Raw genomic sequence first — 115,343 nt, forward strand, 5'->3', positions numbered from 1 at the left:
ATATACAACGACTATAATACGTTATGGTTATTATTATAACATGAACGAATAGTATTTTGAATGAAAAATATTTGAATGAGTTTTTGAGCTTTTTGTTAGCAATGTTCAAAAATAAACTTTTTGTAAAGGTTTTCTTTGAATATAATTATTTATTTTAAAAATATAATCATGGTTATTGTATTTCAATGGTTTCCTTATAAACCTTAGCTATATATTTTACAAAATCAATAACGGGATAGTGTATGAGTGAACGGTGCTGCGCAAAACGAATCCCTTCTTTTTCTATTTCCGAAATAATTTGTTCGATTTCCAACTCTTTTTGTTGTATTCTATTATAATTTTGATATACAATGTTTTTCCATTGATAGGAAGAACCATGAAAATAACTCTCTCCTTTTACCGTGTGGCTGAATATTATTTCTATTTTTTCTCTACGTTGTTTTTCCTTCATATGCGCTTCCGTTGACTGCATGTTTATCGCCTCTTCCCTGTGTGTTGTATACTGTTTCACAAAATACGGTCTAAATTATCATAGTCAATGTACATTGTTCTTGTTGGGAATTGTCGTTTAAGGCTATCTCATCAACTGTATTTGTTTTTCAAGCGCTTAATCTAATAAATTGGATCTTATGTCTAAATAAGTTGATAGTGTGTATAAAATATTATCAATCTTTATTATAAAACGATTCTTTATAGGCATGCACCTTTTTACACTCACCAAGATTTACAACATGACGAGTATCTTCATCTATGAATGTTATTCTCTATTTACTGAAGATAGTTTTTTTATTTAGGCTAAGTAACATATCGCATGCCTCAGAACCCCTTTTTATATTATAAAATCATATAAAAATATAGCGCTCTTAAAAAGTTTTGTTACAAATTTGTTATGTTTGACTTAAAAAAAGGAAAGTAATATTTATTTGTAGAAAATTTTTAAGGGTAAAAATAGAATGACTATTTATGATAAGAAAAGGGGGCACTTATATATGCTAACAAATGATTTAGATTTCCGATTAGAACCACGTTTAAAAGAACTGTATGAACAACATAAAATAAGAGCGCAGAAGATAGACTGGGGTTATCATGAGTTTTTACCATGGGATAAGGGAATGGACTTTAAAAGAGTTCCTTGGGATGAAAGTCAAGTTACTCTTCCTTCTGGTGTAATTACGGCCATTGAAACAGCTTTATTAACAGAAGTGAATTTACCATGGTTTACAACGTATTTATCTGCGACTTTTAAAGGGGCCCTTTCTGTTATTACAGACTTTATTCATACTTGGACTTCAGAAGAGGATCAACATTCGAATTTATTGGAGACATATTTACTACTCACTCGAAGTGTGAACCCTAAACGATTACATGAATTAAGAAAGTCAGTCGTTGAGGGTGGATTTGAGCCCGATTTTCACACACCAATCGAAGCAATGACATATACGACGCTACAAGAACTTGCAACGATGGTGTTTTACAGTAATGTAGCTAAGGTTGCAAGTAAGCATGATCCAGATCTTGCTACATTATTACGCCGTCTTGCAAAAGATGAAACTCTTCATTATGCGTTTTATCGAGACGTCATTCGAACACATTTGGAATTGGAACCTAATTATTGCTATCATATTGCCAATGTGATTAGGAATTTTAAAATGCCAGGTGCTGTCATGCCTGATTTTGAAAATAGAATGACTGTAATTGCAAAAGAAGCTAACTATGGGCCGCTGCAATATTTTGATCAAGTACTTGATGTAGTAGTTGATTATTGGGGGTTAAAAGACTTACGACCCATTGCACCTCTAGCTGAAAAAGCAAGAATTGAGATTTTGGAGTACCACATAAGATTGAAAAAAATACGGGATCGATTTGGTCGTTTTCAAGGGAAAACTGATCTATGTTAATTAATCGATATTTTAGGATGTATATGGGCAAATTGACCGTCCCTTTATTGAGAATCTGACACACTCCCTATTGTTTTGGGGGTGTTCTTTACTTAATTTAATTTTTAACAAAAAAGTAGTTGACTCCAAAAATAAATTTGTGATATTATAAAATATTTGATAAAAAATCACATATATGTTAAGGTTAAGAAGGTTACCATATATGGAGGTGGATTATATGTTTCAAATTGGCGATAACATTGTTTATCCAATGCACGGAGCAGGTATAATTGAAGCCATAGAAGAAAAAGAATTCTCAGGGAAAAAACAACAGTATTTTGTTATAAAAATGTCAATCAGTAATATGCAAGTCATGATTCCTATGGGTAAAATATTAAGTTCGAGTATACGCCCAGTTACTGATATACTTGCATTAAAACACATTATACACATTTTTCAGCATGGAGAATCAGATAAATTATTGCCGTGGAAACAAAGGTATAAAGTGAACACGGACAAAATAAAAACGGGTGAAATACAAGAAGGTGCTGAAGTTGTACGTGATTTAATGCGTATGAAGAAAGAAAAGGCACTTAATACAAGCGAAAAAAAAATGTTGGATAACGCACATGAATTTTTGATTAGTGAACTGGGTTTAATTAAAGGGATCACTGAAAATCAATTAAAAAGTTTCTGTTAAGGTTCATTATAGATAATGTATTACATCCCCCGAAAATATCCTGAATTTTTCGGGAATATGATTATTATTAAAAGTAAATCATTTCAAAGACATTCAACTTCTTCAACTCACTTTTAGAGTAGGAACCTCTTTTGTTATTACTTCAATCTAATCCATTTTTATTTTTACATTTCTTTTACGAACGTTCGAAGTTTCATCAAATAACTCGATTAAATAGTCACTTGATTTTTGCAATCCTGATTCACACTGGCACGGACAAGGAGCCGTAAGGATGAAAGAGAGGTAGGGCTTTCATTGTTTTAGGTAATATACTATCTAAGTCATTATTTCTAGAAGAAAATACAATCAATCTCACCGCTATCTTTCAGAGTTCCTTACATCTACTGAGACAGTGAATAGTAATTGTTTATCTTCTTTACGTAAAATTGATAAACGAACTGGTAACACCATATGGTCAACTACAAAAAATGGTTTCCAGACCAGGAAACCATTTTTAATTTTATTTACATAACAATAGTAAATTAAGCAGTAAGAAGGAGTGCACACATGAAAAAAATGTTAACAAAATAATTAAGTAATGAATTAAAGAAGCGGGAAGGGATCATTTCTATTACAGTTGAGCCTTATGAAAAAATCGAAGTTGGTGGAATTCGTGTAGATGGACCAGCTGTTATTCTAATTAATCAAGAATAGTTGAATGCACGAAGAAAAGGATCAGCCTTTACGAGAAGGGAAGATCCTTTTTGTTTGCTGCAGCTAATATGGGATATACATAACTTTTATCTAATGTATTGGGGTTAAAAGGAAGGAGAGGGTCGGGATTATCATAGTGGTAAGCTTAATATTGGTAGGATTTCTTTTTATGTTATATAAATTAGTTGCTTAAAAAAACTAATTATTTGAACCGATAGATTGTTTTCTTTTTAAGGGCGAGATTTATTTTATAGGAAAATTGATAATTTTAAGGAGGAATTTAGATGGATGCAAGGAAACAACGCATAAAATACGAGAAGATGTCAAAGAACTATGAACGTATTTCTTTAGTTTCGTTACTCCTATTAATTGTACTTGTTTGTAGTAGTGTGATTATCATAGGAGCTACAGGGGGGAATATGGAGTGTTTTTGTTGTTAGCAATTTTACTTAACGCACGTATTACTAAAGAATCTCAAAAAAAGTATGAGCAGTATTCTAATAAAGGGCGTATTTAAAATGATACATATCTTGAAAGGAACAACCTGGATGTACATGCAAAGTATCCCGATATCATCACCTATTAACTAGAAAAAGTGACCTTATATAAATAATTTTTTAGCAATTTAGAAATAGAAAACGTACCTTATTAAAATGTTATTTTCGTTCACATAATGATTTATCCTTTTAGCATATTTATAAGATTTATATCATATATTAAGAGAAAGAATGTAAGTTAGAAAGGAGTCTTATAGAATGAGTTATTTGGAGGGAAATGACTTTAGTGAACAAAATATGGTAAGTGTACCTAATCCCTACGTATATCAGACATTACAATAGGTAATTGGTAAACATGTGGTTATTGAAACTGTAAGAGGTAATGTAAGAGGAAAGTTAAAGGATGTGAAACCCGATCATTTGCTCATTGAAGATACGGTACCGTATATTGTACGCATTCAACAAATTGTATGGATTATGCCAAAACAATAATCAAATTACATCTAATTAGATTTATAACAGATTAGCGTCATAGACGATCAAGTAAAAACACAGGGTTTTATCTCTGTGTTTCTTCAAATTTTCGTTTTTGAATATATGCTTGAGCATGAATAATTTCTTCCTGAAGCTCTTTTAATTCTTTCATAGATTCTGATTCAATAGCCATGTAAGTAGTAACTAAACTGATCATCATATCCATTTTCTCTACTATATTTTGAATGACCTGTTCAGATTGCTCTTTTTTAGGGTGTTGTATTGCCTTTAATACATTTTCCATATAATTGTTCTTTCTTTGCTGGATATCATAAATAAACTGTTTTGTGTTTGAGTTCATTTGTTGTTCCTCCGTTTTGGATATATTTCCATTCTATCATATTTGAATAGAAAATATTGGATTCCCCTAAATTCACACATGTCTTGTACATCTCCTCAAATATACAAACTAATTCCTTAACGTACAGCAAACACCTTAAAATGTGTCCAAGTTGTGTCTAAACGTACAATTTTCTTTTTTTGTATGGTGACCCCATACCTATCAAGCTAAGAAAAGTAAATACCCCAAAATGAGAAAATTGGCATCCTCAGGTGAAAATGTACATTTTTTGTTTTGGGGGTACTTCAAAATTTTAGGTTGATGGGCATTCAAAAACATCCTGCATGTTTGAAGCATGCAGGATGTTTTCTAGTCTTTGTTTTTCATAATGTAAGAAACCAGACGAAGGATCTCCAAGTATAACCATACTAATGTCATCATAAGCCCTACTGCGCTGTACCATTCCATATACTTTGGCGCTCCACTATGAGTACCATTTTCAATTGAATCAAAATCTAGTAATAAATCTAATGCAGCAACAACAATTACAATTGCATTTATGATGATACTAATTGTCCCACCCTGGTGAATATATGGAACAGTCACCCCTAAGATGCCCAATAAGAAAACGATTAAATACATAATAAAAATTCCAAGTGTTGCAACCATTACAACCGCGCGAAACTTTTTAGTTACTTTTACTATTCGAGTTGCGTATAACACTAACATGGCAAATAAAATTGAAATCGTTAGTAATACGGCAGTTAAAGCGATAGAATTACCAAAACGCATTGTATAATATGCTGAAATACTTCCTAATAAAATCCCTTGTAATACTGCATAAATCGGTGCGCAAATTGGGGATATGCGCGGAATGAATATAACTACAAATGCGACAACTAGAGTAACTATTATAATTCCAACTAACACAGGTATTTTCATTGTTCCTTGTGTCATCTGTACGTATGAATAGACAGACGCTGCAAGAAGTAAGATAAGCAAAATGAATGTTTTTGCTATCGTTCCGCCAATAGTCATCGTAGAAGCATTTGTATTCTCTTTATGAAATTTTTCTTTTTTTAATATTGGATTAGTTGTTCTCATTTTTTCCTCCTAAATACACTCTACCTTTGAAGCAGATCTTTATATTTCTAATTTTTTATCAATGATACGACCTGTAATAGCTGTTAGGACAATTATGAATAAGCAAGTGAAACAAATATCTAAAATAGTGACCCCTTCACTCGGATACAGTGATGTGTCAATAAAACCATTGTTATCTATGAACCCCGTACTCTTTATGGTGATTACATATTTCTCTAATTTACTTAAAACGTTCAGTATGAATGTTTGGATTATTAAGAATAAAGAAAGGGAAATAACTGATAAAACCATCTTACTCATTGATGACTTTATAGGAATCAGCTTTGTAATTACCATGGTGAAATAGCAGAAGATTAATATACTCATGAAATCGATTCCCCATAATAAAACAGAAAGTATGTGATGAAGAAATCCATATGCAAATAACTTATGAAATTCTTGTTGGTATCCCCCGACCACTTTTCCTCCGTAGGTACTTTGGGAGAAATAGTATAGAAAAATTAAGCCTATTACTAGTAAAAGAATAAACATTAACGTGAAAAAGAATAAATTTGCATATATATATTTTTTTCCTGAGATGGCTGTATAACGTATCATAGTATTTTTTAGCATTTTATTAAAAGAAGGCAAAGCTATTAAAAGCAATAAAAATGCAGTGATACCTATAATTAATACATATATACCTAATGTTATATCCTTTGTAAGCTGATTTGTTAGCTTTGATAGTCCCTTCATATTAAATAAAAAAAGTAATGAAATAGTCATAAATCCAAAATAAAGGATGGCTATCTTTTTTCTATTACAATTAAATAAATAGCGAAAAAGTGGATTCATTTCTCAAAAACCTCCTTAAATAACTCATGTACTGCTTTTCCATGGTGAAAACGAATTTCTTCTACATTTTCATGCAATACAATACTCCCGTCTTTTAAAAAGATTACCTCATCAAATATATTTTCAATTTCCTCTATTAAATGAGTCGAAATAAGAATGGTACTATCTTCACGATAAAAGCTAAGAATTAAATCTACTATATGCTTTCTAGAAACAAGATCAATTCCAACTAATGGCTCGTCTAATACATATACCGTTGCTTTTCTTGAAAAAGTTAATATTAGCTGTAATATCCCTGTTTTCCCTTTTGATAAGATGCTTATATTCTCCTCTAGCGGGATCTTAAAGTTAGCTATTAAATCTATTGCTTGTTGTAGATTAAAATCAGCATACATATCTCGATAGAACAACAAAGCATCTTTTACGGTCATCCATTTTTCAAAAACAGGACTAACAGGCATAAATGAAACGATTTTTTTCGTTTCTAATCCCACCTTTTTATCTTTAATTGTAATACTTCCTTTAGAAGGAAAACGTAAACCCGAAATCATTTTTAATAATGTCGTTTTCCCACTACCATTTTCACCAACAAGACCGATAATTTTTCCTTCTGAGATTGTTAGGCTTACATCTTGAATCACTGTTTTTAAATCATATCTTTTCGACAGATTTTCAACTTTCAATAATTCTTTCATTCATTTCCCTCCTTTTTCTTTTCCAAAGAAGAACGGAGTATTGAGAGAACCTCTTCTTCCATAAATCCTAAGTTATTCATTCCATTTATAAAATTATCAAGTAACTCTTTTGCCATTTCTTTGCGTAGCTCTGTAATTTTTTCTTCATTCATTGTTACAAATCTTCCTGTTCCTCTACGTGTCTCAGCAATACCTTCCCGTTCTAGCTCTTGAAACGTACGTTGAATTGTATTTGGATTAACTTGTAATTCACCCGCTAATTCACGTACAGCAGGAATTTTTTCACCTGGCGCCAAACGTCCTGTTACAATTTTTTTTTTGATATATTCCATTACCTGAACATAAATAGGGGTATTAGGAGAAAACTCAGTTTTCATTTCTTTCCTCCTCTGTATTAGTGTACTAGACAAATAGTACACTAATGTAAATTATATGTAAATAGTTATTTTGAAAACCATAACAAATGGAAGGTGATATATTTAGTGAATTCATGTAAACACCCAGGTGCCAAAAATGACCGTTTATGGGACTTTATTTATTTCTATCCAAATAGAGAAATCTACTAGTCAAATTCAGTTTCAAAAACCCTTACCAAATATTTTTTCATTTTAATATTTAAAACTTATGTATACATGTTACAATATAGTCCTCCAATTTATTTTATTCTTCTATTTAGAATTTATGGTTCAGTAATCCAATAAAAAAGCGGCTGTAGTAACTAAATTTGTTAATGAAGTGAAGAATTTAGAGTAGTTTAAAAAGCCATTGAGTAGAATTATCCAGGGGATATATTCACTTAGTTAAGTTTTAGAGAATTTCTTATGGTAAGGATTTCATACATTTTAATTAGGACTAAATTAAACCTTTTATCCAATCAAAACTAAAAACCATTTTAATAGAGTGAAGTATATATTTAATACGGTTTATTTGGAATAATTCTTATTTTTATATTTGCTTAAAATAGAAAAATAACATACTTGAAAGGGGGATAAATAAAACCCCGCTTGTGAAAGCTAAATTGCTATCTCTGAAGATGTATGTAAAAGGATATAGTAGTAATTTCATTTCAAATGATACCATAAATAATTGTAGAAAAAGATAAAGGAGTAAACATTTAAATAAATAATATGAGTTGTAAGAATGAAAAGGAGAAGAAAATCGTGTTTAATATAAAAAAAGATTGGAACAAATAAAGCTCAAAACGAAGTTGTCTATGGCATTTATTGCAATATTAATTATACCTAGTCTTATCGTAGGAATAATATCTTATGATGAGGCGAAAACAGATCTTAATGCAACAATTCTACAAACAGCAAAAGATAATGTAAGTATTTTAGATAAGATTGTTGATGATGAATTAGAAAACAAATATATAGATGTAACTTATTTTGCAAAATTACTCACACAAGGCAATTATAATCCTGATCAATTACAAAATGTACAGAGTAAATTTGAACAATATATACAGTTACATCCAGAGATAGAAACAATTTATTCTGCATCCAGTAACAATCAATTTATTCATGCGCCTGTTGGAGAAATACCAGAAGGATTTAATCCGTTAGAAAGTAGTTGGTATAAGGATGCTGTAAAAGCAAATGGTGAAATTATTGTTTCATCTCCGTATAAATCAAAGGCTACTGGAAATATGGTAATAGCAGTTGCTAAACAAAATGAAGATAAAAGTGGTGTCATTGGTATGGACTTGAATATTGATGATATCGTAAAAACATCTAAAATGATAAAAATAGGAAAGCAAGGTTTTGTATCTATAGTGGGGCAAGATAAAACTATAGTCGTTCATCCAACATTAAAACCTGGTGAAAAATTAGAGAAATCTTTAGCAGATGAACTTTATAAGAAAGAAGATGGAGAGATTACGTATAGCCTCAATGGTGAGGATCGAAGCATAAGCTTTAAGACAAATAAAAAAACAGGTTGGAAAATAGCTGGTGTAATGCCTACGAAAGAAATTGAAGAAGCTACCAATCCTATTTTTTATAAAACATTTGCTATAATAGGAGCTTCTTTATTATTAGGTGGAATTATAATTTTCTTCATTCTTAGATCTATTATTAATCCACTAAGACAATTAGTTATTTCAGCTCAAAGAATTAGTCGAGGAGATTTAACGGAGAAAATTGATATTCGTTCAAAGGATGAACTTGGTCAATTGGGTGATAGTTTCAATGCAATGGCAGAGTCTTTACGCAATATTATTTCACAAATTAACACATCTGCAGGACATGTAGCAGCTTCTTCTGAGGAACTAACTGCTAGTGTAGAGCAAGCAAGTGTTGCAACAGAACAAATTACAAAAGAAATGGAAGAAATCTCACATAGTGCAGAAGTTCAAAATAATGAAGTTGAGTCTGGAGCTAAATTAATAGGTGAGGTAACACGAAATATTCAATGTGTAGCTGATAATGCTTCTGAAGTATCGACCTCATCTTTATACACAAAACAAAAAGCAAATGAGGGGGAACAATTAGTAGAACAAACTGTAACACAAATGCAGTCTATACATCATTCTGTCTCCCAGTCAGATAATGTAATAAAATTATTAGATAAAAAATCACAGCAAATTGGCACTATATTAGAAGCGATTCAAAATATTGCTGAACAAACAAATCTATTAGCACTAAATGCGGCGATTGAGGCGGCTAGGGCAGGAGAACAGGGACGTGGATTTGCAATTGTTGCGGATGAAGTTGGGAAATTAGCGGAACAATCAGGACAATCTTCAATGGAAATTGGAAAATTAATTAAGGAAATACAATTAGATGTACATGAGACTGTTAAAGCTATGAATGAAGTAGGAATAGAAGTACAGTCGGGAATTAAGGTAGCGAATGATACAAAACAAAGTTTTTATGAGATTTCAAATTCAGCGAATGATATCGTTTCTAAAATACATGGTATGGTGGACCTATCAAATAAGATGACATCTGATGCAATGCAAGTCGATACATCTATTAATCAAATAGCAGTAGCTGTAAAAGAGAACACCACAAGTATGCAAACTATAGCTGGTTCATCCGAAGAACAACATGCTTCCATGGAAGAGATAAATTCTTCAGCAACTCAATTGGCACAAATGGCAGAAGAACTTCAAGAGTTGATTGGAGGGTTTAAGGTATAAGTGAGCATTTTAAAATATAATTGTGTGAAGTGTTATAAGTCATAGCAAGTAAATGCTAATTATGACACTTGTAAATGAGGACCAACTACTTTAAAGGGTAGTTGGCCTCTTTTCTTGGAGGGGAATTTATTAAATCTATTTAAATGAAAAGTTTAAATAGATTTAATAAAAATTGAGAAAATGAGAATATATCCTTTTTTAAAAAGATACAAAGAAAGAGGACGGAAAATCCGTCTTCTTCATCTAATTCCAAATAATATCTGATGATTTGTAAGCCCAGTCAAGGTATGCAGGTTTACCGCCACTACTAAATGATAGTTCAAAATCACCATTATCAATTGCTTCGATAAACCATTCACGTACATCACTTGGAATTGTTCGTTTTTTATGGCCACGAACTTTTAATTTTTCACGCATTTCAATCTTCTTCAACGTACCATCTGTTACATCTAAGCATATCTAAACATCACTAATATCATTTACATATACTATACCTCTTGTATAATATCAATCTGATAGAAATAATAATATATAAATATACATATTATTAACTATTTTTGTAATTTATTGCTATAATGAAAAAGTAATTTTTAGAATTTTTTTACATATTTGTATTGTTTTTATAAAAAGAATATAACAACAAAACGGTTCAGACCGTGAAATTTTATTGGAGGTAAAGTTATGTATACAGAAATTATTAGCAATAAGCTACAATCTTTAAAAGAAAGTGGACAATATCGCGAGTTTGTTACAATTAATCGAATTCGAGGTCAATATCCATTAGCACACTTAAATGGTCAGAACGATACAGAACCTGTTGTCGTTTGGTGCAGTAATGACTATTTAGGAATGTCACAACACCCAGTGGTTACTGAAGCAATGCACGATGCTATTCGAGCATTTGGTGCGGGTTCAGGTGGATCCCGTAACATAGGTGGTACACATTATCATTATGCTGCACTTGAATCATCACTTGCTGAATGGCATGGTAAGGAAGCTGCTTTAGTTTTCCCTACAGGATATGGTTCTAATGATGCGACATTACAATGTTTACTTCGTTTATTTCCAAATTGTATGGTATTCTCTGACGAACGCAATCACGCTTCAATTATTAATGGGATACGTAGTACAAAAGTCGAACGAGCGGTATTCAGACATAATGATGTTGAACACTTGGAGGAATTGCTTGCAGCTCAACCACATGATCGAGCTAAAATTATTGTTTTTGAATCCGTTTACTCAATGGATGGCGATATTTCACCAATTGAAAAAATTATAGATCTTGCTGAACAATATAATGCTTTAACTTTTATTGATGAAGTGCATGCAATCGGAATGTATGGCCCACGCGGTGCAGGAATAGCTGCTGAACTAGGTCTTGTGGATCGTTTAGACTTTATTCAAGGAACGATGGCAAAGGGGATTGGAGTAATAGGAGGATATATTGCAGCCTCATCATTATTAATTGATGCTGTACGTTCTTTTGCATCTGGTTTCATTTTTACGACTTCATTACCACCAGCAATTGTCGCAGCTTGCCATGCTAGTATTGAACACTTAAAATCTTCAGACAGTGAACGAAATGCTCTACATCAAAAGACTAGTATGTTAAGAGAATCGCTGGCTCAAGCAAATATTCCTATCATGGATTCAAGTGAGACACATATTCTTCCAGTACTGATTGGTGATGCTAAAAAATGTAAAGCTGCTGCTCAACGTTTACTTGAACAACATCATGTCTATTTACAACCTATTAACTCACCAACTGTTGCTGTGGGTACGGAACGTTTCCGAGTTAACGTCACACCAAATCATACGGAGGAACAAATCATGCAACTAGCTGGTGCACTAACAGAAGTATTTAATTATTTTGATATTCCTTTTGCACAGGTTACTGAGGTAGCATTTGCATGACAGTTTTAATGTACATATTTTGCTTAATAGTATGGGGTTTGAACTTTATTGTAGTAAAAATCCAAGGTACACCAGTAAGTCTTGAACTATCATTAACTTATCGCTTGGTGGGGGCTGCACTCATGTTTATTGTTCTTGCATGCGTGTTACGTCCAAATGGTAAGCCTTCTCGTGAAGACGCTTTACCTCTCATTACTTTTGGGGTATGCAACTTAGCTATTAGTTATTTGTGTTTATACTATGCTACGATTTGGATTTCTGCTGCATTAGTAACGCTACTGTTTTCGCTGAAAACAGTTTTGACACCGATTGCACTTCGTGTATTTTTAGGTGAGCGTCTTCATTCCCGAATTCTAGTTGGTGGAATAGTTGGTATTGCAGGGGTTTCTATATTAGTTTATCCATTACTAACGACTGGATTTTCTAATACAAGTGATTTAAAAGGGATAGGACTTGCATTGTTAGGAACAGTCCTTACAGCTATTGGGGATGCTGCTTCTGCCCGAAATGCACGACGTGGTATTAATGCTGTTTATTCAAATAGTGTTGGTTTTATTGTAGCTTCTATACTTTTACTTGCTGTTTGTGTTTTCCAGCAACAAACCTTTACAATACCAACATCCGTTTCTTACCTAGGAGCTTTAGCATTTTTAACTGTATTTGCTTCCTTTGGTGCATGGATGTTTTACCTTAAGTTAGTAGAGCGTATTGGTGCATCAGTAAGTAGTTATATGGTTGCACTTTTCCCTGCAATTGGAGGCGTTGCTTCTGTTGCAATTGGAGAATCATCACCCACGCTCTACTTATTATTTGGCTGTTTATTTAGTTGTGCCGGAGCCGCAATCGCACTAGGATTCCGTTTACCATATAGAAACCGAATTACCATGAAAAATGAAAGCCCAGGGAATTAAAAATTCCTGTGGGCTTTACTCATAGTAAAGTCTATCTATACTTTACACATATTTGAAGGAAGCATTTTATAACTGTAGTTCACATAATGTATGTTTTCTTAACTTTTTAAACAGAATTTCCCGAATTATCAAGTGGGATGTACATTAACTGATTCTTCTATTATGAACATATGTTAAACATCTCAATAATTCTTGTTTTATTTAATAATATTTCGAAAAAGAAATCTGATCGTCTATAACTTTCATTAACAATGTTAAGGGGAACCAACTTTTATGAACTATAGATCTGTATTTGATATCATCGGTCCTATTACAATTGGAACATCCAATACTTTTGGGACAGACGCTGTAAAAATAGGATACATTATCCGAAAGCTATTTTCACATGAACCAGACAGAATTGATATTTCTTTATATGGAGGATTTAAAAAGACGAATCATCATTTTGGTGCAGATGTAGCAATTATTGGTGGGATTTTAGGTTTCAAAATAGATGATTCACTAATTATTAATGCACTTACAATCGCAAAAGAACGAGGAATTACAATTAATTGTATAGAAGAGGTTGCAAAACCAGTACATTCTCATACAGCAAAAATTTGCTTATATAAAGGTAAAGATAAAATTGAAATGATTGCTTGCTCTCTCAGAGGGGGAAGAGTAAAAATCATTGAAGTTAATGGTTTTGAACTAAAATTATGCAAGACAAACCCTGCTCTTCTTATTATGAATAATAATCACTTTAGCACGATTTCCTCTGTAATCGCTATCTTATCAAGATGTAAAATCACTATTAATAAAGTAAGAATTTCACGAAAAGAAACCGGGAAATTATCTATATTAATAATTGAAACTGAGAAATCAGTAGTTCCAGAATTAATTGGGGAAATTAAAAAATTATCAGGAATTCATCAAGCATTGATTTTAGATTAAAATCTCCCATTTACCTGGGACGATCATAAAATTATCTCTATCTATATTTCAATCATGTGAACGGGTAAATACTATAAATCAGAATACCTTAAACATATTAGATGGAATTCCAATATGTTTAAGATATTTATTAAATCGAGAAAGGGCACTCAATTGAGTGTCTTTTTTTAACAGGATTCAGGTTCATATAAGCCATATAACTGTCCATTTCTTATAACAGTCCCTTTTAAATAATGTTTTATACCATTCTTTATTACTACCATAGGCATGTCATCTTTGTGTTTATACGGTCAAGAATATTTCTGGAATACATGTAATATTCAATACGTCATCAAAGGGACATTTTCAATTTGTATGTCGCGTGAAGGAATTCGAAAAATGTTACATCGGATGAATTTCTCCTATACAAAGGCTACTTATGTATTAAAAAAAGTAAATAAAGAAAAGCAAATTCAGTTTCAAAAGCAATTAGATATGATAAAAAAACTAATCGATGAAAATACCGTACTTTTATATCAAAATGAATGCCACTTTAGAGGGAGTCAAACTGTACATGCTACATGGTTTGCAAAAGGAAAACAAAAGAAAATTGCAGTGTTAGGAAAACGTATTACAGCGTCTTTATTCGGTACAATTGATGTAATCACTGGTAAATTTATTTGTACAAAAGCAGATACATGTAATGCCGAAACGTTTCAGCAATTCTTAAACTATGTATTAAAAGAATATGAAAATAAGCACGTTGTGCTTGTGTTAGATAACGCAAGATATCATCATGCCAAAATATTGAAATCTTTTTACGAAAAAATAACCGCCATTTAACTTTACTATTTTACCTCCATATCCCCCAAACTTAAATATGATTGAACGTGTATGGAAGATAATGAAAGAAAATGTGTTAGCAAATTGTTATCATGAAACGATGGAGCATTTGCTGGATTCAATCTATCAATTTACAGAATCTATTAATAAAATTCCTGAGACGATCCTTAGTCGTATTCAACGGGCAGATATGTCGATTTTTTAAAGAGGACATATATATATAATAGAGAAAATAGAATCCACATTAGAAAAATCTCATTTTTAGCTTCCTTCATTTGTTTGAACATAATCGTAAACATCTCCTTTAATTTTCTACTAGTAAAGAACTAGGGAATTAATAAAAATCCCTTACAGCGGACATTATATTGATAGTTATGATATATTCTAAGGGTTTTTGATAAATTGGAATATATGATTTTAGGGATAAAAAAACATCTTGCTACCATAATCTTAATTGTGTAATATATAAGTATATTGTTATTTTATTTGATTCCGTTTATTCCCACACCTTTTTTGTGTTGTGGTTGAGTTGTAGAAGCAAGTTGCGTCTTGTTTCATTTGTGAAAGGGCTTCTTTGAGCCGATTAGTGTATATATAGCTTGTTTTGCTATGCACATTTTTAATCGACTTGAAGAAGCCCTTTTTGTGTTGTTTTCAAGTAGGCGGGGTTATTTATGATTCATAAAATAACAAATTAAACAGTAGAGGAGATAAAAAAATGAAAAAAGATTGTAGACACTTAAGACTAGTACCAACTTAAGACTAGTACCAACAGTAGAGGAACATAAAACACGAATGGAAAATAACCAGAAGTCATATGCTACACCAGCAATGTCATCTGAATCCAGAGCACGATTAAATCAAATGAGAGGATGTTTTGAAGCTGAAATTATATTGCCAGATGGTAAATTTCATGTTTTAAACCAGACACTCTTAATGAAAAAGTGGCCATTCAAGAACTAGCTTTATACATTGAAGGCATACAGGAAGCGAAAGAAGGCTATGTTATCTTATGGCGCTTTGTCGGGCAACAAAGTTTTTACCATGGTACAAAGATTGTAGCTGAACCGAAGTTTCGTAAATTCATGCGTAAGATGAAAGATTATTTTTTCGATTATGTAGAAGTGGTTTATGAAACTGAAAAATAAGAAGGATAGAGGGATATAGATATGAAAAAAGATAACATTTGGACAGTATTAGATGATCCAAAAGAGCAGGAAACAAAAGAGCAATCCCAAGAGCCGGATGATATTTTTGCTGGTATGGATGAGCTAACGGAGATTACAGATGAAGAACTACCATTTTAAACAAGGCGAGGTAGTTTATAGAGGGTAAAAGGAAGAACTAAGTGATGTATATACTTAGATCTTCCTTTTTTTATTGTAAATGATGGACAATTCGAGTTCGATTTATTTGGTTAAATGAGAGGAGAAAATCATGTTTACAATACTTCTTATCGCACTAATTTGCTATATGTGTTTTGTTGTTTACAAAACAAGAAAAAATATGTTGATAGAAGAAAAGAAAAAAGAAAAAGGATCAGAACCGGTGGAACGACCTGTTTATTGGTGTCCGAGAAAAAATAGACCCATTGGCAGGGAACAAGAACGCATTACTGTTCCAACGAAAGAAATCACCTTAGAAAAAGATGTAGCAAATATATATGATTTAGTTGCTTCGTCGATTCAAATGAATTTAGGTGAAGAAGAAAAAACGTTAGAACAGGACAAGGAAGTTGCAAAAGAAGTGGAGTATGCTGAAGATTTTCACCATGCTCCTGCTTCTGAAGCAGTATACGATATCCTTTTTCCTAGCGATGAGGATATACCAGAGGAATTATTAGAATATGAGGAGACATTTCTCGAACTAGAACAGTTGCCGATCCCACTAGAAACAGAGCATATCGTTCCTATTCAACAAGGAGTATCAGGGGTAGATGATATGAATTTGGTAAAGTGGACTGTAAAAGTAATAGGACGAGAACAAGGACTGACACGCGTACTTAATATGTCTGATAATAAGCGTTATTGGATACATACAGAGGGAGAGATATTACCAGAAAATAAACTAATGTATATAGAATTAGAGGTCGATTCACCTTATTCCTATACATTAGTTGGGTGGAGTGATAGACAACTAGGGAGTATATAAATCTATTTCCTAGTTGGTATTTTCTTAGTTATATAGCATTAAACACACTAGGTTCTCACTCATTTGTACAAGGACAAAATTTTTTTGTTTTTGTACAAATGAGTGGGACAGAACGATTCACCATATAAGGATATTCGACTATAATGAGAAATTGTACATCATTGTAATATTAAAATATTCTAAGGTTAAAGTGATTATTAATCTTAAAATATGCGATTTGAGAACTCGTTGTAATATTACAATGCTTCATATACATGAGATTGTATTTAAGATTATTATATTAAAATTACTGGAGGCTGATGAAATATGATAATAGATCATATGAGCAACAATGTAGTGGAAAAATTAGAACAGACGGTGCGCTACGAAAAGAAACAAGTAAAGGTATTGCGTGTAAGTAAAAGTAGTTCAAATATACACGCTTACATGATTTTCCCGGAATTCTCAGAGGTTAAAATTTCAAATACCGAACTAGATGAGTATATAGAAAACCTATCAATAAGCGTGAAATATGTCATTGATCGCAAGTTGAGTCAACAAGAAATTGAAAAACAAAATCATTCTTTCATTATGACGTGTGCAGTTGAGGAAGATGGTGTGATAGATGATGAAACTCTTCATTTTAATACGACTTATGTCAAACCACCAACGATTGCAAATAAAGTATTTAAGTTAGTGTGTGGATTAGGAAATCGTTTAGATAGCTTAAAAGAGTTATATATTACAGTATTAAATAATAATATTAATCGAATTGAAATTGAATTTTATAATGAAAATGAAACATACATGGCAGTAGAGAAGGAAGAAATCGCGAATGCAATTATGGGAGCATATACAAAAGCAAATATCTATTACTCAGCAGATCTCTATTATGTTGCAGAAGGAAATCAAATCAAATTAAAGAGCGTTAAACCAAAATTAGCGGGTGATGTGTGATGAAACAAGAAAAAGGGATGATAGGAGTCTTATGTACGCTTGTTTTGATGGTTTTACTTCTTATCCCCTTACAAGCAGCTCATGCATCTGTAAAAGTGGACTTTAATGAATTAAAAGGGAATGATGTTTCGTCATCCTTTAAAGAGGGATTAAACAATCGAACCAAAACACCAGAGAAGGATGATTCATTCGGTTCATCATTAATACAAAAAATTGAGGGTATGTATGCACCTGCCTTTAAAGTAGGGGTAAATATCTTTTCTATCTCTTTTGTATTAGGCGTTATTGTCATGGTTATGGCATTAATTACGAAGAATGGTCAATGGATGAAGTGGGCGACAGGGAGTATGATTTTTTCATTCGTTAGTATGATGGCGATGAGACTAAGTGTGTACTTCTTATTCAGTTCCGATGTAGTTTCGTTTATGAACATCTTTACGGATTTTTTAGACCTGTTTAAATCAACAGCACTTATTTTTACACCATTTATGTTAATTGCAGGTATTCGTTTACGAAAAATTCATGAGAGTACGAAACAACCTGAGTATTATCGTTGGTCCAATCGTGTCATAACGGGATCTTGTTTACTTTGTATGTTAGCCGTACTCGCTCCATGGCTATTTGCGAATATGTAAAGAAATACATATAAGAGGAATGAAAAAGGTACTGAATCTATATTCAGTACCTTTTATCTACCCATATGATTTCTTCGTTCGTATTCTTCAAATACTTCCGGTGATATAGGGGATAATATGCCACTTAGATATACAGCTGTAAATAAAAAGTATTGTTCATCTTTTGTTTGAACTGTAAGAGTGCCGTGTTCCTCGTTATTGGGGATAATTCGTTCAATTTTCAGTTTTTTTTGTCGCAAATAATTGCCTTGATTTTATAGACGTTATGTATTGGTAATCTTTCGATATACAGACAACTACGCTCTAACAGATAGAAAATGAGTGCCATTTGTAGAATGAACACAATTTGTAGTAGAGCTGGTATGCCTGCAAAACAGACAAGGAAAATAGAAACTAAAATAATATTTAACTTCGAAAACCATTTCTCGTATTGCTTCATAGAAAGAATACTTTTTTTCGTTTGAAAGACTTGGAATCTTGTTATGAGGAACAGGATCGTAAAGATTCCTTCATAAATAAGCCAAGTATGCCATTCCGACTTAGAAAGATCTAGTACTAAGTATATGATGCCGGTAAAGATAAGGATTGGTACCAGATGTACCAGGCTAAATAATATCGTATGTTCTAACATTCTTTTCTTGTAGATGTGATTAGTAATTGAATCCAAGTTTCTTAACTCCTTCTGCAATTTTCATGATGACACCACCAATAAGTAGATGGTATTCGCCTATTCCTTTTTCGTTTACATACCAGCACATATAGTGCCTAATACCTTCTTTTGCTCCATGATCATGTAAAGGGAAAGGAGATGCGTATTTTTCAGATGACATATTATTATCACCGAAAGGAACCTGTCCTGCAAGAGCAAAACGTTTCTTTGCATCGTTTACAATCCAACAACCATAATCTGCTGTTCCATACCATAATGCTTCTTTATGAATCGGATCAATAGAAGGCTGTGCTGGATAATTTTCAGCTAGTATTTGTGCTTTTTCTTCACGAAGTTGTTGATGAATATGTGAATTCAATGGATCTTCCGTTCCGATTTCATAGGTTTCCTCAAAATCCCCACACTCATAAGGGATAAGGGGATTATTTGAATCAGCTGCTAATTGTAGACTGCAAGAATCCGATTTTGAAAGATAGTATACACAGTCTTTGCAGGTGAAAAGGTTTGAAAAAGCTGAATCTGTTTCTTGTTCTGTTACCGTATTATCTACTACAAGTTTTAACATGTCTATCACAATCCTTTTTAGGCTAGTTCGTAAATTAATATAGACGTATCATATCATGCTTATAATTAAATGTAAATATTTTCCATTTAAAAATACCCTAATTTATTTTGAAAGGAATGTTTGTTTTGAAAAGAAATCGAGAATATATTGTTTTGCGAAATTCTATTTTAATAGGTTGGCTGCTTACAATTATCGTTATAGGTCTATCTATCTATTTTTCTTCTATTGTGTATTTACTAATTGGATGTTTCATTCTGTCGCTTAAATATGGATTAATGGGTACCGTAAAGAATGTGGAAAAGCGTTTACCTACCTGGGCTAATTTTGGCGTCATTGAAAAGCCAGTGAATCGAAGGGTGACAAGACCCTTTCAATTTCGGGGTGGGCTTATTGCTTCATTAGCATTGGGATTTGTAGAGATGGTGATAAAAGGCCTATGTATCTCATATTTTATTTTAGGATTAGAAACTCATGTGTATCGTTTAATGCGCAGAAACGCAAGAGTGTGAAAGGGAGGCTTATATTATGAAAGTATTAATATTTGAATTAGTTCTCATTGCGATTCTGATTCCGTTGAATATCATTGTAAAAAGACATGTACCAAAATGGAAAGGAAAAGCCGGAGAAAAAATGGTGAAACGCATCTTAAGCAAATTAGAACCCGAAAGTTATTATGTGTTACATGATGTGACAGTTAATACTGAGTATGGTGATACAACGCAAATTGACCATATTGTAATAGCGGAAACAGGTGTATTCATTATTGAAACAAAAAATTATGAAGGTTGGATCTATGGGAGCGAGAAAGCGGCAAGATGGACACAAGGTATTTTTAGAAAAAAACACTCCTTCCAAAATCCGTTTAGACAAAACTATAAACATATTAAAGCGGTTGAATGGATTATGGAGCAGCAGCTGCCGTACATATCCATTGCAACATTCCATCCAAAATGTAGCCTGAAAAGGGTAGACGTTCATTCTAAAGCTAAACACGTCTTATATTATAACAATCTGAAGAAATGCATTGAATCTTATACTGACGTTCAATTAACAAAAGAAGAGGTCCAGTGTATCTATCAAACTATATTGCGGGCAAATATTACTGATAAGGATATTGAAAAGAAACATTTGAAATATTTACATAATAAGTTCGCTAAACAATAAGAAAATGAGGAAAGAGACATGTTATATATAATAGGGTTTGTCGTAATATCTGTAATAGCTATTCGCCTTAACATGAAGTATTACAAACTAAAAGGAAACTCAGAAGATTTAATAATGAAGAAAAATGATTAGAGGTTTTCTTAAATAATGTTTTAAAGTCCATTTCAATTGAAATGGACTTTAGTATTCGCGCATGGTTATTATAAATCATTTTTATTTTTGTTTTGATAATGTCTTAGAATGGTACCTTTATATATGGTGACCTCCATAAGGTGCCCTCCTCCGACTTGAACCAATTTACTGGATATTAAGTAAACACGTCCTATAAAACAGAATCATTTATTTTTAACAGATTGTTAGTGTACAAATACAAGAGAATCGAGATCGTTTGTTTGGCTAGATTAAAGCAACGCCACATCTATATGGTTGAGATGTGTTACGCCTTCTAATCGGAGAATCTGCTTTATAGAACGTGTCCACAATTTATATTTTATTACATGTAATATTTATTTAGTGTAATTATTACGAATATGTATAATTACATAAAGTTTATGAGAAAAAGAGAGTATACTTTGGTATTGTGTAATAAAGATAAGGCCCACCTACGGAAATAGGTGGGCTTTTTAACGCATAAAGAAAAGACACTCATATAAGAGTGTCTTTTCCGATAGTTTTTTTAGCAGAAGCAAGAAGCTCCAACGATGATTAATAAAATAAATAATACAACTAATAAAGCAAAGCCTCCAGCAAAGCCGCCGCCGCCACAACTACCGCAACTACCACCAAATCCCATTTTAATCTCTCCTTTGAGTAGGAGGGGAAAATTAAGGTCATTCATGTATTTTAACGGGTTCACTTTACCTTATGTTTTTACGGATTAATTGAGCAGGTCCTTTTGAAAATAAAGAAAAGACACCCTAAGGCGCCTTCCTCCGACTTGAACCACTTTAATTTTAATAATATGTATTGGACTCCCATCCAAATAATATTTTACCACGTTAAGTTATTCTGTTCATTGAGAAATATGATTCAAATCTATATTTGGGGTTAATAGTTTTTATATCGAAAATAGTGGATGGATTATCCTGTATGTCAATCGATATGCTAAATTTCATATCGAAAAAAGTAGAATTTGTTAACGTTTTCAAAATAAGGAATATTCTTATAAATTGCTGCTAATATCAAACTTGTACTTATTATAAAACAAGGGGATGTTTATATGTTTAAAAAAGTTACATTAGGGATATCATCATTAGCGGTGGCAGCGGTAGTTGGGTTAGGAATGGCATCGGAGGCATCAGCAGGACCAGCAGCACCTCTAACTTCTTTAAGTGTAGTAAAAGTGGAATCACAATTGGGTGGAGTTGAATACATTACTCCTAATAGTTTTAGTACAACTAAAGATCATGGGGGAAGTTACTTATATGTTTACACAAAAGAAATAGGATATGGCCAGTTTCCTTTTGCCAAAATGAATGGATTTGATGTAAAAAGTATTGGTTCACAAATAATTGGTGGTAATCCTATTGTAGGTTGGGAATATAAATGGGACGCATCAAATCATCAAGAAGGGACTTTTGAATATCAAAAGACTTCAATAAATTATCCAGGAGATACGTGGCGCACTTCGTTATATATTAAATAATCAGTTTTATATATTCGTAGCATGAAAAAAAGAAAGGAATGAAGTATCCTCCTCGTAGTAAACGACTCAGCGGTATTAATGTATATATGACAAGCACCCCTACAGATATTGTCCCGATGGGACAGGTACATGACTGGTATTCTTTGCGTTGGCAAATCGAAATTTTATTTAAAACGTGGAAGTCATTCTTTCAAATTCATCATTGTAAAAAGATAAAACCAGAACGATTAGAGTGCCATTTATATGGTCAATTGATTGCCATTCTACTCTGTTCTTCTATCATGTGTTTCAAATGCGCCAATTGCTCCTCATGAAGAAAAAACGAGAGCTTAGTGAGTATAAAGCCATATATATGATTAAAGACTATTTTCTTCTTCTATTCCAAACTATACAGAAAAACACCCAAGAGCTATCAAAGGTGTTACTTCGTCTGTTTAATCTTCTACAGCAAAACGGACGGAAATCTCATCGATATGAGAAAAAAACGGTCTGATATATTAGGTGTTGTTTACAATTGTACCATGTCTGATAATCAAGCCGCTTAATTCAAAAAAGTGAAACCCGTTAGGGTTTATTTCGTATGCAAATCTTTCAATCACCTACACTTGCCCTTTAGAAAAAAGAAACAATCTCGCCTAAAATTGACTTTGCATAAGCTTAGCTTGATAGAAGTAACGGGGGAACTTTAATATAATAAGAATTAAAGATAGTTTAAAGGGCCAAAAATTAAATATATTAAAGGTGGAAAATGAAATGGAAAGAAAGTACCGATTATATCAAATTGATTCATTTACGAAGAAAAAATTATCAGGTAATCCGGCTGGTGTAATAACAAATGCAGATGGTTTATCCTCGGGTGAGATGCAGAGGATTGCTAGAGAGCTTAACAATTCGGAAACGGCATTTATCTTTAAATCAGACAATAGCGAATCTGATGTACATATTCGTTTTTTTACGCCTACTCATGAGGTCCCTATCTGTGGACATGCGACGATTGCTGCCCACTATGCTCGTGCAGTTGAAAATAGTTTAAATACAGTTAAAGTTTATCATAAAACTGGTGCCGGCATTTTACCAGTCGATGTGATTAATGAAGATAATGATTACAAAATTATTATGACGCAGGGTAGTATAAGTTTTGAAACTGTGATTGAAGGTGTAGCTTTAGAGAATATATTTACAGCTTTCAATATTAGTGAAAATGATTTATTAGAAGATTGTCCAGTACAAATCGTTTCAACCGGGCATTCTAAGGTGATGATTGGAATTAAAAATTCGGAACTTCTTAACCAATTAAACCCTAATATGGATTTACTCACAAAAGTCAGTGGATTAATTAATTGCAATGGTTTCTATGTGTTTACGATGAATGCTCCCGACTCTGATATTTTAATTCATGGAAGAATGTTTGCTCCTGCAATTGGTATTAACGAAGACCCTGTTACAGGTAATGCGAACGGTCCTTTAGGCGCATACTTGATACATCATAGACTTGTCAAACATGATAATACTTTATTTAGTTTTAAAGCAGTGCAGGGCGAAGCTATAAAACGGGAGGGTATCATTGATGTTCAAGTGAAAATTTGTAATCAGGAGCCAGAGGAAGTAAGAATTGCAGGAAATGCTGTAATCGTATTTAAGTCCGATTTATTACTTGATTAGCAATTCATATGCAAAGTTCGAATCGTAAATGGAGGTCTTTATTAATATGAATTTCAATCATTGTAAACTGTAAATCATAATAAAGTTATTTCTATGACGGGGAATTTGTGAAATAATACATTCAAACAAAAAGGTGCTTTTGTTAAATAGAATAAATAAGAAAAGTAAACACCCCCAAAACAAAAAAATGAGCTGACCTCTCAAAATAACTAACTGTAGAGAAAGAAAATTTTCATTTAGGGGGTACTTCAAAATCTTAGCTTGATAGCGATGGGGTACCGTCAGGAAAATGCGGATTTACAACGTTAAGGAAATTTCAATATTAAAAAGCCTAATTTCTCAGCATAAAAATGAAAAATTAGGCTTTTCATTGCTCCATTAAAGCGCCCTATTGTGGTATTAGTGCTCTTACAATGTAGTAATAATCGGTCCTTCCTTGGTAAGGATAATCGTATGTTCGTATTGAGCCACAAAGCTTTCATCGGTTAGGCAGGTCCATCCATCTTCGGATTGGAAAACTTCCTCTTCAAATGTAGAGATCATAGGCTCAAAGGCAATTACCATACCATCCTTTAAAATTTCGTCATCATAGTGAGAGAAGTAATTGAAAATGTGTTTTGGTTCTTCATGAATCGAACGCCCAACACCGTGTCCAGTAAGATTTTTTATGACTGTTAAGCCATGCTGTTTTGCTACATTGTGTGCAGCTTTTCCGAGCGCGCTTTTTTTTGAACCTGGCTTTGCCTTCTTAAGTCCAGCATCGAATGCTTCTTTAGCAACGTCACATATTTTCTGTAAAATTGTCTCTCCTTCCCCTACTACAAAGGAAATTCCGGTATCTGCGAAATATCCGTTTTTTGAACCTGAAACATCAATATTTACAATGTCCCCTTCTTGAATGGTCCGTCTCCCTGGAATCCCGTGCGCTACTTCTTCATTTATGCTAATGCACGTATATCCAGGAAAATCGTATTCACTTTTTGGGGCAGATTGAGCTCCTGCTTTTTCAAACATCTCTCTCGCAATTTCATCGAGTTCTTTTGTGGTAATTCCAGGTTTCGTACTATGGACTAATTCATCTCGAATCGCGCCACAAATTTCACCAATTACTTTTAATCCATTAAAATCCTCTTCAGTCTTTGCAACCATTGTATATCCTCCCTTTTTAAAGTATTTTATGATTAGTATACCATTTAGTTTCTAGCAGGAACGGGGTTTTCTTCAACAATCTGGCTCTTTAATGAGGGAAGAAAACACTATTTGTTCTTTTCCGATAGCTTTCTATATAATGAGGCTCTGGATACATTTGTAATTTAACAAATTTAACGTTGTTAAAAACAGGGGAATCGTCTTGAAAATGGGCTTAGCGTTGTAAATCCGCATTTTCCTGACGCTACCCCATCACTATCAAGCTAACAAAACAAAATACCCCCTAAAATGAAAAATACGCTATGCTTTCTGTAGAATCATAGGAAAGGATGGCGTTTTTGTATGTCTATTTCTGTATCTGATGAATTACAACTATTTGCTCAAGAAATTCAAAGCTTCTTATCCCCAAATATCTTACGAGATTTTGCTAGAGATGTTGGTTTTGTTCAACGAACCAGTAAGTACCAAGCAAAAGATTTAGTCGCTTTATGTGTATGGATGAATCAAAATGTCGCTACGACGTCTTTAACTCAGTTATCTAGCTGTTTAGAAGCATCGACAGAAGTGCTCATCAGTCCCGAGGGACTGAATCAACGATTTAATAAAGCAGCCGTCCAATTTTTACAACACACACTATCCGAACTACTAAACCAAAAATTGTCCTCATCTATACCGATTTCTTCTCCATATACTTCTGTTTTCAAGCGTATTCATATTTTAGATTCAACTGCATTTCAACTTCCAGATCTTTTTTCGTTTGTTTATCCAGGTGCAGGAGGATGCAGCCATACAGCGGGAGTAAAGATTCAGCTTGAGTATGATTTATTAAGTGGACAGTTCCTTCATATTCATACAGGTCCAGGTAAACAACATGATCGAACCTACGGTTCCCTGTGTGCCCCAACTGTAACAGCGAATGATTTATGTATCCGAGATTTAGGTTATTTCCATTTGAAAGATCTTCAACATATACAAGATAAAAAGGCTTATTATATCTCACGTATCAAATCGAATACACGTATGTATCAAAAAAATCCTAATCTTGATTATTTTCAAGATGGCAGAATCAAGAAAGCTACAGAGTATATCCAGATAGATATGGAGGTTTTAATGAACTCTCTTCAGCCAGGACAAACATATGAAATATCCAACGCTTATGTAGGAATGACGGATAAAGTCCCAACTCGTGTGATTATTCATCGACTAACAAAAGAACAAAAACGATTACAAGATCAAACTGTAAGAGAAAAAAAGAAAGGAATGAAGTATTCTGCTCGTAGTAAACGACTTAGCGGTATCAATGTATATATGACAAATACCCCTACAGATATTGTCCCGATGGGGCAGGTGCATGATTGGTATTCTTTACGTTGGCAAATCGAGATTTTATTTAAAACGTGGAAATCATTCTTTCATATTCATCATTGTAAAAAGATAAAATGAGAACGATTGGAATGCCATTTGTATGGAAAACTGAATGCCATTCTACTCTGTTCTTCTACCATGTTTCAAATGCGGCAATTACTTCTTATGAAAAAGAAACGAGAACTGAGTGAATATAAGGCCATATATATGATTAAAGATTACTTTCTTCTTCTTTTCCAAGCTATACAGAAAGACACCCAAGAGCTATCAAAGATTCTAATTCGCCTGTTCAACCTCCTACAGCAAAACGGGAGAAAATCTCATCGATATGAGAAGAAAACAGTCTTTGATATATTAGGTGTCGTTTACAATTGTACCATGTCTGATAATCAAGCGGCTTAATTCAAAAAAATGAAACCCGTTAGGGTTTATTTCGTATGCAAATCTTTAAATTCCTTACACATAACCTTTAGAAAAAAGAAACACTCTCTACTATAATTGACGTTGTATGAGCTTAGCTTGATAGCGATGTGGCGGTACCCCATAAAGAAAAAAGGAAAGCAAATAGCCTTCTTTAGAAATAATATGATGAACCAAACGGAATTGTTGAAAAACCAGTTGGATGTATAACATGGTGTATAACATGATGATGTATGACATGTGAAAAAAAGGGATCATGTATCATCACATGGTGAATTGCCTGCTGTGTCTCTTGTCCAGAGTGTAATGTAAGTGCGAATTGCCGTGCATCGTTAGAATATGAAATTCCCATAATAACTTATTTCTCTCCTTTCGTAGCTATCAGTTATGAACTTTTTACATGATATGAACTCTTTACATGTTATGTCTTTGTACATAACAAAGATCTTATGTTATTGAAAGTGTATTCATAAAAATATTTAGAAGTGGTTTCTAATATTAATTTTAAACTAAGGGAGCATTTCTTTATTAAGGGATGCCCTGTATTTTTTATCAATAGGCACAGTAACCATTTGAAGCCCAAGTCATATACTATGAAAAAGAATTTTCCCTTAATAATCTCATTAACGAGGGGTGTTATGATGGATAAACGAACTGTTAATCAAGTGGGTGGGAACGTGCCTCAACCTATCCGAAGTGATGGAGCTGGAGGGATTGACTCAGGCCCGCGTAATATTATGCGAGATATTCAAAATCCGAATATGCTCGTCCCACCTATTACAGATGCAGGATTAGTTCCTAACTTGAAATTCTCATTCTCAGACACTTCTATGACATTAAATCACGGGGGATGGTCACGGGAGATTACTGTTAGAGAACTTCCGGTTTCGACTACGATTGCTGGGGTAAATATGAGTTTAACGGCCGGAGGAGTACGTGAACTCCATTGGCATAAACAAGCAGAATGGGCATATATGCTTTTAGGAAAGGCACGCATAACAGCCGTTGACCAAGAAGGGAGAAATTTCATTGCTGACGTTGGGCCAGGTGATCTTTGGTACTTTCCACCTGGTATCCCGCATTCGATTCAAGGATTGGAGCATTGCGAATTTCTGCTTGTCTTCGATGATGGACATTTTTCTGATCTATCTACTTTATCTATTTCCGACTGGTTTGCACATACGCCAAAAGAAGTTCTATCGGCTAATTTCGGAGTGCCAGAAAGTGCTTTTAGCTCTATTCCTTCAGAGCAAATCTATATTTATCAAGGAGAGGTACCGGGTTCGCTTGAGAGTCAGGAAGTCCAGTCACCTGAAGGAGAAATTCCTTTAACCTTCAAGCACGAATTGTTAAAACAAACACCTATCAAGACCCCTGGTGGTAGCGTTCGAATTGTAGACTCTACAAACTTTCCCATCTCAAAAACAATCGCAGCCGCACTCGTTGAGATTGAACCAGGTGCAATGAGAGAACTTCATTGGCATCCCAATAACGACGAGTGGCAGTATTACCTTACCGGACAAGGGCGAATGACTGTATTTACTGGAAACGGTGCAGCACGTACATTTGATTATAGAGCCGGTGATGTCGGATATGTACCCTTTGCAACTGGACACTATATTCAAAACACCGGTACAGAAACATTATGGTTTTTAGAAATGTTCAAAAGCGACCGCTTTGAAGATGTGTCGCTGAACCAATGGATGGCACTGACTCCTAAAGAATTAGTTCAAAGCAACTTAAATGTTGGATCAGAATTGCTCGATTCTCTACGCAAGGAGAAATGGCCAGTTGTGAAATATCCCGGGTTTTCCTACTACCCAAAAAACAGGTAAATAAGAGTAGATTTGTTTATCCATATAGTTATGGAGCTGATTACTATGTACAAGACAATCTACGACCACTCAGCTGAGATTACACAAGCAGTTATAAAAGCAAGAGGGGAAGCAATTAATGGCGAAAAAGAATTGATAGAAACTTACCTAAGTGATGAAGCTGTTACCAACTTATATAAAAAAACATTTAGAGTTCTATCTAACCAATTAATTTTCTATGAGGTTGTCGTGGGGGAGAATTATTTCCTCCAACCATCGAAATATTGTCAATCAGGGGTCGTTTATTGAAATTCCTTAGATGCTTTTTAAAATTAGTTGAAAATTGCGTAAAATCATTTTAAAAAGTTTGTTCTTAAGGAGTCCTATAAGAATTATCTTGAAGGACCTTTCTTTATTAAACTTTTTGTGAAAATTTGAACTTAAACTAACGGGTGCTTTAATTGAGCAAGAAACCAAAATCTTTTAACTTCCGAGAACGGAAATTATGTAAATACGAAACCCCTTTAGCCAAGTAAACTGAAGGGTTTTTTTCTAGATACATTGAATACCGATAAGTGCAGTTATGTAATCTAGATGTGTATATGGGATATATTTTTGAGAACAAAATAAGAGTTAATCAGTCTTATAATTTAATCATAATTCAGTTGATTGTAATTATCATGTTGCGTTGGTTTGGAAAACCTTTTTAGTTTAAATTATAAGGAGTAAGGTGAAGATGGTTATAAGGAAAGGAAGGTAGAGTCAAGATGCTATTTAATATTCTAATTGCATTTGTGTTACCTTGGACTGTTGGAATTCTTCACCTTTACAAAAAAGAGAGAAGAATTATACCTCTGATCGGCTCATTTTTTTGTGTCGTTGCTTTTGTCGTAAATGAATTCGGCCTTTATTTTGGTTTTTGGAGGATTGCTCCTTTCCTTGATCAAAAAACCTTGTCTGCTTTACCCTTTAATATAGGACTTTATCCGATTTTGGCAAGTTACTTGATATTCTTTATAAAGAAAACCCAAAGACCTTACTTGATGGTCTTTTTCATATCCCTATTTACTACTCTTCTTGAAATGACATTAGTTTCAAGTGGGAAAGTCGTATATGGTAACGGCTGGAATATTATTTGGACATTTTTCTCCTATATCATCCCTTATATGTGGGTGTACTGGTATTACCTCTATTTAAGAAAGTTACAAGTCATGAGCTAAATCCTGAAGGCAACATAATAGAATTCGAATGTTTTTGATTGTCGATAACGAGATTTATGTGAACTAGTAGTATGCATCCTTACCTTGTTTATTTGCAGTTTTTTGAATGTATACTCTTGTTAGCGATTTTGGAGAAAATGAGTAATTTGCTATAAAATCAAGAAAACGAATGTAAACTAATGGTTAAACGTTTACATTTGGGTTTTTAAACTTTTACAACTAATTTTGTAATAAAATTCTCAAAATAGATGCAACTTCTATTTGTAGTTTTAATATTAAAAATTAACAAAAAATACAATGCAATATAAATAAGATAGTTTTTTCCGTTTTCGTTCTTGTTGCCTACATGCTTGATACTTTTTGGGTATTTTTTTGTATAGCTTCATAAACTAGGTATAGATGATCTTGAATCATATAAATCGCTTTATATTCACTTAATTCTTTTTGTTTTTTCTGTTGTAACAGTTATCTCATTTTGAACATAGTGGAAGAATGAAGAAAAATAGTAGCATCTAAAATACGTATACGTTGAAAATAGGACGTGTATTAGTCTGTCCAACATCAGAGAGAGTTCATCCACCGAGTGTTTGGACTTATAGCATAAAATACGATTCCGTTAGGAATCTACTATCATCCATGTTCTTCATATATTTGCACCAGAACCCTTTTTTCTGTGCTCATAATACTTTTCTAGGTTTCTAGATACATAGAATACGGATAAGTGGGGTTATGTTAACTTGATGGGCATGTATGGTAACTCCCAATAGCAATTCTCGTAGGCGCTGCCGTGATCGGTTTAGCGTCTTATTTGTTGTTAATGAAAATAGGTAAAGAAGATAGACTAGTAAACAAGCTGTTTTCTACTTTTAAACATAGAATATGATGAATCCTATTAAAATAAGGGGGGGACTTATATTCATGAGAGATGATTGTCGTTTCGAGAACTTCAGAGATTGTGATAGATTTTGGGATGATTTAATGTTCGGTAGACGCAGACATAGAGATTTTGATGACCGTCGTTGTAGACGTGACCGTGACTGCGATTGTGATGAATGTCGTCGCAGACGTAACAATGATCGTGACCGCGATTTTGATGACCGTCGGGATTGGTAAATCCCTTTGGAAGAGTGCTTTGAAGAAAAGCGCTCTTTTTTTTGTTCAAGAATTTTCTGGTCTTATTTGTTAAGGGAAGATAAGGATAAATAAAAAAAGAGAGCCGAAGCCCTCTTTTGGAATCGGTTAATTAAGAACAAATTGGAATTCCTAATGCTATTAAAGTCAATGCTACTTCAAGAGAAATCTCAAGTCTAGCAACTTCGATTCCAGCTACTGAGACAACTAAAAAAGGTTGGTCATTTACGAATAGAATACAGCTTGTCAGGTTCTGGTGCAAACATTTTTTGAAGATATAAAGAAGTGAAGAGATTCCTAACGGAATCCGCTTTTATGCTGAAATACCGAATAGTTGATGAATGAGGTTCACTTGATTTTGGACAGACTTCCCCCCTGAGAGGTTTGTCCTTTTTTCATCATATGCATGGCTTCAACACCTCTCAATATAGAAGTTGCTGTTTTAAATGACTTGAATCCCAACATAGAACGCACGCGTTTCTTAATAAAACGATGATCTTGTTCCACTATATTATTGAGAAATCTAACTTGCATATGTTTCTCTTCTTTTAACTCTTGAATCGCTACAGGGTAGGCAGGGTTCTTATCTACTGTTATCACACGAGTTTAGACACGTACGAAAAAGCCAAGGCTTTCTTGAAAAAGCGCTTGGCTGCTTGTTTATCTCTTGATTTACTTAGATAAAAATCAATGGTGTTCTCTTCGGAATCTACAGCACGATATAAATACATCCATTGACCCTTTACTTTGATATAGGTTTCATCGACCCTCCATGAGTCATTTGTTGATGTAAGATGATAGCGTACTTTCTCTTCTAATTGAGGTCCATATTGATGAACCCAGCGCATAATTATTGTGTGAGCGATTGATAACCCTCGTTCTTCCATCATTTCCACCAGGTTACGAAAGCTCAAATTGTACCGCAGGTACCATCTTACTGTTAATAAGATCAGTTCAGGCTGATAATGTTTCCACTTGAATAGGTTTTGCTTTTCCATACTGATCACATCCTTTTTAGAGTACTAGTATCAGTATGTCCAAGTTTAAGAGATTTTTTGCACCAGAACCCAAATTGTAAGCACATTAAAAGATTAATAGACAATCCTGTCTTTAGAGAGTATGAAAAGAACATCTGAAATTTTAAAATTTATTGAGGATGGTATAAAAGGCAGCGATAGGTACGGATTATAAACTTTGGCTAAAGATTCGAGAATACAATCAAATTAATCGCTACATTTCTTGGCCAAACCTCTTGTCAAGATTCTCCTATAAAAATAGTGGGAAATATAAAATCAGACGAATGTTGAACATGTTTTTTGGAATCTATTATTTTTTATCTATGTATTTCTTTTATCTGGGAATCATAAAAGGATATTACTATTACATTATAGTTTTTCATATACATAAAACTATTTCTCAATTAATTCCTAGAAAATATGTATAGTTACCCTCACTTCATATTAATATTTAATTAATCTGTATAAATATCAAGATAATTAACGAATAATGACTTTAATTCTCTTATGTATTCCTTCTCATTTATGTTGAGTTTCGTGAGTATCAGTTACTGTAATCTTCGAAAATTATTTTTATAAAATATCCTATGTTATAAAAATATAAAAAACATATCAGGTCAGACTTCTTTTGAAAAATATTTAAAAGTATTACGAAACTAAAAAAAAGAGTACGTTTGTTATGTAAATAAATTTTAAGGAGTGGTAATGTTGAAACGTTCACTAGGTTTATTATCAACTGCTGTTGTAACAGCATCAATGTTATTCGGTGTAAGTGGTCACAGTGCATATGCTGATTCACTTTCAGAAGAAAAAGATATGTATCAAGTAGCGGCAAAAGAATCAGCTGAATGTAAGAAACAAGGACAGTATAAAGTGTGTGAAACGCCAGAACAAGCAAAAAAATGGGGAGAAAAACAATACAATAAATGGAAACCAAACAAAAATGAACAGACTGTTTTAAATAGCTATACAAAATATGCTGGGAAATTTAATACACCACTTAGAGATAACAAAGGAGACATAACAAAGATTAAAAATCCAAACGACAAAAATAATATTCTAGCTTTAGACAGCGTATTAAATAGGGGGGAGATACCTGAGGACGTAATTTTATTCAGAGGAGATGACCCTATTGCATTTATGGATGACCCTAATAAATTAATAAAAAATGGCAAAATCGATAAAGAAGAATTTAATAAATTGAAAGAAAAATATAAAGGGAAATCTAAAACGGAATATGGATATATAAGTACTTCTTTGCTATCTAATACTCCAATAGTTAGCACAAAAGTTTTCCAAATAGAATTTAAAACATTAGCTGGAACACACGGAGGATATATAGAAAAACATAGTTCTTATCCAGGACAATATGAGTTTTTACTACCTAGAAATACAACTTATATTATAAGTAAAATGGAATTAAGTAATGATGAAAAGCATATAAAGATTGAGGCATTAGTAAAAAGGTAATAACAAAATCACCTTCGTATTATTCAAAGCTTTCTTCTAATATAAGTTTTGAAACTTATATAAATAGACAGTAACGTGACTTAAATTGATAGAATAGTATGAATATATAAGTTGACGGATGTACAGCAGCACTACATATCTTACGTTAACATGTTATGAAATTTGATAGAGTTGTTATATTGAAAGTACATTTGGTCTATTAGTGGCTGTTGTGATAGCGGGAACACATGAGAGTATATAAACTTACGTGGGTTATTATCCATGATAACTTGAATTTCTATTACAGGAACCATAACTTACATCATAAGTAAAATGGAATGGAAACATTAGTAGAGTAGTGTTCATAGGATCGTGTCTGTATTTAAAAATATTTTTTTAAGGAGCAGAAAAAATGAGCCGAAAAAAACAGATATTCACCGTTATATGTGCATTTGGGATAGGATTAGCAAGTTATACTAATTGTACTTCTGCAGAGGTTTTAGACAGTACTTCATTAAGAAATACTTCAACTATATCAAATTTTTCCCAAGTATCAGCTGTTGCTAAAGAGATGAAACCCTTTCCACAGCAAGTAAACTACTCTGGTGTTATTAAACCAAATCATGTTTCGCAAGAAAGTTTGAATACCTCAGTTATAAATTATTATAACAATTGGAAAAAGAAGTATCTAAAGAATGATCTTTCTTCACTACCAGGTGGCTACTATGTCAAAGGAGAGATTACTGGGAATGCGGATGGTTTTAAACCGTTAGGAACTTCAGAAGGCCAAGGTTATGGTATGATAATCACGGTCTTAATGGCAGGTTATGATTCAAACGCCCAAACTATTTATAATGGCTTATTTAAGACAGCGAGAGCTTTTAAAAGTTCCGAAAACCCAAATTTAATGGGTTGGGTTGTAGCCGATAGCAAAAAAGCGCAAGGGCATTTTGATTCTGCGACAGATGGGGATTTAGACATTGCTTACTCACTTCTTCTTGCTCATAAGCAATGGGGATCAAATGGCACAATCAACTATTTGAAAGAAGCTCAAAATATGATTACAAAAGGTATTAAGGCTAGTAATGTGACCAAAAATAATAGTTTGAATTTAGGTGATTGGGGTTCGAAAAGTACATTTGATACTAGACCTTCTGATTGGATGATGTCTCATTTAAGAGCGTTCTACGAATTTACAGGGGATAAAACTTGGCTTCATGTCGTTGACAATCTCTACAATACTTATACGCAGTTTACAAATAAATACTCGCCAACTACAGGATTGATTTCTGATTTTGTTGTAAAAAATCCACCACAACCTGCACCTAAAAACTTTTTAGATGAATCAAAACATACCGATGCATATTACTATAATGCGAGTCGTGTACCACTCCGAATTGTTATGGACTATGCAATGTATGGAGAAAAGAGAAGTAAGGTGATTTCTGAGAAGGTTACTACATGGATAAAAAATAAAACAAAGGGTAATCCATCTAAAATTGTAGACGGTTATAGCCTAGATGGAACAAATATTGGTGATTATCCAACAGCTGTATTCGTTTCACCATTTATTGCCGCTGGTACAACCAATAGTAACAATCAAGCTTGGGTGAATAGCGGTTGGGATTGGATGAAGAATAAGAAAGAAAGCTATTTCAGTGATAGTTATAATCTATTGACCATGTTATTTTTAACTGGGAATTGGTGGAAGCCAATTCCTGATGAAAAGAATATACAAAGCCCAATAAATTCAGAAGTTCAGTCTGAATTTAAGGAATAGCTTATAAAAAAACGTAGGACTACATACTCCTACGTTTTTTGTTCACACATTTTCTTGTTTATATGAGAGGGAGTACTCATCACTAACAACTTAGCATTTCTGATTCTGGTGCAAAAAATCTATCAAACTTGGACATTCTGATACTGGCATGCTAAAAAGGGCGTTATCAGTATGAATATGCACTATTTATTCAAATGGACACAAACAAATTTTTTTAATTGAAGATATTAATCCTAGAAATTCAGGGGAAACATTTTTGATTGTTGAACAAGAGATTCTTAGAAATAACAGAAAAGTATTGAAACGTTTTTATGGGTTCTGGTGCAAAAACTTTGAAGTATACGAAAATGGTCTATCAAACTTGGACATACTGATAGTACTACTCTATAAAAGGTACGTGATCAGTATGGAAAAGGAGAATATATTTAAGTGGAAACATTATCAACCGGACATCATCTTGTTAACTGTACGTTGGTACCTACGGTACAACTTAAGCTTTCGTGATTTGGTGGAAATGCTGGAGGAAAGAGGATTATCCATTGTTCACACAACGATTATGCGCTAGGTTCAATTAGAAGAGAAAGTATGATATCACCTTACATCAACAAATGACTCATGGGGAGTCGATGAAACCTATATTAAAGTAAAAGGGCAATGGACGTATTTATATCGTGCCGTTGGTTCAGAAGGGAATACCATTGATTTTTATCTAAGTAAATCAATGAATAAACAGGCAGCCAAGCGCTTTTTCGTACATTTCTAAACCTCACGTGATAACAGTAGATAAAAAACCCTGCCTATCCTGTAGCGATTCAAGAGTTGAAAAAAGAGAAATATATGCCTGAAGGCATATAACTAAGGCAAGTTAGATATCTCGATAATATAGTGGAACAAGATTATCATTTTATTAAGAAACGTGTGCGCTCTATGTTAGGGTTCAAGTCATTTAAAACAGCAGCCTCTATATTGAGTGGTGTTGAAGCCATGCATATGATAAAAAAGGACAGATTGATTTACGGAATCAGTATGTTCACAATCAAAAAGAATTCATCAATTATTTGGATTAACAGCGTAAAGAGCAATTCCGGTAGGAATCCTAATTGTTCCTTGAAATGTGTCCTATATTTGAAACAGAACCGGTTAAAATTAAGATGGTTCAAGTTGGAGGAAGGAACCTTATGGTGTCTTTTTAGTAGACAAAATTATATAATTTGTATTATATAAATAAACGGATAACAGAAAGGTAAGTGAATATTATAATTAATTTTGAACCATTTAATCCAACAATAAATGACATAGCGATCAAACTTGCTATGGTACTGTTTATACCATTATTCTTAGCATTGCTTGTCAAAGTCATACTTATGAAATTTATGAGAGAATCGCTTGCTGGCAGACTAGCATATCTATCTTGTCTATTTTTTATGTACTATGTATTTAAATTTGTTACAGAGTAGAAAGGCATCTTAGGGTGTCTTTTCTTTATAAATAAAAGTAACGTAGTATTTAAATCTATACGTTCACACAAGATTACATAGATTTAGTTCTGTAAATCTATAAAATTTTAGTTTGGATTTTCTTGTCCCAATCAAGTTCCAAAAATGAAAGTTTAGAGTTTCATGTCTTTGTACAACAACAGCTGTAGAAAGACATAAAAGTCTAAACTAAAATCTCATGAACAATCGTTGATAAATAGCCATTATCATAAATTTTGTAGGTACTTTCATGTCTCAATAACGGGACATGAAAGTCTAAACCTTTTGAACATAGGACAAGAAACTCCAAACTACTTAGCCAGTAATAATAAAATAAACTGAAAGTAAACTTTTACATAGAAGTTTTCTTATTAACCGACCAAAGTTATATTGTAAATGTTCATAGCATTGTATGTTGAATTTCAATTGTAAGTTCTAATGTAAACTTTTATTCAAAAGTTTACATTCATTTCCCCTAAAACATTGACTTTTATCTAATTCCATTGATATTATAAAAAAAGACAAAAAAGTATACATTCAAATCATTGAAAATAAAGGGATTGAAAAACAGATGGATAAAGAGCAACATTTAATTGATGTACAACCAATTCGGAGCATAGAACAGCTTAATGATATGAAATGGTCGCTCAAACGTCATTGTTCTGATCGTGATTACATTTTATTTCTAATTGGTATTAATACAGGGTTACGTGTAAGTGATTTACTTAAAATGGAAACAGGTGAAATTTTAAAACTGAAGCGAAAAAAACGGAAAGAATTTAAAGTAAAAGAAGGAAAGACAAAAAAGGAACGTATCATAAATATTACATCCATTTTTGATGAAGTATTGCCATATGCTGAAGAGCTAAAAAGTACCTGGCTATTTCCTTCTAGAAAAGGAGATAAACCCATTAGTAAAATTCAAGCCTATCGACAATTACAAAAAGCCGGAGATTTTGCCGGTGTAGAATCCATTGGTACTCACACCATGCGCAAAACCTTCGGCTATTGGTTCTATAAACAAACAAAGGATATCGCTATGCTTCAAGAAATATTGAATCATAGTACACCACAAATTACCCTAAGATACATCGGTATTAATAAAGAAGAGAAAGATAATGTGCTTGATACATTCCGAATCTAATTTTAATTTTTTCTTATAAAATAACGTGTTTAATATAAGGGGGCACTTAACTTTTTTAACCCCTTATATTAGATTATTAATTAGACATTATCTTTTATTTAATTACTCTAGTGTCAGTCGAAAGTGTTTTAAACTCAACTGGGACATTTTTCGTCTCTAGTTTTACTGGATTTCTAGAATCAGTAATGTCTGTAAGAGTTCTAGTTAGACGTGTTCCAAACTCAGTGCTAAACTGGCCAATACCTGTAGTCTTAATTCCAAATCTATCGTTCCCTACAGCTGAATCTCTTATGACTTGTTCAAATCCTTGCTTATCGGCTGCAAGTCCTTGTACTGAATATAAAAGCTGTGGTGACATCGGCTGATTATTATAAAAATAAGTAACATCACCGTAGAGATTTGCATCAATTTTATTTTTTCCTGAAACCTTAACTTTTTCAAACACATATTCAACTTTATATTTTTTTCCAGCAGGAACTGGAACTTCTATTGAAGGAACAGTAAATTTTCTTTTCTCCTTTGTTTCATGAGTGTCTGAAGTAGACATGTTATATTCAACACTAAAACTTTGTGAAGCTGAAACCATCAATACCGAAAAACTTGCGTTATAATTATATCCAAATTTCCATCCGCTTGTATTAGTTGTACTAGTCGTTTCTTCAAACTCATGTTCATACCCAGTGCTAGGCATATTTACTGTATGTCCTAAATTATTTTCTAAAATATCTGACGAAACAGTTAATACTTGTGAATTTTCAACCATAGAACCATCGATAAGATTTCCCTTTAATTCAATATCTTTTATAGTATGACTTCTGTACTCTTGCCCCCCCCAAGCAGCACTCTGCGCCATTTTCTTAACTCTCTCGTCAATATCCTGATATGCACTGTTCCTGCTACTTACATCTGCTTTTGCGGGTGCGGATCCAAAAATTAATCCCATACTCATAGTTGTTGCTACCAATGAAAACATTAATTTTCTCATGAATTTCCCCCTTATTTCTATTTTATATAACTTCAATTACAATACTAGCCATTGTAACATTTTTACGCAATTTACTATGAAAAGCCCCATTTCTCAGACTCACTGACTACATTTTTTACATTTTATAATAGAATTAACTATAGAAAACAATCAATCGTTTCAATAATTAGAAATAAACAAATTTTTAGAATCTAATTTCTGTATTATTTTTCATTATTTAGACACAAATAAGGATTCTAAAATTAAGCAATATGTTCTAATTGGGGTCATTATACATGCCATCAACTTAAGAAATTGGTAGTTCCCCAAAACGAAGAAAAATTCCGTTTTGGGGACACTCAAAATATTAGCTTGATAGGCATGTGGCGAGACCCCATATAAATCTAAAAATAAAGAATGACTGTTAAAACAGTCATTCTTTATTTTTAAGATTTAAGTATGAAAAAGTGTTCCTTGTAAAGCTTTTACATAGCGATCAGCAGATCTTTGAACAGCTTCATTTGCATCCTCGATTATTACTCTATGAAATGCATTATACAAACGATTAAAAGGTAAGTCTTTAATCTTATCTACCATTTCTTTTACTTTATCAGCTGGTAACGGAATCAAATTTGGATAACTATACATAAAACTTACCCACTGATGATCTGCAACGACTTGAATGATATCACCTGTCAGAAGAAGACCCTTTTTATCACTGCCATCTTTCCAATGTAAAATAGCTCCACCTTTAAAATGTCCTCCCAAAAGATAAATTGTGATCTCATCAGTTAATACCAAAGATTCTCCCGACCAGAAAATAATTTGTTTACTTGAACGATTTACCCACTCTTTATCATCTTCATGAATATAAATTGGAACATTAAATGTTTCTGCCCATTCTACTTGTGTAGAATAATAGTGAGGGTGGGAAAGTACAATTGCTTGTATACCTCCCAATTTATGTATCTCTTGTATTGTATTTTCATCTAAATAAGTAATACAATCCCACAAAACTTTAAAATTTTGACTTTGTATTAAATAAGCTGTCTGCCCAATTGCAAATTCAGGTTTTGTAGTAATGCTATATAAACCAGTTTCTTCTTTTAAAATTTCATTTTTATATAATTTACTTTTTTACATTTATTTAATATCGATTTATCATAATTTATATAATGTAGAATGGAATCGAAATGCTATTAGGTAGCCCACATAGATATAGGTTCTATAGGGGCGCTTTATTTGTATAGAATTACCATGGATTTTCAATTATTTTGTTTTTCAAATTTAGTTAAAGCTTGTTACAATAACAAAGAATACACATGGGTACATTAGATTATGAAGAGGGGAAATGAACAAAATGAAATCAACAGGGATAAATCGAAAAGTAGATGAATTAGGGCGTGTGGTAATCCCAAAAGAACTTAGAAATACGTTAGGTATTAAAGAAAAATCACCATTAGAGATCTTTGTGGAAGACGAAAACATTGTCTTACAGAAATATCAACCTGGTGGCGTTTGCGCCATAACAGGAGAAATTTCAAAAGATAACATATCTCTAGCGAACGGAAAGATTACATTAAGTCCAGAAGGTGCAGAGCTATTAATAAAACAAGTACAACAGTACATTGCAAAGTAATTGGCTCCTTAATAGGGGCTTTTTCATTTTAATGTAATAACTTTATTTATAATAATTAGAATAAATAAATAAATAAGACAACAAGTAATTAGTCTACATTTATATTTTTTTACATTTGTTGTTTCCTGTTCAAGAATTCTTATGTTAATAAATATGGATATGAAATAAAGTCACGATATTTATAAGAAAGATGCGATGCTATATCTTTTCAATTAAAGGATTCTAAATGTATTTTGATTAAAATTTTTTATAAAAATTGAACATCCAGTCACAAAGAAAGACTCTATTTTGATCAAATTTTTTTCAAAATGGAGTCTTTTTGTGTAACACAGAATGTGGATTTGTAAAAGGTTATTAATCATGCTTTATTCCAAAGCTACATTAAGGTTTTTTTGCTATAGTGGATACTTTTTTTGTATCCACTATTTTTAAAATTGGATTTTCCGCTAAATTGGATAATAATTCATATTTTTTAAAATTTTCTCGTACTGTATATATTCCTGCCTCGTATTGAGTTCATGACTGTTTTTCAATGTTGATAAAGCACTCTCGATTAAAAATCCCCTCGGATTTCCTTTATTATACATAATTTCTTCTTGGATAAAATGCAACAGACTTAAATAGGTAGTGATTCTCTGTTCTTTAACATTTAATGTCTTCTCAATTGTTTTTTTTAAGTTTAGCGTAGCAATTGAGAATTCAGTATTAAAAAAGTCATTGTAACTTGATTGAGGTAATAATTCATTTATGTGATCGGGTGTAAATAGTTGAATGTTTTTTTTGCTAATATCTTCTAAAATGGTAATTACTCGATCCATGCAATACGTAACAATCTGCTTTGTTGTAATTGTTTCATTCCAGACATTATTCGTATGAAGGATATTCTGCATAATACCAGTGAAAATAACTGCACAATCCATTAAATAAATTGCTTTATCCTCGGGGAAAATACTTAAGAATCGTCTATATACCCAATTTAAAAATAGATATTTAGACTGTTTTATGAATGTAATCAACTCTGGATCATTAGATACAATCACGTCTTCGATTAATTGCATCAATTTATTTTTTTTATTAAGCTCCATTATAAGAATAACTTGTTCTATATAGACAGTGATATCTGTATAATCTTCTCCAATGAGTAGTTTATCCCGTTCTATTTCTATCTCTTCTAGAATGGAACTAAATACAGTTTTAAACAGTTCGCCTTTGGAAGAAAAATAATTATAAAAAGAACCCTTTGAAATCCCACTATGATTTAAAATATCTTGAATAGATGTAGCATGATATCCTTTTTCAATAAATAATTCATGTGCCTTATCTATAACATATTTTTTTTTCTTATTCATTATCTGCACTCCTTTATAAGTTATGCTTCCATATTTATAATAAGATTATAACAAAAATATACCATCTGTACAATTTTGTACAGATGGTATATTTTTTGTTGATAATAGACCGCTAATGATGTATCATAGGTTTCATTAAACCGAAAGTATATAAATGTACACAAAGTACAAAAATGAAGGGAGTGTATATACATGTCCGAAAAACAATCAAAAACTTCTTTTGGATTATTGTTTATATTAATGACTGGGGCATTCGTTGCTTTATTAAGTAACACTTTACTTAACATAGCTCTACCAGCTATTATGAAGGATTTTGATGTGAGTGCTTCAACCGTACAATGGTTGTCGACGGGATACATGTTAATCAATGGGATTTTAATCCCGACAACTGCATTTTTAATCAAAAAATATACAGCTAGACGTCTATTCTTAACCGCTATGGGATTATTTACAGTTGGTACATTAATCGGTGGATTTGCACCAAGCTTTCCAATATTATTATCTGCTCGTATGATTCAAGCTTCAGGAGCAGCACTTATTATGCCGCTACTAATGAACGTATTATACACAACATTTCCACCCGAAAAACGTGGTTCTGCGATGGGAATGTTTGGTTTAGTAATGATTTTCGCACCAGCTATTGGGCCAACATTATCTGGATGGGTTATTCAACATTATGATTGGCCAATTTTATTCTTAATGATGGTACCAATTATGTTCTTAGTCTGGATTTTAGGTTACTTTAAATTACAGGATTATAAAGAAAAAACTAATGATACCATTGATGTTTTATCCGTCGTGTTATCTGCGTTAGCCTTTGGTGGTATTTTATATGGATTTAGTTCTGCTGGTAACAGTGGCTGGGATTCGCCAAATGTTTATTTAACAATTGTCATAGGATTGGCATCATTAGTAGGGTTAATTGTCCGTCAATTTAGGCTTGATGAGCCAATGCTTGATTTTAGGGTATATAAATATCCAATGTTCGCTCTATCATCAGTCATTTCTGTCGCGTTAAATATGGCAATGTTCTCTGCCATGTTGTTGTTACCGATTTATCTACAAAACATTCGTGGCATTTCGGCTATGGATTCTGGTTTACTCATGTTACCAGGAGCGTTAATTATGGGGATTATGATGCCGATTACAGGGAAATTATTTGATAAGTTTGGGCCGAAAATGTTGGCATTTATTGGCTTAGCTATCGTGATTGTTACCACATTCTTATTTAGTCAGCTAACAGGTTCAACAGGGTATACGCATTTAGTCGTCTTATATGCAGCACGTATGCTCGGTATTTCAATGGTTATGATGCCGATTATGACGAACGGTTTAAATCAATTACCACCAAAATTCACACCACATGGTACAGCAATGAATAGTACGATTCAACAAGTATCTGGAGCAATTGGTGGCAGCCTACTTGTTACAATTATGTCTAATCGTACGGCGATACATGTAGAAGAAATGATGACGGATACTATGGGCAAGCTAACAAGTGCACCTACAGGTGATGCTTTATTAAAAATACAGCAGCATATTTCTATGGAAGCCACTATTTCAGGAATCAATGATGCATTTTTAGTCTCAGCTGTTATTGCTGGTTTTGCATTTATTCTCTCATTTTTCCTTAAGCGGACAACAGTTCCAATTTCGGATCAATCAGATGTGCTGAATGAAAAAATAAGTTAGTCGATTCAAAGATGATTCTCTTTTTTACCAAAAAGAATGTAAACCAGAAAGGATAGAAAGATTCTCTGGTTTACATTCTTCTATATCTATGTGAAAGTTTGTCAAACTTGTTTCTTTCGTTAATATATTAAAATTCTAGATGAAATGAAAATAAAATTTGAGATAGCTGATATCATTTCTATGAATGCTGGTAAACAAATCATTTTAGAGAAACACGAACAAGGAATTAAGAAAATGGAAATGAAACTGAAAAAGCTTGGGAAAGAAGACGTGTAGAAGTTTGTAGAGCTTTCAAAGCGTTTGTTCTTATAATCATATATAAAATCCCTTATAGGATTCGGAAAAATGGGCAGTTTTCATGCGTATTGCTAAGTTTGTAGTTCAGCACTGGACTGCATAATAATTTTTCGAATATCTTACACTATAAGGTAAAAGGGGAATCGATATGTTGAAAATATTTAAGTATTTAAAAAAGAATGAATGGATACTTGTTCTATTAAGTATAGCATTCATTACAGTACAGGTTTGGCTTGATTTAAAGCTACCGGACTATATGGCTGAAATCACGACATTAATCCAAATGGAGGGTACGAACTTTTCTCAAATTATTGGACCTGGAGCATATATGCTACTCTGTGCAGTAGGAAGTATGGTTACTGCTGTTATTGTAGGATACTTTGCTGCTAAGGTCGCGGCGGGATTATCCAAACGTCTACGTGGATTAGTTTTTGATAAAACTTTATCTTTTTCACTTGAAGAAATTAATCGTTTTTCAATAGCAAGCTTGATTACTCGTTCAACTAATGATGTAACTCAAATCCAATTTATTGTGGCAATGGGATTACAGGTAATTGTAAAAGCACCAATTTTAGCTGTTTGGGCAATCATGAAAATTTCAGGGAAGAGCTGGCAATTGACAACAGCTACAGGTATAGCAGTTGTAGTTTTATGTATGATGTTAGCTGTGATTATTCTATTTGCGCTACCAAAGTTCAAAATCATCCAAACGCTTACTGATAATTTAAACCGTGTAACTCGTGAAAACTTAACTGGGATGCGGGTTGTACGTGCTTATAACGCTAAGAGTTATGAAGAAAATAAATTCGAAAAGGCTAATATTGAATTAACCAAAACAAATCTTTTTACTAATCGTTTAATGGCAATTATTGGACCAGGGATGACTGTAATTATGTCTGGTTTAAGTGTTGCGATTTATTGGATTGGTGCTTATTTAATTAACGAAGCACAGATGATAGATCGAATTACAGTTTTCTCGGATATAGTTGTTTTCTCATCGTATGCCATGCAAGTTGTAATGGCTTTTATGATGGTAAGTATGATTTTCATTATGTTACCTCGTGCTACGGTATCAGCAAAACGTATTATGGAAGTACTTGAAACAGAAGCAAAAATTAAAGATGGCACAGTTACAGAAGGAAAACCAGGTATTGTGGGAGAGATTGAGTTCCGCAATGTTAGCTTTAAATATCCAGATTCAGAGAACCATATTCTTCGTAATATTAGCTTTACTGCAAAAAAAGGAGAAACGGTAGCTTTTATTGGATCTACGGGGAGTGGAAAAACAAGTTTGGTAAATTTAATTCCTCGTTTCAATGATGTTTCTGAAGGTGAAGTATTGGTTGATGGTATAAATGTAAAGAATTACAGACAAGAAACTCTACACGATAAAATTGGCTACGTTTCACAATCGTCTGTGTTATTCAGTGGTACTGTAACTTCGAACGTTTCCTATGGAGAATCAGGACATATGCATTCGTCACTAAATGCTGTCAAAGAAGCATTGGAAATTGCACAAGGGAAAGAATTCGTGGAAAAACTTGAAGGACAATATGAAGGGCAGATATCACAAGGTGGTACAAACGTATCTGGGGGACAAAAACAGCGTATATCGATTGCTCGTGCAATTTATCGAAAACCTGAAATATATATATTCGATGACTCGTTTTCGGCATTAGACTACAAAACAGACAGGGTTCTACGTTCTGCTTTAAGAAAAGAAACGAAGGATGCCACTACCTTAATTGTTGCACAGCGCATCGGAACAATTAAAGATGCAGACCGCATTATTGTTCTTGAAGAGGGAGAAGTAGTTGGGAATGGAACACATGAACAATTAATGGATAACTGCGAGACGTATCAAGAGATTGCATATTCTCAGCTTTCGAAGGAGGAATTGACTGATGGCCAAAAATGATTATACCATTGGAGATCATGAAAAAAACTCAAAAAATGAGAGACAGATGGGCGGAGGGCATAGTCCAATGGGTGGCAGGGCCCAAGGACAAAAAGTAAACAATTTCAAAAAAACGATTCAACAGCTGATTTCCTACTGTAAGTCTTATGTACCCATTGTTATTTTCGCCTTAATATTAGCTTTTGTGGGTTCTGCATTTAATGTATATGGCCCAGAAAAATTAAGTGAAATGACCGACATTATCCAAGAAGGGATTAGGGGTGACATTGATTTAGGTGCAATCAAAAATATTGGAATCATTTTAGTGGTTCTCTACGGATTAGGTTTGGTATTTAATTATATACAAGGGTTTATAATGGCAACGGTAACACAAAAAATCACAAAAAAAATGCGTACAGAATTATCGCAAAAAATGAATCGAATCCCTTTAAGTTACTTTGATAAAACGAGTTATGGAAATATATTAAGCCGTGTAACAAATGATGTTGATACAATTGGCCAAACGCTAAATAACAGCCTAGGACAATTAGTAACGGCAATCGCAACTTTTGTTGGCGCATTGATAATGATGTTCTATACCAACTGGATTATGGCTATAACAGGAATTGTTGCATCCTTAATTGGATTTATTCTAATGACATTGATTATGAAGCGTTCTCAAAAATACTTCGTACAGCAGCAGGCTGAACTTGGGGAAATCAATGGACATATTGAAGAAATGTATGCAGGTCACCATATCGTAAAAGCATATAACGGCGAAAAGGAAGCAAAAGAATTATTCCATACAATCAATGATCGTCTTTTTGATAATGCTTGGAAATCACAGTTTATGTCTGGGATTATGATGCCTATCATGCAATTTATCGGGAACTTTGGGTATGTAGCAGTTTGTATTGTTGGTGCATTACTTGTGACAAATGGTGTAATTACAATTGGAACAATCGTTGCCTTTATGGTCTATATTCGTTTGTTCACACAGCCTTTATCACAATTAGCACAAGCTGCAACGAATCTGCAATCTACAGCAGCAGCAAGTGAACGCGTATTTGAATTTTTAGCAGAAGAAGAATTGTCAGATGAAAGTGAAAAAACAATGAGATTAGACAATGTCAAAGGGGATGTGGAATTTAATCATGTTAAATTTGGCTATGATAAAGATCGTCTAATCATAAAAGACTTCTCTGCTAAAGTGAATGCAGGACAAAAAGTAGCTATCGTAGGTCCAACGGGCGCTGGAAAAACGACATTAGTCAATTTATTAATGCGATTCTATGAACTCAACAGTGGAGAAATTACTATTGATGGTGTTCCTATAAATCAATTAACTCGTGAATATGTGCATGATCTATTCTGTATGGTACTTCAGGACACATGGCTATTCGAAGGGACGATTCGCGACAATATTGTCTATTCCAAGGAAAATGTTTCAGATGAAGAAATCATAGCAACATGTAAAGCAGTTGGGCTGCATAATACGATTAAAAACTTATCTAAAGGTTATGATACCTTATTAAATGATAAAGCGAATTTATCAGCTGGACAAAAACAATTAATTACGATTGCCCGTGCGATGATTGAAAATGCCCCATTATTAATTCTAGATGAGGCTACAAGCTCAGTTGATACACGTACGGAATTATTAATTCAAAAAGCAATGGATCGTTTAACAGTTGGGAAAACATCTTTTGTCATTGCACACCGTCTTTCGACTATAAAAAATGCTGACTTGATCTTAGTGATGAAAGAGGGAGACATTTTAGAAACTGGAAACCATGAGGAATTACTAGCTAAAGGTGGATTCTATGCGGATCTGTATAATAGTCAATTTGAATCAGTCTCTTAAGTATTAATTACTAACTTCTTTCTCAGGATCCTTGTGGCTAAAAGCTGGTGAATGAAGTACGAAGGTATAGTAGGTAGGGCTAGAAATAGATATTGACTCTTTCCAGACCATAAAATTAATTTACTGGATGAGGTTGGTTGAACAAAGACAAGTTTTGAGATTATTGCTGATGTAATTTAAATACCTTATGTTTGGCATACTATTCGGTTGTGTCATAGGTCAAAAAATTTAGCAAATAAAAGTAAGCTCCATTAAATTAAAAATGGAGCTTACTTTTATTTATACATTAAATCTTAAAAGTGTCAGGTGCCACATTTTTCGGATGGATATCATCTTCATTCAGTACTCCATGCATCTAGAAGTCCAAAAATTGATTCAATTCCTAATAAATTTTGGTTAAATGATTATGACAACGTGTCATATTTTCCCTTTGACGTATGACACGTTGTCATGTAATATGGATTTATACCCAGTTGTGACACGTTGTCATATGTTGGTTGGATTGGAGGGGAATAGTATTCTTAAACAAGGATTTGTTGATTTATCAGTATTTTGATTACAGATATTTTTCTCATTTTATTAGAAGAATATCTCAAGCGGAAAAAAAGAGTTTTTCTAAATTATAAAAAAATCAACTTTATTAGGAGGAGCATAAATGAAATTATTAGAAGTAAAAAATATTAATAAATCATATACCATATATAAAAAAGAAAAGTCAACGATCCTCCATGATATAAATTTAACCTTTAATAAGGGGGAGTTCGTGTCTATACTTGGTGAATCAGGATGTGGAAAATCAACATTAATGAATATCATTGGCGGTATGGACTCTGACTTTAATGGAGAGGTCCTTGTAGAAGGAAAGAACCTAAAGACTATGAAGGAATATGAACTTGATGATTATAGAAAAAATAAAATTGGATTTGTTTTTCAAAGCTTCAATTTAATTCCTCACTTAAGTGTGTTAGAGAACGTAACGATTGCGATGCAAATGGCAAGTAAAAGCGAAAAAGAACGAAATGAAAGGGCGAAAGAACTTTTAGCTGAAGTTGGCTTAAAAGAACATATGATGAAAAAGCCAAATCAACTTTCTGGGGGGCAAAAACAACGTGTAGCAATCGCACGCGCATTAGCAAACGAACCAGACATTCTCTTGGCTGATGAGCCAACAGGCGCTTTGGATAAAGAAACAAGTCAACAAATACTAGAACTATTAGATAACATTGCAAAGAAAGGAAGGCTTGTAATTACTGTAACTCACTCTCAAAAGGTTGCCGATTCTGGTAGTAGGATTGTGAAAATCGATGACGGTAGAATTATTGAAGATATACATTTGAAGGAAAGTTATCCATCTAACAAAAAAACGAAACAAGTGAAATCCAAAAGTCTGAGCCTAACTTCTTCACTCAAACTTGCGTTAAAAAATATGAAGTTGAATGCAAAAAGAAATATACTAGTTGCTTTAGGTGGTTCCATCGGTATATTAAGTGTTATTTTGATGTTGTCTTTAGGTAGCGGTGTTACAAAGTATATGAATGATGAAATCAACTCCAGCATGAACCCTTTAATGGTTGAAATTACAAAAGGGAAAGAAGATAAGGCCGACAATTCCATGTCCATGCTAGCGGCAAAAGATCCTTTAAAGGAAGAAGATATTGAAAAAATTAAAAATATTGAACACGTTAAGAGTATAGAAAAAGTAACATCTTTTGACATGAAAAGTAGTGCATTATATGGAGATAAGCGTTCAGATATTATGAAATTTTCAACAATGACCGATTCTGTAAAGAAAGAAATTTTAGAAAAAGGAAATCTTCCTAGCAAAAATGAAGTTCTTTTAACACCGGCACTAGCTAAATCATTAAGCAATGGAGAAGACTACAATTCATTAATTGGCAAAGAAATAAGTGTCTATGTGAACGAAATAGGACAGGGCAATAAACCTGTTACTATCGAGAATAAATTAAAAGTATCCGGTGTATATAAAGCTGAAAATATGGGGCCGCAAGGGATAACTATGGCATATGTACAATATGAAACATTAGAGAAAACATATGCAGAGCAGGGGTTGACTTTAAGCCCTACTCAAATCAATGCTTTTGCTGAAAAACAACAACAGGTAGAAGGAATTAAAACCGAATTAGACAAATATGGATTTGAAAGTTCCCAAATGGCTGAAATGCTAAAACAAGTTACATCTTATTTAGATATGGCAACTGCACTTCTAGCAGGAATTTCGGGAATCTCTCTAATTGTTTCAGGTATTATGATTTTAGTCGTTTTATATATCAGTGTAGTTGAAAGAACAAAAGAAATCGGAATATTGCGTGCTGTAGGAGCGAGAAAGAAAGATATAAAACGAATTTTCTTCTCAGAATCCGCTTTGCTTGGTTTATTTAGTGGTTTAATAGCTGTAACAGGTGCCAGTGTAATTAGTTTAATTGGGAATAGCCTGTTATCAAATAGCTTTGGTGCAGAGCTGATCAATCTAACAGCTCAAAATATGTTTTTAGGTATAGCGGTAAGTATAATTGTAAGTGTAATAGCTGGAATTATGCCAGCATCCAAAGCTGCAAAGTTGGATCCAATGGAATCACTGAGGTTTGAATAGAATAGTGATTTGTATCTAAGGTTAACACAAATCTAATTTGTGTTAACCTTAGGATAATGAAGAGTATTCATTAACAGGACTTAAATGAAATTTTTCGCTTTATAGAATATTAATAATGAAAAAGACCCATATTTATAAACGGGGATGACATATTGTCATTCGTATGATCGGAGGAAAAAATGCCCAAACAAACATTTTTTAATTTAGCAGGTGAAAAGAAAGAAGCATTAATTCAGGCAGCAATGAAAGAATTTTCAAGAGTTTCTTTATTTGAAGCATCAATTTCCAACATCATCAAAGATGCTGGAATACCTAGGGGAAGTTTTTATCAATACTTTGAGAATAAAGAAGATGTTTTCTTCTTTTTATTAGATGAATATTCCAAAAAGAACAATGAAAAATTTATTTCGATATTAAAAGAAAAGAATGGTGATTTATTTGACGCTCATATTGAATTATACCAATATATGCTAACAAAATTTCAGAACCTAGAAAATCGAAAATTTTTTAGAAATGCCTTTTTGAATATGAATTATAAAGTTGAAAATACATTGATCCGAAATGTGAACGAGGAAAACAATAAAAGTCGATTATCAGAAATCATGGTGTTAATAAATAAAGAAAAATTGAACATTGTAGAAGAACGAGAAATATTTCATATCATGAAGATTGTCATGGCGGTGACATTTCAAAATCTTATTCAAAATTTCGCAAAGGAAATACCTTTCGATGAATCAGTGAAAAACTATGCTTTAGAACTTTCTTTGCTTAAAAAAGGGCTTTATAAAGGTTCGAATAAATGAAAGTTTTAGAAGTCAAAGAAATGAGGAAGCTCCAAATGGAAGATATGAAAAAATGGGGTCAGTTCTTATTACCTTATAAGTTTGCCTTGGACGAAATGAAAACAAAAATCAATATTATAGCTGAGGAAGCAAAATATTTAAATAATCACAATCAAATTGAACATATTAAGATACGACTCAAGTCTTTAGAAAGTATTCAATCAAAACTTGATCGAAAGAAAATTAGTCCTTCCCTGTTAAATACGAAAGAACATTTGTATGATATTGCTGGGATGAGAATTATTTGTTCTTTTGTAAGCGATATCTATGATATCTATTCACAATTATCTAACCGAAATGATATCAAAATTGTACAAGTGAAAGATTATATTACAAACCCAAAATCAAATGGATATCAAAGTTTACATGTAGTTGTTCAAATTCCTGTGACACTATCCAAAAATGTAGAGAAGGTTTATGTTGAAATTCAGCTTCGCACCTTAGCGATGGATTTTTGGGCTAGCCTAGAACATAAAATTTATTATAAGTATGATAAAAAAATCCCTTTCTATCTTGAAAAAGAACTTAAAGAGGCAGCAGAAACGGTAAAATCTTTGGATGAAAAAATGAAGGATATCCATAAAAAAGTAAATGATTTAAATTGTTAAACAATAATATGAGAGCAAGGAAAAAGAAAATTTATTAAGGGGGATGCATACGTTTGGCTGACACCGCACAAATAAAAGTAAAACATCACAGATTACCCATGCTTCAAATTATTAAGCGAACTATAGCTATAATCATTGGAGCGCTATTAATGGCCACAGGACTTGAGATTTTCTTAATTCCTAATCAAGTTATTGATGGAGGCATTACCGGAATTTCGATTATGCTTTCTCACCTCACAGGATTAAATTTAGGTGTGTTCCTATTTTTATTAAACCTTCCTTTTGTTTTTATGGGGCATAAACAAATTGGAAAAACATTTGCGTTTTCTACTATTTTTGGGATATTAACTTTATCAATTTTGACTACACTTTTTCACCCAATTCCAGCATTTACAGATGATATTCTTCTTGCTACTATTTTTGGTGGTATGGCACTTGGTGTTGGGGTTGGTCTAGTCATTAGATATGGAGGGGCATTAGATGGTACAGAAATTCTCGCAATTCTCGTTAATAAGAAAATCCCTTTTTCTGTAGGAGAAATTGTTATGTTTTTTAATGTTTTTATTTTAGGAGCCGCAGGATTTGTATTCAGTTGGGATCGAGCAATGTATTCCATTTTAGCTTATGTCATTGCATCGAAGGCAATTGATACCGTAGTTAATGGTTTTGAACAATCGAAATCTGTATGGATTATCAGTGAACAGCAAGAAGAACTTGGCGAAGCAATTAATTCACAATTAGGTCGTGGAGTCACATATCTTCACGGCGAAGGTGCTTATACGGGGGATAATAAAAAGGTTATTTTTTGCATTATTAACCGACTTGAAGAGGCTAAATTAAAATCTTTAATTGAAGAACTAGACCCAGCTGCTTTCTTAGCTGTAGCAGATATTACAGAAGTACGTGGAGGCCGATTTAAAAAACGAGATATACACTAGTGGTAAAAATATTACAGAATATGGAGGTTGCTATCTAAATTGGTTTAGGTGTTCCTCAATTGTTTGTAGCTAATATATAAAGATATGTTTCAGCGGTAAAATAAAAAATATCCCTTACCATACATCTCTAGATGACTCATTTATAATATATTTAATAATTTTCTCTCTGAAAATAATAATTACGCTTTAATATTTAATTAAGATAATTATAAATTAAGATATACAAATGAGGAGTGTTTATTATGTCAAAAGTACTTTTTATTAATTTCCCCGGAGAAGGTCATGTGAATCCGACAATTGGAATTGTAAGTGAGTTGATACAACGAGGCGAAAAAGTTGTTTATTATTGTATTGAAGATTATAGAGATAAAATTGAAAAGACAGGTGCCGAATTTCGAACATATGAAAACTTTCGGCCAAAAACAGATATCAATAAGGATGTTAAACAAAAAGTTAATCAGTTAGATATGTTATCTAACATGATCTCTGTCATGGATAGACTAGTAAAAGATATTTTATCCGAAATCGAAGGTGAACAATTTGATTATGTAATTTATGACCATCATTTTGCGGCGGGATATATTATAGCATCCGCTTTACAATTACCAAAGATTTCTTCATGTACAACATTTGCTTTTAATGATTCGATTTCGTTATTCGGAATCGATAATTCTAAATATTTAGATGAAAAATCTCCTTTAAATAAAAACTGTATAGACATTATTAACAAATGGAAAGAACAATACGGAGTCACGTACGATAGCTTCCGTGACGTAATAAACCATCCGGGAGATATTACAATTGTATATACTTCGAAGGAGTATCAACCGTATGCAAATGAATTTGATGATTCTTTTATATTTGTTGGGCCTTCTATCACACCGCGTCATGATGTGGAAGATTTTCCTATAGAAGATTTAAAAGGTAAAAAAGTGATTTTCATTTCCATGGGAACTATTCTCAATCAACAAACAACTTTATATGAAAAATGCTTTGAAGCCTTTAAAGACACACCTGCAACAATTGTATTGGCAATTGGTAAAAAAACAGATATAGAACAATTTAAAAATGTTCCTCCTAATTTTATTCTATATAAATATGTTCCACAATTAGAAGTATTACAGCATACAGATGTATTCATTACACATGGAGGAATGAATAGTTCGAGTGAAGCATTATATTACGGGGTACCATTAGTTGTAATACCTATTTCAGCGGATCAACCCTTAGTTGCTAAAAGAGTAACTGAATTAGGAGCGGGTGTTCATTTAGACAAAACGAGCTTAACTCCAGAAATATTACGAGAAGAGACAGAAGCAGTACTATATAGAAAAGAATTCAAAGGAAATAGTTGTAAAATTAGGGATTCTTTCCGAGCGGCAGGTGGATATAAAAAAGCAGTGGATGAAATTCTGCACGTGCTTTCAAAATCAAACTATAATAATGAATAATGAAACAAATCTAATGAATTGTATAAACTATAAGAGGTCCAGCCACATCGCCATCAACTTAAGAATTTTATAAAACCCCATCGCTATCAAGCTAAGATTTTGAAGTACCCCCGAAATGAAAATTTTCTTTCTCTACATTAGTTACTTTGAGAAGTCAGCTCTTTTTTCGTTTTGGGGTGATTAGTTACAACTGTTTAGAAGTTTTTATACCAAAGTATAATGTGTTAATATTTCGACATTTTAAAGAGTTTAATACGTTTTTTATAATAAACGTATTAAACTCTTTCTTTTTCTCATACATTCATTTGAATATTCTTCTTATCAAGTGAATTAAAATATATCCATTTTCTTATATAAATGAGTATATTTATATTGTAAGTATCTAGAAATTCAACAGAGGGATATTATGAAAAGGGGGTAGAAACAAAAAAATTAGTAATGATAACTGCCACATTATCTATGTTTGCTACTGGAATAACGCCTAAATTTGAAGTCTTTGCGGAAGAACAAGCACAGCAAAAGAAAGTATCTAAAATGTTACAGTATGAAAATTCTGTTAATGTGGAAAATCGAGTATTTGCAGTTTTAGGAAAAGGAGATGTCTACCAACTTCAAAATATTGAAAGAAGGGAATGAAATTTTAGTGTATACGAGTCAACAGGGTTATATGCTAAGCCAAATGAACAAATAACAATTCAGGTACAAGGAACGACGTTTACTGATAAAAACTTAACAGCTAACAAGGAATATAAATATGCAGTGAAGGCTGTAGATGCAGCTGGAAATACATCAAATCAAAGTATGGTTACTCTTTTTTATACGAAATATGACATACCGTAATGGATTATATAATAACAATTTCAGACATAAAGATAATTGAGAAGCATACACTTATATAGAACGGTTGCAAATATAATTACCGATATTCTTTGCGAGAGAGCACTTAAGGAGAGTGCTCTTTTTCATTTTCACACTTTAAAAGAGACAAGCATATAGTATAAAACAAGTTATATTTCATCTAATCCCTTTTTTACCAAAGTACTCGTGGAAACGGGTGCTGTTATTATGTCACCTTTTGATAAGGACAAGTATAGGAACAACCCTGCGTTGTTCCTTATTCACTCATATCTAACTCCTTATCACATTAAGAGCATCCTTGTGTAGGGTGCTTTTTATCATGTAATAAAACACTTTTTACACCAAAAAAGAAAGGTTTGATACATATGATGGATACAATTAAAGGATTTGTATCGAAGAAAACAGGAAAAATGTTTGGTGCGAAATTAACATATGACTCTGAACAGAAGAGGATTACTTTTGTATATGAGAAAAAGAAATAATATCATAAAATCTTAAATTCTGTATATAAAATTAATAAGAATTATGATATGATGAAAATAACAAAATACTTCTAAATCTACCTGCAAAAGGACACACCTACGCATACATATGCCATAGGTGTGTCCTTTTTTCGTTGTCTATAAATCCCTAAAAAAATAGAGAGGGGGAAGATATATTGCGTACGAGTGAAATACCATCTACAGATGTATCTTTTGAGAGTGTGGAGAGTTATAAGCGTAATAAGGGGAATGAAATATCAGCATGTCCCAAGTGTAAAAAGCAATCATTCAGGGCTACGTTTAACGAATATCCAAAGTGGGTTCGATTTTGCTTATGTTGTGATTATAAAGAAGTTAATCCAGCATATAGTCCATTTGTATATTGATACTAATAGGAAAGGATACTACGGTATGAAACCATGGATTAAGATTGTTTGTATAACATCATTAGTCTTTCAAATTACAGCATGTAGCAGTTCAACACAAACAAATGATTCGAGACCTGCACAAACGGCCCAGAAAGCAATCCAGCAAAATGTAGAAGGAAAGAGTAATGTTGATATTCCGGAAGTATACAGGGACAAATTAAAAGGCTTAGAAACGGGTAAAGGAAAAGTAATACATGTAAAAGACGGAGATACAGTAGATGTGAAAGTAAACGGGAAGAAGCAGACGGTAAGGTTACTTTTATTAGACACCCCTGAATCTGTTTCTCGAAAGATTCCGCCACAAAAGATGGGTAAAGAAGCATCTTCTTTTCTAAAGAAACAAATAAAAGGAAAAGATGTAACCCTGGTATATGATCATGGACAAAAAGAAGACAAGTATGGCAGAAAATTAGCGTATATATTTTGCGAGGGAATACATGTAAATGAATTAATGGTCAAATTAGGATACGGGATTGTAGCTTATATTACTAAGCCGAACACTACGCTGCTTCCACAAATGTTAGATGCAGAAAAGAAAGCAAAATCAACTAAAAGTGGAGTGTGGAGTATTAAAGGTTTTGTGGATGAAAAGAAACATCATTATAACCGAAATGATGCCGCTTAACGCATATCACTCAAGCATAGTAAGAATACTAATGCTTTGAGATTAAAATAAGGAGGTTTTTAAGTGTGAAAGAGAATAAAAGAAACATGATCTTATCGTTTGTTATTTCGATTGTCTTTATATTTTCGAGCATGATGCCTTTCAGTAGTAACGAATACATCTATGTTATTTCAAAAATTGGAGCTGCAGCTGGTGTAATAAACATTGTGATGATGAGTGTTTTTTTATATTTTCAAAGCAAAAAAATGAGATATTCATTGAATTAAACTGTAAGAGAGAAAGTTTTCCTTACTCACACTAAAAAGAGAGTGGTAAGGAAAACCGCGAAGGAGATGGAAGAGATGAGTCAGGTAGCGGGATTCTTGAAATTCGTTTTAGCGAAAGAAAAACGATACGTATATTTGGCTGTATCAGAAAAGAGAAACAAACGTGTAAACACGCACATTTTTTATAAATTTGGTCAAATGGAAAAAGCATTGGAAAGTATGTACGAAATGCGGGATGATTTCGAGAATAAGTTCCCGATAGAACTAAAAGAAAAAGGATATGACTGGGAAGATATCAACGATTGGATACTTTCCATTGAGACAGGATTCTCAAAGCATGGAAATAAGCTAATCACATACGGACGCTAAGTAGAGCAGAACATTAAATGAGGTGAATGAAGAATGGCGTTAATTCGAAAGTATCACATTGCAATTGCTTGGACGATAGCTACTAGTGCAATGCTTATAAGCTTGGTTTTTAGTGAATGGATGAAACTTCCCCCATGTGATTTGTGCTGGTATCAAAGGATGGCCATGTATCCCTTAGTGTTGATATTAGGTGTTGGTATGTATAGAAAAGACCCATTGGTAAGTACATATGCATTCCCATTTGCACTTTGTGGTTTATTGCTAGCTGTTTATCAAATAACGATTCAAACCTTCCCTGCGAGTGAGATGAAAATATGTTCTGTAGGAGTTTCTTGTACGGAAGATCGCTTAAATTTATTTGGTTTCATCTCAATACCTATGCTATCTTTTGTTGGATTTTTAGCCATTATAATACTTCTATATATTAAACCTGACAGAGAGACAAAAGACCAAATAAAACACTGATTATTATCTAAATACACTTGTACAAATATAAAATGCTCATAAATTGATATTAAAAATAAAAAAGGAATTTAGAAAAGGAGAAATTAAAAATGACAACAATGCAAGTAAGTAATGAAATGTACAAAATCCCAGAGGCGGATGTAGAATTATTAAAGATTATGGCTCATCCAGTTAGATTACAAATTGTGAAGGAACTAGAACGTCACAAAATCTGTAATGTAACACAGTTAACAGAGTTATTAGATGTGCCTCAATCTACCGTATCTCAGCATTTATCTAAAATGCGAGGGAAGATTTTGCGTTCAGAAAGAAGGGGATTAGAGATGTACTATCATATTGTAAATTCCAAAGCATGCCAGATTGTTAGTGTACTAGGTTTATAGGGTGAGAGAATAAATAATAATAGTATATAAAAGATAAAACAATCTAAAAAAGGGAAGAAATTTTTCTTCCCTTTTTATAATGCATTAACCATTCTAAATTCATTAAATCTAAATTTTAACCACCATGATTTCCGTGTGCGTATTGAACAACATCAATAGCTTTTTGCGTTTCCGTAGGGGATTGGGCACCAAACATTAAAGTTAAAGCAGTAATTACACCAACTAAACCAAAAAATGTTTTTTTCATTTTAATGCCTCCTTCTCAAAAGCTTTTTTTCCTGCCTGAGAACTTGAATAAAAATATTGACTTGCTTTAACATGATTATCTTCTTTATAGAGTGCAATAGCAAGATTTTCTTCATATTCTTTGATGTATTCAAAAAGTTCTTGCTCTTTAAAATATGATACGCCTTCTAGCACTGTTCTTTCAAGCGCTTCGGCAGGAAAATCTGCATTCATTGCGTTTAAGATTTTAAAATGGTGAAGATATTCTATATTATCAACCTCTTCACAAATAGAATATCCTTTTGCTATGAGATCTTTTGCAACGGAATGATCCCCATTCTTCATATGCTCTCTTGCCTCAATAAAAAGTGCCTTATAATTGTTAGGCATTTTTTGATTTACTTCTGAGAGATATCTAATAGCTAATGGTGAAAGGTTTTGAGTAGCATACATTAACCCTAAATTTTGACGCACCATTAAAATGAATTGCTCTTCATCTGTTTTTTGGAACATATCCATTGCTTTCGTGAAATATTCTTCGGCTAGTTCCCATTCTCTCAAATGAGTACAAGCTAAGCCTATAAGATTATCACAAAACGCTACATTAATCTCATACCCAGCATGTTGAGCAAAGATTTCTCGTGCCTCTGTTACCTTTTTGTAAGACAGGAGCCCTTGATATATATCATAATGAAAAGCTCCAACTTTATAATAAAATTCAGCTTTTTCTAATTCATCAGGAACGCAGTCTAAAAGTGTTTCCACTTTTTCATAACTCTCTTTTGCGATTTGATATTCGCCAATAGTAGAGGCATGAATCCCTTTGAAAAAGTGATAATAATAAGCTAAGAAATTATCTGTAGGCATATCAAAAGCCTCAACTTTGTCAAAACTTCTTTTTGAAACGCTTAAATTATCAATGACAAATTGATATCTAAAATCTAGTAGTGAGTAGTAGAGCAATAAATTCTGATCTTCTTCGATGCTATGAATCTTAGAATCAATTAATTCTTTCAATCGATGAGCATTTCCTATACGTCTTGAGCGGATTTCAATATACCACTCATTTAAAAGTTTTGTAATTTCATTATTCCCCTTTGTAGAAACAATCATTATATATTCCCCCATCCTATAGAAGTATCTTAATACTATTTATTACCATCATAGCAAACTAGCAACATTATTTGAGTGATTTCAATTTATTTTTCAACAAAATTCAGAAAAAATAGTTATTTTATATTTTTTCTTATATTAATATTTTGACCTATACCAATTCACGTTTGCTTGAAAAGAGAGTGTTTAAAAAATTATTAGAGATTTCAAAACAAAGTCCTAAAATATGAACTCCCCTAATTGTTAGACACAATCTGATAATTAGGGGGAGTTTTGTATGACTAGAATAAAATAAAGACAGTTATACGAACATCTTTAGCTCTAAAGTTATTATTTAACTATCTAACAAGCAACATTGAAGATAATAATGGAAAGTGTTACTTTTATAGAAATGTTAAGGCCAAAATGGAAATTCATAAAGAAAAAATTGACGCTGCAGCGAGAGCAAAAGAAATTTCATAAGTTATTTTCCGCAATATTGGTGACATTAAATTTATGCGCTTTTTTTCTAATTAATATGAGCAAATGCTGCAAGAAAACGCTTCTGGTAAGTTAAGAATCTTCAAACGCGATAGAGAACTTGGCGGTACCTTAATTATTGTTAGAATTATAAAAATAACTATTTATATATAAATGGTTTAAAATATACAAGTCTTATATACGGGATATAAAAAGTAAAGGTTGAATTTATTAGGTGTTATTAAGATCTTGTGCTCGTAATAGTAATAGTATTAGTAGTAGCAGTAGCAGTAGCAGTAGAAAATATTTCTCAATAGTAAAATGAAGAGAAATATATGAAGGAATAGAATAGATTGGTTTATAATAGATATTGATTAACATAATTAATTATTAATTTAACTATATTAAATGAAAGAGAGAGAGTGTAATGGCGAATGTACTCGTAATAAATTTTCCCGGAGAAGGTCATATTAATCCGACATTAGCAATTGTTAGTGAGTTAATTCAGCGTGGAGAAACAGTTGTTGCATATTGTATTGAGGATTATAGAAAGAAGATTGAAGCAACAGGTGCGGAATTTCGAGCATTTAAGAATTTTCTTTCACAAATCAATATTATGGAACGAGTGAATGAAGGCGGTAGTCCTTTAACGATGCTATCTCATATGATAGAAGCATCAGAACGTATTGTTACTCAAATTGTAGATGAAACAGAAGGAGAAAAGTACAATTATTTGATATATGATAATCATTTTCCAGTAGGACGTATTATAGCGAATATCTTACAATTACCAAGCGTTTCTTCCTGTACGACTTTTGCTTTTAATCAATACATTACATTTAATGATGAACAAGAATCGAGACAAATAGATGAAAATGATCCACTATACCAATCGTGTTTAGCTGGAATGGAACAATGGAAAGAGCGATATGGAATGGACTGTAATAGTCTATATGATATTATGAATCATCCTGGAGATATTACAATTGTATATACTTCTAAAGAGTATCAGCCGTATTCGGATGTATTTGATGAATCGTATAAATTTATCGGTCCATCAATTGCCACTCGTAAAGAGATAGGAAGTTTTCCTATTGAAGATTTAAAGAACAAAAAAGTTGTTTTCATTTCTATGGGAACAGTTTTTAATGAGCAGCCAGAGTTTTATGAGAAATGTTTTGAAGCTTTTAAAGGTATCGATGCGACTGTTATATTAGTTGTTGGGAAAAAAATAAATATAAACCAATTTAAGGATATTCCCTATAACTTTAAAGTGTATAATTATGTCCCGCAATTAGAAGTATTGAAACATACTGATGTATTTGTTACACATGGCGGTATGAATAGCTCAAGTGAAGCATTATATTATGGTGTTCCGTTAGTTGTAGTTCCAGTGACAGGAGATCAACCATTAGTTGCAAAACGAGTAGCCGAGGTAGGGGCTGGAATAAGACTGGATCGTAAAGAATTAACGCCGGAGTTGTTACGTGAAGCTGTAAAGAAAGTAATGGATGATGCAACATTTAAGGAGAAGAGTCGTAAAGTCGGAGAGACGCTTCGAGATGCTGGAGGATACAAAAAAGCTATTGAAGAAATTGAGAAATTTGTTTCTAATTACCAAATTTCGAAATAATATAAATTTCAATCTAAGATGACAACTAGAAATCTACTCTAACTAAAATATATAGAAATGGAGAGATTTTTTATGTCAAAAGCGATAGTTATAAATTTTCCAGCTGAAGGAACTAAGTATGTGTACTTCTTTATAGCAGTTATTTCGCTCATTGGACTTGTGTTGTCATTATTTGTAAAACGCGTGCGTATAGAAAAAATTGATTAGTAAAAGGGAATAAATAAGAATTTTAAACTGCTAATTAACTAACGCACCCTTTAGTTTAGTAAGAGACAGCGATTGCTGTCTCTTTTTTATGTTCTATGTATCAAAGTTTACTTCCATAACTTTATTATAAAATTTTCATATAATTTACTAGTTCTGTACTTACTGTTTTGCGTAATTTTTTGTTTTCATCTTCCAACTCTTCAATTCTTTCTTTAAATTTCTTAATTTTCCGTCTAAAAGAAGCGATCATAGCGTTTTGGTGAACAATTAATTACTTAAGTTGATGGCGATGGGGTATCGCCACATCGCTATCAAGCTAACAAAACAAGAGTCACTTTTGTTATAAGATATTTTTGACTTATGTTTCATTTATTATATCTTTAAAATATAGTTTCATATCCTTAGCTTCGAATTCATTTATTTCAAGGGGGAGCGCAATCATCACATTTAGTATTTATACTTTGCATTGAATGCTTTTATTTTGCATCAACAACATCCATAAATTTAAGAGTAATCCTGTTATAAAAAGCATCTGTACATAGTATAGAACAATTCAATGGATCAATATCAGTCACGGTCATGTAGTTAGTAAGCAGATAGCCATCTTCGTAATATGTAATCAACACCTCTTCTTCAGATAGTAATGAGCATAATAACATGTTCTCGATAAGTTCTATTTCTTCAGAAGTTAAGATTGGACGTGCTACTTTATTCTTTTCCTTAATAATCTCACGTATACCGTCAAATTGTTCTGTCATTGCAGCAAATGGCGTCCATTTCACCATTCCTCGTCCCTTTGGCATATTAGTGTTGTTCATGATTTGTGTCCTCCTAACAATGTGTTTCTGTATCTTGCTGTAGCACTATTTGTATAAGAAATTCCTCTTAATATGCTGTTCTTACCAAACTTAGTGCGTATTTCATCCATTACCTTCGTTAATTTCATTTCTTTTTCTCGTTGTATTACATTGTCAAAAAGAGATATTTGTTCTTCACCTTCATTGATTAAATTGGTTAAAGAAACATTGATAGATCTAATTGGTTCCCCGGTATAAAACTTATGTAAAAAATATGTACAAATATGATAGATATCCATTGTTAAATTAGTTGGTCGGTTCATAGTGTGAGTTTTTCTGAAACCACCAGCGTAATTTTTACTGTAACCAATGGAAAAATGGATTGTTTGAGCTAGTTTGTTTTGTCTTCTCATCCGATAACAAACTTCTTCGATATGTTCCAGAAGGATAATTGGAAATTCTTCTATTGTGTAATCACGCATGAGTATTTGGCTCTTACCCATTGAAGTTGTTGTTGGTATGTATTTTTCTGCAATACGGCTAAAATCAATGCCGTTGCTATGTAAGTGGTAGGATAAGCACCCAACGTCTTGACATATTGCTATGTTAGATTTTCGTGTGCTTTCCTCCAAACCGTACGTACATCTCTCGATGTATACGGCTTTCCACTTATCCATCCAGCTTTCCGCTGTGTAGGTCTTGGTGACACCTTGTACATAATGCTAAGGTTTTCCTTTTCCTTGCTATCATTTTCTTTTCCCACAGCTTTTTGCCTTCCAAGTCTTTCAATTTTTTAACATGATGCATTTCTAAAGGTGCATCACTTTTTCCACACCATTCACATTTGTTTGCGCACAATCTCTTGATTAAGCTATTACGCCACCATAGTTGTGAATTTGGTAGATTGTCTTGAACTATATTCATAATCTTGTCTTTTCTTCGAAATCCATCGTGGTAAAAGTAACTGATTCTTTTCTCGGATTTTGTTTGATATTGAATAGCTAAATCTCCCTTAACTTTATATTTTGTCATTACTTTAGCTACAGATGTTTTATGTTTTGCAGCTAGAGTTTTGACGAAACTATATTTCATAAAGTAGTGGAAGCTTTGGAGTGTACAAACGTTTTCTGCAAGACTGTAATAGTTATATAGTCCTCTTATCTCCGCATTGTACGTGTTTAATATTTCTAGTTCGTCATTATTTAGGAGATAAGTGCGATGCCATATTCTCCATTTCCCATCTGCCATGATGCGTAGAGCTCCATATTGTTTGAGCTTTTCAATCCATTTTTCCGAAGGAAGATACAGTTTACATCTCATAATTTGGTGTCTGGTTAGAAATCCATTTTTATCACGTTTAGTAACTGGCATTCTATTTACTGTGATGTTATATCCTAAGAATCTTGCTTTTTTGAGCTATGTGTGATTAGTGTTTTTTCTTGTGACAATTCAAGTTTTAGCTTGTCTCTTAAGAAGTTTGTTAGATCTTCTTTAACTTTTACCGCATCCGCTTTGTTACCAATTATCCCCACAAGAAAGTCATCCGCGTATCTGACATATTGAATTCTTTTGTATGAGTCATCCATGGGGTCTCCAAAAGGAGTTTTAAGCAACTCTTCTTTCAAGGATTTATATTTTATAATTCCTTGCTTCTTTTCTTGTTCCGTGAGCTGTCCCCAGTTTTCCTTTAGTTGTTTTCTGTGTTTGTATGTTAGGTATTCCTGACGTTTGTAGGCTTTTGTAGTTTTCCTTTTTGTTCCTTTAGAAAACTCTTTTTGGTACTCTTCCATAAAAGTATCTAATTCTGTTAGATACACGTTAGATAAAAGTGGGCTGATGATTCCCCCTTGTGGGGTGCCACTATAGCTACCTCGATACTTCCATTCTTCTAGGTATCCTGCTCGTAGAAATTTCCATATTAGGCGAATAAATTTCTCATCAGTTATCCGCCTTCTTAGTAATGCTATAAGTGTGTGGTGGTCGATATTGTCGAAAAAACCACTAATATCCCCTTCAACGAACCATTTCATCCCAGTGAAAGTTTTACGTACTTTGTGTAAAGCCGTATGACAGCTCCGTTTGGGACGAAAACCATGAGAGCTTTCCTTGAAACTCATTTCATATATCGCTTCGAGTATCATTCGAATAACTTCTTGTAGAAGTTTATCCTTGAATGTTGGTATACCTAATGGACGCTTTGAGCCATTCTTTTTAGGTATGAAGACCCGCTTGGAGGGGTGTGGTTGATAACTCTCATCTTTTAGCGATTCTATTAGGATATTTATTTTCTCCAAACTGAAACCATCGATGTTTTTTCCATCAGTCCCTTTTGTCATATTTCCTTGATTAGAGCTGATATTTGTGTAGGCTTTTAGATAAAAGGCTGGATTGTATAGATTTCTGTAAAGACGATTATATTTATAGTTTTTATTGTTAGACTTTGTTACTAGACTGCCTAATACATCATCTGGATTTCTCATGAGCCTCACGCTCCTTCCATCGTGTATATAGCTGGATAAGCTGTTCCCCTTTGCCTTGTAATAGGCTTTCCCTATCTCTGACTACTACGAGAACTCCGTTACCATGTCAGGTATTCAAGTTCCAGAAAACCATAGCCCTATGGGCTTCCTGATTTAGGTAATCCCCGTTTAGATGTATGTTGACATAGCTATTTGTAATGTCGGATGCGACTTTCACCTTTTATCCTTTACTAGGATTGCCTAATCTATCGTATTGCTGGAATTAGCAGAACTGCAATACTAATTCCCTGAGATTATACAGCGTTTATAAGTACTTTCCGCTGTAGCCGGCGATGGGACTACTCAGGTTATCGTTCAAGTAATGCAACCTTCATCCTTGTTTACAATTCTCATCTCGCCATTCAGTCGTGACTTAGTACTTAGTCAACTTATGACTTTCCTAACATGCTACACTCCCCGTTTAGTTTCCTTCCCGGATAAGTTAGGTGATGACAGGCGTTGCAATATATCCTGCTGTCTTGCTATCGACAGATTCAAACATACCCCTTACGGGCGCACTAATTCTTCGCCAATAACCCCAAAGCTTTGTTTTAAGTATTTGAGCGGGTATTGCGCTAAGTCTCCAATTGAATGTATTCCTTTTCGATTTAACTTTACTTCTGTTTTACTCGAAATCCCCCAAAACTTACTAAGTGGTCGTATCGGCCATAATTTTATGGGTACATCTTCGTACTTCCAATATGCGATGCAGTCTTTTGTCTTCTTCGCTTCCACATCTAAAGCAATCTTACTCATTAAAGGATTAGGCCCCATCCCAATTGTGCATTCAATTCTTGTTTTCTCATATATTTCACGTTTGAATTTCAACGCAAATTCATATGGCTCATTCGCAAACAGATGGATACTATTTGTAATATCCATAAAGAATTCATCGATGCTGTATTGGTGGAAATCCTCAATCGGAACGTATTGTAAAGCTAATTTTGTTATGTAATTTGAGCATTTTATATAAGTTCCCATGATTGGGTTTACTACAAGAATGTCTTTACGCCGTGGTATTTCGTACAACCTTGCCATTTTCTTAACACCTAATGCCTTTAATGGTGGTGTTGCAGCCAAAACAATGGAGCCACTCCTGTTCACATCTCCTACTACAGCTAATTTAGTATGCAGTGGGTCTAAGCCCATCTTGATACAGGACACGCTTGCATAAAAGCTGCGAAGATCTACACATAAAACAATTCGATTTGGCAAAATTGAGTAGTCATACACCGTTATGCCTCCTTAAATAAGAACGTCTGTTCTTATTATATACGAATATGCGTTCTATTATAAAGGTTTTTTAAAAAAAAATAAAACTGACTCTAGTTAGCCAGTTTTTACATATCCCAAAAATCGGTGGATTTAACGTTGGGTTTTATTTGCCTAATAACTTTTAAAATTTTTTTCATTACAGTTGGACTAGGTATGTATTCTTTATCATTGCACGCCTTTGAAACTGTAGGGCGACTTAATTTCGCGTTCTTTTCTAAATCATTTTGGGTGAAGCCATTCCGATCTAAAAAATTACCTAATTTCGTTCGGTTTTTACCTGCGAATTTCCAAAACACTTAAATCCCTCCTGAACCTATTTTCAACATTGTGGACATAAATGTAAAAAACTATTCGCATAGACGGAAAAAGTTTTTTACATAATGTACAAGCTGTCCACAATATGATGTATCAAAGCAGCTACCACGGTATTTATTAAGGTAGAAGAATAAGAGGTTACCAAAGTAAGTTGCGAATGATTACCACATTATTTATCAAGATTTCTACCAAGGTAAAACTACCAAGGTATTAAGTAGATGAAGCTATGTAATATCTATATTCTAAATTCTGTTTATAAAGGGGGCATTTAAATGCGTGCTAGGAAAGAAACAATTCCTTTTCGCGAGTTTATGGATCGGTCATACAAAGATAAAGAAAAGAAAATACGTAAATACAATTCATTAAGTCCTTTCGCATTCCTTCATATGTCGGATCAGGTATTACATACTTACATTGCATTAGGAGTTATGGGAACGATTTTAATCGGAGCAGTCATGTTAGAAAAATACTTGGTGCGACATGACTATATATCGGCAGCTAAATTTGTAAGTGAAGGTATTTATCACGGAACGCGAATTGGTGGAGTTTGCTTGATTGGATATGTATTTGTTCGTATCGTAATCATGTTTTAAGGAGGGAAGGGAGTAATGGGGATTATAAAGGAGTGGCTTCGTACGCAAAGGTTAAGGAATCAGCTTATGGAGGTGTTCGGAAAAGCAGGTTTATATACGGAACATCAAACACGCGGGGGAAAAGTGCCTATTTATCCAAAGGTACATAATGTTTCTTCTTCAGCAGAAAGCGTGAGGTATGTTTTTACCATACCAAACGGATTAGATCCACAGAAGATTGAAAAGAAGTGGTTTTGTTTTCAGCAAATATTAGGACGGAATATTACGATTGAAGGTGATGTGAAAAGATTTGTCCTACATGTATTCCGTTCAAATGCTGGGCTAAAATCGTACAATTATTATTATAAAGAGTGGCAGCCACTATTAAAAGGTTACCGTTTACCTGTTGTGGTTGGCAGGGACCAATTCGGAAAAATGATTGCGTACGATATGATTGACTCCGATTCACCGCACTTATTAATTGCAGGGGAAACGGGAAGCGGGAAAAGTAGTATGGTACGTGTTGTACTATCCACACTCATTCAATATATGTCTCCTGATACGTTGCATTTGTATCTTGGAGATTTAAAAAACTCTGAATTTCATTTCTTGCGAAGAGTGAAGCATGTAAAAGAAGTTTGTATGGAAGAAATTGAAATGAAAATAATGCTTCAAAAGGTGTGGAAGGAAATTAGAGAACGAAGAAAACTTATGGAAGAATATGAGGTTGATCATATTGATGCCTACAACAAATTAAATCCAGATCATCAAAAACCATATATTCTACTTGCTATCGATGAAGTGGCTATGCTTAAAGATGAAAAAGAGTGTATGACTACAATTGAAAAGATTTCAGCAGTCGGTCGATCACTTGGAGTTTTTCTTATGCTTAGTATGCAGCGGCCAGATGCGAAAGTGTTAGATGGTAAGTTAAAACTAAATATGACCGTTAGAATCGGCTTTAAATGTGATAGTGCAATTAATAGTAATATCATGGGTACTCCTGGTTCAGAGCACTTAGAGCAATCTGGCCAAATGATTTTAAAACGAAATGGATTAAAGAAAGTGCAAGCTCCTTATTTGGAATTAAGTAAGGCGAAACAAATTGTTAAACCATATTGCACGTCTAAAGAGGAGAAAATACTTCAGAATTCATCGCAAGAAGAAATTCCGTTATTTGGGGTGTTAGATGATGAAGAGTAGAGATAAAGGAATTTTGAATGATTTGAAGCGATTTAGATGCATGTCCCGTGACGATATTATTGACTTGCATTTTCAAGGCTTAAAGAATGCGGTAACTTGCTGTAATACGGTTATGAAACGATTAAGAAGAGATGGCTATGTTGATGCGAATGTTTGGCAGCACCCATACATTTATTTTCCGCAACCGAGTTCTATCAGAAAGACAAGTCAAAAAACCCCTCATTTCCTTGGTATTGTGGACGTATACAAACAACTCGTTCATTATGAAAATCCTAAAATATTCAAAGTTGAACCAAAGTATGGGAAAGAATATATGGAGCCGGATGCTTTTACTATATGGCGTAGATCGCCATTCTTTATTGAAGTTCAAAAGTCAGTGTATAGTAAAAAGATAATGCAAGAAAAGATAAAGAGATATGAGTTATACTTTCATAGCCAAGAATGGCATAATGAATCTTGGCAACCGAAAACTTCTAAATTCTTTCCTTCAATCCTTATCATTACTGACAAACATTACGACGTTCAATCTTCTTATTTCCGTGTATTCCAGGCGAATTCTATAGAGAGTTTTATAAAAAATTTAGCGGTAAAATCATAAAGAAAGCCTGCATAGTGTAGAACTGTTTCTTTTCAATAATGTATTAAGTCATGTGTGATGATGATTGTTAGACGGCAATAAATGCGATGAGTAAATTTGAAGCAAGTTATGAAATAGTAAAAAAATGAAGAAAGTAATCCTTTAAATAATTTTTAATGGTTAAACGAATATCTCATTGTATAGCGCTAAGGGTGATAATATCTCAAGTATGAAATAATTAGTTATTTGTGATGGCTGATTCTCTTACGTGGAGGGTTAGCCGTTTTTTATTATATTTTATCTCTTAATTTTCTATATAAAGTATATTAAAAAGATAGGGTAAATCTTCTTCTAAAATGATATCTCCAAAACTAATAACTTGTACGATAACCTCTCGCTTATCACTATATCCATTCATATCAACAAGTTGTCCCACATATTTGTTTGTACCAATACCTTTTTAAAGTACGCTAAAAAATGCCCTTTATCTTAACTTTATCTTATCTTTACCTTATCTTTAAATTTTTATATTAAACTTTAAACCTTAAAGAATTGATGTTTCAGTCTAAAAAGGAGCGGGGGATAGATGGTCACTACATATTTTATAAATAACCAATTGCCATTGAAAAATAGAATTTCTTATACGAGGAGGAATATATGAAGAATACGAGTAAAATACGAATTATTATATTATTATTTATTAGTATTTTAGGTTTAGGAACAATGCTTGGAATACTATATTTTAATCATAAAACCAATGTTCATAAAAATAAAGTGCTTGCTACCGAAAAACGTTTATTGCAATATGAGCCTACCTTGAAAAAAGAATTAGAAAAATATGATTTAGGAGGGAAAACTGCAGTTTTGTTAGGAATTATGTACCAAGAGAGTAGAGGTGAGGGCAACGACCCTATGCAGTCTTCTGAGTCACTTGGATTAAGGCCAAATGAACTTCAAGAGATAAGCCTGAGTATTAAACAAGGGGTAAAACACTTTGCTCAAATGTACAAATATGGAACGGAAAAAGATGTTAGCATGGATACAATTATTCAAAGCTATAATATGGGACCAGGGTATATTGATTTTATTGCCAGCCAAGAAGATAAACAACACTCGGAAGATTCGGCTAAAAAGTTTTCTAAGATGAAAGTTGATCAAAATCCAGAGATGTACACTTGTGGTGGAAATCAAAATAATTTTAGGTATCCATATTGTTATGGTGATTTCACATATGCATCAAAGGTGAATGAAAAAATAAAACTTATTCAAGAACGTCTTCGAAATGTACATGACTCTTCTAAATAAGCTGTAGAATTAAATATTATGATACCGTCAGTTATCAACATTGAACTACCCCCATTTTTACTTCGTTTAGAAGAGGGGGATTCCTAAGTAAAGAGTTCTATCGAACTCTAATTTATTAGGCTAGCTCTACAGTCCTTGCGGTTAGAAGCCTTATCGCTTCATTCTTTAGATGGATACTTGCGTTAATATCCCTATCATGATGTGTATGACAAGAAGGGCAACCCCATTTGCGTAGGTTTAGATTTTTAACGTCTTTGTTTTGATATCCACAACAAGAACATAATTGGCTTGAAGCAAATGTTTTCGATACGACAATGATTTGTTTGCCGTACCATTTCGCTTTATATTCCAACATGGTTCGAAACTGTGACCATGATACCTCACTAATCGCTTTTGCTAACTTATGATTCTTTAACATATTCGATACTTGCAAATCTTCTATACCGATAACATCGTGGTTTTTGATGATTTCAGTTGAGATTTTGTCCAAGTAATCTTATCTGGCATTTGCCATGTATTCATGAATTCTAGCTACCTTTACTCGTTGTTTATTCCAGCGAGAAGATCCATTCATTCTTCTAGAAAGAACACGCTGTGCTTTTACCAACTTCTCTTCTAACGATCGAAAAAACTTTGGATTTTTATAGATTGTTCCATCTGACAAAATGGCGAAATCTTTTAGTCCCACATCCATTCCAATGTAAGAATTTGTTTTCGGAAGTTCTTGCACTTCTGTTTCAACTAACAATGACACAAAGTATTTGCCAGAAGGGTTTCGTCTAACTGTAGCATTTAAAATACGTCCCTTTACTTCACGACTTTTGGCAAATCGAACAAGACCGAGTTTTGGCAATTTCATTTTGTTTCCTACAACGGCAATGTTTTCATTTGTTTGTTTTGTGGTGTAAGATTGTACGTTGTTTTTCTTAGATTTGAAATGCGGGGCACTGTTTTGTTTTTTGAAAAAGCGTGTATAAGCATCCGCAAGGTTGCGAACAGACGACTGAATCGCAATACTATCCACTTCTTTTAGCCAAACAAACTATTTCTTCATGGCAGGAAGTTTGGCAGAGCATGTACCATATGTCAAACCTTTTCCTGTTTCTTTGTATGCATTATCCCATAGAGATAGGAAATGATTGAATACAAAACGAGAACAGCCAATTGTTTTATTGATTAGGTTCGCTTGTGCTTTATTTGGATAGATACGAAATTTATATGCTTTATTGATTATCATTCGTTTCACCCCCCATTTCGATATGTGTCTATTATACAACAAACGTATATTCGATAGGTAGTGAAGTAACAGTTTATGTATGTCGAACAATTAAGATGGCTTCCTGCCATCCCTTGTCCGAAGCAAATTCATCTCCCACCTACTCACTTCGCATTCCTGGAGGAAGGAGTCTTCTTGGCTAAAATGATAAATACACATAAACTCCTTATATCTCCAGATAAACTATGGAATAGCTCCATACAAACTCCAGATAGCGTATATACAATAACAACTATCAAGGAGGTTAGGAAAAATGAATTTTATAAAACGCGCAATTCTCAGTATGAAAAAAAGAATAGGAACATCATTAATTTTGATGGCAGTCTTCCTGATTGTTACAAATTTAGTGCTGGCAGGATTCACAATCCAAAATGCATCAAAAAAAGCTGCTGATGCAGCAAGAAAAAAACTGGGTGCTGATGTTACTTTAGGTCTTGATTTTGATAAATTAGGAAAACAAGCAAGGGAAACTGGAGAAGCGCCTAATCCGCCGCAGCTCAATACAAAAGAAACAGATCAATTAGCGAAGTCCAAGCATGTAAAAGACTATAATTATATAACCCATAATTTCGGAATTGCAGATGGATTTAAATTAGTAGGAGTTTCAGAAGGCGAAGGAGAAGGAAAAGGAAATGCTAGAGTGGCAACGGCGGGAGGATCAGGTTCAGGTACAGAAATAGATATGAATTCTTCTCTTATGATAGAAGGAGTTCGCAAGACTTTATTACAAGAAAGCTTTGAAAATGGAAAAAATAAAATCGTTGATGGAAAACCAATTACAGAACAGATGCAAGATCAGAATGTAGCTTTAATGGAAAAACGATTAGCGGAACAAAACAATTTGAAAGTAGGAGATAAAGTTAAAGTTCAATCAGGGGATAAAAAGGAAACTCTTGAAATTGAAATTATTGGTATTTACGAAACGAATGAGCAACCAATGGGTCAAAATCCCCCTCCTATGATGAATCCAGCTAATAAACTATATATGCCTTACTCTACTTTAAAAAAATTAGAAGTAGATGAAGGTATGAGTAGTATTCAAGTTGTGTACTTATTGAACGACCCACAATACATTGATGCATTTAAAAAAGAAGCAAAAAAATCTGATATTGATTTTAATTATTTTAAGTTAGATGCACATGATTCATTGTACAAACAAATGATTGGTCCTATCGAAAATATCGCTTCTACGTCTCAAATGATTATCTATATGGTATCTATTGCAGGTGCGATTATCTTAGGATTAATCATTATGTTATCGATTAAAGCACGTCGTAAGGAAATGGGGATTTTATTGTCCATTGGAGAGAAAAAATGGAAACTGATGGCGCAGTTCGTAGTAGAAGTAGTATGTATTGCTATTTTAGCATTTGGATTATCCATAACAACAGGAGCTAAAGTTTCTCAATTCGTAGGGAATAACTTACTTTCGAGTGAAATTGCTACAGCAAGTGAAGAAACAGACACCTCACAAAATAGTACTGTAATGGTGGCTGGACCTGGTGGTAGTCTACAAGACCAAAAAAAGGAGCCAATTGATAAAATTGATGTAAGTGTAACGGGAGAGGATGTAGGGAAAATGGGGGGAATTGGACTAGCTATTGCTATATTAGCAACGCTTCTTCCAGCATTATCTATTCTACGCTTAAATCCAAAACAAATTCTTTTAAAAGATGAATAAGGAGGCTCGATATGGAGACGATTTTACAATTTAAAAACTTAGATTATTATTATGAAAGTAATGGGAAAAAAGTAACGATACTAGATAATGTTAATTTTTCTTTTCAAAAAGGGCATTTTTACACGATTTTAGGGCCCTCTGGATCTGGAAAAACCACAACTCTTAGCTTAGGTTGTGGGCTGGACATACCTAAAAACGGTTATGTACTATATAATGGCAAGGATATTCGAAAAATTGGTTTGGATCGATACCGTAATCAAAATGTATCTGTAATTTTCCAATCGTATAATTTGATTACCTATATGACCGCTCTTCAGAATGTACTAACGGCAATGGAAATTACAGGTGTGAAGGTACAAAATAAAAAAGCAAGAGCATTAGAATTATTAGAGAAGGTAGGACTCACAGAAGTAGAAGCGAAACGAAATGTCTTGCAACTAAGTGGCGGGCAACAACAGCGTGTAGCAATTGCTAGGGCACTATCTTGCAATGTCGATTTATTGATTGCTGATGAACCAACAGGAAACCTTGATGGAGAAACAGCAAAAGAGATTATTGAGTTGTTTCAAGAGCTTGCTCATCAAGAGAATAAATGTGTAATTGTTGTTACGCATTCACAAGAAGTTGCAAAAAAATCGGATCGAGCAGTGTATTTAAGTAAAAAGAAGTTAGTAGTAAACGAAATTAATAATAGCTAAGAAAAAAGCTACTTTCGTTCTTAATTCACATAATTTTCAAAATTAAAATCTATGGATGTTAATATTTGTTATATAATATATTTGTCAAAGCATTACCCCTGTAGTTTCTATGATGAATCTGTAAGATAGTTTGTTTGTCCCGTATATTCACCTGAAACTAAAAAGAACTTGTAGAGATTCCTACAAGTTCTTTTTGTTTTAAGGGTTAAATGTGGATTTGAAATAAAGTTACGATTTTTTGAAGAGGGAAAGTAAATGGGTTCTGTTGCAAAAGTTTAGCTTAGTTTTAAACACTGTGCAACAGAACATAGATAAGTATACTTTATGATTTTAATTAAACTACGATCAGTTGTCCCGTATGCTGTTCCAATTCGGAATACTTCTGCTTTTTCAACACCAGCATACGTATTATCTTCGGTTACCTCAATAATTTCACTCAATGGAATACAAACCTTTGCTAATTGCAATATAATTAGTAATTTTTCTTCTATGTTTTTACATCAATACCTAGCACTTTACCAAAACCTTACCATATTTAAATTACAAATTGATTATCTAGTTATATAAATTGATTAATTAAAAAACAAACTTTTTGCGCTCTTAAATTCAATTTTCAGGTTCTTTAAGCAACAAAGCATCCTTCGAAAAAGGGAAGAAAGATAGTACTGGGGCAATGGTAAACTGTAAGGGAAGAATCGTATAAGTGGGGGGAGTTCAAATGAATAGGAATTGGAGCGATTTTATCGATTTCTAACAAAAGACTCCTTTCTTAAAAATGTGAAGGTGTAAAACGTCAATTTTAAGTGGGGGATGCATGTCGGTTGGTGTAAGCCAAAATGTTTTTAACCATATACTTGTACAGATTGATCTTTGAAAACTGAAGATATGAGGTTGGTTGCAGAAAATTCGTTGCAATCGTAAAATTTTCAACGTCCTATCGTCCCGCGCTTGCCGAAATTGCGAAAATCAAGCTAAAGTAGGAAGCGTGGTGAGGCAACGTAAAAGACACTTCAGTTCCCACCATAGGAACTACGGACGGATCCTGCTAAGATAACTGGTGGATACACCGATGTTCACAGAAATCTCCCACTTCAAAAAGGCCGCAAAGTCGTTAAGTGGGAGTAGTTCAAAATCTTACAGTTATATTTGAGTATTCAGCCCATTTTTCAATTTTGCTGGTGATATATTGCTTAACTTAATGGCGATGGAGTTAGTTCTAAGAACCTAAGAAAGCTTTAGAATACTATTATAGTTGATCAAGCACATGAACTAGGCACCTAATTATTTCAGAAGATTTCTCGATTTGTTCTGCATCAAAATCTGAAAGGTTCGCATTAAGAATATGTTTTAGTTTTTCCTCCCTTTCTAAATGACAATTTAAACCACTAGGCGTAAGCCGGACTTTGACAACTCTCCGGTCGTTATTTGAACGAACACGCTCAACGTAGCCTACTTGTTGTAATCCATTGATTAATTGAGTAATACCAGCGGCGGTAGTTTCTGCTCGATCAGCTAATTCTTTGACTGATAATTCGCCTTCTTCAGCTAATACTTTAAGAGTTCGAGCATGGACCATTGAAACTGCTCCTAATGTACGAGTAGCTCGCCCTCTTAAACGTCCATCGGCTGCAGTCAGACTATATATAGCATGACTAAGTTCGTCTATTGCATTTATCTTATTTATAGAATTTGTCATAATATCACCATTTTCTTATTAACTAAGTACTTAATTATATGGAGTTAACAATAACATATGGAAAAGAGTAGAGTCAAATTAAGTATAGATTTGCTGTTCTTTTCCAAGCAATAGTATATCTACTTATTTTGAATCCTAAATAAAACGACTTAGTTTATAGACTTGACAAAAGTAGATAGTATACTTCATCATATTAATTAAGTACTTAATCATTAAGTACTTAATTATATTGTAAAGGATGATTATTATGACTCAACGTTCACAATCTCAAGGATGGGCTTTAGATATAGCTCTTGCACTTGGTGGGTTTGATGCTTTGCACCCTGAAGCAAAGGCAACTATGGAACAGTTAGGACACGACCACACTGATTTTGATAAAGTATTTTCTCAAGTAAAGAGTGGAGCAATGATACCAAAAGCATGGGCCACGGTTGCTGCTCAAGCTCAAGAACGAGCAAAACATTATGAACAAAAAGGATTTACAGTTACTGCCCGTGATTTGTATCAGCGAGCTGCTGTTATGTGGGGACGTGCACAATATTCATATTTTAATGATGATCCACGAAAGTTAGCGTTTCGAGAGCGTTGTAACGAATGTGTGGCAGCTATTTCGTCACTTGGAGGGGGAACGGTACAACGTATAGTATTAGAATTTGAAGGCAAACAGATATATGCACTACTTCATTTACCTTCAGGTGAAATTCGTAATGCACCAGCAGTAATATTAGGCCCAGGTATGGATATGATTAAGGAAGACTATATACAGATTGCGCAACGCTATTATACGTCTCGTGGTATCGTAGCTCTATCAATTGAAGGACCAGGTCAAGGTGAATCTGTATCAGGAGGTCTAAAAGTTGATTTGACTAATTACGAACGCGCCGTTAGTTGTTATATCGATTTTCTATCCAAACGACCTGAGGTTGATTCAAATCGGATTGGATTTTTTGGTATCAGTATGAGTGGGTATTGGGGGATGCGCGCTGCTGCGAGTGATAATCGTATAAACGCTATAGCAACCTTTGAAGGTGTATATGGCGAATTTGATACCATCTTCAACCGAGCACAGCCGAGTTTCAAAGCAAACTTTATGTACATGTCTGGCTACACTGATGAGGTTGCCTTTGAAAACGAGCTGAGTAGCCAGATGAACCTATGGAAATTGGCTCCAAAGATTACTTGTCCAGTCTTCATGGGTATAGGAGAATTTGATGAACTAACCCGTTTGGAAGAAGCATTAAGTCTTTATGAGCTTGTAGAAGCACCAAAGGAGCTGCGCGTCTACGAGAATGAATTCCATCCGCTTGGTGGAGTAGCTGCAGAAATTTTCCGTTTTGGTGCAGAATGGGTAGAACTTGCACTTGAAGGGAACTTTAAAAATGATTATGATGAACGTTATTACATGCATCGTGATGGCGGTGTCACCGAGGGGACTGCATTTCCAACTTATTGGCTTGGTGCTCAGCCGGCTGAAATTAAAGCACGTAAAAAATGTAACACATTAAACGCTTGTAAGAGTTAACAAATGTACACCGATTCAAAAAAGGATCTGCAGTAAGTAGCAGATCCTTTTTTGTTGTGTATCTATTATTTAATTGCTGTTTTAATTATTTTCCGGCTTTAAAAGCTGTTTTGAAAAATTAATCAAACAAATATAGATAATTATTAAGAGAAATCATTATTTATCACAATAACGATTCAATTAATTTCATAAGTCGTTGTTTTGTCTGGCTCAAATAATTGCTGTTTTTAGAAGAAATTAATAATCCTATAGGCATCTGGGGATCAAATCCTTTAACCTTAAATGATATATTACCTTTGTTTAAAATAGTTCCCTTAGGAATAATACCTATTGCATTTCCAAAAACCATTTGTGGAATAAGATGTAATGCACTACAATTGTAAACTCTTTTAAAAGATAAATTATTTTCTGATAAAAAGGCATTCACAGATTGATAATAATAACAACTATTCTCTCCAATTAAAATAGGATAATTAATGATATCGAATACTTCAATTGACTCTTTGTGTAATATTGGATGGTGAGGGTTATTGACAATAAATTCAATTTGTTCATTGTAAAGTGGAGTGAAGTTCATATTGGAACTATTTTTGTTGTTTCCGCAAACAGCAAAATCAATTTTATTTTGTTCTAATAGTTGTGATAAAAGTGCTGTATTCCCTACAACAAAATCACAATGTATATATGGTTTCTCATTGTCTAAATAGTTTAATATAGATGGCATTAACTTTTTTGCAACAGATTCTGTTAGCCCTATTCTTATTCTCCCTTTTTCCTCATTACTTATGCGCTGTGCTTGAGATATTGAATAATCCCAATGCATTAATAAGTTATCTACCTCCTTTGCAAATAAAGTACCTTCCTCTGTTAATCGCGCATCCCACCCCCGATCAAATAGAAGGAAGCCAAGTTCATTCTCCAGCTTTTTTATATGTGTTGTTACAGTTGATTGAGCATAGTTTAATTTTTTTGCTGCCAGTGAAAAAGTACCTTCTTCGACAATCATCTTAAATGTATTTAACTCTTTTATTTCCATCTTCACACCCCATCTTCATCGGTTTTATTGATAATTATACGATGTATTTTCAATTATACAAATCGAGGTAATGGAAGTAAAATAAGGTCATAAGAAAGGGAGTGAAAATATGCCGTTTGTTAATGTTTATTATCCAGATGGTCAATTGAATAAAGAAGAGCTAAAAACGGTAAGTAATAGTATTCATCATTCATTGATTGAACATTTTAAAATCCCAGAAAATGATTACTTTCAAATGTTTTTACCTTACCCCCCTAATCAATTTTTTTACGATCCACATTATCTCTTAGAAGGAGAGGAAAAGAGAACAGAAAAAATAATGCATGTTTCTATTACATGTGGGCCAGGAAGAACAATAAATCAGAAAACGAGTTTGTATCAATCCATAGCAAAAACTATTTCTAATCATTTAAACATCTCTACAACAGATATTTTTATTACATTAAACGAGACATCTGTTGAAAACTGGTCATTTGGTCAAGGTATAGCACAAATGGTTAATATAAGGGAGTGAAAAAATAGTGAATGATCGTATCGAGTCCAATATACGAAAGAAAATGAGAGATATGGCTCCCGATTTTGTTGATTATAGTGAAAACATATTATTCGAAAAAGTATGGAGAGATCCTATTTTAACATCCAGAGAAAGAAGTTTATGTACACTATCTGCTCTAATTAGTATCGGTAATACTGAGCAACTACCATTTCATCTACAATTAGCTGAAAAGAATGGAATTAACGAAACGGAAATTATTGCTTTGATAACACATATGGCCTTTTACGTTGGATGGCCTAAAGCGGCTGCAACGCTAAACATGATATTGAACAAAAATGAGAATACGGTATCTAAATAATCAATCTTCTATAAAAAACAAAAATGAAATCTGCTATATAAGAAACTAGTTTGACTAATCCAAATGCAAATAGCAGCTAATTCTGATCCAGAAAACTTACGTTTTCGCTTTATAAATCCTATTTCTCTTGCAAGTTCTTCTAAGAATACAGGTGTAACATATCGTTGTAATTCTTCTGCAAATGGTAATAATTCATCTTGAATCGAGAGATTCATAAGAAAACATCATCCTTTCTAATTTAGCTTGTTTAGAAAGGATAACGTTTTTTGATATTGGAGGGTATTAAAATCTCCTGAGTTGATGGTTATGTATGGTGACCCCATAGCCAAAGAAGTAAGAAGATATTTAGAAGTGCATTAAATTTTGAGGAAGTGCTTGTGAACCGTATCATAAATAAATGAGGTTTTGTATGTTCGATTTTTAAATAATACCCAAGAAGGAGTGGGTTGCAGTTATAGTAATACTCTATTTTTTGTATTTCTATAATAGATAATTTTTTTAAAAAACAGAATTATCTTGACAGTTATTGAATGGATTGATAAGGTTATAAAAAAATATTTCTTATCCAGAGAGGTGGAGGGACTGGCCTTATGAAACCTCAGCAACAGGTCTGCTTAAGTAGACACTGTGCTAATTCCAGCGGGTGATAATCCTGATAGATGAGAGCTTCCGTTTTTATTTGTCAGTAGCGCCCTCTTTTTTAGAGTGCGCTTTTATTTTTTTCTGGATAGTAACTAAAGGAGAGTAGAAATGGAGAACAAAAATGGGCGAGAATTTCAAAGGAAAATGCAAGCACGTCATTTAGTCATGCTATCACTTGGTGGGGTGATTGGAACTGGCTTATTCTTAAGCTCGGGTTACACTATTCAACAAGCTGGCCCGTTTGGAACAATTCTATCCTATCTGATTGGTGCGCTAGTGGTTTATCTAGTTATGCTATGTTTAGGAGAGCTTTCCGTACATATGCCTGAAACGGGCGCATTTCATAGTTATGCAGTTAAATACATTGGACCGGGTACAGGGTATACAGTAGCCTGGTTGTATTGGTTAACTTGGACTGTTGCTTTAGGTTCTGAATTTACAGCCGCAGGATTACTTATGAAGCGATGGTTTCCATCGGTTAATGTTTGGGTATGGAGTGCTCTTTTTGCCATTTTGATCTTTGTATTAAATGTCCTGACTGTTAAATTTTTCGCCGAATCCGAATTTTGGTTTTCATCGATAAAGGTTATAGCTATTGTGTTTTTTATTGTTTTAGGAGTAGCGGCAATGCTAGGGTTTCTTCCGATGACTCATTCAAAAGCAGCACCATTCTTTTCTAATTTTACAAGTGGAGGTTTATTTCCTCATGGTGCTACGGCCATTATGATGACCATGCTTGCGGTTAATTTTGCTTTTTCGGGAACAGAATTAATAGGCATTGCAGCTGGAGAAACAGCGAACCCGGAAAAAATGATACCGAAGGCCATTCGAATTACTCTGTGGAGATTAATCATCTTTTTTGTAGGAACGATTGTTGTTTTATCTGCGTTATTGCCTATTTCCGATGCAGGGGTATTAGAGAGCCCTTTTGTTGCAGTTCTAGAACGAATTGGGGTGCCATATTCAGCTGACATAATGAATTTCGTTATCTTAACAGCCATTTTATCTGCGGCAAACTCAGGCCTTTATGCCTCTTCTAGAATGCTTTGGTCGCTTGCTAATAAGAAAACGATATCCCCGATTTTTGGGAAAATGACGAAGCAAGGTGTTCCAATCAACGCCGTCATTTTCAGCATGGTGGGTGGAGCGTTGGCTTTGCTCTCAAGTATTGTGGCACCAGATACTGTCTATATCGTACTTGTTTCCATTTCCGGTCTAGCAGTAGTTATAGTTTGGATGAGTATTAGTGCTTCCCAGTTCCTATTTCGCAGACAATTTTTGAAAGAAGGAAATTCTGAAAAGGACTTGATTTATCGCACACCACTATATCCATTAGTACCAATTGCTTCTTTTATCCTTTGTCTGGCATCGTGTATTGGAATTGCATTCGATCCAACACAGAGAATTGCCTTATATTGCGGCATACCGTTTATTTTATTTTGCTATGGAAGTTATTATCTAACAAAAAATCTAAAAAAGAGGGGCGTAGATTATGTCGAACAAAATCAACCCAATTGATGCTATTTTATCCCAACATTCCATTATGCTTCTTGACGGAGCATTAGCTACTGAATTGGAGGCGCATGGATGTAATTTGGACGATCCCCTTTGGTCGGCACGTGTGTTACTAGAAAATCCGGAACTAATCTATCAGGTTCATTCGGACTATTTTCGTGCTGGAGCGGACTGTGCCATAACAGCAAGCTATCAAGCTACTATTAGTGGTTTTTCCGCGCGTGGAATACAAGAACAGGAAGCTTTGGAATTAATTAAGAAAACGGTGTTACTCGCAAGAAGGGCAAGAGATGATTTTTGGAAGGAAAATACGCGAACGAATAGGCCTAAACCATTGGTTGTTGCATCAGTTGGACCGTACGGGGCTTACCTTGCAGATGGTTCAGAGTATGTAGGCAACTATGGTGTGACAGATAAAACATTAGCAGACTTTCACCGTTCGAGAATGTCTGCGTTAATCGAAGCAGGTGCAGATCTATTGGCATTTGAAACGATCCCTTCCCTGCAAGAAGCAAGAGTATTAGATACATTATTGCGTGAATTTCCAGCAACATATGCGTGGCTTTCCTTTTCGCTAAAAAATGAGAAAGAGGTTAGTGAAGGTATGAAACTCGTGGAGTGTGCACGAGTTTTTGAGAAAAGTGAACAAATTGTAGCGATAGGCATCAATTGTGCGCCAGTAACCGTTGTGACTGGTGCAATCCAAGAGTTGAGGGCAAACACCAAAAAACCGATTATTGTTTATCCAAACTCTGGTGAAACTTATAATCCAGAAACAAAAACATGGCATGGTCATGAACAATGTAACGCGTTGGATATTCAATCTGAAGAATGGTACCAAGCAGGTGCACGTTTAATAGGTGGATGCTGCAGAACGACACCTTATCACATTGAGGAGATATCGAACAAGTGGCGTTCTTCCGAGTTTTTCTATTCGAACGAAGCAAAACAGTAATGTAATGGATGATAATCTAACTTTGTGTGTATTTTCGTGATTTTGCTTGTTCAGAAATCTACAGTTACGTCTAGTGGCACAAAATGTCTTTTCAGAGACACAAATGTGGATGGTAGCCTCGGGAATCCAGTGGACTTTTGGGTACCTTAGGTATGGAAAGGAATCAGGGAAAATAAAAACCGCTGGTTTAATAGATATGGTAGACAACACGCTGAATCTTTTAATGAAGATGTAGTTGATCCAATTGAAGGTGAAGGGGACCATTTATTCGTAATTAAAGTTAACGAAGAGGTTAATTTAGTTATTCAAAAAATAGTTCAGTAACTATATGAAAATTTGTTGTAGTAGTAAATGTGGTCATATTGTTGTAAAAAAGGATAGATGTAAACAGGTATACTCTCCTGTTCATCTATCCTTTCCTTTTACCTTATAAAATGTGTGACATTATATTCAATCGCATAAATATAGAATTTCATTACTATTTCCTTGACTTTTAATAAAACGATAGGGTTTATTTGGTATGCGTATTATTAAGAGTATGCTTCTATTTTAGGAATGCTTTACCCCACAAAATGAAAGTACACTTTGTTTCCATTCTTAAGTTGATGGGTATCACCACATTAACTTAAAAACTTTATAACGCCCCTAAAAAAAAATTGTACATTTTCATCTGGACATGTCAATTTTCTCGTTTGGGGGTATTTGCTTTTCTTATCTTGATAGCGATGTGGTGCTATCCCTATATATAAAAATTGAAGAGATTACTTCTTTGGTGGAAGAACGTATAACTTAATAAATATGTAGTTCTTTTCCTTTATTTAATCTAAAGAGCGGATAGTGAATTTATTTTCTCAACAGGACAAAAGGTATTTATATATGAGTACTATTTATAAGGATAATAGAAATAAATAATAAAGGAGAATATAAAATGATAGCATTAAAAAGTGATCGAGATGTAATAGGAATTCCAGAAGAGGATGTAGATTTATTAAAGGTAATGGCACATCCAGTACGATTACAAATTGTAAATGAGTTAATGCATCATAAAATGCGTAATGTTACACTGTTAGCAGAAATATTAAGACTTCCGCAATCCACTGTTTCACAGTATTTATCAAAATTGAGAGGAACCGTACTCCGTGCGGAAAGAAGAGGATTAGAGATGCATTATTATATTGATAATTCTAAAGCTCGTCAGATTGTAGGGATTTTAGATTTGTAGGTTAATAATATGCAAAAAAGTTCCCTGTTATAAAGCAGGGAACTTTTTGTATGTTTATTAGAGGGTTCTGGTGCAAAGATTGTATTTATTTGAAGAGGTATATAGATTCCTAATGGAATCTATTCTTATGCAGCCATTCCGAATAGTTGATGAATAAACTTCACTTCATTTTGGACAGACTTGCCCCGTAAAATAAGTTGGCCTTTTTTAATGATATGCATCGCTTCTATTCCTGAAAGAATAGATTTAGCTTTTCCATACCAATCAGATCCTTTTTTAGAATAATAGTATCAGTATGTCCAAGTCTGAAAGACTTTTTTTTGATATTTTGAAGCTTTTGCACCAGAACCAGATTTACAACTCTTGATAAACTACTGATTATCTCCATGTACACTCCAGATTTAGGGCTTATAGTGAAAATATTAAGTTGGGAATATCCAGGTGACATAAAAGGAGAAAGGAGTGTTCATAATGGGACACTATGATACAAAACAAACAGGAAAGAACATAAGTAGAGACGGTAAAAAAACTGGTTATTTTTTTATCGGAATAATTGGTGCAATGATCGGGTCAATTACTATTGGCTTGACCACTCCATATATAGATGAGATCAAAGGAGGTACAGGTCAATCCGCTAAAAATAACGAGGTGAATCAGGTTACTCCTGTCTCGCACAAACCAGAAGGTGTGAATAGTCTTCAAAATATGATTGAAGATGCAAAAGAAGTTGTAGTAGGTGTCATTAACTATCAAAAAAATGCAGATCCATTTGCAGTACAAGAACAATCAGAAGAAGCCGGTTCAGGATCAGGTGTCATATATAAAAAAACAGGAAATAAGGTTTTCATTGTCACAAATAATCATGTGATAGACGGTGCAAATAAAATAGAAGTAAAATTGAATAATGGTAAAAAGCTTACTGCTAAAGTAGTAGGGACAGACCCATTATTAGATCTAGCTATATTAGAAATTGACGGAACAGATGTGAAAAAAGTAGCAACTCTAGGAGATTCGGAAAAAATTCGTACAGGAGAATCTGTAATTGCTATTGGGAATCCATTAGGGTTAGAAGGAAGTGTAACAAAGGGGATTATTAGTAGTAAGGATCGAGTAATACCTGTTAGCACACTTGGAAATCAACAAGTGGATTGGCAGGCACAGGTGATTCAAACAGATGCAGCTATTAATCCTGGGAATAGCGGAGGGGCTTTATTTAATGAGCAAGGTGAGGTCATTGGAATTAATTCAAGTAAAATTGCACAACAAGCAGTTGAAGGAATCGGATTCGCAATTCCAATTAATATAGCTAAAACAGTTCTAGAATCATTGGAAAAAGATGGCGTGGTTAAACGTCCAATGATAGGTGTACAGTTATTTAATGTGGAGGAAATTACGAATTCTGCACGTGATCAATTAAAACTGCCAAAAGAGATAATACATGGTGTCGTGTTGGGGAGCATATCGAATCAATCACCAGCAGAAAAAGGAGGATTACAGCAGCATGATGTTGTGATTGCATTGGATGAACAAAAAATAGAAAACGTTGTTCAATTCCGCAAGTATTTATATGAAAAGAAAAAATCGGGGGATACAATTAAAGTGACAGTTTATCGCAATGGTGAAAAAATAACAAAAATGGTGAAATTAACAGAGCAAAAGTAGTCTGATTTTGAACAGATCACTCCTGTAAATTGATTTAACTTTTTTTGATCATATACATACGAATTCAATTCTAGTTCAAACTATTTTAGGCTCATCTGGAACTGGTAAAGTCAAAACTCTTAGCTTGGTTTGTAGGTTGGATACATCTAATACTGGGTAAGTATTGTATAAGGGTATTTTAAAAAGCAATAATAAACAACCTCCCCAATTGGTAGGGGAGGTTGTTTATTGTTCAGATATTGGAATACTAACAACAAATTGTACACCTTGTTCTACATTATTAATACAGTACTCTATACCTAGTGCTTCAAAAATTTGTTTTACAATATATAATCCTAAGCCACTCCCACCAGTATTTCGATTTCTTGACTTTTCAATTCGATAAAATGGTTCGAAGACATGTTGTATATCATTTTCTTTAATTTGTACACCTGTATTGATAATTTGAATTAAGATACATTTTTGTTTTGAGTCCTGAGTTAGCTGTATATATACATTCTCGCTATTAAGAGAATACATAATTGCATTATGAATAATATTTTTACAGGCTTTTTCTAAAAGAGCTCGATCTGTATAGACAGAAAGGTTAGAATCAATCTGTTTTATGATTTGAATGTCTTTTTGAGAAGCAAAAAAACTGAGATCTTTTGTGATTATATCCATTAACTCGGAGAGATTTATTTCTTTTAATTGTAGTTTAAATGTATGTTGTTCTAATTTAGACATACTTAAAATCTCACGAACTAGATCTTCCATCTTTTCGATAATTTGGTGGTTTTTCTTTAAGTATTGGTCACGATCTTGATAAGGACCAATATTATATATCATCCCCTCTAAGTATCCTTTCATAATAGTGAGAGGGGTTTTTAATTCATGTGATACAGTTGCAAAAAATTCTCTGCGTTTGGTTTCTATTTCTCTTTCTTTTTCAATATCACTTTTTAATTGCTGATTTGCTTTTTGTAAATCAAACATAGTTTGTTGTAAATTAATGGACATATCATTCAAGCTATTAGATAGTTCTCCTAATTCATCCATAGAACGAATCTCAATTTTTTCGGAAAAGTCTAAGTCCGCCATTTTTTGTGCCCCTCGATTAATATAAATGAGAGGCTTTGTAATGAACCTTGAAAATAAATAAGCACTTCCTATCCCAATAACAACTACAATAATACTGATATAGGGAAGGAAACGTACCAAAACTTTGGAAGCTTCATCAATAGGTTGAAATGTTGCGTATACTATGACGGTTTGGTTACCATCCTGAAATGGAATATCATATGATTTGTTCAGGCTATTTGAACTCCCTATTCGTGCTGCTTGAGTAACACTTCCTTGAATAAATGTATAAGGAGTAGAATAAACGTTTACTCTTTCGTAATCTGGAAATCTGAGTATTGCATTATTTTTTTGCATATACTCCTCAAAAAGCGGTTGTGCATTTTGAAAAGTAAGATTCTTAGATTTATCAATTATTTCTTCCATTCCGTTTTCAAGTTGCTCTGTTTTATATTGTTCATAAAATGTAGGAAGAAAAAAGTATAAAGTTAAATAAATCATGACTGCAAAGGCTAACAAAATGAGGGATGTAGTCATAAAAAGTTTATAAGTAATTCGCTTCATTTTCATGATTTTTACGATTCTATTCATCGATTTTATAACCAATTCCTTTTATTGTTTTAATGTATGGGATATCTAATTTTTTTCGTATGTTTTTCATATGTGTATCAATTATTCGTGATTCTCCAATATAATCGTATCCCCAAACTTTTTCTACGATGCTTTCTCTTGGGAGTACTCTTTTCTCATTTTGAAGTAGTAGTTGCAGAATTTCGAATTCTTTCGTTGTTAAGGAGATTTCAACTTCATTTACATATACTTTATAGGCGTCGACATCGACACGCAATTCTTTAAATACGAAATGATTATCTAAGCTTTTATCATTGCTTCTTCTTAGTACTGCTTCGACTCGTCTAATCAAAACATGAAAAGAGAATGGTTTTGTAATATAATCATCGATTCCAAGATCAAATCCTTTCATTTGATCTTGTTCTTCTTCTAACGCAGTCAGCATAATAACTGGCACATTTGATTGACTTCGAATCATTTTCGCAACTTCAAATCCGTTAAGGTTTGGCATCATCACATCCAAAAGAATCAAATCAAAGGATTGCTTATTAAATTGTATCATTCCTTCTAATCCATCTGATGCAACTTCAACTGTATACTGTTGTGTCAATAAAAATTGTTTAATTAATTCCTGAATTTCTTGGTCGTCTTCTATTACAAGAATATGATGGTTGATCATTATATCACCTCTAGTAGCCATTATAACTTTACTATCTGGAGTTTGTATGGAGAATTACTAGAAAACAATATAAAGACTTCACAGGAAAACTATATATATTTCAAATCAGCTCTAGATTTAAGAGATATTATGTATACATAACACTTAAGAAAGAAGGAGGTAAGCAAAATGTCACTTGAAACAGACATAATTCTTTCTATATTAGATATAAAAATGTGGATGATCCATCATTCGGAACATAGTCTTATAAAAATAAAAAAACAAAAAGTAAAATTATCACCGTATCTATATAAGTACGCAAGTGTAAATAAAAGAAACCTATATAAACCGAGTTAACAAAAATCCAGAAATTAGTTCCTTATCTCTATCAGATGTTAGTTAAACGTTAAAATATTTTTCAAGAGGAATGAAGCCAGAGTAAGAACAGATATCGTTTTTGTAAGATGGATAACTAAATTCAAATGGGTAAAGAAACTTTTGAAAGGTTAAAGAGGCATGTTAAGAATAAATAGGATCGCATGAAACAACTTGTTATATAAAAGGATGCATATGCTTAATTGCAGCTGAGGGAATAAAGATTCAACACCAATGATTATCAATAATTGAAATGCTAATGATTATAATAAAAAAGAACCTTCAATAGGTTCTTTTTTATAGTTGGTAAATATGTTATCAACAATAGATGGTAATAAAGATAGTAATTTAGACACTTTTTATTAATTGGCTAAGTTTTCTTAGGAAGAAATCTTTTTCTCATGACTGATCGCTAGATATAATAGGATATATCATGTATTGATTTGGGTGGGTGATTTAGCTTTTTGGGTTTACCACGCTAAAATGTAAATTTTGCTTAGGGACAAAATGTTAAAGTTCTACATTCTGAATTAACAGAAAATTTAGGTGGTAAAAATCCCGTTGAATATTTTATCAGGTAGTTCATATTTCTTTGACCATAATTTCATGTTGTTACCGAACGTTTATATGTGTCTAATGGAAAGAAATATTTTAAGTTTGTTACCATCTATTGTTTGATTAAGATGGTAACACGAAAATAAAACGTTTACAACAAAAAGATAAAGAAAAAACATGAAGATTCGACTTTTTTCGACAAAATGATTGAGAGAGAAAAAATCTAAATTAAGTAAATCTTATATGTAGAGAGATTCTTTATCTCATAAATAACAGTTATAACATATGTAAATGTTCTATAAGTAATTAAAACGTCGAAGATAAAATTATATTGTGACAATTATAAACAAAACATACTTAATAATTCATACTTAGACTAACAAATTAATTCATAATAAGTTAAATACGCTATATTTAATAGAGTATAATATGGAATATTTAACTATAATATTCCATATTATATATAATTATAAATCATTTAACATATTAGTTGCGGGAAATTTTGACATAAGATATTTTAAATATTAAGCACAGAAACATTTTAAAGAAAAAGAGCTATTTTAAAATGTACCCTAAAAACGTTTTTCCTAAAAAGTAGTAAGAATTTTTAAATTGTTTCTGTGCCTAATTAGATGAAAATAATACAATAAATTGTTTAAAAAAGATAAAAGCAAGTTACTTTTACGGAGAAATATACATTCCATACCATTAGAATTATGTCAGATCGTAGCATACAAATTACATTCTTCTATCTCACAAACTGCACAACTACCATTATAGGTAGCTTGTCTTAGTTTTAACATCACATTCATCATTTTTTTGTCCAATAAGATTAATATGGTTAGAAAAACGTGCCGCCATCTACTATGGAAATATTAGCAATTAGAAAGAATTATTTATAAAGTAATATAGAAATAAAATTATCCGGTTGTTTATAAGTGAATTTTTAATATTTTTGGCGTTTTTCAAAGGGCTTTCACTTATATTTCATATCATGAGGACAATTGTTGTGTTGTTTGAAGGGAAGGGTATAGGTGTTAACAGTTCATTTGTATATAAAAAATAAACAACCTGTTGAGTGTATAATAAAAGATTTTTTAAAATAATTTATGAATACACACAAGTGATGTTGAGTTATTTATTCAAAGTAGAACCTTTAACAATCTATAAATTGTTATATAAAGAAATAAGAATAGAGGTATTCATTATGAAATTTATAAAAGAGATATTCGTTTCTACGATTGCACTTACGGCCTTTACAGGATTAGAGCTAATTAAATTTCATGAAAATCCCAATGTAGTGTATGCAGATTCGAAAGGTCCTGTAAAAAATATAAGTCAATCCGAGGCAGATATTAAAGAAGAAGATCAAATTATTGTAAAGTTTAAAAGTGAAGTGAATTTCCCGTATAAGGATGGGCTCGAAAATCAAATAAAAGATGAAGGTAGCGATTCAGAATTAGTAAAAATCTTCTCTGAATTTCCGCAACTAACATTAAAGCGTTTATTTACATCTGTAAATCCGAAAGAGATTGAAAACATCGATAAACATACGAGGGAAACTGAAAATAATTCATCTTCTAATTTGCTAGATTATTATATTGTAGAAGTGCCTAATAAAGTAACAGCTGAAACATTGATGGACAAGTTTAAGAAATCTTATCTTGTTGAAGAAGTATATATGCAAGAAAAACCAACTCTTTTACCAGAAGTACAATTACCTACTGTATCGCTTAACCCTTACGACGATCCAAGATTTTTAAACCAGGGATATCTTAAGGAAGCACCATATGGGATTAATGCATCTTATGCATGGAGCATTAAAGGTGGAGATGGAAAAGGAACTACTTTTGTAGATATGGAGTATGGGTGGCTATTAGACCATGAAGATTTAGTAAATCAAAAAGTTGAGCTTATATCTGGTAGAAATATAGATCAACACGTTGGTCATGGAACATCTGTTCTCGGGATTGTTTCTGCTGAAGATAATAAGGTTGGTAATATAGGAATTGCACCAAAGGCTAAGGTCAAAGTAGTATCCCAAATAAGAGGTGATGGGTCGTATAATACGGCTGATGCGATAATAAATGCTGTACATAATTTACAAGCTGGGGATATTTTATTATTAGAGGCACAAGCTTCATATGATGGATATGGAGATAAATATTTACCTGTTGAAGTACAGCCAGATATCTTTGATGCAATACGAGCTGGAACGGATAAAGGAATTATTGTGATAGAAGCCGGGGCAAATGGTTCTAATGACCTTGATCAATTTAGAGATCGGAATGGAAAACAGGTATTAAATCGCAATAGTCCGGACTTTAAAGATTCAGGAGCTATAATGATTGGAGCCGCATCGTCAACTGTTCCTCATAAACGTTTATGGTTTTCAAATTATGGTAGTAGAATTGATGTTTATGGTTGGGGAGAAAACGTAGATACAACTCGTGCTGAGCCTAATAGGATTACTAAAAATCTCTATACAACAGGCTTTAGTGGTACATCTAGTGCTTCTCCAATTATTGCTGGAGCAGCGACTTCAATACAAGGTGTGGCTAAAGAACATTTAGGTCGTCCATATAAACCAGCTGAATTAAGAAATATACTAAGTAATCAAAATACAGGTACCAAATCCCAAAATCCGTTAACAGATAAAATCGGTGTTTTGCCAGATTTAAAGTCAATCCTGTCAAATTTGGGATATAGTCCAGATATATCAAATAATGTTTTAGAGGGAAACCAATTTGTATGGTCAATGAAAGGAATAGGAGATTTTGAGTTTGCAAAATTGGATTTTAATAAGACAAAAGAAGAAATGCAAATTCAATTAAAAGCAGGTGTACCACATCATTACTTTGATAGTACATATGCGAGTGTGAAAGTCCAAAATTCATCTGGAAAAGTGGTATATAATAAAGATATTTATGGAAACAGGCAACAAAATGCTGAAACACAAAAAATTTCGATGAAAGTCGGAGACTATATTGAGTTTACACATTTAGAGGGTGGAAACCGGGCGACTCTTATAAATGTGGATAAAAATATACAGGAGAGCTTTGGTAAGAAGATAGTGTATCAAGTTACAGTTAATGGTCTTAAGAAAGTTGATCAAATTATTAACCCTAGCCCAGATACGGAAGCTCCTACACGGCCTGAAGGATTACAAGCAGCCAACATTACTACAAATAGCGTAGAGTTAAAATGGAATTCATCAACAGATAACGTAGGTGTGAAAGAATATCAAGTATTACGTGACGGAAGATTCATTCAAACAGTACAGGGAACCACATTTACTGATAGTAAACTGACTGCTAACATGGAATACAAATATACTGTGAAGGCTATAGATGCAGCTGGAAATCAGTCTATTCAAAGTAGTGTTCTTAGTATAAAAACAAAAGAGAAAAATACCTCTTATGAAAAATGGGATCCGAGGAAAGCATATACAAAAGGGGATAGAGTAGAGTATCAAGGGAAAATCTATGAAGCTGTTCAAAGTTACCAAGGAAATGGAGATTCGAATTGGATATTCTCGTTATCCTTATGGAAACCAATTTCAATAAGTTGATGATATCGTCTATTTGAGAGAATAATTATTTCATAACTAGCTAAATAATTTTTATCTCATAAGAAGAAGGCGCCTTTTAGGTGCCTTTTTCTTATGAACTATATTATCCTTTAATAGTGAAATTTCTTGTTTTAAGTAGCTCTTTAAGATATTGAGTGGAAGGTATTTTAAAATGCTAAATAGTATCAATATCAACATTTATAATGTAAGTTTTTTGCCAAAATATCATATTTTGGCAAAAAACTTACATTATAGTATTAATATTTAGGATTTTACAATAACAAACTGGATATTCCATAAAATGTGATAAAATGGAATAAATTAAATGTTATTACATGAGAGCAAAGGAATTATTCTAAAAATAAAGATACATTTTTATTTTTAAACTGTGTAGAAAATTAATTTTCAGCCAGTATGTTAGTTAGGATTTTTAATATTGCTAGAAACAGAAATTTTATAGATTTGGAAGAAGATTCATTTGATACAGGGCTTGATAATAAAAGGGCAAGTGAATAGATCCCACTTATTAATTTTTAAGAAGTCTAAAGTTGTATCATTACTGAAGGTGTAAGGGACCTTTTTCTTAGTTTTGAAAAAAGTATTGTTTGTCAAGCGCATGTTGATAATCCCATCCCTAAAGGGGCAAGCACACTAATGTCTATTTGACTTCTTACTACTACCTTAAGAATAAGTAGAATTCAACCCTGTATGACAATCTTTATATACATAAAAAAAGATCTATGACCTGAACATGTCAGTAAACTGCTCGATAAATTACTTAAATCTGAAAGTAACACAAGTAAAGATTTTTTATCTTTCTCCGACAGAACGTTAAGTCGAGAGTAATTCAAGTTTTATTATCACGTTACAAAACACTACAAACCAAAGTAGTATGTGGAAGTGAATATTTACCACTAATTACACAAAAGAAAATTATGAAAATGTTTTAAAAATTAACGGCGAATATTTAATGATTAATAGGAGGAATTTTAAATGAAAACATTTGGAAAAATATTGTTAACAGGGACTTTAGCTTTTGGTGGATTAACAGTAATGAACGTGGAAACACCTAAAGCTCAAGCAGAGGGAGCGAGCGAATTTTGCCGATATATTTGTGGTCCTAAAGAAACATTGAACAATTTTACAATTCAACTTTCAGATACGGAATACAGAATGGGACAAAATATTATCCTACGCGCAACAAATGATAACGTATATGATGTAACATACAAAGCAACTGTAGAAAAACAATATGCTACTGGCTGGGGTTATGTTGAAACTGACTTTAATTATCAATCAATGTTGCCAGCTGGAACAAATGAAGATTTCAATGTTTGGACTTTTGACGGTAACAGCGCAGGTAATTTGAATGAGGCAGGAACATATCGCATGAAAATTGAAGTAACACATGCTGATGGGAAAACTGACACAGTTTACACTGCGCCAAATACATTATTAGCACAATAATAATGTATTTGGCAGGAATTTAAAGTGTAGTATTGATAGTGAAGCTATCGATTTTATAAAATGCTGGATTAATCCTAGTAGTAAATGTTCCTTTTATAAAAAGATGTTACCAAAGTTGATTAATCTTATTTACCTTATAAGAATTATAAGGTATGATAAATATAGGTGCAAAGATGCACTATTTGAAAAAGAGTGTAAGACAAAAAAGGAATCTATAAAAGATTTCTTTTTTTTATTGCGTGTAGGTTCGCTTCAAAAAAAGAACAGCTAGCAAAAGCTAACTGCTCCAATCATGGAAATGAGATTGTATAGATTATTGATGGAATATTCACTTTAAATTTAATTTCTTTAAAGTAAACATTTCAGCTGATATAATGGCTGCACCAACTACAGAACCTAATCAGTCTCTCCAACCTGAGGCAATAAAAGGTGTATCTGTTAAGTCTATAATTAAGAAGTTAGCAAACATCAATACACCGAATGCTAAGCATCCCAAAAATTTTTCATATAAATCATCCTTTCGAAAGGAAATACCATCGATTTTTACCTATGCAAAGCAAGAAACCACAAGGCTGCAAAGCGATTCTTCAAGAAAGCTTTGCAGTCTTTTCATATTTCTGAGCCTCGTGTCGTGACAGTTGATAAGAATCCAGCTTATCCTATAACAGTTGAAGAATTGAGAAAAGAAAAAAAGATGCCATTAGGCATCCAACTAAGGCATGTAAAATATCTCAATAATATAGTGGAACAAGATCATCGATTTATTAAAAAGCGAGTTCGTTCGATGATAGGATTGAAATCCTTTCGCACAGCTACAGCCATTATTTCTTGAATAGAAGCTATGCATATGGTAAAAAAAGGGCAACTTATTTTACTGGACAAGTCTGTCCAAAATCAAGTGGAGTTCATCCATCAACTATTTGGAATTGTTGCTTAAGACTAGATTCCACTAGGAAACTTTTCGCCTCTTTATATCTTTCCTAAGTATTTGCACCAGAACCGCTAACGTTAACGCAGCTTGAAGGAATCTTAATTGCAAGCTTGCACGTATTGGAGGGGAAAAGCAATGCCAAAGCAGTTAACAATCTTTGATGTTGAACCAGTTGTGTCATTTGATTTTAAGAAGGCTCATGATCATCGATTAAATTCTAAACTACGTTTTGCCGACGTTGTTGTACAAATACCACGTCAAGCCAAAGCGATTGATGAATTAAAACCAACGACAGCGCCTGATGAGCGTTATGAGTTATTTGAAGATTACACAATTGGAATTTGGCGTTATAAGCGAGTAGAGGGTAAACAATTTGATTGGGAAGAAGCAGAGGAAATGTGTAAGCGAGCACGGGATGAAAAAAAGCCTATTCCAATACGGCTTCATTTATCACTTGAACAATCATTTGTTCCAGAAAATGTTGTGCGATATTTGTAGACAAACAAAAAAGCCGAGATTGCTCTCGACATAATTATTCGAAAAAGTAATTATAACATATGGGAGTGATCTTGGTGGGAATTAGAAAAGAAAATCTTGTAGAAATGACAGCTGAAATAGACTTGAAAATAAACGGAATATATGTTGTTAAAAATGGTCAGGTCCAACTAATACAACCACCTCAAAGTGGAAAAGTAATCCGTATGGAAGAACGAAAAACACAGTTACTTTAATCAAATTTGAATTTTATTAAGAAATTGGACTGAAAGCATCGATAATTAGATGGGATAAAGAGCATCATCACTGAAATGAAAAAGCCCTGCACACAGGGCATCTAAAAAGATACCTTAGCTATAACAACGATTAGGGGGATGTATTAGCTAAGGTATCTGGATGGATGGTTGCATACTAAGTATGCAATCAAGAGCATTGTTGAATGTATTGGGTTATTCAACAATTTCAGAATAACACGAAATTTCCGCTAATTCACCCGGTAAATTTGTCCAAAAAAGGTGTTTCTATAAAAGTTTTTTACCTAAGAAATGGATTCATAGATTTTAATCAAAGCGTTATTTTAAAATTAAAGAGCGCCCAAGGGAGCGCTCTTCGATCAAGACAATATTGAAAAATACTCGGTAATATATGTAATCTTTTTAGCTTTGTGAGATTAATCAAAAGTTTTTCGACTTGTTTGTGGAGGGTATTACATTTTGTTCTATTTTTTCGTAAAGATTAAGTAATTGTTTGATGAATGTAATTTTCGGTGTTAACCAATATGAAAATAGTGCTGAAATAATTCCTATTAAAGCTCCTGTTATGACATCAAAAGGATAATGAACTCCTACCCAAATACGAGAAATAGCTACGCAGAATGCAAGTACAAGACATAACCATCTAGCCTTTTTACGAACAAGCCAGAATGAAAAACAAATTGAAAAAAATAGAATCGTATGGTCGCTAGGAAATGAATTATCTACTGCATGATCGACAAGTTTATTAACATTAGGTAATACTGCAAATGGTTGATAATTCAAATGCAAATTCCCTGCTAATTTTCCAATTATTTCAGCAGTTACGAAAGCAACTATTGCTTGAATAATCATCATTTTGTTTTTTCTAGATTGAGTAAACCAATAAGCAATAATAATTAAACCTAAAAAATACACCATATATTCCGCTAAAAATACCATAGTGGAGTTTAGGGATGAATATTGCTTCCCTAAATTATTGATAGCTCGAAAAGCATCAATATTTAATTGAGAAAAAAACATTTTTAAATCGCTCCTTATTGTTTGTGTATAAGGAAAATTATAGTAAAGAGTTTATAGTGAAAAAATTGATTTTAGTGACAGTAGTCTTACAAAACTGTAAGGATTAGCTCATTAAAGATTTTTAATAAAATAGTTATTTGAAACTATTCACGAAAAAAGAGCACTAAAGAAAGTGCTCTTAGGAAATACATTTTATATTCTGTTTTGAGCTACGATTTTAATATTCTCTGGTGGAATGATATCTTGAATTTTTTCTTTTAAATCTACTTGGACCATTTCTTCAAGATGTTCAAGTGAAACTTCAAAGTTTATGCATTCCGCAGTTGCGATGTTTAATAAAGAATAATTTTCATTCTTTTTAACAACAAGATATTGTGATTGATCTGTTATTACTATACATCCTTGTTGAATTCCTAATTTACGATTATCTTCAAAAGTCATAAATAAATCTTCTAACGTTTTTCTGATAGGAATTGTACTACATAAAAAAGTTAGTGTCTAGTCGGTTTTATGTAAGAACTAGAGTCAAACAAAATCCTTATTTAAAAACAAGAAGCCCTAGAGTTAGGGCTTCTTGTTTTGGTATATCTCACACGGTTTTATAAAAAGAATAGAACGTACTGAAGATAACATATGAATGTTTCATAAATGTATCGAAAAAGTGAACAAAATTGCTATTGCAGAAGAAGCAGAAATGAAGTTTCTAATAGTTAAGTGCGTGAAAGGTATTATTTCCAGTGGATAAAATGCGCGTGGGACACCTAATCATTATTTTATCGGAGGAAAAGAATATGTTATGAACTTGGTTGAATGAAAAAATGAAAATTTTACTTTAAGCGAAGTTAATGAAATATATTTTGGGGGTTATATCAATGATTGTTATCTCGAAGGACACTTTAACTTTATAAAAGTCCTAGAAGAAAAAAACAACTATGAGGAATAGTAAGTTATAAAAGTGAACAAAATCGTTATTTAAATAAAAGAAACCCCGATTGTCTGCGGGGCTTCTAAGGGTAATCGTCAAGTAATGATGTACTCGACTAAATAACCATATCATGAATTATTTGGTAAAAATACTGGTAAATGTGTCCAAATGAGTAAGGGCATCATTTTAAAAAAAACGCTATTTAAATAAAAAAAGAGCTTGCAAGGAAACAAGCTCTAACGTAATTGAGATGTCTATATATTACCATTCATTTCATTCTAATTCCATACGTTATGGTTGAGAAATAAAGTATAAGCAAAGCAATTTAATAAAAATTTCATTTTGTAGAAATAAAAACCCTAGTTTCCTAGGGGAATGGTATAACAGCTCAATATATTTTATTTTTTTATATTGTAACGTAATATTACGTTGAAAAAATAAGGTAAATGTAACCAATTAAAGAAAATAAGAGCAGCTAACAAAAGCTAACTGCTCATATAAGGAAAACAGAGAAAGGAGGTTCTGGTGCAAAAAATATATAAAACTTGAACATACTGATATTACTACTCTATAAAAGGTGTGTGATCAGTATGAAAAAGGAAAATTTGTTCAAATGGAAGCATTATCAACCTGATATAATTTTGTTAACGGTAAGATGGTACCTACGGTATAATCTCAGTTTTCGTGATTTGGTGGAAATGATGAAGGAACGGGGCTTATCTATTTCTCATACAACGATTATGCGTTGGGTTCATCAGTATGGCCCGGAATTGGACAAACGAATTCGTCGTCACCTCAAGCAAACCAATGACTCTTGGAGAGTTGATGAAACATATATAAAAGTTAAAGGGCCAATGGATGTACCTGTACCGTGCTGTTGATTCGAAAGGAAATACAATCGATTTTTGTCTAAGCAAAACAAGAGACCGAAAGGCTGCAAAGCGCTTTTTCAAGAAAGCTTTGCGGTCTTTTCATGTATCAAAGCCACGTGTGATAACAGTCGATAAGAATCCGGCTTATCCTATAGCAATTGAACTGTTGAAAAAAGAAAAAAGCATACCTGATGGTATGCAACTTAGACAACAAAAGTACTTGAATAATATAGTAGAACAAGATAATCGCTTTATAAAGAAGCGTATCCGTTCTATGCTAGGGCTCAAATCTTTTGACACAGCTATATCCATTCTTTCTGGAGTAGAAGCCATGCATATGATTAAAAAAGAACAGATTAATTTATGGAACCAGTCTATCCAAAATCAGAAAGAATTCGTCCATCAATTGTTTGGATTTGTAGCATAAGATACGATTCCGTTAGGCATATATATGCTTTATTCTCTTTTACTTTATTTTTGCACCAGAACCGCTTACACGTGATGTAGGAGACTCATTTTTCAATCCTGCAACTAAAGAAACAAGATATTATGAAATTATTAAGTCTTATAATGCAGATAGTATACAGTTAGGCTGTAAAAAAGCAATCTAGTTAAGAAGAACTAGAAATTGCATCTCCCATTTCTAGGTATTGAACTAAAAGTGGGAGATGCTTATTTTATTTAAAGAAATATTTTAGAATGAATTAATAACATTAGATTTTCATTTGGATAAACTAGTGAATTTGTGAACTTAGAGTAGAAAAACTATAGAACCATTATAAATTGTTATTGATACATACATAATGAACAAGGGGGGATATCTTTAAATGAATCAGTATTTCTCAATAGCAACGGCTGTATATTTTATTTACATTTATTGTATGTGAGGCGTATGCTAGATTTAGTTGTAATAAATGGAAGGGAGCTGTATTTTTGAAAAGAAAAGTTTTTTCATCAGTTTTGCTATCGTCACTTTTGTTTTTAGGAGTAAATGATTCAGGAGGGGTAGATGCTTCTACTATTACACAAGTAAAATATAACCAAGGCGGGGCAAAGTACATATATACAAATGCACCTGAAGTTGTATACGATAATCCAAATATGGGATCGAACTTTGACGCTGGTAAGTATGCTTACTACACAAACGAAAGAAAATTAGAAGCAAATCAAGAATATAGTGCTGAATTTTTTAATCGAAATTATACAGGGGCTAAGTTGAAATTTGGATATGCTGTACACAATGAAGATCGTCTACCACAAACTATAAGAATTAAAAATAGTGCTGTAAATGCCGCATATCCGGTTAATCCTGACGGTTCTTGGGATATAACGGGGATTACATCTAGTACTATAGTTAAATATGGAAATAGTAGCAATGATCAAGCTATTACTATTCCAGCAGGTGGACATGTATTTATATTAGAGAAAGATGTAGAAGACACTTTTGCAGTTAATGGAAAAATTAAATTCATTCCGAATACAAAATTAACCCTACGTCAATTTGTTTCAAAGAAAAAACCAGATGGACAGTTCCCTAGCCCTTCAGAGATCTTTGATTCTATAAAAACACCACAGGTTAAAAATTATAGTAAAAATACTTCAACTGCTAATTATAATTACGATGAAAGGTATGCTGTTATTGATAATGCAACAACAAGTAGCTTTTATGTAGGTTCAAAAACAAGTAAAGCCTATCCTCAATCCCGTGTTGGTATTAATGAATACGAAGCACCTATATGGTATCTAGAAAATTCTAACCCAACTCTTGAAGGGAATTATGGAATTGTTTACGACTTTCAATTTAAAAATGCGGCAGGAAAGAAAATTAGAATTAAACCTGAAATTATTTCAGAAAATGATAAGCCATCTGATCCAGAGAAATTCCCGCCACTAGCATTTTTTTCACAAGTAACTTATTGGACTTCAGGAACTTGGAAAAGTACTACTAAATTAACAAAACCCGATCAATATCATTATATAACTATTCCAGCAGATCAACATGTAAAATTCATTTTACCAAGTGGTAATAATGGTAATAACCTTTTTGAAATCATTGAATAATGATTTGGATTTGGGGTTAAGATTAAATAAGAAGGTGGAGCATATTGCAGATATCTTTTTTGTCACAAAGGTGTAGGAGAATAAAAAATCGTCAGTTGCTGTTTAAAAGCACTGACGATTTTTTTGTATAGTCTCATAGTTATACTTAAGTGTTTAAAGTTGTATAAATTTCTTTTGAGTGTAAAATCAAAGGAGCGTCAAATATTTAATAGAAATTCGGAACATAATTTATTTTAAAGAGATTCAGGTGGGTTTAACTTAATTGAATCTATCATAACTGTAATATTTTTCGAATTACCTTTAACTGATAGTTTTATCTTTTCAAGTTGTACTGTTTTTGAAAAATCTTCATTTCCAATTGACTCAATTAATTGATCTAATTCATTAGTCCATGTAACGTTAGTAGCTTGTATCATCGCTTTAATCGTAGGTTTATCTGCATGGCCATTATACATAATTCCATCAATCATTTTTCCACTTTCCCCTAACATGACACTTACCCATTTCGCATTTCTATCTGAATAATCTCCTGTTTTTGGATAATAAAATCTATATGTATTAGATTTTTTTTCTAGCTCAAGATTAAATGGGAGAATTTTGATACCCTGAGTAGATAATGTACTCTTTATATTATTATAGTTCTTCAAATATTCTTCTGTTGTCATATTATTAAATGAAATTTTTTCTTTTGCACCTTCAGGCTTTTTTTGAGATGTTTCCATTTTATTTAGAGTATCCTTGTGTTCTGTATCTTTGCAACCTAATAGGCTAGCTGCTAACAGAAAGGTTCCTAGTAGAAGTATTTTTTTTGTCATATGAATCTCTCCTTAAGTAGTATAGAAAAAATGCAGAAAGAGTGGGTATCCCTAACACTTTCTGCATTTTTCATGTTTAGATACTTACTGTGTTTTTGGTATATCGAAAGAATATTATTTATATGATCTAATTGATTTAAGAAAGAACAGCACAATTAGCCCTGAAATAAATAATAAGACTCCATTTATTAATAAGATTAATGGCGGACCATATATGTCAGCAAAAAATGAGGAAATAGCTAGAGCGACTGGTGATGCTATACTCGTAAGGGAACCAAGTGTTCCAAAGGTTCTACCTTGCAATTCTGGTGATACTTCAACCTTAATAATGACATTGACTAACAGTGTGCAGAACGAAAAAAGTATTCCCAAGAGTAGAATTAAAGGCACTGCATACAGTACTGATGGTGCAAAGGATATTCCTACAAAGATTGGAGCTAATAAAACCATACTAAGAATTATCCACCAACCACGACGATGTAATTTTTTATCAAAAAAGATGATAATCCCTGCACCTAACATGTAACCTATTGGAATACTGGATTCTATTATTCCAAATTCAATGGGATTTGCTTTCCATACTTTTACAGACATTACCTGGATAAGCATTAAAGAAGCGGTGAAAAATGTAATTAAAGTTGGTGAGAGAATAATAACAGACTTAGCAAATGGATTCTTCCATATATACTTAAAGCCTGCAATAAGGTCTTCATGAAATGAGTTTTTTACATCAGATTTTTTAATAGAATTAGGAAATTTTCCACTTAACAACACTAGAATGGCAGATAGCATAAAAGTAAATGCATCGACTGAAATAGCGATGCTGCCACCAAAGGCTGCAACGACAATTCCTCCTATAGCTAGCCCTGATATTCGGGAAACGTTATCTGCGACATTTAATACACCAGTTGCTTGTTGAACTTTTTCTTTTCCTACAATATCGATTAAGGAAGCATGGAAGGCGGGAGATTGAAATAGCCCTGCGCAAGAAGTGAGGGCAGTTAAGATAATAATGAGAATAAATGGTGTGCCAGGAAGTGCAATACAAAGCGCAATACCTAGTATCAAGAGACTTCGTATCATATCTGTTATCCACATTAATTTCCTGCGATCGACCCTATCAGCAACAGTACCTGCGATGGAAGAAAACAGCATGCTCATAACCATATGAGTTATGGCAATGGTAGACATTAATTTAGCACTCCCGGTTGCTTGCAGTACCCAGAGATTTAAAGCAATACTGTGAAATGAATTCCCAAACATTGACAAAGTATAACCTGTAAATACAAATGTAAATGTACGATTTTTCCATATTGTCTTTTTAGAAGAAACAGCAAGAGAAGGATCTAATTCGACTTGTTGTTGCATAGTATGGCCACCTCACAAATTTAAGTATTTAATTTTGAAAATTTGCTTACAAACTAAAAGTGGTGAATTTCAGTAATCAAGTTAATTAGAAGGCTAATGAAATAGAATCTTGCTGCATTAGAGTTATATTAATATAAAATATTGTTATTCTGAGGTAATAAAGGTAGGGATGAGATAGATTTGAGTACATAAATAACAAAAATAATCCCTATAAATTATTTTTAAATCGTAAAAATTTTAGGATATATTATTTTTAAAATTATTATGAAATCAAATTACATGAAAATAGCAACTAAGAGCATTATTACATTGGTAGAAGCAAGTCTATAATTTATAGAGAAATTGTTAATGAATATTTAAGGGAGAACATTTTAACTGTACAATAATGTTTAAACTTTTATATAAGATTTTTAAAAATAAAATATTTCTCCAGATTATTCTGAAATTTCCTTACAACTTTTTCCTGGTTTTTTAATATTTGTAAGGACAGAAACTATATTTGTATTTTATGGTTAATTTAGTCATATAAGATTGAAATTAGTAGTATAAATGGTGATTTTATTAAAAATCTAGCATTTATTATAAATACTCCTCTCTTCAGAAAATTTTACCAAATATTTTCAGGTGAATATTACCAAATTAAAAATGTTTTGTCTATATATTTTATTAGTTCTCTATTTTGTAAGCTGATTAAATGAAAATATTTTCTATATTTATCCTCCCTATATAATGACAATTTTTCCCTTACTTCGACATAAATCAAATGGTACAGTTTACAGGACAAATATAGAACCTACTTGTAGACGTTATTTTGTATAAAAATTAAAAAAACATTAGTTACTAGTTAGGAGGGAAAATATATTCTAACTATTTTTCAAATGGTACTTAAGGGTAGAGTGCTGAATGTTTGAAAATAGCTGATTAATACTTCTGTAGGATGGAGGTTGTCATTTGAAAGAAAAAGATAGGCTTAAATTTAGTAGGAGTAGTGTGAATTTTTCTAAAGATATAATATATCAAATTGTAACTGACAGATTTCTTAATGGATGTCCATCATATAACCCAAAAGGAGAGTTATACGATGAATCTAGGAGAAATAAAAAGAAATACTTTGGTGGGGATTGGATAGGGATTATTGAAAAATTAAATGCAAATTATTTTACTGAACTAGGTGTGACGTCTCTATGGATATCTCAACCGGTAGAAAATATCTTTACACCAATAAATGATTTGGTAGGAAGTACTTCATATCATGGGTATTGGGCTCGTGATTTTAAAAGAACAAATCCTTTTTTTGGGACATTTGAAGACTTTCAAACATTAATCAAAACTGCTCATGCAAAAGACATAAAAGTTATCATGGATTTTGCACCAAATCATACCTCACCTGCATTACATGATGATGCGACCTATGCTGAAAATGGTAGATTATATGATGATGGATTATTACTTGGTGGATACGATAATGATTACAATCATTATTTTCATCATAATGGTGGGACGGATTTTGAAGAATATGAAGATGGAGTTTATCGTAATTTATTTGATCTTGCAGATCTAAATCATCAAAATATCGTTATTGATTTGTATTTTAAAGAAGCTATTAAACTATGGTTAGATCAAGGAATAGATGGCATACGGGTTGATGCAGTGAAACACATGTCATACGGCTGGCAAAAAAGTTGGCTAAATTCAATCTATAATCATAGGCCAGTATTTATATTTGGTGAATGGTATATCAATCCGAATGAGTATGATCAAAGAAATTTTCATTTTGCAAATAATAGTGGTATGAGTTTGTTAGATTTTAGTTTCGCTCATAAAGTACGTGAAGTTTTTCGAGATGGAATTGATTCCATTTATGGTTTACACAAAATGATTGAAGAAACATATCAAACTTATAATGACGCGAACAATCTTATTACTTTTATTGACAATCATGATATGGATCGTTTTCACATGAAGGGAAAAAGTAAACGTGGAGTAGAACAATCATTAGTATTTTTATTAACTTCAAGGGGAATCCCTTCTATATACTACGGTACAGAACAGTATATGGTCGGGAATGGAGATCCGAATAATCGTGGTCAAATGGAATCTTTTAATGTAAATACAGACAATTTTAAGATAATACAAGCTTTATCCTCGCTACGTAGATTAAATAATGCACTTCCATATGGAACTACCAAAGAAAGGTATATAACAGATGATATCTATGTATATGAAAGATGCTTTGGCAGTGATGTGGTATTAATAGCTTTGAATCGAAATTTAACAGAAGGTTATGAAATAAAAGATGTTAAAACAGCACTTCCTTCTAGAAAGTATAAAGATATATTAGAGGGCCTTTTAGATGGTGAGGTAATTACGGTTGAGAATAATAGTATAGATTCATTATGGATCGGACCAGGTTCCGTACATGTTTGGCACCATAAAGGAGTAAATAGTTTACCTTTAATAGGAACTGTGGGACATAAAATGACTACAGTTGGTCAAATTATTTGTATTGATGGATGTGGTTTTACTTCTAAAAAAGGATCTGTATTTTTTGAGGAAGAAGAGGCGGAAGTGATTTCATGGTCACATACTAGTATTAAAGTAAAAGTTCCAGTGGTGAAGGACGGTAAATATGGAATTACTGTTGTAACAGATAAAGGAACGAAAAGTAATATCTATAAACATGTGGAGGTCTTAAATAAAAAACAAGTTTGTATTCGATTTGTGATTGAAAACGGATATGAAATACCCGAGAGTGAAGTTTTTATAATGGGGAATACTTATTCATTAGGGGATATGAACCCTTGCAAAGCAGTGGGGCCATTTTTTAACCAAATCATGTATCAATTTCCCACTGGTTATTTTGATATAAGTGTTCCAGCTGATACCTTGCTGGAATTTAAATTTATTAGAAGGGTAAATAAAACACTACTTATTGAAGGGGGAGAGAATCATAGATACCAGACACCGAGGTTTGGAACGGGTGAGGTTGTTGTAAAATGGCAAACCGCAGAAAAATCAATTTTGGTTGAGATTTAATGATATGAATCTACTTGCTATTAAAAATATTAATTTAAATCCTGAGCTATTTCGTTTTGAGGGTTAAATAAAAAATTTTATATTAAAGATTTCTAGAGTATAGCTTTGGAGTTAAAAAAATTCGTGTTGAAACTGTATAAAGAGAAGTGAAAAATACAATATTGGAGGTTGCTATGGTACAAGCTTCTAAAGTGGTTACTATTGAAAATTTTTACTCTGAAACACTAGAGAATAGTAGGAAATTATTTGTATATTTACCACCTGGTTACGAAAAGCATTCACAGCAAAGGTATCCTGTATTATATATGCATGCCGGGCAACGTCTATTTGAGCCTTTAATAAAAAATGATGAATCATGGAATGTCCATAAGACAGCTGATGAGCTAATTTTTGAAGGGAAAATTCAAAAAATAATAATTGTAGGTATAGCACATAAAAGAATTATAGAGAACAATGAGTTTTGTCATTTTATTTCACCAGATAAACATATAAAATGCTCAGGTTTATTATATGAAAAATTTATAATCAATGAGGTGAAACCTTATATCGATGATAATTTTAGAACAATGTCTGACGCTGAAAATACCGCTTTAATAGGATCTTCAGCAGGAGGTTTATCAACTTATAATATCGGTTTCCGTAACCCTAAAGTGTTTGGGAAAATAGGGATGATATCTCCATTCTTTGTGAAAGTCGAAGATGACCATTCGGAATTAAAATTATATGAGATGTATAAAGGGAAAAAAGACTTGAAAGTTTGGATGGATATAGGTAGTGCAGAAGGCTTTTTCTTGGTGAAACATGTAAGAGATATTGCAGAAACTTTATTAAAAAATGGTTACAAATATAGAGATAATTTAATTTTTTATCAGGATCCATATGGTGCTCATTTTGAAAAAGACTGGGGAGATCGTATGCATCTGCCATTAATATATTTCTTTGGAGATATAGGGAATATAGTTAATGTTACCTTGGATGGGCGAGATGAAGTTGGATTAACTGGAATGAAGGTAAAAATTAATCCAATTGTGACGTACGATAGTGGCTTTAAAATGAGTGATTTAGATGGTGTGTTTTTAGTCAATAACCCAGATGTATTAGAGGTTATGAATGATGGAACGATTATACCAAAAAAAATAGGAGAAGCCGAAGTCACCTTTGTAACACAAGGTGTAAAGGGAATACCAAAAAAATATAAGGTAATAGAAACATTATCAGAATTTGTAGATGTTTCCGTAACAGTCGAAGTACCTGAAAATACACCAGCTGGTGAACGAATTTATATGAGTGTAGGTATGATACTAGATAGAATAGAAAAAAATCGTTTTGCTGGGAATTTTACAGTGCCAAGGGATCTTGCATGCAAGTTTAAGTTTTCAAGAGGCTTTAGGCTCTTTGAAGTGGATAAATTTGGACAACCTATTCAAAATAGGAAATTTAAAGCTACTAAGGACTTACAGTTAAATTATACTGTCGAGAACTGGATAGGACTATAAAAATTAAAAGTGTGGGGTGAGTGCTGTAGTGAAAATAAAGGAATTAAAACCAACCTTTGATGTTCCTTATTATTATTCATGTTATATACCAATTCTTCACGATAAATTAAAAAGTATGGGTAGTATTAGTTATATGAGCTTAATAGCAAATGAAGAATTATATAGTATACCATCTTACCGTGTGGATACTACCACATCTTTACCTTCTGTAGCTAGATATACACAGTTGTTGGAATATAATCAAACATTTCGCATGGAGAAAAATGTGTATTCTAATTTTGGAAATGGTCTTCAATTTATAAAGGAATGTCTGAATCGTCAAGAAGTTTTTATTGCCTTAGGAAGTACATTTTTTCTACCTTATAGTAATGATTATTTGAATCCAAAATTTATAAAGAGTCATATAGATATCCATACGGATAAGTATGTTACCGACCACTACTTAGCAATTAACAAAATTACAGAAGATAGTGTATTTGTTCAAGATCCTGTCCCTAATAAATATATGGGAGAGATATCACTTGAGGAGTTTTATTCTTTTTGGAAAGGCGGAAGAGGTATACCTGAATTGGTTCAGGCAAAAGGAATAGAAAGAATCTCATCTTACTCCTCAATTAATGTGATTATAGAGGAAAAAATAAACCTAGAAAATATTAGAGATATTTTTTTGAAAACATTACAAAAGATATCAAGTGAGTATATTAAAGGTTTAGTTCTGAGAAAAAACAATAAGATATATTATTTTGGCAAGATTGCAGCACTTGAACTTAAAGAAAATATAAATACCGATTTTTATAAGCAAAGAAACATGTTTCCTTTGTATTTAAAATGTTTATTTGATATGAGATGGAGTAGATATTTTTTATATGACTTACTTATAGATATGAATGATTTATTTAAAGATAAATTTATGCATCTTGCTAGTGATTTAATGGATATAAAGCAATCATGGGAAAGACTGTATAAGATTGCACATATTAAATTATTAAAAAAAGATAGTAACTTAAGTGATCTTGAATCTTTTAATTTGATAATGATGGATGTTATTACTAGAGAGAGTGTATTACATGAGAATATTTTATTTCTTCTGCAACATAATTATAGTCTCCAGTCTTGATAGAGAAGCGATAATTGAGAAGTAAAGTAAGGGAACTACTATTTAGTATTCATGTTAAACACTTCTACAGGTGTTGGAAGGAAATATTCATAGTAAATAATGATTCATAAAAAGGAGTGCATTTACTTGGAAAATACTAATAAAGAAAAAATTATTCAAATCGTATGGTGCTGTGTTGAAGAAGTGAATGAAAGTCTTGAAAATAAAATTGATCTTAAAAAAGGCTTGAAAGCACATCTTTATGATTGGGAAGGGTATTTAGATTCGTTGGGACTGGTATCTTTACTGGTAAGTATTGAACAAGGCTTAGAAGATGAATTGGGTATATCCGTTGATTTGGTTAATTTAGATACAATGTCACAACATAATAGTCCATTTAAAACAATAGAAACATTAGTTGCGTATATTATAGAGTGCCAGGAAACGTTAAAATCACTAACATAGCAAAATATTAAAGGATAAAAATTAAAAGGAGGTTGGGTATGCAGATTGATTTTCTATTAGAAAGGTTTGAACTGAACAAAGAATACGAAGCTATTATTTGGGAGGATAAAATTTACACGTATGAGTGGTTACTAAATCAAACAAAGATTTATACAGGGGAGTTAAATGAACATAGAAAGATGGAGTATAAAATAGTCTCTTTAGAAGCGGACTATTCTCCATATTCCATAGCAATGTTTTTAGCACTTATTGAGTTAGGGTGTACAGTAGTACCAATCTTAAATTCTTTGGTTGACAGCAAGAAGAAAGAATACTATGAAATTGTTGAATTAGAAAATGTAATTAAAGTTGAAAGTGGAAATTTTGAAATAATCAATATGCAAAGAGATTACATTCAAAATGAATTGTTATTACAACTGAAAAAGTTAAAACATCCCGGATTAGTATTGTTTTCATCTGGCACAACAGGACACAGTAAAGCAATTGTACATGATTTTACATTACTTCAAAAGAAGTACAGCGTTGCAAGAAGTGCAAAGCGGGTTATACCATTTATGTTATTTGATCATATAGGGGGAGTTAATACGCTTTTCCAAATTCTTTCTAGCCTAGGGTGTTTGGTAATTATTGATGATCGTACCCCTAATCGAGTATGTAATATGATTGAGAAACATCAAGTGCAAGCTTTACCCGCATCACCAACTTTTATAAATTTACTTATACTGAGTGAGGTTTATAAAAAGTATAAATTAAATAGTTTGCAGACTATTTCTTATGGATCAGAAGTTATGCCTGAGACTACATTAAATAAAATAAACGAAATATTCCCTCACATTAAAATTATACAAATGTATGGCTTGTCAGAATTGGGAGTTTTATATTCACAATCTAAATCGAATGATTCTTTGTGGATTAAGCTAAGCGATGGGAATATTGAGTCAAGAGTTGTGGATGGAATGTTGCAGGTTAAATCAATGTCTACAATGATTGGTTATATTAATGCTCCAAGCCCATTTACCATAGATGGCTGGCTTATGACAGGAGATATGGTGGAAGTAGATGGAGATTATATTAAAATCTTAGGAAGAAAATCAGAGCTTATAAATATTGGTGGAGAAAAAGTATTTCCAGCTGAAGTTGAAAATGTAATACAGCTAATGAGTGGAGTAGAAGAGGTCGCCGTAGTTGGTGAAAAAAATGTAATCACGGGGCAAATGGTTAAGGCTGTTGTTAAATTGAATACGAATGAAACTGTAAGTGGATTTAGAAAGCGATTGAGAGAGTTCTGTAAAGATAAACTACCAGTATATAAGATTCCACAGAAAGTGGTCCTAACAACTGAGAAAATGCATACAGATAGGTTTAAAAAAAATAAGAAAGTATTTATGTAATTATAGCTTTTGTAGTAGGGAGAGGTCGCCTTAGGTTAAAATACAAATAAAAAAGTACTTCAAGTTCTTTTAATTTAGGAAATAGAGTGTCCTGACTTACGTCTCGCATATGTTATCATACCCTTTTTCGAATTGGCTTGTTTTTAATTTAATTACAAGTTTCGCATAAATAAGCTTCTCCTTAACACAAATAATGAAGTGTTGGGGAGAAGCTTTATTTTTGTTTTTGCTGTTGCTTAGTTTTACGATTCAGTAGTAATTTATCTAAGGAAATAGATTGGGTGTTAGTTACCACAAAAAATAAAGATACAGCTAATAACAACTCAAATTCATACCCTCCTATAAATCCTTTATTGAATTTTACGGTAATAATCGCTCCAGCCAAAAGTATAGAAAATAAGGTTGAAATGCATGCTTTTTTATTTTCCAACTTTTGGTTTAATGAGATAAGGTTCGACTTCTCCAGTTTTTATTTGAATATCCTGAATTGCTGTATTATTAATGGAACCTTTAATGGATCCAAATGTTTTATTTAGGATGTGACCAGCGCTTTTGAATCCAACATAATGCCCACGGACCATCCGTGGAAAACATGCACCAAACATACCGTGTACCGATATAATTGATTGAAAATGTAGAATTTCTGTAATTAATGTTCCGATTGTTGTTATCTTCATCTTACTATTTGGAGGTACTTTAATAGAACGCTCAATGGAAGGAGAGGTAGTGATTGATTTTGAATTACTTTCTCCCACAAAAGTTGAAATATTAAATTTGTTACCGGATTGAAATTCACCTGACATGATAAAATCTGATGTTAAAGTTAAACCTGTAGTAGATTCCGAAGTCCAAGATTGAATATTAGCCCATTGCTCTTTTATTGAGACTACAATTTCTGCTTCTTCATTATTAGGATTAAATACAAATTGTTCTTCTAGGCTTACTTCATTCTTTGAAGGCTCTTCAATATTGCGAAATATAAAAGGGCCAAGCATTTTATAACAAGCGTGACCATAACGTTCAGTAATTGCAGGCTTATTATGAATTGGAAACGTCTCATTATTTACTGCGATTTCATCAGGAAGTATTCCATAAAGATCTTTAAACGCGTCCATTATGGAATCTGTAGTTGAATCTAATGAATCTAAATCTGAAAAAGATAATTTTTCTTGTATAATCATACTAATACTCCTTACTTATCCGTGATTTTATTTATTTGTTTGATCGTGGTGGAAAAGCAATTGAAATATGAGGAGAAGATAAACTAATAGTTTGACAGATACAATAAATAATCACTTTTGAGAATAAATTCCATTTTTAACTGCAGGATTCCTATCGATAAATACTCGTTAGAAATTTATAAATATTTAATTGAATTTTAGGAAAATAGAAAGCTGTAATTAATAAATCTAACTAATAAATATTAGAGTTAATTCAGACTTTCTAGGGGATATTAATAGAATAATGAATTCCATTAACTAGTTTACTCTCTATCTTTATATCGCTGTTTAAATTTTAACTATGATGATTCAAAACCAAATAATCTTTATGCTTTAGATAAACAACATGGTAGATTTGAAATACTTAATAAAAAAAGGAAAACACAAGGGAGAAGTAGACTTCAATTTAAACTCAACAAAACCTGCGGACATGGTTTGAAAATGGGTTAAGAAAGGATTCATTTATGAATGAATTAGTAAAAAAAGCAATACAATATTTTACCACGAAAGAAATGGAATAGGGTCAAAACCCATTTGTAAAAATGAATGGATCCACTTTAATTGCCGGAAAACCAATCGTTGGTTGGTATCATAAGTGAAATGTAGATTTGAAATAAAGTTGTACCACTTATAAAAAATGCGATGTTTTGAATAAAGTTGCCATGTTTATATAAAAAATCTTATAGATAATTTTTAAAAAAGAGCGAAACTCATCTCAAAATGAAAAGAATACTTATCTTATTGAGATGTGAGGGAAATTTTGCAGCTATATTTTAAAATCTGCACTTGAATCAAACTAAACTGTATGTTTACCTAAAGCAAGTACAATAAAAAAAACCTTGGATGTAAAAGAACTTAAGGAAATACTCTCTATCGACATCACGCACTATTAAGTTTTGAGCACAACACAAGCTATTTAGTCTTAAGGGGTTAAAGTTAACTGTTTTTATTAAAGTGTTCTTAATGTATATTTACATGCTAGCTATAGTCTATAAGCAACCATGTAATCAATATAATATGTATAGGTGAATGTATCTGAAACTAAAAGATATTAATACTGATGAAAGGGAATGATGCATTTTATTGGATTAACATAAGAGTATTATAAAAAAAGGAAAAAAACAAAGACTTTATAACTTCGCACGAAATACCAATTTTACGCAGAATAATACGATTATATAAAAATCAAATACAGTATCTAGGGATTTCAAGCCCAAGTGCATGAATCTTAGTATATTGGTATACGCCATATAATTGATATTTTATATAAGAAAAATCAAATGCTGAATTACTCATAAACAATTTTTATAGTGAATTACATTTTAATTTATAAGAGCTTTTCTTGTGTTGATCTAACTAACTCCTGATTAACCTTGATTAAATTAACCAATTCACATTTTATAATGATTTTTAAACTGTGTTCATGTATTCATTTTGTTAGAACTTATATTTGAAAATCGTTTTATTTTATATACATATATAATTTTTATCGCCAAATATGAATTTATCACTTGGTTATCTATAACTTTTATTAGAATAATTACACTTTCCCATTCAATTTCGAGTGAATTTTAGTATTACATAATTTAATTATGTAAATAAGTTCGTGTAAAAATTGAATTTAATGCGAACTTGTGTTCGTGTATCTTTTCTGTTATAGTGTATATGAGGTGATTTTTATGGAATACAGCAAGCAACGTCAAAAATCCGTACATCGTAAGAAATTATACAAGAATTTAAATGAAATGCCCTTTTACATAGAGGAATTTGTGGAGTACAAAGAATTGCATGATGCCTCTCCCTCCACCCTACTGAATTATGTATATGATTTTAGAGTCTTCTTTAATTGGCTATTATCTGAACAAATTATTGAATTTAAGCCGATTAAAGACATATCCTTCTCTGATTTAGAAAATTTAAAGAAAAAAGATGTTGAGAACTTTATGAGGTTTCTAAAACTACAACAAAACATGCAGAATTCCTCTGTTAACAGAAAAATTTCAGCCTTAAAGTCTTTATTTAAGTACCTTACCTCCCTATCAGAAAATGAAGATGGAGAATGTTATTTTTATAGAAATGTAATGGCTAAAATAGAAATACATAAAGATAAAGAAACATTAAATGCTCGTGCAAAACGTATGAGATCTAAAATATTCCATAATGATGACGATCAAGAATTTTTGAATTACGTTAAGTACGAACATGAAAAATCTTTAACAAAACATCAGTTATTCTATTTCCTAAGAGATAAAGATCGTGATGTAGCTATCCTTTCCCTTTTTCTTGGTAGCGGTATTCGTGTAAGTGAATTGGCCGATCTTCGTATGGAAGATATAAACTTAAAAGAAAGACTAATTGATGTAATCCGAAAAGGAAACAAAGAAGATTCTGTATGGATTACACCAATTGCATTGAATGATTTAGAAAAGTATATGGAAATTAGAGATAACAAATATGCTCCAGGGAAAGAATTAAAAAATGTATTTTTATCGAAATATAAACATACTGCACAGCCTCTTTCAGTTAGAGCTATCCAAGATATTGTAGAAAAATATACTAAAGCATATGGAAAAAGAATGTCTCCCCATAAATTAAGACATACATTAGCGAATAAATTATATATGGAAGAAAAAGACTCGTTACAAGTGATGCAACAACTTGGGCATACCAGCCAAGATACGGCCTTATTATACACACAGCTTGGAGAAACAACTATTAAAGATAGCTTAGGCAGAATAGGAAAAAATAAATAATAAAAGTTCAGCAATGCAAAATTGCTGAACTTTTATTATTTTCCCTGCTAGAGTTAGTGGTTTTAAATGTCATGCATTATTCATTACATATTTAATTTTATTATATAAAAAATACATAGTTAAAATTCTACTTTAATTGGTATATAAAAACTCTCTCTTGTTAGATTAGATAAATGAAAATTTTAGATTCCTACAATTGTTGTTTACGTTAAATGTGAATTTCACGAACACTTGGGAAAATGGGAGTTACCCCCTTCCCCCATCTGTTGTAGAAAGACATGAAACTCCAAACTATTTAAACAAGAAAGTTTAAACTAAAATTTTTTAGATTTACAGAACTAAACTCATCAAAAGTCAGCTCTTTTTTCATTTTTTTGGTGATTACTCTTTTAAGTTGATAGCGATGTGGTGATACCCGTTTAGAACGATATCTTTGCCCTAAAAAAAATCGAACCATAAATTTGCCGGCAAGCTTATGGTTCGATTTAAATTATTTACTTTTAGTAACTACTCAGCCCCTCTATGAAAAAAAGCCAGAAAAGCATCTTTTTAAATGGGCGAGAGGGACTGGCCATGCATAGAAGCGGTCAGGGCCTTTTCCTGCCACGCGCAAAGCTTTAAAACAAAGAAAGGCAGCGAGGTGTAGGTCCATTTTATCTTCATCGCTGGAATTATACCCCTTACCAAACTTCTAAATGAAATGTATAGCTGAGTAGTTACCTTATTTTTTGAAAAAACATTCTGACTATTTCTTTTTCACTTCTTCTACAAATTCCCATGTCTCTCCGTTATCTTTTGATTGATAAAGTGCACTACTATCGCCATTGTAGTCTCCATCTGCCCCTTGTCCAACTAACATATTAAAAACCCCATCTTTCTCATATGGCATACTAGGAGAATCAAAAGGACTTATTGTGGACTGTGTATGATCTAATTTCACTTCATGCGGCGGATATTCTACCTTTTTGAAAGATACCCCCCCATCATCTGTGCGATATAACTCTCCCTCATTACCAGAAGGTCTAACTGCTCCTAAAAACCCAAGTTTATCATTTATAAAAGTGATCCCTGATACACTACCAATCCCCCTATTAAATGGGTCTGGATTGATAACCTCCCATGTTTCCCCTTCATCACTAGTCCTGCTTAATGAATAAAAGGCGCTCCCTAATGCTTTATCTGTCATATTTAGTTTATAACCAACTTCTTTTGATAGGAAAAACTGTTCTTTTTCATTCTTTAAATCTTGTTGTTTCTTCTCTTTAAACCTATCTTCATTTGGAGGCGTCTTTGATTTACTCCAACTTGCGTCACATATTAAATTATATCTAGCAGGGACTAGCTCTTTCTCTTTTCCAGGGACATATATAGATACAGTATATCCAATGATATCAGAAGCTGCTTCTTTAAGACTCTGCCCCTTACCATCCTCAGTAATATTAATAATTCCCTCTGTATTGGATCCCCAATTTCTTTTTCCATAATAAATCAACCCATACTTACTTTCATTCCACTTTCTAAACGTTTGCTTAACTGGAATCGCCTTAACCGTTTTAATTAAAGGTTCTACTAATTT

Annotated in this window: 95 protein-coding genes, 25 pseudogenes and 1 riboswitch (1 of these 121 running past the window's edge); of the genes and pseudogenes, 80 read left to right on the forward strand and 40 right to left on the reverse strand. The window is 32.9% G+C overall.

All coding sequences use genetic code 11. From position 1 onward, the window contains the following. Window positions 1–172: 172 nt before the first annotated feature. Window positions 173–472 carry a hypothetical protein gene (locus JFT95_RS26740; RefSeq protein ID WP_033706798.1) on the reverse strand — a complete coding sequence of 100 codons (300 nt, stop codon included), beginning with the start codon at window positions 470–472 and terminating at the stop codon, window positions 173–175. 517 nt (window positions 473–989) lie between these two features. Between JFT95_RS26740 and JFT95_RS26745 the strand changes: the two genes are divergently transcribed. The 5 genes and pseudogenes from JFT95_RS26745 to JFT95_RS26765 all read left to right on the forward strand — a co-directional run bounded on the left by JFT95_RS26745 (window position 990) and on the right by JFT95_RS26765 (window position 4,259). Continuing rightward, window positions 990–1,898 (forward strand): acyl-ACP desaturase, encoded by a 909-nt coding sequence (locus tag JFT95_RS26745; protein WP_201053725.1) that lies wholly within the window; start codon window positions 990–992, stop codon window positions 1,896–1,898. 217 nt (window positions 1,899–2,115) lie between these two features. Next, window positions 2,116–2,577, forward strand: a complete 462-nt coding sequence (locus JFT95_RS26750; protein WP_002130368.1) for a CarD family transcriptional regulator — start codon at window positions 2,116–2,118, stop codon at window positions 2,575–2,577. A 570-nt stretch (window positions 2,578–3,147) separates the two neighbouring features. Beyond that, window positions 3,148–3,270, forward strand: a pseudogene (locus JFT95_RS26755) (BC1881 family protein); the annotation flags it as partial. Window positions 3,271–3,554: 284 nt separating this feature from the next. After that, window positions 3,555–3,787 (forward strand): annotated as a pseudogene (locus JFT95_RS26760) (hypothetical protein). Between the two features lie 238 nt (window positions 3,788–4,025). Further along, a pseudogene (locus JFT95_RS26765) lies at window positions 4,026–4,259 on the forward strand (YuzF family protein). A 67-nt stretch (window positions 4,260–4,326) separates the two neighbouring features. Here JFT95_RS26765 and JFT95_RS26770 read toward each other — a convergent pair. From JFT95_RS26770 to JFT95_RS26790, 5 genes are all read right to left on the reverse strand, one after another. Continuing rightward, window positions 4,327–4,602 (reverse strand): hypothetical protein, encoded by a 276-nt coding sequence (locus JFT95_RS26770; protein WP_002144215.1) that lies wholly within the window; start codon window positions 4,600–4,602, stop codon window positions 4,327–4,329. A gap of 348 nt (window positions 4,603–4,950) precedes the next feature. Further along, entirely contained in the window at window positions 4,951–5,685 is a 735-nt protein-coding gene (locus tag JFT95_RS26775) for a Bax inhibitor-1/YccA family protein (protein WP_201053727.1), read from the reverse strand. 39 nt (window positions 5,686–5,724) lie between these two features. Then, window positions 5,725–6,519 carry an ABC transporter permease gene (locus tag JFT95_RS26780; RefSeq protein WP_201053728.1) on the reverse strand — a complete coding sequence of 265 codons (795 nt, stop codon included), beginning with the start codon at window positions 6,517–6,519 and terminating at the stop codon, window positions 5,725–5,727. Continuing rightward, window positions 6,516–7,214: an ABC transporter ATP-binding protein gene (locus JFT95_RS26785; RefSeq protein WP_201053730.1), complete on the reverse strand. Its 699-nt coding sequence runs from the start codon at window positions 7,212–7,214 to the stop codon at window positions 6,516–6,518. Before JFT95_RS26785 ends, JFT95_RS26780 begins: the two co-directional genes overlap by 4 nt. Then, a complete protein-coding gene (locus tag JFT95_RS26790; RefSeq protein WP_061674722.1) occupies window positions 7,211–7,591 on the reverse strand; it encodes a GntR family transcriptional regulator in 381 nt (126 codons plus the stop codon). Before JFT95_RS26790 ends, JFT95_RS26785 begins: the two co-directional genes overlap by 4 nt. An 836-nt stretch (window positions 7,592–8,427) precedes the next feature. Between JFT95_RS26790 and JFT95_RS26795 the strand changes: the two genes are divergently transcribed. Next, window positions 8,428–10,356 carry a methyl-accepting chemotaxis protein gene (locus tag JFT95_RS26795; protein WP_201053731.1) on the forward strand — a complete coding sequence of 643 codons (1,929 nt, stop codon included), beginning with the start codon at window positions 8,428–8,430 and terminating at the stop codon, window positions 10,354–10,356. 243 nt (window positions 10,357–10,599) lie between these two features. Here the strand turns inward: JFT95_RS26795 and JFT95_RS26800 are convergent, their stop codons facing one another. Next, window positions 10,600–10,788, reverse strand: coding sequence for a hypothetical protein (locus JFT95_RS26800; RefSeq protein ID WP_201054015.1), 189 nt, complete (start codon window positions 10,786–10,788; stop codon window positions 10,600–10,602). 249 nt (window positions 10,789–11,037) lie between these two features. Between JFT95_RS26800 and hemA the strand changes: the two genes are divergently transcribed. The 10 genes and pseudogenes from hemA to JFT95_RS26850 all read left to right on the forward strand — a co-directional run bounded on the left by hemA (window position 11,038) and on the right by JFT95_RS26850 (window position 18,658). Beyond that, on the forward strand, window positions 11,038–12,270 hold the full coding sequence (hemA, locus tag JFT95_RS26805; RefSeq protein WP_201053732.1) for a 5-aminolevulinate synthase: 1,233 nt from the start codon (window positions 11,038–11,040) through the stop codon (window positions 12,268–12,270). Further along, window positions 12,267–13,181 (forward strand): DMT family transporter, encoded by a 915-nt coding sequence (locus JFT95_RS26810; protein ID WP_201053733.1) that lies wholly within the window; start codon window positions 12,267–12,269, stop codon window positions 13,179–13,181. Before hemA ends, JFT95_RS26810 begins: the two co-directional genes overlap by 4 nt. Window positions 13,182–13,454: 273 nt before the next feature. Beyond that, complete coding sequence (gene sdaAB, locus JFT95_RS26815) at window positions 13,455–14,114, forward strand: L-serine ammonia-lyase, iron-sulfur-dependent subunit beta (protein ID WP_201053734.1); 660 nt, start codon at window positions 13,455–13,457, stop codon at window positions 14,112–14,114. 267 nt (window positions 14,115–14,381) lie between these two features. After that, window positions 14,382–14,936, forward strand: coding sequence for an IS630 family transposase (locus tag JFT95_RS29920; RefSeq protein ID WP_274606798.1), 555 nt, complete (start codon window positions 14,382–14,384; stop codon window positions 14,934–14,936). A 7-nt stretch (window positions 14,937–14,943) separates the two neighbouring features. Then, complete coding sequence (locus JFT95_RS29925) at window positions 14,944–15,141, forward strand: transposase (RefSeq protein WP_286675266.1); 198 nt, start codon at window positions 14,944–14,946, stop codon at window positions 15,139–15,141. Between the two features lie 513 nt (window positions 15,142–15,654). After that, a pseudogene (locus tag JFT95_RS26830) lies at window positions 15,655–16,084 on the forward strand (DUF6018 family natural product bioysynthesis protein). A gap of 21 nt (window positions 16,085–16,105) precedes the next feature. Further along, entirely contained in the window at window positions 16,106–16,243 is a 138-nt protein-coding gene (locus JFT95_RS26835; protein ID WP_201053737.1) for a hypothetical protein, read from the forward strand. A gap of 130 nt (window positions 16,244–16,373) precedes the next feature. Further along, window positions 16,374–17,087, forward strand: coding sequence for a transposase (locus JFT95_RS26840; RefSeq protein ID WP_201053739.1), 714 nt, complete (start codon window positions 16,374–16,376; stop codon window positions 17,085–17,087). Window positions 17,088–17,393: 306 nt separating this feature from the next. After that, the gene (locus JFT95_RS26845; protein WP_033707405.1) at window positions 17,394–18,023 is read left to right on the forward strand and encodes a hypothetical protein; all 630 of its coding nucleotides are present in this window, start codon (window positions 17,394–17,396) and stop codon (window positions 18,021–18,023) included. After that, a complete protein-coding gene (locus JFT95_RS26850) occupies window positions 18,023–18,658 on the forward strand; it encodes a hypothetical protein (protein ID WP_002069133.1) in 636 nt (211 codons plus the stop codon). Before JFT95_RS26845 ends, JFT95_RS26850 begins: the two co-directional genes overlap by 1 nt. A 53-nt stretch (window positions 18,659–18,711) precedes the next feature. On the opposite strand, the pseudogene JFT95_RS26855 reads toward JFT95_RS26850, so the two are convergent. Then, window positions 18,712–19,325, reverse strand: a pseudogene (locus tag JFT95_RS26855) (hypothetical protein). Beyond that, window positions 19,309–19,893 carry a hypothetical protein gene (locus JFT95_RS26860; RefSeq protein ID WP_113937308.1) on the reverse strand — a complete coding sequence of 195 codons (585 nt, stop codon included), beginning with the start codon at window positions 19,891–19,893 and terminating at the stop codon, window positions 19,309–19,311. Before JFT95_RS26860 ends, JFT95_RS26855 begins: the two are co-directional and overlap by 17 nt. 125 nt (window positions 19,894–20,018) lie before the next feature. On the opposite strand from JFT95_RS26860, the gene JFT95_RS26865 reads away from it, so the two are divergent. Both JFT95_RS26865 and JFT95_RS26870 read left to right on the forward strand, forming a co-directional pair. Next, a complete protein-coding gene (locus tag JFT95_RS26865) occupies window positions 20,019–20,402 on the forward strand; it encodes a hypothetical protein (protein WP_002204089.1) in 384 nt (127 codons plus the stop codon). A 16-nt stretch (window positions 20,403–20,418) separates the two neighbouring features. Next, on the forward strand, window positions 20,419–21,057 hold the full coding sequence (locus JFT95_RS26870) for a nuclease-related domain-containing protein (RefSeq protein WP_002204088.1): 639 nt from the start codon (window positions 20,419–20,421) through the stop codon (window positions 21,055–21,057). Window positions 21,058–21,733: 676 nt separating this feature from the next. Here JFT95_RS26870 and JFT95_RS26875 read toward each other — a convergent pair. Continuing rightward, on the reverse strand, window positions 21,734–21,850 hold the full coding sequence (locus tag JFT95_RS26875; protein WP_002069235.1) for a YjcZ family sporulation protein: 117 nt from the start codon (window positions 21,848–21,850) through the stop codon (window positions 21,734–21,736). Window positions 21,851–22,276: 426 nt separating this feature from the next. Between JFT95_RS26875 and JFT95_RS26880 the strand changes: the two genes are divergently transcribed. From JFT95_RS26880 to JFT95_RS26890, 3 genes and pseudogenes are all read left to right on the forward strand, one after another. Beyond that, complete coding sequence (locus tag JFT95_RS26880; protein ID WP_201053740.1) at window positions 22,277–22,702, forward strand: DUF4879 domain-containing protein; 426 nt, start codon at window positions 22,277–22,279, stop codon at window positions 22,700–22,702. A gap of 23 nt (window positions 22,703–22,725) precedes the next feature. Next, window positions 22,726–23,247 (forward strand): annotated as a pseudogene (locus JFT95_RS26885) (transposase); the annotation flags it as partial. A 208-nt stretch (window positions 23,248–23,455) separates the two neighbouring features. Next, window positions 23,456–24,364: a PhzF family isomerase gene (locus tag JFT95_RS26890; RefSeq protein WP_201053741.1), complete on the forward strand. Its 909-nt coding sequence runs from the start codon at window positions 23,456–23,458 to the stop codon at window positions 24,362–24,364. Window positions 24,365–24,772: 408 nt separating this feature from the next. Here the strand turns inward: JFT95_RS26890 and map are convergent, their stop codons facing one another. Further along, on the reverse strand, window positions 24,773–25,513 hold the full coding sequence (map, locus tag JFT95_RS26895) for a type I methionyl aminopeptidase (RefSeq protein WP_002204084.1): 741 nt from the start codon (window positions 25,511–25,513) through the stop codon (window positions 24,773–24,775). A 342-nt stretch (window positions 25,514–25,855) separates the two neighbouring features. Here map and JFT95_RS26900 point away from each other — a divergent pair. Beyond that, window positions 25,856–27,280: pseudogene (locus tag JFT95_RS26900) on the forward strand (IS4 family transposase). Between the two features lie 172 nt (window positions 27,281–27,452). On the opposite strand, the gene JFT95_RS26905 reads toward JFT95_RS26900, so the two are convergent. After that, on the reverse strand, window positions 27,453–27,650 hold the full coding sequence (locus tag JFT95_RS26905) for a hypothetical protein (RefSeq protein ID WP_113937305.1): 198 nt from the start codon (window positions 27,648–27,650) through the stop codon (window positions 27,453–27,455). 289 nt (window positions 27,651–27,939) lie between these two features. Here JFT95_RS26905 and JFT95_RS26910 point away from each other — a divergent pair, with 289 nt between their 5' ends. From JFT95_RS26910 to JFT95_RS26920, 3 genes are all read left to right on the forward strand, one after another. Then, window positions 27,940–29,133 carry an oxalate decarboxylase family bicupin gene (locus tag JFT95_RS26910; protein WP_016093805.1) on the forward strand — a complete coding sequence of 398 codons (1,194 nt, stop codon included), beginning with the start codon at window positions 27,940–27,942 and terminating at the stop codon, window positions 29,131–29,133. A gap of 45 nt (window positions 29,134–29,178) precedes the next feature. Continuing rightward, window positions 29,179–29,421 (forward strand): hypothetical protein, encoded by a 243-nt coding sequence (locus JFT95_RS26915; RefSeq protein WP_113937304.1) that lies wholly within the window; start codon window positions 29,179–29,181, stop codon window positions 29,419–29,421. Between the two features lie 458 nt (window positions 29,422–29,879). After that, on the forward strand, window positions 29,880–30,332 hold the full coding sequence (locus tag JFT95_RS26920; protein WP_113937303.1) for a CBO0543 family protein: 453 nt from the start codon (window positions 29,880–29,882) through the stop codon (window positions 30,330–30,332). A gap of 345 nt (window positions 30,333–30,677) precedes the next feature. Here the strand turns inward: JFT95_RS26920 and JFT95_RS26925 are convergent. Next, window positions 30,678–30,836 (reverse strand): annotated as a pseudogene (locus tag JFT95_RS26925) (IS4 family transposase); the annotation flags it as partial. Window positions 30,837–31,250: 414 nt separating this feature from the next. Here JFT95_RS26925 and JFT95_RS26930 point away from each other — a divergent pair. After that, the gene (locus tag JFT95_RS26930; protein ID WP_002204078.1) at window positions 31,251–31,445 is read left to right on the forward strand and encodes a hypothetical protein; all 195 of its coding nucleotides are present in this window, start codon (window positions 31,251–31,253) and stop codon (window positions 31,443–31,445) included. 130 nt (window positions 31,446–31,575) lie between these two features. Here JFT95_RS26930 and JFT95_RS26935 read toward each other — a convergent pair whose 3' ends face one another. Continuing rightward, window positions 31,576–31,713 (reverse strand): DUF3956 family protein, encoded by a 138-nt coding sequence (locus JFT95_RS26935; RefSeq protein WP_082179736.1) that lies wholly within the window; start codon window positions 31,711–31,713, stop codon window positions 31,576–31,578. A 63-nt stretch (window positions 31,714–31,776) separates the two neighbouring features. After that, window positions 31,777–32,461, reverse strand: a pseudogene (locus tag JFT95_RS26940) (IS6 family transposase). A gap of 723 nt (window positions 32,462–33,184) precedes the next feature. Between JFT95_RS26940 and JFT95_RS26945 the strand changes: the two are divergent. The 5 genes and pseudogenes from JFT95_RS26945 to JFT95_RS26960 all read left to right on the forward strand — a co-directional run bounded on the left by JFT95_RS26945 (window position 33,185) and on the right by JFT95_RS26960 (window position 38,327). Further along, entirely contained in the window at window positions 33,185–33,949 is a 765-nt protein-coding gene (locus JFT95_RS26945) for an ADP-ribosyltransferase (protein WP_002204075.1), read from the forward strand. Window positions 33,950–34,340: 391 nt separating this feature from the next. Beyond that, window positions 34,341–35,708: a family 8 glycosyl hydrolase gene (locus JFT95_RS26950; RefSeq protein ID WP_016093800.1), complete on the forward strand. Its 1,368-nt coding sequence runs from the start codon at window positions 34,341–34,343 to the stop codon at window positions 35,706–35,708. Between the two features lie 406 nt (window positions 35,709–36,114). After that, window positions 36,115–36,775 (forward strand): annotated as a pseudogene (locus JFT95_RS26955) (IS6 family transposase). Window positions 36,776–36,955: 180 nt separating this feature from the next. After that, on the forward strand, window positions 36,956–37,165 hold the full coding sequence (locus tag JFT95_RS30045; protein WP_113937301.1) for a hypothetical protein: 210 nt from the start codon (window positions 36,956–36,958) through the stop codon (window positions 37,163–37,165). Window positions 37,166–37,754: 589 nt separating this feature from the next. Next, entirely contained in the window at window positions 37,755–38,327 is a 573-nt protein-coding gene (locus JFT95_RS26960) for a tyrosine-type recombinase/integrase (RefSeq protein WP_201053742.1), read from the forward strand. A 94-nt stretch (window positions 38,328–38,421) separates the two neighbouring features. On the opposite strand, the gene JFT95_RS26965 is transcribed toward JFT95_RS26960, so the two are convergent. Beyond that, a complete protein-coding gene (locus JFT95_RS26965) occupies window positions 38,422–39,312 on the reverse strand; it encodes an ETX/MTX2 family pore-forming toxin (protein ID WP_201053744.1) in 891 nt (296 codons plus the stop codon). A 432-nt stretch (window positions 39,313–39,744) separates the two neighbouring features. Further along, window positions 39,745–40,425: pseudogene (locus tag JFT95_RS26970) on the reverse strand (MBL fold metallo-hydrolase); the annotation flags it as partial. Between the two features lie 226 nt (window positions 40,426–40,651). Here JFT95_RS26970 and JFT95_RS26975 point away from each other — a divergent pair. Beyond that, window positions 40,652–40,930, forward strand: coding sequence for an AbrB/MazE/SpoVT family DNA-binding domain-containing protein (locus tag JFT95_RS26975; protein ID WP_201054001.1), 279 nt, complete (start codon window positions 40,652–40,654; stop codon window positions 40,928–40,930). A 446-nt stretch (window positions 40,931–41,376) separates the two neighbouring features. On the opposite strand, the gene JFT95_RS26980 is transcribed toward JFT95_RS26975, so the two are convergent. Beyond that, complete coding sequence (locus JFT95_RS26980; RefSeq protein WP_201053746.1) at window positions 41,377–42,279, reverse strand: TetR/AcrR family transcriptional regulator; 903 nt, start codon at window positions 42,277–42,279, stop codon at window positions 41,377–41,379. A 192-nt stretch (window positions 42,280–42,471) separates the two neighbouring features. On the opposite strand from JFT95_RS26980, the gene JFT95_RS26985 reads away from it, so the two are divergent. The 16 genes and pseudogenes from JFT95_RS26985 (at window position 42,472) to JFT95_RS27055 (ending at window position 58,355) form a co-directional block, all read left to right on the forward strand. Next, the gene (locus JFT95_RS26985) at window positions 42,472–43,971 is read left to right on the forward strand and encodes a DHA2 family efflux MFS transporter permease subunit (RefSeq protein ID WP_201053748.1); all 1,500 of its coding nucleotides are present in this window, start codon (window positions 42,472–42,474) and stop codon (window positions 43,969–43,971) included. A 144-nt stretch (window positions 43,972–44,115) separates the two neighbouring features. Then, window positions 44,116–44,247 (forward strand): hypothetical protein, encoded by a 132-nt coding sequence (locus JFT95_RS29930; protein WP_269719582.1) that lies wholly within the window; start codon window positions 44,116–44,118, stop codon window positions 44,245–44,247. 169 nt (window positions 44,248–44,416) lie between these two features. After that, window positions 44,417–46,186: an ABC transporter ATP-binding protein gene (locus tag JFT95_RS26990; protein WP_201053751.1), complete on the forward strand. Its 1,770-nt coding sequence runs from the start codon at window positions 44,417–44,419 to the stop codon at window positions 46,184–46,186. Beyond that, window positions 46,173–48,029 carry an ABC transporter ATP-binding protein gene (locus JFT95_RS26995; protein ID WP_201053754.1) on the forward strand — a complete coding sequence of 619 codons (1,857 nt, stop codon included), beginning with the start codon at window positions 46,173–46,175 and terminating at the stop codon, window positions 48,027–48,029. Before JFT95_RS26990 ends, JFT95_RS26995 begins: the two co-directional genes overlap by 14 nt. A gap of 655 nt (window positions 48,030–48,684) precedes the next feature. Continuing rightward, window positions 48,685–50,640, forward strand: coding sequence for an ABC transporter ATP-binding protein/permease (locus JFT95_RS27000; RefSeq protein ID WP_201053756.1), 1,956 nt, complete (start codon window positions 48,685–48,687; stop codon window positions 50,638–50,640). Between the two features lie 179 nt (window positions 50,641–50,819). Further along, complete coding sequence (locus JFT95_RS27005; RefSeq protein WP_201053758.1) at window positions 50,820–51,443, forward strand: TetR/AcrR family transcriptional regulator; 624 nt, start codon at window positions 50,820–50,822, stop codon at window positions 51,441–51,443. A 35-nt stretch (window positions 51,444–51,478) separates the two neighbouring features. Further along, on the forward strand, window positions 51,479–52,090 hold the full coding sequence (locus tag JFT95_RS27010; RefSeq protein ID WP_113937321.1) for a GTP pyrophosphokinase: 612 nt from the start codon (window positions 51,479–51,481) through the stop codon (window positions 52,088–52,090). Between the two features lie 98 nt (window positions 52,091–52,188). Beyond that, window positions 52,189–53,028, forward strand: a complete 840-nt coding sequence (locus JFT95_RS27015) for a YitT family protein (protein WP_201055298.1) — start codon at window positions 52,189–52,191, stop codon at window positions 53,026–53,028. A gap of 242 nt (window positions 53,029–53,270) precedes the next feature. Next, window positions 53,271–54,479, forward strand: coding sequence for a macrolide family glycosyltransferase (locus tag JFT95_RS27020; RefSeq protein WP_201053759.1), 1,209 nt, complete (start codon window positions 53,271–53,273; stop codon window positions 54,477–54,479). 459 nt (window positions 54,480–54,938) lie between these two features. Beyond that, window positions 54,939–55,304, forward strand: a pseudogene (locus JFT95_RS27025) (M60 family peptidase N-terminal accessory domain-containing protein); the annotation flags it as partial. A gap of 398 nt (window positions 55,305–55,702) precedes the next feature. Next, a complete protein-coding gene (locus JFT95_RS27030) occupies window positions 55,703–55,819 on the forward strand; it encodes a DNA topoisomerase I (protein ID WP_002203966.1) in 117 nt (38 codons plus the stop codon). Between the two features lie 411 nt (window positions 55,820–56,230). After that, complete coding sequence (locus JFT95_RS27035; protein WP_201054002.1) at window positions 56,231–56,872, forward strand: thermonuclease family protein; 642 nt, start codon at window positions 56,231–56,233, stop codon at window positions 56,870–56,872. A 65-nt stretch (window positions 56,873–56,937) separates the two neighbouring features. Beyond that, window positions 56,938–57,138: a hypothetical protein gene (locus JFT95_RS27040; protein WP_201053760.1), complete on the forward strand. Its 201-nt coding sequence runs from the start codon at window positions 56,938–56,940 to the stop codon at window positions 57,136–57,138. A gap of 75 nt (window positions 57,139–57,213) precedes the next feature. Further along, window positions 57,214–57,507 carry a hypothetical protein gene (locus JFT95_RS27045; RefSeq protein ID WP_002139809.1) on the forward strand — a complete coding sequence of 98 codons (294 nt, stop codon included), beginning with the start codon at window positions 57,214–57,216 and terminating at the stop codon, window positions 57,505–57,507. Between the two features lie 33 nt (window positions 57,508–57,540). Beyond that, window positions 57,541–57,972: a disulfide bond formation protein B gene (locus tag JFT95_RS27050; RefSeq protein WP_201053761.1), complete on the forward strand. Its 432-nt coding sequence runs from the start codon at window positions 57,541–57,543 to the stop codon at window positions 57,970–57,972. 89 nt (window positions 57,973–58,061) lie between these two features. Then, entirely contained in the window at window positions 58,062–58,355 is a 294-nt protein-coding gene (locus JFT95_RS27055) for an ArsR/SmtB family transcription factor (RefSeq protein WP_113937286.1), read from the forward strand. 115 nt (window positions 58,356–58,470) lie between these two features. Here JFT95_RS27055 and JFT95_RS27060 read toward each other — a convergent pair whose 3' ends face one another. Next, window positions 58,471–58,602, reverse strand: a complete 132-nt coding sequence (locus JFT95_RS27060) for a Phr family secreted Rap phosphatase inhibitor (RefSeq protein WP_201053762.1) — start codon at window positions 58,600–58,602, stop codon at window positions 58,471–58,473. Then, the gene (locus tag JFT95_RS27065) at window positions 58,599–59,693 is read right to left on the reverse strand and encodes a Rap family tetratricopeptide repeat protein (RefSeq protein ID WP_201053763.1); all 1,095 of its coding nucleotides are present in this window, start codon (window positions 59,691–59,693) and stop codon (window positions 58,599–58,601) included. The genes JFT95_RS27060 and JFT95_RS27065 overlap by 4 nt, the downstream gene beginning before the upstream one ends. Before the next feature lie 285 nt (window positions 59,694–59,978). Here JFT95_RS27065 and JFT95_RS29695 point away from each other — a divergent pair. The 3 genes and pseudogenes from JFT95_RS29695 to JFT95_RS29700 form a co-directional block, all read left to right on the forward strand. Further along, a pseudogene (locus JFT95_RS29695) lies at window positions 59,979–60,272 on the forward strand (tyrosine recombinase XerS); the annotation flags it as partial. Window positions 60,273–60,579: 307 nt separating this feature from the next. Then, window positions 60,580–61,785 carry a macrolide family glycosyltransferase gene (locus JFT95_RS27070; protein WP_201053764.1) on the forward strand — a complete coding sequence of 402 codons (1,206 nt, stop codon included), beginning with the start codon at window positions 60,580–60,582 and terminating at the stop codon, window positions 61,783–61,785. A gap of 72 nt (window positions 61,786–61,857) precedes the next feature. Next, window positions 61,858–61,992, forward strand: coding sequence for a cytochrome c biogenesis protein ResB (locus JFT95_RS29700; protein WP_215586163.1), 135 nt, complete (start codon window positions 61,858–61,860; stop codon window positions 61,990–61,992). 476 nt (window positions 61,993–62,468) lie between these two features. Here the strand turns inward: JFT95_RS29700 and JFT95_RS27075 are convergent, their stop codons facing one another. From JFT95_RS27075 to JFT95_RS27095, 5 genes and pseudogenes are all read right to left on the reverse strand, one after another. Then, on the reverse strand, window positions 62,469–62,810 hold the full coding sequence (locus tag JFT95_RS27075) for a YolD-like family protein (protein ID WP_016096734.1): 342 nt from the start codon (window positions 62,808–62,810) through the stop codon (window positions 62,469–62,471). Then, window positions 62,807–63,358: pseudogene (locus JFT95_RS27080) on the reverse strand (DinB/UmuC family translesion DNA polymerase); the annotation flags it as partial. The gene JFT95_RS27075 and the pseudogene JFT95_RS27080, both read right to left, overlap by 4 nt. Before the next feature lie 100 nt (window positions 63,359–63,458). Continuing rightward, a pseudogene (locus JFT95_RS27085) lies at window positions 63,459–65,269 on the reverse strand (reverse transcriptase/maturase family protein). A gap of 558 nt (window positions 65,270–65,827) precedes the next feature. After that, window positions 65,828–66,541 (reverse strand): annotated as a pseudogene (locus JFT95_RS27090) (Y-family DNA polymerase); the annotation flags it as partial. 107 nt (window positions 66,542–66,648) lie between these two features. Then, window positions 66,649–66,879 carry a helix-turn-helix domain-containing protein gene (locus JFT95_RS27095; RefSeq protein WP_201038173.1) on the reverse strand — a complete coding sequence of 77 codons (231 nt, stop codon included), beginning with the start codon at window positions 66,877–66,879 and terminating at the stop codon, window positions 66,649–66,651. Window positions 66,880–67,170: 291 nt separating this feature from the next. On the opposite strand from JFT95_RS27095, the gene JFT95_RS27100 reads away from it, so the two are divergent. From JFT95_RS27100 to JFT95_RS27110, 3 genes are read left to right on the forward strand one after another with little or no spacing between them, the layout of a single operon-like run. Beyond that, window positions 67,171–67,491, forward strand: coding sequence for a hypothetical protein (locus JFT95_RS27100; protein WP_002069793.1), 321 nt, complete (start codon window positions 67,171–67,173; stop codon window positions 67,489–67,491). A 15-nt stretch (window positions 67,492–67,506) separates the two neighbouring features. Further along, window positions 67,507–68,673: an FtsK/SpoIIIE domain-containing protein gene (locus tag JFT95_RS27105; protein WP_151304109.1), complete on the forward strand. Its 1,167-nt coding sequence runs from the start codon at window positions 67,507–67,509 to the stop codon at window positions 68,671–68,673. A 22-nt stretch (window positions 68,674–68,695) separates the two neighbouring features. Then, on the forward strand, window positions 68,696–69,271 hold the full coding sequence (locus JFT95_RS27110; protein WP_078205614.1) for a replication-relaxation family protein: 576 nt from the start codon (window positions 68,696–68,698) through the stop codon (window positions 69,269–69,271). Window positions 69,272–69,566: 295 nt separating this feature from the next. Here JFT95_RS27110 and JFT95_RS29705 read toward each other — a convergent pair. Beyond that, window positions 69,567–69,689: pseudogene (locus JFT95_RS29705) on the reverse strand (vancomycin resistance histidine kinase VanS); the annotation flags it as partial. A 218-nt stretch (window positions 69,690–69,907) separates the two neighbouring features. Here JFT95_RS29705 and JFT95_RS27115 point away from each other — a divergent pair. Continuing rightward, window positions 69,908–70,555 carry a lysozyme family protein gene (locus JFT95_RS27115; protein WP_078205998.1) on the forward strand — a complete coding sequence of 216 codons (648 nt, stop codon included), beginning with the start codon at window positions 69,908–69,910 and terminating at the stop codon, window positions 70,553–70,555. A 115-nt stretch (window positions 70,556–70,670) separates the two neighbouring features. On the opposite strand, the pseudogene tnpB reads toward JFT95_RS27115, so the two are convergent. Beyond that, window positions 70,671–71,792, reverse strand: a pseudogene (gene tnpB, locus JFT95_RS27120) (IS200/IS605 family element RNA-guided endonuclease TnpB). Window positions 71,793–72,084: 292 nt separating this feature from the next. Between tnpB and JFT95_RS27125 the strand changes: the two are divergent. Together JFT95_RS27125 and JFT95_RS27130 are read left to right on the forward strand one after the other, a co-directional pair. Further along, complete coding sequence (locus tag JFT95_RS27125; protein WP_201053771.1) at window positions 72,085–73,512, forward strand: ABC transporter permease; 1,428 nt, start codon at window positions 72,085–72,087, stop codon at window positions 73,510–73,512. Between the two features lie 11 nt (window positions 73,513–73,523). Continuing rightward, window positions 73,524–74,210, forward strand: a complete 687-nt coding sequence (locus JFT95_RS27130; RefSeq protein ID WP_060751035.1) for an ABC transporter ATP-binding protein — start codon at window positions 73,524–73,526, stop codon at window positions 74,208–74,210. A 275-nt stretch (window positions 74,211–74,485) separates the two neighbouring features. Here the strand turns inward: JFT95_RS27130 and JFT95_RS27135 are convergent. Further along, a pseudogene (locus JFT95_RS27135) lies at window positions 74,486–74,724 on the reverse strand (SunI/YnzG family protein). 732 nt (window positions 74,725–75,456) lie between these two features. After that, complete coding sequence (locus JFT95_RS27140; RefSeq protein ID WP_201053773.1) at window positions 75,457–75,906, reverse strand: MarR family winged helix-turn-helix transcriptional regulator; 450 nt, start codon at window positions 75,904–75,906, stop codon at window positions 75,457–75,459. A gap of 247 nt (window positions 75,907–76,153) precedes the next feature. On the opposite strand from JFT95_RS27140, the gene JFT95_RS27145 reads away from it, so the two are divergent. Further along, complete coding sequence (locus tag JFT95_RS27145; protein WP_151304105.1) at window positions 76,154–77,428, forward strand: alpha/beta hydrolase; 1,275 nt, start codon at window positions 76,154–76,156, stop codon at window positions 77,426–77,428. Window positions 77,429–77,591: 163 nt separating this feature from the next. On the opposite strand, the gene JFT95_RS27150 is transcribed toward JFT95_RS27145, so the two are convergent. Further along, complete coding sequence (locus JFT95_RS27150) at window positions 77,592–78,464, reverse strand: LysR family transcriptional regulator (protein WP_078205352.1); 873 nt, start codon at window positions 78,462–78,464, stop codon at window positions 77,592–77,594. Window positions 78,465–78,573: 109 nt separating this feature from the next. On the opposite strand from JFT95_RS27150, the gene JFT95_RS27155 reads away from it, so the two are divergent. Together JFT95_RS27155 and JFT95_RS27160 are read left to right on the forward strand one after the other, a co-directional pair. After that, window positions 78,574–78,978, forward strand: coding sequence for a tautomerase family protein (locus JFT95_RS27155; RefSeq protein WP_201053775.1), 405 nt, complete (start codon window positions 78,574–78,576; stop codon window positions 78,976–78,978). Between the two features lie 7 nt (window positions 78,979–78,985). Continuing rightward, on the forward strand, window positions 78,986–79,318 hold the full coding sequence (locus JFT95_RS27160) for a carboxymuconolactone decarboxylase family protein (protein WP_012259796.1): 333 nt from the start codon (window positions 78,986–78,988) through the stop codon (window positions 79,316–79,318). Between the two features lie 50 nt (window positions 79,319–79,368). Here JFT95_RS27160 and JFT95_RS27165 read toward each other — a convergent pair. Continuing rightward, window positions 79,369–79,533, reverse strand: a pseudogene (locus JFT95_RS27165) (IS4 family transposase); the annotation flags it as partial. 343 nt (window positions 79,534–79,876) lie between these two features. Beyond that, window positions 79,877–79,984: riboswitch (SAM riboswitch) on the forward strand. A gap of 84 nt (window positions 79,985–80,068) precedes the next feature. Between JFT95_RS27165 and mmuP the strand changes: the two are divergent. From mmuP to JFT95_RS27180, 3 genes are all read left to right on the forward strand, one after another. After that, complete coding sequence (mmuP, locus tag JFT95_RS27170) at window positions 80,069–81,478, forward strand: S-methylmethionine permease (protein ID WP_078205350.1); 1,410 nt, start codon at window positions 80,069–80,071, stop codon at window positions 81,476–81,478. Further along, window positions 81,453–82,430, forward strand: a complete 978-nt coding sequence (mmuM, locus tag JFT95_RS27175) for a homocysteine S-methyltransferase (protein WP_078205349.1) — start codon at window positions 81,453–81,455, stop codon at window positions 82,428–82,430. Before mmuP ends, mmuM begins: the two co-directional genes overlap by 26 nt. A 928-nt stretch (window positions 82,431–83,358) precedes the next feature. Continuing rightward, window positions 83,359–83,652, forward strand: a complete 294-nt coding sequence (locus JFT95_RS27180) for an ArsR/SmtB family transcription factor (protein ID WP_078205348.1) — start codon at window positions 83,359–83,361, stop codon at window positions 83,650–83,652. A 125-nt stretch (window positions 83,653–83,777) separates the two neighbouring features. On the opposite strand, the pseudogene JFT95_RS27185 reads toward JFT95_RS27180, so the two are convergent. Then, window positions 83,778–83,903: pseudogene (locus JFT95_RS27185) on the reverse strand (IS6 family transposase); the annotation flags it as partial. Between the two features lie 211 nt (window positions 83,904–84,114). Here JFT95_RS27185 and JFT95_RS27190 point away from each other — a divergent pair. Continuing rightward, entirely contained in the window at window positions 84,115–85,314 is a 1,200-nt protein-coding gene (locus JFT95_RS27190; RefSeq protein ID WP_201053777.1) for a S1C family serine protease, read from the forward strand. Between the two features lie 225 nt (window positions 85,315–85,539). Here the strand turns inward: JFT95_RS27190 and JFT95_RS27195 are convergent, their stop codons facing one another. Together JFT95_RS27195 and JFT95_RS27200 are read right to left on the reverse strand one after the other, a co-directional pair. Next, a complete protein-coding gene (locus JFT95_RS27195) occupies window positions 85,540–86,964 on the reverse strand; it encodes a sensor histidine kinase (protein ID WP_201053779.1) in 1,425 nt (474 codons plus the stop codon). Next, window positions 86,957–87,622, reverse strand: a complete 666-nt coding sequence (locus tag JFT95_RS27200; RefSeq protein WP_002090432.1) for a response regulator transcription factor — start codon at window positions 87,620–87,622, stop codon at window positions 86,957–86,959. The genes JFT95_RS27195 and JFT95_RS27200 overlap by 8 nt, the downstream gene beginning before the upstream one ends. 168 nt (window positions 87,623–87,790) lie before the next feature. On the opposite strand from JFT95_RS27200, the gene JFT95_RS27205 reads away from it, so the two are divergent. The 6 genes and pseudogenes from JFT95_RS27205 (at window position 87,791) to JFT95_RS27230 (ending at window position 95,231) form a co-directional block, all read left to right on the forward strand. Further along, window positions 87,791–87,958 (forward strand): hypothetical protein, encoded by a 168-nt coding sequence (locus tag JFT95_RS27205; protein ID WP_176126999.1) that lies wholly within the window; start codon window positions 87,791–87,793, stop codon window positions 87,956–87,958. 1,780 nt (window positions 87,959–89,738) lie between these two features. After that, the gene (locus JFT95_RS27210) at window positions 89,739–92,102 is read left to right on the forward strand and encodes a putative mucin/carbohydrate-binding domain-containing protein (RefSeq protein ID WP_201053781.1); all 2,364 of its coding nucleotides are present in this window, start codon (window positions 89,739–89,741) and stop codon (window positions 92,100–92,102) included. Window positions 92,103–93,095: 993 nt separating this feature from the next. Continuing rightward, window positions 93,096–93,569, forward strand: coding sequence for a hypothetical protein (locus JFT95_RS27215; RefSeq protein ID WP_151304099.1), 474 nt, complete (start codon window positions 93,096–93,098; stop codon window positions 93,567–93,569). Window positions 93,570–94,089: 520 nt separating this feature from the next. Beyond that, window positions 94,090–94,506: pseudogene (locus tag JFT95_RS27220) on the forward strand (DDE-type integrase/transposase/recombinase); the annotation flags it as partial. Between the two features lie 129 nt (window positions 94,507–94,635). Continuing rightward, the gene (locus JFT95_RS27225) at window positions 94,636–94,998 is read left to right on the forward strand and encodes a cell division protein SepF (protein ID WP_078179031.1); all 363 of its coding nucleotides are present in this window, start codon (window positions 94,636–94,638) and stop codon (window positions 94,996–94,998) included. A 74-nt stretch (window positions 94,999–95,072) separates the two neighbouring features. Further along, complete coding sequence (locus JFT95_RS27230; RefSeq protein ID WP_002204060.1) at window positions 95,073–95,231, forward strand: DUF3954 domain-containing protein; 159 nt, start codon at window positions 95,073–95,075, stop codon at window positions 95,229–95,231. 438 nt (window positions 95,232–95,669) lie between these two features. On the opposite strand, the gene JFT95_RS27235 is transcribed toward JFT95_RS27230, so the two are convergent. Together JFT95_RS27235 and JFT95_RS27240 are read right to left on the reverse strand one after the other, a co-directional pair. Further along, on the reverse strand, window positions 95,670–96,269 hold the full coding sequence (locus tag JFT95_RS27235; RefSeq protein WP_201053782.1) for an undecaprenyl-diphosphatase: 600 nt from the start codon (window positions 96,267–96,269) through the stop codon (window positions 95,670–95,672). 192 nt (window positions 96,270–96,461) lie between these two features. Next, window positions 96,462–96,710, reverse strand: a complete 249-nt coding sequence (locus JFT95_RS27240; RefSeq protein ID WP_000141885.1) for a hypothetical protein — start codon at window positions 96,708–96,710, stop codon at window positions 96,462–96,464. A 1,074-nt stretch (window positions 96,711–97,784) separates the two neighbouring features. Between JFT95_RS27240 and JFT95_RS27245 the strand changes: the two are divergent. From JFT95_RS27245 to JFT95_RS27250, 3 genes and pseudogenes are all read left to right on the forward strand, one after another. Then, window positions 97,785–98,493, forward strand: a pseudogene (locus JFT95_RS27245) (IS6 family transposase). A 64-nt stretch (window positions 98,494–98,557) separates the two neighbouring features. Further along, window positions 98,558–98,677: pseudogene (locus tag JFT95_RS30255) on the forward strand (SdrD B-like domain-containing protein); the annotation flags it as partial. Window positions 98,678–98,999: 322 nt separating this feature from the next. Beyond that, entirely contained in the window at window positions 99,000–100,127 is a 1,128-nt protein-coding gene (locus JFT95_RS27250) for a copper amine oxidase (RefSeq protein ID WP_201053783.1), read from the forward strand. 233 nt (window positions 100,128–100,360) lie between these two features. On the opposite strand, the gene JFT95_RS27255 is transcribed toward JFT95_RS27250, so the two are convergent. Both JFT95_RS27255 and JFT95_RS27260 read right to left on the reverse strand, forming a co-directional pair. Next, on the reverse strand, window positions 100,361–100,942 hold the full coding sequence (locus JFT95_RS27255; RefSeq protein ID WP_016096704.1) for a hypothetical protein: 582 nt from the start codon (window positions 100,940–100,942) through the stop codon (window positions 100,361–100,363). A 114-nt stretch (window positions 100,943–101,056) separates the two neighbouring features. After that, window positions 101,057–102,310 carry an MFS transporter gene (locus tag JFT95_RS27260; protein WP_016096703.1) on the reverse strand — a complete coding sequence of 418 codons (1,254 nt, stop codon included), beginning with the start codon at window positions 102,308–102,310 and terminating at the stop codon, window positions 101,057–101,059. Window positions 102,311–103,261: 951 nt separating this feature from the next. Between JFT95_RS27260 and JFT95_RS27265 the strand changes: the two genes are divergently transcribed. From JFT95_RS27265 to JFT95_RS27285, 5 genes are all read left to right on the forward strand, one after another. Continuing rightward, a complete protein-coding gene (locus tag JFT95_RS27265) occupies window positions 103,262–105,346 on the forward strand; it encodes an alpha-amylase family glycosyl hydrolase (protein WP_078205340.1) in 2,085 nt (694 codons plus the stop codon). 173 nt (window positions 105,347–105,519) lie between these two features. Then, entirely contained in the window at window positions 105,520–106,842 is a 1,323-nt protein-coding gene (locus JFT95_RS27270) for an alpha/beta hydrolase (RefSeq protein WP_078205339.1), read from the forward strand. Window positions 106,843–106,870: 28 nt separating this feature from the next. Then, window positions 106,871–107,959, forward strand: a complete 1,089-nt coding sequence (locus tag JFT95_RS27275; protein ID WP_201053784.1) for a cysteine peptidase family C39 domain-containing protein — start codon at window positions 106,871–106,873, stop codon at window positions 107,957–107,959. Between the two features lie 126 nt (window positions 107,960–108,085). Then, the gene (locus tag JFT95_RS27280) at window positions 108,086–108,403 is read left to right on the forward strand and encodes an acyl carrier protein (RefSeq protein WP_078205337.1); all 318 of its coding nucleotides are present in this window, start codon (window positions 108,086–108,088) and stop codon (window positions 108,401–108,403) included. Between the two features lie 38 nt (window positions 108,404–108,441). Next, window positions 108,442–109,794, forward strand: coding sequence for an ANL family adenylate-forming protein (locus JFT95_RS27285; protein WP_201053785.1), 1,353 nt, complete (start codon window positions 108,442–108,444; stop codon window positions 109,792–109,794). Between the two features lie 419 nt (window positions 109,795–110,213). Here the strand turns inward: JFT95_RS27285 and JFT95_RS27290 are convergent, their stop codons facing one another. Then, window positions 110,214–110,975, reverse strand: coding sequence for a hydralysin-2 (locus JFT95_RS27290; RefSeq protein ID WP_201053786.1), 762 nt, complete (start codon window positions 110,973–110,975; stop codon window positions 110,214–110,216). A 533-nt stretch (window positions 110,976–111,508) separates the two neighbouring features. On the opposite strand from JFT95_RS27290, the pseudogene JFT95_RS27295 reads away from it, so the two are divergent. Next, window positions 111,509–111,610, forward strand: a pseudogene (locus JFT95_RS27295) (DUF4879 domain-containing protein); the annotation flags it as partial. Between the two features lie 1,083 nt (window positions 111,611–112,693). Continuing rightward, window positions 112,694–113,767 carry a tyrosine recombinase XerS gene (gene xerS / locus JFT95_RS27300; RefSeq protein WP_016097047.1) on the forward strand — a complete coding sequence of 358 codons (1,074 nt, stop codon included), beginning with the start codon at window positions 112,694–112,696 and terminating at the stop codon, window positions 113,765–113,767. 745 nt (window positions 113,768–114,512) lie between these two features. Here the strand turns inward: xerS and JFT95_RS27305 are convergent. Then, on the reverse strand, window positions 114,513–115,343 hold the 3' portion of the coding sequence (locus JFT95_RS27305) for a WD40/YVTN/BNR-like repeat-containing protein (RefSeq protein WP_307838417.1). The gene runs 654 nt beyond the window's last position; 831 of the gene's 1,485 nt are visible here — the last part of the coding sequence; the start codon falls outside the window, past its right edge; the stop codon is at window positions 114,513–114,515.

The organism is Bacillus sp. TH17 (genome assembly GCF_016651125.1).
GTDB classification, from domain to species: Bacteria; Bacillota; Bacilli; order Bacillales; family Bacillaceae_G; genus Bacillus_A; species Bacillus_A mycoides.

What these genes read in the sequence shown, in the direction of transcription:
- JFT95_RS26740 (WP_033706798.1), bottom strand. Translation starts at nt 472, where the DNA reads ATGCAGTCAACGGAAGCGCATATGAAGGAAAAACAACGTAGAGAAAAA.
- JFT95_RS26745 (WP_201053725.1), top strand. Translation starts at nt 990, where the DNA reads ATGCTAACAAATGATTTAGATTTCCGATTAGAACCACGTTTAAAAGAA.
- JFT95_RS26750 (WP_002130368.1), top strand. Translation starts at nt 2,116, where the DNA reads ATGTTTCAAATTGGCGATAACATTGTTTATCCAATGCACGGAGCAGGT.
- JFT95_RS26770 (WP_002144215.1), bottom strand. Translation starts at nt 4,602, where the DNA reads ATGAACTCAAACACAAAACAGTTTATTTATGATATCCAGCAAAGAAAG.
- JFT95_RS26775 (WP_201053727.1), bottom strand. Translation starts at nt 5,685, where the DNA reads ATGAGAACAACTAATCCAATATTAAAAAAAGAAAAATTTCATAAAGAG.
- JFT95_RS26780 (WP_201053728.1), bottom strand. Translation starts at nt 6,519, where the DNA reads ATGAATCCACTTTTTCGCTATTTATTTAATTGTAATAGAAAAAAGATA.
- JFT95_RS26785 (WP_201053730.1), bottom strand. Translation starts at nt 7,214, where the DNA reads ATGAAAGAATTATTGAAAGTTGAAAATCTGTCGAAAAGATATGATTTA.
- JFT95_RS26790 (WP_061674722.1), bottom strand. Translation starts at nt 7,591, where the DNA reads ATGAAAACTGAGTTTTCTCCTAATACCCCTATTTATGTTCAGGTAATG.
- JFT95_RS26795 (WP_201053731.1), top strand. Translation starts at nt 8,428, where the DNA reads ATGGCATTTATTGCAATATTAATTATACCTAGTCTTATCGTAGGAATA.
- hemA (WP_201053732.1), top strand. Translation starts at nt 11,038, where the DNA reads ATGTATACAGAAATTATTAGCAATAAGCTACAATCTTTAAAAGAAAGT.
- JFT95_RS26810 (WP_201053733.1), top strand. Translation starts at nt 12,267, where the DNA reads ATGACAGTTTTAATGTACATATTTTGCTTAATAGTATGGGGTTTGAAC.
- sdaAB (WP_201053734.1), top strand. Translation starts at nt 13,455, where the DNA reads ATGAACTATAGATCTGTATTTGATATCATCGGTCCTATTACAATTGGA.
- JFT95_RS29920 (WP_274606798.1), top strand. Translation starts at nt 14,382, where the DNA reads ATGTCATCTTTGTGTTTATACGGTCAAGAATATTTCTGGAATACATGT.
- JFT95_RS26835 (WP_201053737.1), top strand. Translation starts at nt 16,106, where the DNA reads ATGAAAAAAGATAACATTTGGACAGTATTAGATGATCCAAAAGAGCAG.
- JFT95_RS26840 (WP_201053739.1), top strand. Translation starts at nt 16,374, where the DNA reads ATGTTTACAATACTTCTTATCGCACTAATTTGCTATATGTGTTTTGTT.
- JFT95_RS26845 (WP_033707405.1), top strand. Translation starts at nt 17,394, where the DNA reads ATGATAATAGATCATATGAGCAACAATGTAGTGGAAAAATTAGAACAG.
- JFT95_RS26850 (WP_002069133.1), top strand. Translation starts at nt 18,023, where the DNA reads ATGAAACAAGAAAAAGGGATGATAGGAGTCTTATGTACGCTTGTTTTG.
- JFT95_RS26860 (WP_113937308.1), bottom strand. Translation starts at nt 19,893, where the DNA reads ATGTTAAAACTTGTAGTAGATAATACGGTAACAGAACAAGAAACAGAT.
- JFT95_RS26870 (WP_002204088.1), top strand. Translation starts at nt 20,419, where the DNA reads ATGAAAGTATTAATATTTGAATTAGTTCTCATTGCGATTCTGATTCCG.
- JFT95_RS26875 (WP_002069235.1), bottom strand. Translation starts at nt 21,850, where the DNA reads ATGGGATTTGGTGGTAGTTGCGGTAGTTGTGGCGGCGGCGGCTTTGCT.
- JFT95_RS26880 (WP_201053740.1), top strand. Translation starts at nt 22,277, where the DNA reads ATGTTTAAAAAAGTTACATTAGGGATATCATCATTAGCGGTGGCAGCG.
- JFT95_RS26890 (WP_201053741.1), top strand. Translation starts at nt 23,456, where the DNA reads ATGGAAAGAAAGTACCGATTATATCAAATTGATTCATTTACGAAGAAA.
- map (WP_002204084.1), bottom strand. Translation starts at nt 25,513, where the DNA reads ATGGTTGCAAAGACTGAAGAGGATTTTAATGGATTAAAAGTAATTGGT.
- JFT95_RS26905 (WP_113937305.1), bottom strand. Translation starts at nt 27,650, where the DNA reads ATGGGAATTTCATATTCTAACGATGCACGGCAATTCGCACTTACATTA.
- JFT95_RS26910 (WP_016093805.1), top strand. Translation starts at nt 27,940, where the DNA reads ATGGATAAACGAACTGTTAATCAAGTGGGTGGGAACGTGCCTCAACCT.
- JFT95_RS26915 (WP_113937304.1), top strand. Translation starts at nt 29,179, where the DNA reads ATGTACAAGACAATCTACGACCACTCAGCTGAGATTACACAAGCAGTT.
- JFT95_RS26920 (WP_113937303.1), top strand. Translation starts at nt 29,880, where the DNA reads ATGCTATTTAATATTCTAATTGCATTTGTGTTACCTTGGACTGTTGGA.
- JFT95_RS26930 (WP_002204078.1), top strand. Translation starts at nt 31,251, where the DNA reads ATGAGAGATGATTGTCGTTTCGAGAACTTCAGAGATTGTGATAGATTT.
- JFT95_RS26945 (WP_002204075.1), top strand. Translation starts at nt 33,185, where the DNA reads ATGTTGAAACGTTCACTAGGTTTATTATCAACTGCTGTTGTAACAGCA.
- JFT95_RS26950 (WP_016093800.1), top strand. Translation starts at nt 34,341, where the DNA reads ATGAGCCGAAAAAAACAGATATTCACCGTTATATGTGCATTTGGGATA.
- JFT95_RS26960 (WP_201053742.1), top strand. Translation starts at nt 37,755, where the DNA reads ATGGATAAAGAGCAACATTTAATTGATGTACAACCAATTCGGAGCATA.
- JFT95_RS26965 (WP_201053744.1), bottom strand. Translation starts at nt 39,312, where the DNA reads ATGAGAAAATTAATGTTTTCATTGGTAGCAACAACTATGAGTATGGGA.
- JFT95_RS26975 (WP_201054001.1), top strand. Translation starts at nt 40,652, where the DNA reads ATGAAATCAACAGGGATAAATCGAAAAGTAGATGAATTAGGGCGTGTG.
- JFT95_RS26980 (WP_201053746.1), bottom strand. Translation starts at nt 42,279, where the DNA reads ATGAATAAGAAAAAAAAATATGTTATAGATAAGGCACATGAATTATTT.
- JFT95_RS26985 (WP_201053748.1), top strand. Translation starts at nt 42,472, where the DNA reads ATGTCCGAAAAACAATCAAAAACTTCTTTTGGATTATTGTTTATATTA.
- JFT95_RS29930 (WP_269719582.1), top strand. Translation starts at nt 44,116, where the DNA reads ATGAAAATAAAATTTGAGATAGCTGATATCATTTCTATGAATGCTGGT.
- JFT95_RS26990 (WP_201053751.1), top strand. Translation starts at nt 44,417, where the DNA reads ATGTTGAAAATATTTAAGTATTTAAAAAAGAATGAATGGATACTTGTT.
- JFT95_RS26995 (WP_201053754.1), top strand. Translation starts at nt 46,173, where the DNA reads ATGGCCAAAAATGATTATACCATTGGAGATCATGAAAAAAACTCAAAA.
- JFT95_RS27000 (WP_201053756.1), top strand. Translation starts at nt 48,685, where the DNA reads ATGAAATTATTAGAAGTAAAAAATATTAATAAATCATATACCATATAT.
- JFT95_RS27005 (WP_201053758.1), top strand. Translation starts at nt 50,820, where the DNA reads ATGCCCAAACAAACATTTTTTAATTTAGCAGGTGAAAAGAAAGAAGCA.
- JFT95_RS27010 (WP_113937321.1), top strand. Translation starts at nt 51,479, where the DNA reads ATGGAAGATATGAAAAAATGGGGTCAGTTCTTATTACCTTATAAGTTT.
- JFT95_RS27015 (WP_201055298.1), top strand. Translation starts at nt 52,189, where the DNA reads ATGCTTCAAATTATTAAGCGAACTATAGCTATAATCATTGGAGCGCTA.
- JFT95_RS27020 (WP_201053759.1), top strand. Translation starts at nt 53,271, where the DNA reads ATGTCAAAAGTACTTTTTATTAATTTCCCCGGAGAAGGTCATGTGAAT.
- JFT95_RS27030 (WP_002203966.1), top strand. Translation starts at nt 55,703, where the DNA reads ATGATGGATACAATTAAAGGATTTGTATCGAAGAAAACAGGAAAAATG.
- JFT95_RS27035 (WP_201054002.1), top strand. Translation starts at nt 56,231, where the DNA reads ATGAAACCATGGATTAAGATTGTTTGTATAACATCATTAGTCTTTCAA.
- JFT95_RS27045 (WP_002139809.1), top strand. Translation starts at nt 57,214, where the DNA reads ATGAGTCAGGTAGCGGGATTCTTGAAATTCGTTTTAGCGAAAGAAAAA.
- JFT95_RS27050 (WP_201053761.1), top strand. Translation starts at nt 57,541, where the DNA reads ATGGCGTTAATTCGAAAGTATCACATTGCAATTGCTTGGACGATAGCT.
- JFT95_RS27055 (WP_113937286.1), top strand. Translation starts at nt 58,062, where the DNA reads ATGACAACAATGCAAGTAAGTAATGAAATGTACAAAATCCCAGAGGCG.
- JFT95_RS27060 (WP_201053762.1), bottom strand. Translation starts at nt 58,602, where the DNA reads ATGAAAAAAACATTTTTTGGTTTAGTTGGTGTAATTACTGCTTTAACT.
- JFT95_RS27065 (WP_201053763.1), bottom strand. Translation starts at nt 59,693, where the DNA reads ATGATTGTTTCTACAAAGGGGAATAATGAAATTACAAAACTTTTAAAT.
- JFT95_RS27070 (WP_201053764.1), top strand. Translation starts at nt 60,580, where the DNA reads ATGGCGAATGTACTCGTAATAAATTTTCCCGGAGAAGGTCATATTAAT.
- JFT95_RS29700 (WP_215586163.1), top strand. Translation starts at nt 61,858, where the DNA reads ATGTCAAAAGCGATAGTTATAAATTTTCCAGCTGAAGGAACTAAGTAT.
- JFT95_RS27075 (WP_016096734.1), bottom strand. Translation starts at nt 62,810, where the DNA reads ATGAACAACACTAATATGCCAAAGGGACGAGGAATGGTGAAATGGACG.
- JFT95_RS27100 (WP_002069793.1), top strand. Translation starts at nt 67,171, where the DNA reads ATGCGTGCTAGGAAAGAAACAATTCCTTTTCGCGAGTTTATGGATCGG.
- JFT95_RS27105 (WP_151304109.1), top strand. Translation starts at nt 67,507, where the DNA reads ATGGGGATTATAAAGGAGTGGCTTCGTACGCAAAGGTTAAGGAATCAG.
- JFT95_RS27115 (WP_078205998.1), top strand. Translation starts at nt 69,908, where the DNA reads ATGAAGAATACGAGTAAAATACGAATTATTATATTATTATTTATTAGT.
- JFT95_RS27125 (WP_201053771.1), top strand. Translation starts at nt 72,085, where the DNA reads ATGAATTTTATAAAACGCGCAATTCTCAGTATGAAAAAAAGAATAGGA.
- JFT95_RS27130 (WP_060751035.1), top strand. Translation starts at nt 73,524, where the DNA reads ATGGAGACGATTTTACAATTTAAAAACTTAGATTATTATTATGAAAGT.
- JFT95_RS27140 (WP_201053773.1), bottom strand. Translation starts at nt 75,906, where the DNA reads ATGACAAATTCTATAAATAAGATAAATGCAATAGACGAACTTAGTCAT.
- JFT95_RS27145 (WP_151304105.1), top strand. Translation starts at nt 76,154, where the DNA reads ATGACTCAACGTTCACAATCTCAAGGATGGGCTTTAGATATAGCTCTT.
- JFT95_RS27150 (WP_078205352.1), bottom strand. Translation starts at nt 78,464, where the DNA reads ATGGAAATAAAAGAGTTAAATACATTTAAGATGATTGTCGAAGAAGGT.
- JFT95_RS27155 (WP_201053775.1), top strand. Translation starts at nt 78,574, where the DNA reads ATGCCGTTTGTTAATGTTTATTATCCAGATGGTCAATTGAATAAAGAA.
- mmuP (WP_078205350.1), top strand. Translation starts at nt 80,069, where the DNA reads ATGGAGAACAAAAATGGGCGAGAATTTCAAAGGAAAATGCAAGCACGT.
- mmuM (WP_078205349.1), top strand. Translation starts at nt 81,453, where the DNA reads ATGTCGAACAAAATCAACCCAATTGATGCTATTTTATCCCAACATTCC.
- JFT95_RS27180 (WP_078205348.1), top strand. Translation starts at nt 83,359, where the DNA reads ATGATAGCATTAAAAAGTGATCGAGATGTAATAGGAATTCCAGAAGAG.
- JFT95_RS27195 (WP_201053779.1), bottom strand. Translation starts at nt 86,964, where the DNA reads ATGAATAGAATCGTAAAAATCATGAAAATGAAGCGAATTACTTATAAA.
- JFT95_RS27200 (WP_002090432.1), bottom strand. Translation starts at nt 87,622, where the DNA reads ATGATCAACCATCATATTCTTGTAATAGAAGACGACCAAGAAATTCAG.
- JFT95_RS27205 (WP_176126999.1), top strand. Translation starts at nt 87,791, where the DNA reads ATGTCACTTGAAACAGACATAATTCTTTCTATATTAGATATAAAAATG.
- JFT95_RS27210 (WP_201053781.1), top strand. Translation starts at nt 89,739, where the DNA reads ATGAAATTTATAAAAGAGATATTCGTTTCTACGATTGCACTTACGGCC.
- JFT95_RS27215 (WP_151304099.1), top strand. Translation starts at nt 93,096, where the DNA reads ATGAAAACATTTGGAAAAATATTGTTAACAGGGACTTTAGCTTTTGGT.
- JFT95_RS27225 (WP_078179031.1), top strand. Translation starts at nt 94,636, where the DNA reads ATGCCAAAGCAGTTAACAATCTTTGATGTTGAACCAGTTGTGTCATTT.
- JFT95_RS27235 (WP_201053782.1), bottom strand. Translation starts at nt 96,269, where the DNA reads ATGTTTTTTTCTCAATTAAATATTGATGCTTTTCGAGCTATCAATAAT.
- JFT95_RS27240 (WP_000141885.1), bottom strand. Translation starts at nt 96,710, where the DNA reads ATGACTTTTGAAGATAATCGTAAATTAGGAATTCAACAAGGATGTATA.
- JFT95_RS27255 (WP_016096704.1), bottom strand. Translation starts at nt 100,942, where the DNA reads ATGACAAAAAAAATACTTCTACTAGGAACCTTTCTGTTAGCAGCTAGC.
- JFT95_RS27260 (WP_016096703.1), bottom strand. Translation starts at nt 102,310, where the DNA reads ATGCAACAACAAGTCGAATTAGATCCTTCTCTTGCTGTTTCTTCTAAA.
- JFT95_RS27270 (WP_078205339.1), top strand. Translation starts at nt 105,520, where the DNA reads ATGGTACAAGCTTCTAAAGTGGTTACTATTGAAAATTTTTACTCTGAA.
- JFT95_RS27285 (WP_201053785.1), top strand. Translation starts at nt 108,442, where the DNA reads ATGCAGATTGATTTTCTATTAGAAAGGTTTGAACTGAACAAAGAATAC.
- JFT95_RS27290 (WP_201053786.1), bottom strand. Translation starts at nt 110,975, where the DNA reads ATGATTATACAAGAAAAATTATCTTTTTCAGATTTAGATTCATTAGAT.
- xerS (WP_016097047.1), top strand. Translation starts at nt 112,694, where the DNA reads ATGGAATACAGCAAGCAACGTCAAAAATCCGTACATCGTAAGAAATTA.